General features: G+C 63.1%; 107 protein-coding genes and 2 tRNA genes (1 of these 109 cut by a window edge). 61 read left to right on the forward strand and 48 right to left on the reverse strand.

Annotation, left to right across the window (positions count from 1 at the left end; all coding sequences use genetic code 11):
* Positions 1–134 precede the first annotated feature (134 nt).
* Together MRY75_RS20275 and MRY75_RS20280 are read right to left on the reverse strand one after the other, a co-directional pair.
* A complete protein-coding gene (locus MRY75_RS20275; protein WP_292309794.1) occupies positions 135–1,310 on the reverse strand; it encodes an ammonium transporter in 1,176 nt (391 codons plus the stop codon).
* Positions 1,311–1,486: 176 nt separating this feature from the next.
* Positions 1,487–2,257, reverse strand: coding sequence for a hypothetical protein (locus MRY75_RS20280; protein WP_292309795.1), 771 nt, complete (start codon positions 2,255–2,257; stop codon positions 1,487–1,489).
* A gap of 331 nt (positions 2,258–2,588) precedes the next feature.
* Here MRY75_RS20280 and MRY75_RS20285 point away from each other — a divergent pair, with 331 nt between their 5' ends.
* Positions 2,589–3,602 (forward strand): peptidoglycan-binding domain-containing protein, encoded by a 1,014-nt coding sequence (locus MRY75_RS20285; protein ID WP_292309796.1) that lies wholly within the window; start codon positions 2,589–2,591, stop codon positions 3,600–3,602.
* Between the two features lie 28 nt (positions 3,603–3,630).
* Here the strand turns inward: MRY75_RS20285 and MRY75_RS20290 are convergent, their stop codons facing one another.
* Positions 3,631–4,635 carry a GlxA family transcriptional regulator gene (locus MRY75_RS20290; protein ID WP_292309797.1) on the reverse strand — a complete coding sequence of 335 codons (1,005 nt, stop codon included), beginning with the start codon at positions 4,633–4,635 and terminating at the stop codon, positions 3,631–3,633.
* 173 nt (positions 4,636–4,808) lie between these two features.
* Between MRY75_RS20290 and MRY75_RS20295 the strand changes: the two genes are divergently transcribed.
* Entirely contained in the window at positions 4,809–6,179 is a 1,371-nt protein-coding gene (locus MRY75_RS20295; RefSeq protein ID WP_292309798.1) for a class II 3-deoxy-7-phosphoheptulonate synthase, read from the forward strand.
* Between the two features lie 51 nt (positions 6,180–6,230).
* Here MRY75_RS20295 and MRY75_RS20300 read toward each other — a convergent pair whose 3' ends face one another.
* Positions 6,231–6,794, reverse strand: coding sequence for a PAS domain-containing protein (locus MRY75_RS20300; protein WP_292309799.1), 564 nt, complete (start codon positions 6,792–6,794; stop codon positions 6,231–6,233).
* Between the two features lie 167 nt (positions 6,795–6,961).
* Between MRY75_RS20300 and MRY75_RS20305 the strand changes: the two genes are divergently transcribed.
* The 6 genes from MRY75_RS20305 to tsf all read left to right on the forward strand — a co-directional run bounded on the left by MRY75_RS20305 (position 6,962) and on the right by tsf (position 12,329).
* Positions 6,962–7,852, forward strand: coding sequence for a YicC/YloC family endoribonuclease (locus MRY75_RS20305; protein WP_292309800.1), 891 nt, complete (start codon positions 6,962–6,964; stop codon positions 7,850–7,852).
* Positions 7,853–7,855: 3 nt separating this feature from the next.
* Positions 7,856–8,497, forward strand: a complete 642-nt coding sequence (gene gmk, locus MRY75_RS20310) for a guanylate kinase (RefSeq protein WP_292309801.1) — start codon at positions 7,856–7,858, stop codon at positions 8,495–8,497.
* On the forward strand, positions 8,494–9,015 hold the full coding sequence (locus tag MRY75_RS20315) for a gamma carbonic anhydrase family protein (protein WP_292309802.1): 522 nt from the start codon (positions 8,494–8,496) through the stop codon (positions 9,013–9,015). Before gmk ends, MRY75_RS20315 begins: the two co-directional genes overlap by 4 nt.
* Before the next feature lie 91 nt (positions 9,016–9,106).
* On the forward strand, positions 9,107–10,408 hold the full coding sequence (locus MRY75_RS20320; RefSeq protein ID WP_292309803.1) for a HupE/UreJ family protein: 1,302 nt from the start codon (positions 9,107–9,109) through the stop codon (positions 10,406–10,408).
* A gap of 175 nt (positions 10,409–10,583) precedes the next feature.
* A complete protein-coding gene (gene rpsB, locus MRY75_RS20325; RefSeq protein WP_292309804.1) occupies positions 10,584–11,363 on the forward strand; it encodes a 30S ribosomal protein S2 in 780 nt (259 codons plus the stop codon).
* 90 nt (positions 11,364–11,453) lie between these two features.
* The gene (tsf, locus tag MRY75_RS20330; RefSeq protein WP_292309805.1) at positions 11,454–12,329 is read left to right on the forward strand and encodes a translation elongation factor Ts; all 876 of its coding nucleotides are present in this window, start codon (positions 11,454–11,456) and stop codon (positions 12,327–12,329) included.
* Positions 12,330–12,655: 326 nt separating this feature from the next.
* Here tsf and MRY75_RS20335 read toward each other — a convergent pair whose 3' ends face one another.
* On the reverse strand, positions 12,656–13,417 hold the full coding sequence (locus MRY75_RS20335; RefSeq protein ID WP_292309806.1) for a LuxR family transcriptional regulator: 762 nt from the start codon (positions 13,415–13,417) through the stop codon (positions 12,656–12,658).
* 532 nt (positions 13,418–13,949) lie between these two features.
* On the opposite strand from MRY75_RS20335, the gene MRY75_RS20340 reads away from it, so the two are divergent.
* The 6 genes from MRY75_RS20340 to phoB all read left to right on the forward strand — a co-directional run bounded on the left by MRY75_RS20340 (position 13,950) and on the right by phoB (position 20,113).
* Positions 13,950–14,990 (forward strand): substrate-binding domain-containing protein, encoded by a 1,041-nt coding sequence (locus MRY75_RS20340; protein ID WP_292309939.1) that lies wholly within the window; start codon positions 13,950–13,952, stop codon positions 14,988–14,990.
* A gap of 89 nt (positions 14,991–15,079) precedes the next feature.
* Positions 15,080–16,552, forward strand: coding sequence for a phosphate ABC transporter permease subunit PstC (gene pstC, locus MRY75_RS20345; protein ID WP_292309807.1), 1,473 nt, complete (start codon positions 15,080–15,082; stop codon positions 16,550–16,552).
* Positions 16,549–17,871, forward strand: coding sequence for a phosphate ABC transporter permease PstA (pstA, locus tag MRY75_RS20350; RefSeq protein WP_292309808.1), 1,323 nt, complete (start codon positions 16,549–16,551; stop codon positions 17,869–17,871). Before pstC ends, pstA begins: the two co-directional genes overlap by 4 nt.
* Before the next feature lie 51 nt (positions 17,872–17,922).
* On the forward strand, positions 17,923–18,684 hold the full coding sequence (gene pstB / locus MRY75_RS20355; protein ID WP_292309809.1) for a phosphate ABC transporter ATP-binding protein PstB: 762 nt from the start codon (positions 17,923–17,925) through the stop codon (positions 18,682–18,684).
* A gap of 4 nt (positions 18,685–18,688) precedes the next feature.
* Positions 18,689–19,420 (forward strand): phosphate signaling complex protein PhoU, encoded by a 732-nt coding sequence (phoU, locus tag MRY75_RS20360; RefSeq protein WP_292309810.1) that lies wholly within the window; start codon positions 18,689–18,691, stop codon positions 19,418–19,420.
* 3 nt (positions 19,421–19,423) lie between these two features.
* Positions 19,424–20,113 carry a phosphate regulon transcriptional regulator PhoB gene (gene phoB, locus MRY75_RS20365; RefSeq protein ID WP_292309811.1) on the forward strand — a complete coding sequence of 230 codons (690 nt, stop codon included), beginning with the start codon at positions 19,424–19,426 and terminating at the stop codon, positions 20,111–20,113.
* 144 nt (positions 20,114–20,257) lie between these two features.
* On the opposite strand, the gene MRY75_RS20370 is transcribed toward phoB, so the two are convergent.
* Both MRY75_RS20370 and MRY75_RS20375 read right to left on the reverse strand, forming a co-directional pair.
* Positions 20,258–21,307, reverse strand: a complete 1,050-nt coding sequence (locus MRY75_RS20370; protein ID WP_292309812.1) for an ATP-binding protein — start codon at positions 21,305–21,307, stop codon at positions 20,258–20,260.
* Positions 21,304–22,485, reverse strand: coding sequence for an aminotransferase class I/II-fold pyridoxal phosphate-dependent enzyme (locus MRY75_RS20375; RefSeq protein ID WP_292309940.1), 1,182 nt, complete (start codon positions 22,483–22,485; stop codon positions 21,304–21,306). Before MRY75_RS20375 ends, MRY75_RS20370 begins: the two co-directional genes overlap by 4 nt.
* 133 nt (positions 22,486–22,618) lie before the next feature.
* Between MRY75_RS20375 and MRY75_RS20380 the strand changes: the two genes are divergently transcribed.
* From MRY75_RS20380 to MRY75_RS20395, 4 genes are all read left to right on the forward strand, one after another.
* Positions 22,619–23,506, forward strand: coding sequence for a PfkB family carbohydrate kinase (locus tag MRY75_RS20380; protein ID WP_292309813.1), 888 nt, complete (start codon positions 22,619–22,621; stop codon positions 23,504–23,506).
* 1 nt (position 23,507) lies between these two features.
* The gene (locus MRY75_RS20385; protein WP_292309814.1) at positions 23,508–24,425 is read left to right on the forward strand and encodes a pseudouridine-5'-phosphate glycosidase; all 918 of its coding nucleotides are present in this window, start codon (positions 23,508–23,510) and stop codon (positions 24,423–24,425) included.
* Positions 24,426–24,507: 82 nt separating this feature from the next.
* Entirely contained in the window at positions 24,508–25,188 is a 681-nt protein-coding gene (locus tag MRY75_RS20390; protein ID WP_292309815.1) for a DUF502 domain-containing protein, read from the forward strand.
* Positions 25,189–25,286: 98 nt separating this feature from the next.
* Entirely contained in the window at positions 25,287–26,048 is a 762-nt protein-coding gene (locus MRY75_RS20395; RefSeq protein WP_292309816.1) for a sodium:calcium antiporter, read from the forward strand.
* Here the strand turns inward: MRY75_RS20395 and MRY75_RS20400 are convergent.
* Together MRY75_RS20400 and MRY75_RS20405 are read right to left on the reverse strand one after the other, a co-directional pair.
* Complete coding sequence (locus MRY75_RS20400) at positions 26,032–27,063, reverse strand: patatin-like phospholipase family protein (RefSeq protein WP_292309817.1); 1,032 nt, start codon at positions 27,061–27,063, stop codon at positions 26,032–26,034. The two genes, MRY75_RS20395 and MRY75_RS20400, sit on opposite strands and share 17 nt — an antisense overlap.
* Before the next feature lie 73 nt (positions 27,064–27,136).
* Complete coding sequence (locus MRY75_RS20405) at positions 27,137–27,910, reverse strand: 3-hydroxybutyrate dehydrogenase (protein WP_292309818.1); 774 nt, start codon at positions 27,908–27,910, stop codon at positions 27,137–27,139.
* Positions 27,911–28,345: 435 nt separating this feature from the next.
* On the opposite strand from MRY75_RS20405, the gene MRY75_RS20410 reads away from it, so the two are divergent.
* The 3 genes from MRY75_RS20410 (at position 28,346) to MRY75_RS20420 (ending at position 30,629) form a co-directional block, all read left to right on the forward strand.
* Positions 28,346–30,163: an extracellular solute-binding protein gene (locus tag MRY75_RS20410; protein ID WP_292309819.1), complete on the forward strand. Its 1,818-nt coding sequence runs from the start codon at positions 28,346–28,348 to the stop codon at positions 30,161–30,163.
* Between the two features lie 3 nt (positions 30,164–30,166).
* The gene (locus MRY75_RS20415) at positions 30,167–30,283 is read left to right on the forward strand and encodes an entericidin EcnA/B family protein (protein ID WP_292309820.1); all 117 of its coding nucleotides are present in this window, start codon (positions 30,167–30,169) and stop codon (positions 30,281–30,283) included.
* Positions 30,284–30,395: 112 nt separating this feature from the next.
* Complete coding sequence (locus tag MRY75_RS20420) at positions 30,396–30,629, forward strand: hypothetical protein (RefSeq protein ID WP_292309821.1); 234 nt, start codon at positions 30,396–30,398, stop codon at positions 30,627–30,629.
* A 3-nt stretch (positions 30,630–30,632) separates the two neighbouring features.
* On the opposite strand, the gene MRY75_RS20425 is transcribed toward MRY75_RS20420, so the two are convergent.
* Entirely contained in the window at positions 30,633–31,259 is a 627-nt protein-coding gene (locus MRY75_RS20425; RefSeq protein WP_292309822.1) for an XRE family transcriptional regulator, read from the reverse strand.
* Between the two features lie 78 nt (positions 31,260–31,337).
* Between MRY75_RS20425 and MRY75_RS20430 the strand changes: the two genes are divergently transcribed.
* The 9 genes from MRY75_RS20430 (at position 31,338) to MRY75_RS20470 (ending at position 40,136) form a co-directional block, all read left to right on the forward strand.
* Entirely contained in the window at positions 31,338–32,846 is a 1,509-nt protein-coding gene (locus tag MRY75_RS20430; protein ID WP_292309823.1) for a class I adenylate-forming enzyme family protein, read from the forward strand.
* Between the two features lie 64 nt (positions 32,847–32,910).
* Positions 32,911–33,555, forward strand: a complete 645-nt coding sequence (locus MRY75_RS20435; protein WP_292309824.1) for a DsbA family oxidoreductase — start codon at positions 32,911–32,913, stop codon at positions 33,553–33,555.
* Positions 33,552–33,929, forward strand: a complete 378-nt coding sequence (locus tag MRY75_RS20440) for a potassium channel family protein (RefSeq protein WP_292309825.1) — start codon at positions 33,552–33,554, stop codon at positions 33,927–33,929. Before MRY75_RS20435 ends, MRY75_RS20440 begins: the two co-directional genes overlap by 4 nt.
* Before the next feature lie 80 nt (positions 33,930–34,009).
* Positions 34,010–35,224, forward strand: a complete 1,215-nt coding sequence (locus MRY75_RS20445) for a multidrug effflux MFS transporter (RefSeq protein ID WP_292309826.1) — start codon at positions 34,010–34,012, stop codon at positions 35,222–35,224.
* Between the two features lie 31 nt (positions 35,225–35,255).
* A complete protein-coding gene (locus MRY75_RS20450) occupies positions 35,256–36,470 on the forward strand; it encodes an NADP-dependent isocitrate dehydrogenase (RefSeq protein ID WP_292309827.1) in 1,215 nt (404 codons plus the stop codon).
* 5 nt (positions 36,471–36,475) lie between these two features.
* Entirely contained in the window at positions 36,476–37,300 is an 825-nt protein-coding gene (locus MRY75_RS20455) for a YgcG family protein (RefSeq protein WP_292309828.1), read from the forward strand.
* A 38-nt stretch (positions 37,301–37,338) separates the two neighbouring features.
* The gene (locus tag MRY75_RS20460; RefSeq protein ID WP_292309829.1) at positions 37,339–37,959 is read left to right on the forward strand and encodes a YitT family protein; all 621 of its coding nucleotides are present in this window, start codon (positions 37,339–37,341) and stop codon (positions 37,957–37,959) included.
* Between the two features lie 236 nt (positions 37,960–38,195).
* Positions 38,196–39,731 (forward strand): trimethylamine methyltransferase family protein, encoded by a 1,536-nt coding sequence (locus MRY75_RS20465; protein WP_292309830.1) that lies wholly within the window; start codon positions 38,196–38,198, stop codon positions 39,729–39,731.
* A gap of 75 nt (positions 39,732–39,806) precedes the next feature.
* Positions 39,807–40,136, forward strand: a complete 330-nt coding sequence (locus tag MRY75_RS20470; RefSeq protein ID WP_292309831.1) for an SMR family transporter — start codon at positions 39,807–39,809, stop codon at positions 40,134–40,136.
* Between the two features lie 56 nt (positions 40,137–40,192).
* Here MRY75_RS20470 and MRY75_RS20475 read toward each other — a convergent pair whose 3' ends face one another.
* Positions 40,193–40,768: a porin family protein gene (locus MRY75_RS20475; protein ID WP_292309832.1), complete on the reverse strand. Its 576-nt coding sequence runs from the start codon at positions 40,766–40,768 to the stop codon at positions 40,193–40,195.
* A 320-nt stretch (positions 40,769–41,088) separates the two neighbouring features.
* On the opposite strand from MRY75_RS20475, the gene typA reads away from it, so the two are divergent.
* Positions 41,089–42,909: a translational GTPase TypA gene (typA, locus tag MRY75_RS20480; protein ID WP_292309833.1), complete on the forward strand. Its 1,821-nt coding sequence runs from the start codon at positions 41,089–41,091 to the stop codon at positions 42,907–42,909.
* A gap of 90 nt (positions 42,910–42,999) precedes the next feature.
* On the opposite strand, the gene MRY75_RS20485 is transcribed toward typA, so the two are convergent.
* From MRY75_RS20485 to recA, 3 genes are all read right to left on the reverse strand, one after another.
* Positions 43,000–43,287 (reverse strand): DUF1330 domain-containing protein, encoded by a 288-nt coding sequence (locus tag MRY75_RS20485; RefSeq protein WP_292309834.1) that lies wholly within the window; start codon positions 43,285–43,287, stop codon positions 43,000–43,002.
* 3 nt (positions 43,288–43,290) lie between these two features.
* A complete protein-coding gene (gene alaS / locus MRY75_RS20490; protein ID WP_292309835.1) occupies positions 43,291–45,966 on the reverse strand; it encodes an alanine--tRNA ligase in 2,676 nt (891 codons plus the stop codon).
* A 195-nt stretch (positions 45,967–46,161) separates the two neighbouring features.
* The gene (gene recA / locus MRY75_RS20495) at positions 46,162–47,244 is read right to left on the reverse strand and encodes a recombinase RecA (RefSeq protein ID WP_292309836.1); all 1,083 of its coding nucleotides are present in this window, start codon (positions 47,242–47,244) and stop codon (positions 46,162–46,164) included.
* 180 nt (positions 47,245–47,424) lie between these two features.
* Here recA and MRY75_RS20500 point away from each other — a divergent pair, with 180 nt between their 5' ends.
* On the forward strand, positions 47,425–48,030 hold the full coding sequence (locus MRY75_RS20500) for a gamma-glutamyl kinase (protein WP_292309837.1): 606 nt from the start codon (positions 47,425–47,427) through the stop codon (positions 48,028–48,030).
* 11 nt (positions 48,031–48,041) lie between these two features.
* Here MRY75_RS20500 and MRY75_RS20505 read toward each other — a convergent pair whose 3' ends face one another.
* From MRY75_RS20505 to guaB, 3 genes are all read right to left on the reverse strand, one after another.
* Complete coding sequence (locus tag MRY75_RS20505) at positions 48,042–50,369, reverse strand: PAS domain-containing hybrid sensor histidine kinase/response regulator (RefSeq protein ID WP_292309838.1); 2,328 nt, start codon at positions 50,367–50,369, stop codon at positions 48,042–48,044.
* Positions 50,370–50,464: 95 nt separating this feature from the next.
* On the reverse strand, positions 50,465–51,616 hold the full coding sequence (locus tag MRY75_RS20510; protein ID WP_292309839.1) for an RsmB/NOP family class I SAM-dependent RNA methyltransferase: 1,152 nt from the start codon (positions 51,614–51,616) through the stop codon (positions 50,465–50,467).
* Positions 51,617–51,625: 9 nt separating this feature from the next.
* Positions 51,626–53,074 carry an IMP dehydrogenase gene (gene guaB / locus MRY75_RS20515; RefSeq protein ID WP_292309840.1) on the reverse strand — a complete coding sequence of 483 codons (1,449 nt, stop codon included), beginning with the start codon at positions 53,072–53,074 and terminating at the stop codon, positions 51,626–51,628.
* A 137-nt stretch (positions 53,075–53,211) separates the two neighbouring features.
* Between guaB and MRY75_RS20520 the strand changes: the two genes are divergently transcribed.
* Both MRY75_RS20520 and MRY75_RS20525 read left to right on the forward strand, forming a co-directional pair.
* On the forward strand, positions 53,212–54,171 hold the full coding sequence (locus MRY75_RS20520; protein WP_292309841.1) for an agmatinase: 960 nt from the start codon (positions 53,212–53,214) through the stop codon (positions 54,169–54,171).
* 95 nt (positions 54,172–54,266) lie between these two features.
* Positions 54,267–55,418: a CoA transferase gene (locus MRY75_RS20525; RefSeq protein ID WP_292309842.1), complete on the forward strand. Its 1,152-nt coding sequence runs from the start codon at positions 54,267–54,269 to the stop codon at positions 55,416–55,418.
* A gap of 340 nt (positions 55,419–55,758) precedes the next feature.
* On the opposite strand, the gene MRY75_RS20530 is transcribed toward MRY75_RS20525, so the two are convergent.
* Complete coding sequence (locus MRY75_RS20530) at positions 55,759–56,226, reverse strand: DM13 domain-containing protein (protein ID WP_292309843.1); 468 nt, start codon at positions 56,224–56,226, stop codon at positions 55,759–55,761.
* Between the two features lie 159 nt (positions 56,227–56,385).
* Here MRY75_RS20530 and MRY75_RS20535 point away from each other — a divergent pair, with 159 nt between their 5' ends.
* Positions 56,386–58,434, forward strand: coding sequence for an ASKHA domain-containing protein (locus MRY75_RS20535; protein ID WP_292309844.1), 2,049 nt, complete (start codon positions 56,386–56,388; stop codon positions 58,432–58,434).
* Positions 58,435–58,682: 248 nt separating this feature from the next.
* Here the strand turns inward: MRY75_RS20535 and MRY75_RS20540 are convergent, their stop codons facing one another.
* The 3 genes from MRY75_RS20540 to MRY75_RS20550 form a co-directional block, all read right to left on the reverse strand.
* Positions 58,683–59,105: a hypothetical protein gene (locus MRY75_RS20540; protein WP_292309845.1), complete on the reverse strand. Its 423-nt coding sequence runs from the start codon at positions 59,103–59,105 to the stop codon at positions 58,683–58,685.
* 172 nt (positions 59,106–59,277) lie between these two features.
* Positions 59,278–59,874 (reverse strand): SDR family oxidoreductase, encoded by a 597-nt coding sequence (locus MRY75_RS20545; RefSeq protein WP_292309846.1) that lies wholly within the window; start codon positions 59,872–59,874, stop codon positions 59,278–59,280.
* A 30-nt stretch (positions 59,875–59,904) separates the two neighbouring features.
* The gene (locus MRY75_RS20550) at positions 59,905–61,281 is read right to left on the reverse strand and encodes an NAD-dependent succinate-semialdehyde dehydrogenase (protein WP_292309847.1); all 1,377 of its coding nucleotides are present in this window, start codon (positions 61,279–61,281) and stop codon (positions 59,905–59,907) included.
* 132 nt (positions 61,282–61,413) lie between these two features.
* Between MRY75_RS20550 and MRY75_RS20555 the strand changes: the two genes are divergently transcribed.
* A tRNA-Gly gene (locus MRY75_RS20555) sits at positions 61,414–61,487 on the forward strand.
* Positions 61,488–61,611: 124 nt separating this feature from the next.
* Complete coding sequence (locus MRY75_RS20560) at positions 61,612–62,541, forward strand: hypothetical protein (protein WP_292309848.1); 930 nt, start codon at positions 61,612–61,614, stop codon at positions 62,539–62,541.
* 12 nt (positions 62,542–62,553) lie between these two features.
* On the opposite strand, the gene MRY75_RS20565 is transcribed toward MRY75_RS20560, so the two are convergent.
* Positions 62,554–64,350 carry an SGNH/GDSL hydrolase family protein gene (locus MRY75_RS20565; protein ID WP_292309849.1) on the reverse strand — a complete coding sequence of 599 codons (1,797 nt, stop codon included), beginning with the start codon at positions 64,348–64,350 and terminating at the stop codon, positions 62,554–62,556.
* Positions 64,351–64,564: 214 nt separating this feature from the next.
* On the opposite strand from MRY75_RS20565, the gene MRY75_RS20570 reads away from it, so the two are divergent.
* A complete protein-coding gene (locus MRY75_RS20570) occupies positions 64,565–65,176 on the forward strand; it encodes a hypothetical protein (RefSeq protein ID WP_292309850.1) in 612 nt (203 codons plus the stop codon).
* Positions 65,177–65,201: 25 nt separating this feature from the next.
* Here MRY75_RS20570 and mfd read toward each other — a convergent pair whose 3' ends face one another.
* On the reverse strand, positions 65,202–68,687 hold the full coding sequence (gene mfd, locus MRY75_RS20575; RefSeq protein WP_292309851.1) for a transcription-repair coupling factor: 3,486 nt from the start codon (positions 68,685–68,687) through the stop codon (positions 65,202–65,204).
* A gap of 33 nt (positions 68,688–68,720) precedes the next feature.
* The gene (locus tag MRY75_RS20580) at positions 68,721–69,248 is read right to left on the reverse strand and encodes a component of SufBCD complex (protein WP_292309852.1); all 528 of its coding nucleotides are present in this window, start codon (positions 69,246–69,248) and stop codon (positions 68,721–68,723) included.
* Positions 69,249–69,350: 102 nt separating this feature from the next.
* Between MRY75_RS20580 and hemB the strand changes: the two genes are divergently transcribed.
* Positions 69,351–70,352, forward strand: coding sequence for a porphobilinogen synthase (gene hemB / locus MRY75_RS20585; protein ID WP_292309853.1), 1,002 nt, complete (start codon positions 69,351–69,353; stop codon positions 70,350–70,352).
* A 179-nt stretch (positions 70,353–70,531) separates the two neighbouring features.
* Entirely contained in the window at positions 70,532–71,089 is a 558-nt protein-coding gene (locus tag MRY75_RS20590) for a YSC84-related protein (protein ID WP_292309854.1), read from the forward strand.
* Between the two features lie 282 nt (positions 71,090–71,371).
* Here the strand turns inward: MRY75_RS20590 and MRY75_RS20595 are convergent, their stop codons facing one another.
* Positions 71,372–71,995, reverse strand: a complete 624-nt coding sequence (locus MRY75_RS20595) for a thiamine phosphate synthase (protein ID WP_292309855.1) — start codon at positions 71,993–71,995, stop codon at positions 71,372–71,374.
* A 131-nt stretch (positions 71,996–72,126) separates the two neighbouring features.
* Between MRY75_RS20595 and MRY75_RS20600 the strand changes: the two genes are divergently transcribed.
* The 3 genes from MRY75_RS20600 to MRY75_RS20610 all read left to right on the forward strand — a co-directional run bounded on the left by MRY75_RS20600 (position 72,127) and on the right by MRY75_RS20610 (position 75,551).
* A complete protein-coding gene (locus MRY75_RS20600; RefSeq protein ID WP_292309856.1) occupies positions 72,127–72,870 on the forward strand; it encodes an RNA methyltransferase in 744 nt (247 codons plus the stop codon).
* Between the two features lie 63 nt (positions 72,871–72,933).
* Positions 72,934–74,082: a heme A synthase gene (gene ctaA / locus MRY75_RS20605; RefSeq protein ID WP_292309857.1), complete on the forward strand. Its 1,149-nt coding sequence runs from the start codon at positions 72,934–72,936 to the stop codon at positions 74,080–74,082.
* Positions 74,079–75,551, forward strand: coding sequence for a carboxypeptidase M32 (locus MRY75_RS20610; protein ID WP_292309858.1), 1,473 nt, complete (start codon positions 74,079–74,081; stop codon positions 75,549–75,551). Before ctaA ends, MRY75_RS20610 begins: the two co-directional genes overlap by 4 nt.
* Positions 75,552–75,629: 78 nt before the next feature.
* On the opposite strand, the gene MRY75_RS20615 is transcribed toward MRY75_RS20610, so the two are convergent.
* Positions 75,630–75,902 (reverse strand): usg protein, encoded by a 273-nt coding sequence (locus MRY75_RS20615; RefSeq protein ID WP_292309859.1) that lies wholly within the window; start codon positions 75,900–75,902, stop codon positions 75,630–75,632.
* A gap of 244 nt (positions 75,903–76,146) precedes the next feature.
* On the opposite strand from MRY75_RS20615, the gene gyrA reads away from it, so the two are divergent.
* Positions 76,147–78,849 carry a DNA gyrase subunit A gene (gyrA, locus tag MRY75_RS20620; protein WP_292309860.1) on the forward strand — a complete coding sequence of 901 codons (2,703 nt, stop codon included), beginning with the start codon at positions 76,147–76,149 and terminating at the stop codon, positions 78,847–78,849.
* A 763-nt stretch (positions 78,850–79,612) separates the two neighbouring features.
* Here the strand turns inward: gyrA and MRY75_RS20625 are convergent.
* The 3 genes from MRY75_RS20625 to MRY75_RS20635 form a co-directional block, all read right to left on the reverse strand.
* Entirely contained in the window at positions 79,613–80,437 is an 825-nt protein-coding gene (locus tag MRY75_RS20625) for a 1-acyl-sn-glycerol-3-phosphate acyltransferase (protein WP_292309861.1), read from the reverse strand.
* Positions 80,434–81,204, reverse strand: a complete 771-nt coding sequence (locus tag MRY75_RS20630; RefSeq protein WP_292309862.1) for a GNAT family N-acyltransferase — start codon at positions 81,202–81,204, stop codon at positions 80,434–80,436. Before MRY75_RS20630 ends, MRY75_RS20625 begins: the two co-directional genes overlap by 4 nt.
* A 127-nt stretch (positions 81,205–81,331) precedes the next feature.
* Positions 81,332–81,514: a DUF3553 domain-containing protein gene (locus MRY75_RS20635; protein WP_292309863.1), complete on the reverse strand. Its 183-nt coding sequence runs from the start codon at positions 81,512–81,514 to the stop codon at positions 81,332–81,334.
* A gap of 33 nt (positions 81,515–81,547) precedes the next feature.
* On the opposite strand from MRY75_RS20635, the gene MRY75_RS20640 reads away from it, so the two are divergent.
* Positions 81,548–82,177, forward strand: coding sequence for a histidine phosphotransferase family protein (locus tag MRY75_RS20640; protein WP_292309864.1), 630 nt, complete (start codon positions 81,548–81,550; stop codon positions 82,175–82,177).
* On the opposite strand, the gene MRY75_RS20645 is transcribed toward MRY75_RS20640, so the two are convergent.
* The 4 genes from MRY75_RS20645 to bamE all read right to left on the reverse strand — a co-directional run bounded on the left by MRY75_RS20645 (position 82,157) and on the right by bamE (position 86,419).
* On the reverse strand, positions 82,157–83,260 hold the full coding sequence (locus tag MRY75_RS20645; protein ID WP_292309865.1) for an acetoin utilization protein AcuC: 1,104 nt from the start codon (positions 83,258–83,260) through the stop codon (positions 82,157–82,159). The genes MRY75_RS20640 and MRY75_RS20645 overlap by 21 nt on opposite strands.
* Before the next feature lie 87 nt (positions 83,261–83,347).
* On the reverse strand, positions 83,348–85,162 hold the full coding sequence (locus MRY75_RS20650; RefSeq protein ID WP_292309866.1) for an ABC-F family ATP-binding cassette domain-containing protein: 1,815 nt from the start codon (positions 85,160–85,162) through the stop codon (positions 83,348–83,350).
* A 31-nt stretch (positions 85,163–85,193) separates the two neighbouring features.
* A complete protein-coding gene (locus MRY75_RS20655; RefSeq protein WP_292309867.1) occupies positions 85,194–85,964 on the reverse strand; it encodes an ornithine-acyl-ACP acyltransferase in 771 nt (256 codons plus the stop codon).
* The gene (gene bamE / locus MRY75_RS20660) at positions 85,964–86,419 is read right to left on the reverse strand and encodes an outer membrane protein assembly factor BamE (protein WP_292309868.1); all 456 of its coding nucleotides are present in this window, start codon (positions 86,417–86,419) and stop codon (positions 85,964–85,966) included. Before bamE ends, MRY75_RS20655 begins: the two co-directional genes overlap by 1 nt.
* 123 nt (positions 86,420–86,542) lie before the next feature.
* Here bamE and MRY75_RS20665 point away from each other — a divergent pair, with 123 nt between their 5' ends.
* The 8 genes from MRY75_RS20665 to MRY75_RS20700 all read left to right on the forward strand — a co-directional run bounded on the left by MRY75_RS20665 (position 86,543) and on the right by MRY75_RS20700 (position 92,173).
* Complete coding sequence (locus tag MRY75_RS20665) at positions 86,543–87,064, forward strand: DUF177 domain-containing protein (protein ID WP_366934964.1); 522 nt, start codon at positions 86,543–86,545, stop codon at positions 87,062–87,064.
* A gap of 165 nt (positions 87,065–87,229) precedes the next feature.
* Complete coding sequence (gene rpmF / locus MRY75_RS20670) at positions 87,230–87,436, forward strand: 50S ribosomal protein L32 (protein WP_085630687.1); 207 nt, start codon at positions 87,230–87,232, stop codon at positions 87,434–87,436.
* 25 nt (positions 87,437–87,461) lie between these two features.
* Positions 87,462–88,571 (forward strand): phosphate acyltransferase PlsX, encoded by a 1,110-nt coding sequence (gene plsX, locus MRY75_RS20675; protein WP_292309870.1) that lies wholly within the window; start codon positions 87,462–87,464, stop codon positions 88,569–88,571.
* The gene (locus tag MRY75_RS20680) at positions 88,568–89,539 is read left to right on the forward strand and encodes a beta-ketoacyl-ACP synthase III (protein ID WP_292309871.1); all 972 of its coding nucleotides are present in this window, start codon (positions 88,568–88,570) and stop codon (positions 89,537–89,539) included. Before plsX ends, MRY75_RS20680 begins: the two co-directional genes overlap by 4 nt.
* Before the next feature lie 93 nt (positions 89,540–89,632).
* Complete coding sequence (gene ihfA, locus MRY75_RS20685) at positions 89,633–89,935, forward strand: integration host factor subunit alpha (protein WP_292066769.1); 303 nt, start codon at positions 89,633–89,635, stop codon at positions 89,933–89,935.
* 4 nt (positions 89,936–89,939) lie between these two features.
* Complete coding sequence (locus MRY75_RS20690; protein ID WP_292309872.1) at positions 89,940–90,839, forward strand: MerR family transcriptional regulator; 900 nt, start codon at positions 89,940–89,942, stop codon at positions 90,837–90,839.
* 71 nt (positions 90,840–90,910) lie between these two features.
* Positions 90,911–90,987 (forward strand) — tRNA-Pro (locus tag MRY75_RS20695).
* Between the two features lie 106 nt (positions 90,988–91,093).
* On the forward strand, positions 91,094–92,173 hold the full coding sequence (locus MRY75_RS20700) for a 2'-deoxycytidine 5'-triphosphate deaminase (RefSeq protein ID WP_292309873.1): 1,080 nt from the start codon (positions 91,094–91,096) through the stop codon (positions 92,171–92,173).
* Here MRY75_RS20700 and MRY75_RS20705 read toward each other — a convergent pair.
* From MRY75_RS20705 to MRY75_RS20740, 8 genes are all read right to left on the reverse strand, one after another.
* Positions 92,170–92,322 (reverse strand): hypothetical protein, encoded by a 153-nt coding sequence (locus MRY75_RS20705; protein ID WP_292309874.1) that lies wholly within the window; start codon positions 92,320–92,322, stop codon positions 92,170–92,172. The genes MRY75_RS20700 and MRY75_RS20705 overlap by 4 nt on opposite strands.
* Positions 92,323–92,450: 128 nt before the next feature.
* Entirely contained in the window at positions 92,451–93,122 is a 672-nt protein-coding gene (scpB, locus tag MRY75_RS20710; protein WP_292309875.1) for an SMC-Scp complex subunit ScpB, read from the reverse strand.
* Positions 93,119–93,907 (reverse strand): ScpA family protein, encoded by a 789-nt coding sequence (locus MRY75_RS20715; RefSeq protein ID WP_292309876.1) that lies wholly within the window; start codon positions 93,905–93,907, stop codon positions 93,119–93,121. The genes scpB and MRY75_RS20715 overlap by 4 nt, the downstream gene beginning before the upstream one ends.
* Positions 93,904–94,917 (reverse strand): glycoside hydrolase family 3 N-terminal domain-containing protein, encoded by a 1,014-nt coding sequence (locus MRY75_RS20720; protein WP_292309877.1) that lies wholly within the window; start codon positions 94,915–94,917, stop codon positions 93,904–93,906. The genes MRY75_RS20715 and MRY75_RS20720 overlap by 4 nt, the downstream gene beginning before the upstream one ends.
* Entirely contained in the window at positions 94,914–95,894 is a 981-nt protein-coding gene (locus MRY75_RS20725; RefSeq protein ID WP_292309878.1) for an SPOR domain-containing protein, read from the reverse strand. The genes MRY75_RS20720 and MRY75_RS20725 overlap by 4 nt, the downstream gene beginning before the upstream one ends.
* 73 nt (positions 95,895–95,967) lie before the next feature.
* Positions 95,968–97,713 (reverse strand): arginine--tRNA ligase, encoded by a 1,746-nt coding sequence (gene argS / locus MRY75_RS20730; protein ID WP_292309879.1) that lies wholly within the window; start codon positions 97,711–97,713, stop codon positions 95,968–95,970.
* A gap of 56 nt (positions 97,714–97,769) precedes the next feature.
* Positions 97,770–99,575, reverse strand: coding sequence for a sodium:proton antiporter (locus tag MRY75_RS20735; protein ID WP_292309941.1), 1,806 nt, complete (start codon positions 99,573–99,575; stop codon positions 97,770–97,772).
* A 36-nt stretch (positions 99,576–99,611) separates the two neighbouring features.
* A complete protein-coding gene (locus MRY75_RS20740) occupies positions 99,612–100,772 on the reverse strand; it encodes a deoxyguanosinetriphosphate triphosphohydrolase (RefSeq protein ID WP_292309880.1) in 1,161 nt (386 codons plus the stop codon).
* An 83-nt stretch (positions 100,773–100,855) separates the two neighbouring features.
* Here MRY75_RS20740 and MRY75_RS20745 point away from each other — a divergent pair, with 83 nt between their 5' ends.
* Positions 100,856–101,179: an iron-sulfur cluster assembly accessory protein gene (locus MRY75_RS20745; protein ID WP_292309881.1), complete on the forward strand. Its 324-nt coding sequence runs from the start codon at positions 100,856–100,858 to the stop codon at positions 101,177–101,179.
* A gap of 29 nt (positions 101,180–101,208) precedes the next feature.
* Here the strand turns inward: MRY75_RS20745 and MRY75_RS20750 are convergent, their stop codons facing one another.
* Together MRY75_RS20750 and MRY75_RS20755 are read right to left on the reverse strand one after the other, a co-directional pair.
* Positions 101,209–102,282: a hypothetical protein gene (locus MRY75_RS20750; protein ID WP_292309882.1), complete on the reverse strand. Its 1,074-nt coding sequence runs from the start codon at positions 102,280–102,282 to the stop codon at positions 101,209–101,211.
* A gap of 62 nt (positions 102,283–102,344) precedes the next feature.
* Positions 102,345–102,890, reverse strand: a complete 546-nt coding sequence (locus MRY75_RS20755) for a DUF6749 domain-containing protein (protein ID WP_292309883.1) — start codon at positions 102,888–102,890, stop codon at positions 102,345–102,347.
* A gap of 333 nt (positions 102,891–103,223) precedes the next feature.
* Here MRY75_RS20755 and xth point away from each other — a divergent pair, with 333 nt between their 5' ends.
* From xth to grxD, 4 genes are all read left to right on the forward strand, one after another.
* Positions 103,224–104,006: an exodeoxyribonuclease III gene (xth, locus tag MRY75_RS20760; protein ID WP_292309884.1), complete on the forward strand. Its 783-nt coding sequence runs from the start codon at positions 103,224–103,226 to the stop codon at positions 104,004–104,006.
* A 75-nt stretch (positions 104,007–104,081) separates the two neighbouring features.
* Entirely contained in the window at positions 104,082–104,324 is a 243-nt protein-coding gene (locus MRY75_RS20765) for a BolA family transcriptional regulator (RefSeq protein ID WP_292309885.1), read from the forward strand.
* A gap of 100 nt (positions 104,325–104,424) precedes the next feature.
* Positions 104,425–104,562: a hypothetical protein gene (locus MRY75_RS20770; RefSeq protein WP_292309886.1), complete on the forward strand. Its 138-nt coding sequence runs from the start codon at positions 104,425–104,427 to the stop codon at positions 104,560–104,562.
* Entirely contained in the window at positions 104,555–104,917 is a 363-nt protein-coding gene (grxD, locus tag MRY75_RS20775) for a Grx4 family monothiol glutaredoxin (RefSeq protein ID WP_292309887.1), read from the forward strand. The genes MRY75_RS20770 and grxD overlap by 8 nt, the downstream gene beginning before the upstream one ends.
* Positions 104,918–104,991: 74 nt before the next feature.
* On the opposite strand, the gene MRY75_RS20780 is transcribed toward grxD, so the two are convergent.
* Complete coding sequence (locus MRY75_RS20780) at positions 104,992–105,384, reverse strand: cell division protein ZapA (protein WP_292309888.1); 393 nt, start codon at positions 105,382–105,384, stop codon at positions 104,992–104,994.
* Positions 105,384–105,920 (reverse strand): hypothetical protein, encoded by a 537-nt coding sequence (locus MRY75_RS20785; protein ID WP_292309889.1) that lies wholly within the window; start codon positions 105,918–105,920, stop codon positions 105,384–105,386. The genes MRY75_RS20780 and MRY75_RS20785 overlap by 1 nt, the downstream gene beginning before the upstream one ends.
* 239 nt (positions 105,921–106,159) lie before the next feature.
* Between MRY75_RS20785 and tkt the strand changes: the two genes are divergently transcribed.
* Entirely contained in the window at positions 106,160–108,205 is a 2,046-nt protein-coding gene (gene tkt, locus MRY75_RS20790) for a transketolase (protein WP_292309890.1), read from the forward strand.
* Between the two features lie 497 nt (positions 108,206–108,702).
* On the opposite strand, the gene MRY75_RS20795 is transcribed toward tkt, so the two are convergent.
* Genes MRY75_RS20795 through MRY75_RS20805 form a run of 3 tightly spaced genes read right to left on the reverse strand, consistent with a single transcriptional unit; the run spans position 108,703 to position 110,384 of the window.
* Positions 108,703–108,993 carry a hypothetical protein gene (locus tag MRY75_RS20795; protein WP_292309891.1) on the reverse strand — a complete coding sequence of 97 codons (291 nt, stop codon included), beginning with the start codon at positions 108,991–108,993 and terminating at the stop codon, positions 108,703–108,705.
* 45 nt (positions 108,994–109,038) lie between these two features.
* A complete protein-coding gene (locus MRY75_RS20800; protein WP_292309892.1) occupies positions 109,039–109,995 on the reverse strand; it encodes a DUF808 domain-containing protein in 957 nt (318 codons plus the stop codon).
* Positions 109,992–110,384 (reverse strand): DoxX family protein, encoded by a 393-nt coding sequence (locus MRY75_RS20805; RefSeq protein ID WP_292309893.1) that lies wholly within the window; start codon positions 110,382–110,384, stop codon positions 109,992–109,994. The genes MRY75_RS20800 and MRY75_RS20805 overlap by 4 nt, the downstream gene beginning before the upstream one ends.
* Positions 110,385–110,564: 180 nt before the next feature.
* Between MRY75_RS20805 and gap the strand changes: the two genes are divergently transcribed.
* The gene (gap, locus tag MRY75_RS20810) at positions 110,565–111,569 is read left to right on the forward strand and encodes a type I glyceraldehyde-3-phosphate dehydrogenase (RefSeq protein ID WP_292309894.1); all 1,005 of its coding nucleotides are present in this window, start codon (positions 110,565–110,567) and stop codon (positions 111,567–111,569) included.
* A gap of 222 nt (positions 111,570–111,791) precedes the next feature.
* On the forward strand, positions 111,792–112,840 hold the 5' portion of the coding sequence (locus MRY75_RS20815) for an MFS transporter (RefSeq protein ID WP_292309895.1). It continues 211 nt past the right edge of the window; only the first 1,049 of its 1,260 coding nucleotides appear in the window; it begins with the start codon at positions 111,792–111,794; its stop codon lies off the right edge, out of view.

Genomic DNA, 112,840 nt, shown 5'->3' on the forward strand with positions numbered 1-112,840 from the left:
CGAACATTTGCGGGTCCTCTCGCCTGGACCATCGAGCCTAAACCACCGTTTGGTGCTGAACGGCCGAGGGGCGCGGGCCCGTTCCGGGCCCGCGCCAATTGTGTGCATTGGACAATCAGGACGGCGTCGTGCGGTCAGGTCAGCAATTCATAGCCGCGTTGACCGTGCAGCACCTTGTCCAGCCCTGAATTCTCGTGGTCTTCGGATACCCGGATGCCGACAACGCCCTTGCAGAAGAAGATCAGAACCAGCGTGACGCCAATGGTATACGCGCCGATGATCGCGATGCCGCCAAGTTGTGCAGTCCAGTTGGCGATGCCCAGAGGGGCCACCATCATCGAGCCGTAGATGCCGCCCACGCCGTGTACGGCGAACACGTCCAGCGTGTCGTCCACACCCAGCTTGCGCAGCAGATACACCGCTTCCTGACACATCATCCCGGCAATCGCACCGATCAGCAGCGCATAGCTCGGATCGACAAACCCCGCCGCCGGCGTGATCGACGCCAATCCGGACAGCGTGCCGGTGACCATGCCCACAAGGGTGAACTTGCCGAACTTCACATATTCCCAGGCCAGCCATGACAACGACGACGACGCACCCGCGATCAGGGTCACGGTCATCGCCATCGCAGCGGTCGAGTCCGCAGCAAGGCTTGAGCCTCCGTTGAAGCCAAGCCAGCCCACCCAGAGCATCGCCGCACCCAACATCACCAGACCGGGGCTGTGCGGATTGGTGTTGGTGTTGAGCCGCGGGCCGATGACGATGGCCAGCACGAGCGCCGCGAGCCCCGCCGTCTGGTGAACCACCAATCCGCCCGCATAGTCGCGGACACCAAGCTCGCCGAAGATGCCGCCATCGGACAGAAACCCGCCGCCCCAGACCCAATGCGCGACCGGTGCATAGACCAGCAGCATCCACAGCCCCGAGAACAGCAGCACAAAGGCGAATTTCACCCGTTCGGCGCAGGCGCCGAGAATGATCACCGGCGTGATGATCGCAAAACTCATCTGGAACGCGAAGAACAGGATCTCGGGCAGGGTGCCCACCGTTGTCTCCAATGTGACGCCGTTCAGGAACAGCTTGTCGACCCCACCCCAATACCCGGCGCCGTCGCCATAGGCGATGGAATAGCCGGCAACATACCACAGAACCACCATCAGGCAGGCCGTGGCAAAGCACTGCATGAACATGTTGACGACGTTCCGCGCACGCACCATCCCACCGTAGAACAGCGTCAGTCCCGGAATGGTCATGAAGAAAACAAGTGTCGTCGCGATCAGAATCCAAACCGTATCAGCCGAATTCATGTTACTCCTCCCAAATCATTAACGGACTACTATATGTTGGAGATTAAATCGGCTTTGACGCTATGAGTAGCAAAAACTTACCCTAGGTAAGCTTTATCCACAGGTTTTCGAGATGACCCCAAGGTGCGCGGACGCGCCTTGGGGCACCCAGTCATCCGATCCGGTATCAAACGGCCTCAAACCTTGCGGTTCTCCAGCGCCATACCGATCCCGGCCTCCTTGAGAACGGCGTTCACCGCTTTGAAATCGACGCCCGAGGCGGGCAAGGCGGCCAGCATCATGGCAAGGTCGCGTTCGTCGAAATCCGGGCGGTCGATCTCGCCGATCTCCTGCATCCGTGTGGCGATCACCGCCGGATTGAGAATGAACCCGGTCTCAGGCTCGACTTCGGCAAGCGCAGCTCCCGAGGCCGTGGGCAGGCTGGATTGGGTCTGGTCGTTGATCACGCCGCTCGCATCCAGATAGGTCGCCCGGTTCTGCGGCGTGAGGAGCACCCGCGCCGGACGGTCGAGCTGTGGCTCGATGGTCAGCCCGCCGGGGAACGAGAACCGGAAATTCGGCGGCAGGCGAAGCCGCACATAGCCGCGCGCCTCGAAATTGGCGGGTGTCACCGGCGTCGGGAAGGGATCGCTGGGCAGCACTGCCACCTTTGCCGTCTCGTTCGGTTCTATGACGATGGACGGGCTCAGCGTGAAGGTCGACGAGGTCAGCCCGCCCAGCAGCGAGGCGGGCGTGTTGTTCGAATTCGCCGTGTCGATAAAGGCGGCGGTGTTGTTGAAGAGGCTCCGGTCCGGGTCGCTGACCGAGGACGTGACGAAGTTCAGCGTGAACCGCAACGGGACGTTTTCGAGATTGGTGATGTTGAGAAAATAGCCCTGCAACACCGTATCCGCAGCCCCGACGGGCGATTGCGGTTTGTAGATCAGCTCAAAGGATGAGACTTCCATGGTAATTTCTCCGAAAAATGCAAAATCAAAACACGCGCCGATGAAATGGACGGCGCCCGTAAAACGTATCACAGAAGACCGGCCGACGCTGGCGCTATCGCCGACTCCCGCGGTCAAGCGGCGAAGAACTGCTGGAGTGAAAACGGTGTGAATTCATCACCATACTGGATGGCGCGTTCGAGATTGCCCGGTAAACACGTGCGGGCGGGTCCTCGCACGCGCCTGTGAAAAAAGGGTTTGTCAGGCAGGCAGTTTTGGGCAAACTCCCGCATAAGGATAAGTAACTACAGACGTTTACACTCAATGGAAATTTACAGACGAGGATTACCGTATGCTCAGACGTGGCAGCCGTGGCGATGATGTGGTGTGGCTTCAGGGCCTTTTGAACGTTCTGCGTCGTGGCGGCGACATGAAGCTCAAGGTTGATGGCATATTCGGTGGAAACTCAGACGCCAGGGTACGCCAGTTCCAAGGGCGACATGGCCTTGCCGTCGATGGGATCGTCGGGCCCAACACCTTCAACATGCTGTTGATCCTCGAGGATCCCTATGGTTACGGCGTCGATGTAGGTGTTTATGAAGGCCCCGCGCTGCCTCCCGGAGGTGCAACTCCGGCCAATGCGCCCAATCCGCCGCTGGCTGCTCCGGCAAAACCCAAGGCTGCCCCCAAGACCAAGCCGAGCCCGACCAGCCTTGATCAATCCAAGGTCCGCGAGATGTTGAAGAGCAATCTCAGCCCGTCGGGCTGGAACTGGCTGTGCAATCAGGATCGCTTTGGCGATCTCGTGTTCGTCCTCAGCCGGATTGCGGATGTCGGCAAGATCGCCAATGCCTGCGGGATCATCGACGGCGTCTTGATCGGAGCCAGGGGCGTGGCACTTGGCCCCCTGTCCGCCATGATCGGCGGTTTTCTGTTCCCGATCGGTGCGACGATGTCCTGGAAGAAAGCCGTCACCACGAACGAACGGCACTATGGATGGCTTGCCGTGTCCTATGCTGCAACGCATTGGGTGTTCTCGCCGACTCCCGGACAGCGGATGACGCGGTCGAAAGAGGCGCGCGAGCGGCATGAATGGTTGCGGGATGATCGTGACATGGCGCTGCTCGACACCGCATGGCGCACAGCGTGGGATGAACAGACGGCCCGGATGAACGCGCTCGATCTGAAAGGGCACAGCAAGGCCGCCTATCGCGAGACGGTCCGCATGTTCTACAACAACTCCGCGCAGGAGTTCTGCCGGGACATGAAGAAGAACATCTTCGACGAGCATCTAGACTCGTGGAAGGTCTCGGAAACCGCGCGGGACAACTGGAAAAGCTTCGACAAGGTTCTTTACCCGAAGTGACCCTCAGGCTGCGGCCCTCGGAACAGGATCAGACCGACAGGCGCGACGCATGCGCCCCGCGTTCGCGGTAAGGCGTGGTTTCGTAATGCGCCCGGTAGCATTTCGAGAAATGCGACGGCGACGCAAACCCGCAGGCCAGTGCCACGTTGATCACGCTCATGTCGGTCTGCATCAGCAGGTTGCGCGCCTTCTGCAAGCGCAGTTCCATGTAGTAGCGCTTGGGGCTGCGGCTCAGGTAGCGGCGGAACAGGCGTTCGAGCTGCCGTGTGGACATGCCCACCTGCTGCGCCAGCAAGGACGGGCTGATCGGCTCCTCGATGTTCTGCTCCATCATCTGGATGACCTTGGACAGCTTCGGATGCCGCACGCCGATGCGGGTCGGCACGGACAGCCGCTGGGTGTCCTGATCGGTGCGGATCGAGTTGTAGATGAGCTGATCGGCAACCGCTCCGGCCAGTTCCTCGCCGTGATCGTCCGCGACGATCTTGAGCATCAGGTCAACCGATGCGGTCCCCCCGGCCGTGGTGATCCGGCTGCCATCGACAACGAAGATCGACTTGGTCAGTGTGACCTCGGGAAATTCCTCGGCAAAGCTGTCCTGGTTTTCCCAGTGGATCGTCGCGCGCTTGCCATCCAGCAACCCGGCCGAGGCGAGGGTATGGGCCGCCGTGCACAGCCCGCCGATGGCAAGGCCACGCCGGGCTTCGCGGCGCAGCCAGTTGATGACGCGCTTGGTTGTGGCCTTCTGCACATCGATGCCGCCACAGACGATCACGACGTCATCGCGGTTCATCTCGACAAGGTCCGAATCCAGCCGGAACGACACACCGGCCGAACAGGTGATCTCGACGCCGCCTTCGCCGACGATGGTCCAGTCATAAAGCTTGCGATTGGCCATCCGGTTCGCGATCCGCAAGGATTCCACCGCCGCGGCAAAGCACAGCATAGTGAATTCCGGCAGCAGTACAAACACAAACCGGCGCGGCTTGCTGGGAACGCGATCAAGTTCAACGGTCTGGCGTGTCGGTAGCATTCTATTCTCGTGGCCTACGTCCGTGCTCTGCGGCACCTTGCAAGCCAGAAGGTCAGAAGTGACGACCGGGGTCAAGGCATGGAGGGGCGATTCCTGACTGGTCAGACCGGGGTGGTTTCTGTATAGCGACCCCGCTAACGCTAACTTACTTGGACCATACCGGAGTAGAGACAATGACCGAGTGGCAAAAATCAGGCTGGCGCACGAAACCGCGGGTGCAGATGCCTGACTATACGGATCAGGAAAAGCTGGAGGCAGTCGAGGCCCAGCTTTCGAAGTATCCGCCGCTGGTTTTTGCAGGCGAGGCCCGCAAGCTGAAGAAGGCTCTGGGCGCGGCATCGCGCGGCGAGGCGTTCCTGTTGCAGGGCGGCGATTGCGCCGAGGCGTTCGACCAGTTCAGTGCAAACGCGATCCGCGACACGTTCAAGGTGATGCTGCAGATGGCCATGGTCCTGACCTTTGGCGCAAAGGTGCCTGTGGTCAAGGTGGGTCGCATGGCCGGCCAGTTCGCCAAGCCGCGCTCTGCCCCGACCGAAGTGGTGGATGGCGTGGAGCTGCCCAGCTACCGGGGTGACATCATCAACGAGTTGGCCTTCACGCCGGAGGCCCGGATTCCCGATCCGGCCAAGATGCTGCAGGCCTACACGCAGGCGGCGGCGACACTGAACCTGCTGCGTGCGTTCTCGACCGGTGGCTACGCGGATGTGCACCAGGTGCACCAGTGGACGCTGGGTTTCACCGAAGGCGAAAAGGCCGCCAAGTATCGCGACATGGCGAACCGCATCAGCGACACGCTGGACTTCATGAAGGCCGCCGGGGTCGACAGCGACCGGGCGCACACGCTGCAGACGGTGGATTTCTACACCAGCCATGAGTCCCTGCTGCTCGAATATGAAGAGGCGCTGACCCGTCAGGACAGCACCTCGGGCAAGTGGCTCGCAGGTTCTGGGCACATGATCTGGATCGGCGACCGCACCCGTCAGCCGGACGGCGCGCATGTGGAATTCGCACGCGGCGTGCTGAACCCGGTGGGGCTCAAATGCGGCCCGACGACCACCGCCGAAGACCTCAAGGTGCTGATGGCCAAGCTGAACCCCGAGAACGAAGCGGGCAAGCTGACGCTCATCGCGCGGTTCGGCGCGGGCAAGGTAGGCGAACACCTGCCGCGCCTGATCAAGACCGTGGCCGAAGAGGGGGCCAACGTGACTTGGGTCTGCGATCCGATGCACGGCAACACGATCAAGTCGTCCACCGGCTACAAGACCCGTCCGTTCGAATCCGTTCTGCGCGAGGTGCGGGACTTCTTCGCCGTGCACAATGCCGAAGGCACCGTTCCGGGTGGCGTGCATTTCGAGATGACCGGTCAAGATGTGACCGAATGCACCGGAGGTGTCCGGGCGGTGAGCGAGGAAAACCTGAGCGACCGCTACCACACAGCCTGCGATCCGCGTCTCAATGCCTCCCAGTCGCTGGAACTTGCGTTCCTTGTGGCGGAAGAGCTGACCGCGCGCCGCGAGGCACAGCTGGCAACCAAGGCCGGTTGATCAACCCAATTTGCAAGATGGAAAGGGCGGCTCTGCGGGGCCGCCCTTTTTTCATGGATTGTTGACAACCAGCGTCAGGCGCGCGCGCGGGATCGGGGCAGAGTGGGTCGGGACCTCCGAAATGCGGTAAGGACCGGCACCTGACCTTTCAGCCATCACTGGCGCAACCGCACCAAGAAGTTGCGTGACACGTCCCGCCGTGTCCCGCAGCGGATAGAGCACCAGCCGGGCCTCCGCCCGACCGAGGTGATCGCAAGGCTCAGCGCCAAGTCGGACCTCCACGGGACGACGTGTCCGCACCAAGAGCAGCAGCGCCTCCTGCAACCGAAGCTGGTCATCCCTGTCGACCAAACAGCCAAGCGGCAGACCGGCACAGGGACGGCCGGCCATCTCGTTCACGGCGGTTCCCGCAACGCGCAGGCGCGCATGGCTCCGGCCATGCATCTCGGCCAGAAAGGCTTGGTCCAACGCATCCTGGATCCGGCCGGGGTCAATCGAAGACCAGAGCGGCAGATCACCCTGCGCCGCCAATCCGGCCCAATAGCCATCAAGAATGTCCAGAGCCCGCATCGCATGGCGCTGCAGCACATGGCGCGTGATCGACGTGATGATCATCGTCTGCTGTCCCAACCCGTTACGCAAAGCCGGCCGTACCACAATTCTGCCGCAATTCCGTCGCGGATCTTAACAAATGGTTAATGCATGCGCGGCCGCCAGCGGCTTGCATCGGACCGGCGCACAGCGTAACCCACCTCCTGACACGGGGGAGCGAGGACGACATCATGCGTCAATCCATGACGGGCTTTGCCTCGGGGCAGGGGGACGCGCTGGGTCTGTCCTGGTCCTGGGATCTGCGCAGCGTGAATGCACGCGGGCTCGACATCCGGGTGCGGGTGCCCGACTGGGTGGATGGCCTGGAACAGGCGCTGCGCACCCAGATCACCAAACGGATCGCACGGGGCAGCGTGACCGTGTCGCTGCGGCTGCATTCGAACGGCACCGACGCCGTTCAGGAATTGAACGAAGCCCAACTGGACCGCGTGCTGACCTCGATGCTGCGCATCGAGGCTGAAGCCATGGCGCGCGGCCTGTCACTCACCGCCTCGTCTGCGGCGGATCTGATTACCGTTCGGGGAGTGATGGACACGGCACACCAGCAGACCGATCCGGCAGAGATCCGTGCAGCGCTTGTCGCGGATTTCGATCCGCTTCTCGACAGCTTCATCGCCTCGCGCGAAGCCGAAGGCGCGGCGCTGGTCGACGTCCTCGGCGGACAACTGGACCGGATCAGCGCCCTGGTGGCCGACGCCGACACCGTGGCAGACGCGCGAAAGGACGAACAGGCCGAGCGCATGCGCGCTGCCATGGCGCGGGTCATGGACAACCAGGACAGCGTCGACGAACAGCGCGTCGCGCAGGAACTGGCGCTGATCGCGGTCAAGGCCGATGTCACCGAAGAGATCGACCGTCTGCGCACCCATGTCGAGGCGGCGCGCGCGCTGCTGCGCGAAAAAGGCGCGGTCGGGCGCAAGCTCGACTTCCTGATGCAGGAATTCAACCGCGAGGCCAATACTCTCTGCTCCAAGGCGCAATCGGCGCCGCTGACCGCGGTCGGGCTGGAACTCAAGACCGTGATCGAACAGATGCGCGAGCAGGTTCAGAATGTGGAGTGAGACATGAGCACCCGGCGCGGATTGCTGATCATCCTGTCCTCGCCCTCGGGAGCGGGCAAATCGACGCTGTCGCGGCGGCTTCTGGAATGGGACCGGAGCCTGAGCTTTTCGGTCTCGGCCACCACCCGCGCGCCGCGCCCCGGCGAGGTCGATGGCGAGCATTACCACTTCCTGTCGGAGGACGCGTTCAAGCGCGATGTCAGCGCGGGAGAGATGCTCGAACACGCGCACGTCTTTGGCAATTTCTACGGCAGCCCGCGCCAGCCGGTGCAAACCGCCATCGACGCGGGCAATGACGTGCTCTTCGACATCGACTGGCAGGGCGCGCAGCAGATCGTCAATTCGGCGCTGGGTCCACACACGCTGTCGATCTTCATTCTGCCGCCGTCTATTGCCGAATTGCGGCGCCGCTTGGAAAGCCGGGGGCAGGACAGTGCCGAGACCATCGGCAAGCGGATGCTCAAGAGCTGGGACGAGATCAGCCACTGGGGCAGCTATGATTACGTGCTGGTCAACGACGATCTCGACGCCACCTTCGACAAGCTCAAGACCATCGTCGACGCCACGCGCCTGCGCCGCCTTCAGCAGCCGGGACTCGTGGATCATGTTCGCAAATTGCAGCAGGAATTCGAGGATTTGACATGACGCTTTACGCCCTTGACGGCATCGCACCCGAGATTGCCGAGGACACGTGGATTGCTTCCGACGCCAACCTGATCGGGAGGATCGTGGTGGAAGAGGCGGCCAGCATCTGGTTCTGTTCGACCCTGCGCGGAGACAATGAACAGATCACCGTGGGCACAGGCTCCAACATTCAGGAAAACTGCGTGCTGCACACCGATATGGGCTATCCGCTGACCATCGGGCAGGGCTGCACCATCGGGCACAAGGTCATGCTGCACGGCTGCACCATCGGCGACAACTCCCTGATCGGCATGGGGGCCACGGTGCTGAACGGCGCGAAGATCGGCAACAACTGCCTGATCGGGGCAGGGGCGTTGATCACCGAAGGCAAGGAGATCCCCGACGGCTCTCTGGTGATGGGCGTGCCGGGCAAGGTCGTGCGCGCACTGGACGAGACGGCCATCGACGGGTTGCGCAAGAGCGCTCTGGCCTACCAGGCCAACATGCGCCGGTTCCGCAGCGGACTCACTGCGCTCTAGGCGCATAAATATCTCGGAAATCTGAAACTTTGCCTTGAAGCGGCGCGTAGCTGCAACAGACTTCTGCACGGTGAGATAAGGAATGCGCGCGATGAAAGCACTTTGGGTCAGTCTGTGTCTGGTGGTGGCGGCGGCCATGGCGTCGGCCCATGAAGTGCGACCGGCGATCGGCGACCTCGAGGTGGTCGAGGGGCAGGTCGAGATCACTCTGACCCTCAATGGTGAAGCTTTGGTTGCTGGTGTCAGCCTCGAAGGGATCGAGAACACCGATGCCCTCGACGCGTCCGAAGACGTGGACCGCCTGCGCGCGCTGGAGCCGGATGCTCTGAGAGCCGAGCTCGAGCCGCGGATGCCCGAGTTCATCCGCAGTCTCGACCTGACGGCGGGCGATACGCCTGTCGCGCTTGAAGCTGTCCAGATCGACGTGGCCGAGGTGGGCAATACCGACCTTCCGCGTGACACGGTCCTGATCCTGAGCGGTCCGGTTCCAGACGGTGCGCGCACGTTGAACCTTGATTGGCCCGCAGCCTATGGTGCGCTTGTACTGCGCCAGCAAGGCGTAGACGAGCCTTACACCGGGTATCTCGAAGGTGGGCAAAGCAGCGGACCGATCGCCATTGGCGGCGGGGATGAAGCCAGCGGCTGGATGACCTTCGCAACCTATATCCCGGTCGGCTTCGATCACATCCTTCCCAAGGGGCTGGACCATATCCTCTTCGTGCTTGGCCTGTTCTTCCTGTCGACGCGAATGACACCGCTGCTGTGGCAGGTCTCGGCCTTCACGCTGGCGCATACCGTGACGCTCGCCATGGCGGTGCTGGGCATCGTGTCCGTGCCGGGCAGCATCGTGGAGCCCCTGATCGCGGCCTCGATCGTCTACGTGGCGGTGGAGAACATCGTCTCGGACAAGCTGCACCGCTGGCGTCCCTTCGTGATCTTCGGGTTCGGGCTTCTGCATGGCCTTGGATTTGCCAGCGTTCTGGGTGAGTTCGGCCTTCCGGACGGGCAGGTGGTGCCGGCGCTGATCGGCTTCAACGTCGGCGTGGAACTGGGCCAGCTGACCGTGATCGCCATTGCCTTCATCCTCGTCTGGTATGCCATCTGCGTCGATCGCGGCGAGGCGGATGTTGCCCCCGCACAGGGGCTCTACGCCGTACTGGCGGTGATCTTCGTCGGCCTTGGTCTTGCGCTGAACACACCCGGGTTTGCCGAGGTCATGGGCGCATCCGCGATGGTGTTCTTCTGGCCGCTCGCCGCGCTGTCATTGCTCTGCATCCTGTCGGCGACTTTGGTTGACCGACTCGACGCGTACCGCCGCTACGTCGCCGTCCCGGCATCGGCCGCGATTGCGCTGGTCGGGGCGTATTGGTTCGTGGAGCGGGTGTTCCTGTAACCCCGCCGCGTCGCGTCGAACCCGGGGGTTGCGCATGGTGCGAACCCCCGCTATACGCGCGCCACTGACACCACAGGCGGGGTCGGGCCTTTGGGGGAGACATCCCCAAGCGTCCACCGGTTGGCCATCTGGCTGATACCCCCGCTGAGGATTGAAACCGGAAAGGAAAACGACAATGGCTCTTCCAGAGTTCACATTGCGCCAGCTGCTTGAAGCAGGCGTGCACTTCGGCCACCAGACGCAGCGTTGGAACCCCCGCATGGGCGAGTTCATCTACGGCGCGCGCAACGGCATCCACATCATGGACCTCACGCAGACCGTTCCGATGCTCGACGCAGCGCTGAACGTGATCCGCGAAACCGTGGCAAAGAACGGCCGCATCCTGTTCGTCGGCACCAAGCGTCAGGCGCAGCAGCCGATCGCAGAAGCCGCTGAAAAATGCGCACAGTACTACATGAACCACCGCTGGCTGGGCGGCACGCTCACCAACTGGCAGACCGTGTCCAAGTCGATCCAGCGTCTCAAGCAGATCGACGAGCAGATGGCATCCGGCGCCGAAGGCCTGACCAAGAAAGAGCGTCTGGGCATGGAGCGTGAGCAGGGCAAACTGCAAGCGTCGCTGGGTGGTATCCGCGAAATGGGCGGCGTGCCGGACCTGCTGTTCGTCATCGACGTCAAGAAAGAAGCGCTGGCCGTGGCCGAAGCCAACAAGCTGGGTATCCCGGTTGTGGCGGTGGTCGACACCAACTGCTCGCCCGAAGGTGTGGATTACATCATTCCGGGCAACGATGACGCCGCCCGCGCCATCAGCCTCTACTGTGATCTCGTGTCCCGCGCAGCGCTGGATGGCATGACCGCCCAGATGGGTGCGGCCGGTGTCGATCTCGGTGCGCTCGAAGACACGCCGGTCGAGGAAGTTCTGGCAGAAGTCGCCGCCGAAGACGCCGCAAGCTGAGCGTTACCGCGTCGTTACATCGATATGACAGGGCAGGGCCGTCGAACATGACGGCCCACACCGCCCGAATTTGAAATGAGGAGAGCCAAGATGGCGATCACAGCAGCACTCGTTAAGGAACTGCGCGAACTGACTGGCGCAGGGATGATGGATGCCAAGAAAGCCCTGGTCGAAAGCGACGGCAACATGGATGCCGCCGTTGACTGGCTGCGCACCAAAGGCCTCGCCAAGGCCGCCAAGAAATCCGACCGCACCGCGGCCGAAGGTCTTGTCGCGGTCAAGGTGGATGGCGGCAAGGGCGTGGCTGTCGAAGTGAACTCGGAAACCGATTTCGTCGGCAAGAACGCTGAATTCCAGGCGATGGTCGATGCCATTTCCGGTGCCGCGCTGACTGCAAGCGATGTCGAGGACCTCAAGACCAAGGAAATCGGCGGCAAGACCGTTCAGGACATGATCACCGACAAGATCGCCACCATCGGCGAAAACATGTCGCTGCGCCGCATGTCCACCCTCGAAGGGGGTCAGGTCGTGTCCTACGTGCACAACGCGGCAGCCGACGGCATGGGCAAGATCGGCGTTCTGGTTGCGCTGTCCGGCGACAACGAAGCCTTCGGCAAGCAGGTCGCGATGCACATCGCCGCCGTGAACCCGGCGTCGCTGTCCGCAGCCGATCTCGACCCGGCGGTCGTCGAAAAGGAACGTCAGATCCAGATCGACATCGCGCGCGAATCCGGCAAGCCCGAGCAGGTCATCGAAAAGATGATCGAAGGCCGCATGAAGAAGTTCCTCAGCGAAGTCACGCTGCTGGGTCAGGCCTTTGTCGTCAACCCGGACCTGACCGTCGAAGACGCGGCCAAGGAAGCTGGTGTCGAGATCACCGGTTTCATCCGCCTCGAAGTCGGCGAAGGCATCGAGAAGAAGGTCGAGGATTTCGCGGCCGAAGTGGCGAAGGCCGCTCAGGGCTGAGCCCGGCAGTCAGCCACATTTGATCGAAAAAGGAAGCGGCGCTGACATAATGGACAGCGCCGCTTTTTTGGGAGCAATGGACCGACGCCATTTTGGGGATGACGCGGCCCCTTGACTGGGTCTGACACGCTGCCCGGGACAGGCCCGTGCCATGGCGCCAGCCAAGCGACTTACGAATGAGACCCGCAGAGCCAAGGTAATATCATGGGTGCGGGTCCCGCGTTCCTTGGCTGAAATTGCCACCACTCACGGAACATCACCACTTTGCCAATTTACCTTGGGTCAAGGAAGTCCGGATTTCCTGACCTCACGGTTTTTTCACGCGCCTAGCGATCGCTGATGAACATCTGGTTCTGCAACGCGGCCTTCAGCACGGCTTGCGCCGTTGTATCGACATTGAGCGCCTCGCGCGCGAGCCTGAGGTGCTTTTCCACCGTGGCCGGTGTAAACCCAATGATCGTCGCGATATCCTGCATGGTCTTGCCGCCGCCGACCCATTCCAGCGCCTCGCGCTGGCGTCGCGTCAACGTCTGGTGCGGCGGCGTATAGGGCAGGGTCAGGATCTTGAGATGCACGATGTTGTTCATCAACTGGATCAATTCGCCCGAGCGCGCCCAGAGTGCATCCACATCATCCTGCGTCAGATCATCCCGCGCAACCAGTGCGATGGCGCCCTTGGCGCGATCCGACAGACTGCGGAAGCTGATCGAGTATCCCGCGGTCAAACCATGCTGTGCATTGAAATCGAGGATGCGACGCTCGGCTTCGGTTACGGCGCCGCTGTCCATCATCATCCGCAGAACCGTCCAGCTTGCCGCGCCGTCGTTCTCGAGCGCCCAACGCACCATGGGCGCAGACCGGTAGAGCCCGTCATGGACAAACGCGTTCACATAGCCCGAGTCGATGTTCGACAGGATGATGAAATCATCCGGATCACCCAGAGAGGTCGCGGTGCGGAATCGCGTGAAGCCATAAAGCAGCCGGTCGAACCCGAACTCCGCCATCCGACGGCAATGCAGGTCCCACAGCTCTTCGATGCTGTTGGAATGGGTCAGGTCAAGAAGAGCAGCGCTTTGTTCGGGCGTCATTGCAAGCCACGGCGTTAAGGAACATCCGTGTTTAGGGCGGCTTTGCGCGATTTGTCTATACTTGCGGACATCTTTATATTACATAATACTGATTATACGAATTATAGATGACCTGAAATCCACACATCTCAAAATGTTTTCAAAGTGTTGCCGGCAGATATTAATGCAGCCGACAGCGTGCACTTCCCCTTTTTCAACTCTGCGCCCGTTCGAGGAACACTCCACGCAGATCGGAATCGCTCCGATGTCCGAGTCACCTGTTGATGTTACACAGAGCGGCTGATCGAGGCACTGACTCGCGCCAAAAGACGGTTTCACACTGTTCCGATGTACTTTCCGCCACGTCAGGGCAAAAATTAAAAACCATTCAAAAACAGCGTCTTGATGCGCATTCCGCAGAATTTTCGGACGTTATCCTCATGTGTCATAAAACCGTTACGCAACTGTCACAAAAGCATGGCCAAAGCGCTCTAGACCCGGCGCCAACGGTCATCAGGGGGATGGCCGAGAGATATCCAACCAAGGAGCTGACATAATGTCCGTTAAACTCTCCGTATCTGCACTGGCCATCGCAGCCGTGTCCGCAACCGCTGCCGCAGCCCGCGACAACGTTCAGGTTGCCGGGTCGTCCACCGTCCTGCCCTATGCCTCGATCGTGGCCGAAGCGTTCGGCGACAACACCGACTTTCCGACACCGGTCGTCGAATCCGGCGGTTCGTCCTCGGGCCTCAAGCGCTTCTGCGAAGGCGTTGGCGAAAACACCATCGACATCGCAAACGCATCGCGCGCCATCCGTGAAAGCGAAATCGCGGCCTGTGCCGAAAACGGCGTGACCGACATCATTGAAGTGCGCATCGGCTATGACGGCATCGTGTTCGCATCGCAGCAGTCCGGCCCGGCCTTCACAGCCTTCACACCGACCGACATCTTCAACGCCATCGGCGCGAAGGTTCTCAAGGACGGTCAGATCGTCGACAACCCCCACACCAGCTGGTCCGAGTTCAACGCAGACCTGCCGGATGCCGAAATCGCGATGTTCATCCCCGGCACCAAGCACGGCACCCGCGAAGTGTTCGAGGAAAAAGTCCTGCTGATCGGTTGTGAAGAAACTGGCGCGATGAAAGCGATGATCGACGGCGGCATGTCCGAAGATGACGCGGAAGACGCCTGCCTCGACGTCCGTCAGGACGGCAAGTCGGTCGACATCGACGGCGACTACACCGAAACCCTCGCCCGCATCGACGCCAACACCAACGGCATCGGCGTGTTCGGCCTCGCGTTCTACGAGAACAACACCGACAAGCTGAAAGTGGCCACCATGTCCGGCGTCGAGCCGACAACCGCCACCATCGCATCCGGCGAGTACCCGGTCTCCCGCCCGCTGTTCTTCTACGTGAAGAAAGCACATATCGGCGTGATCCCCGGCCTGAAGGAATACGCGGAATTCTTCATCTCCGACGATCTGGCAGGCCCGAACGGCCCGCTCGCCCAGTACGGCCTCGTGTCCGACCCCGAGCTGGCAAAGACCCAGCAGATGGTCGCCGACGAGAAGGTCATGGGCGCAGACATGTAATCGCACCCGCGATGCAATCCTTGCGGAGGCGGCTGCAAACGCCGCCTCCTTTTTCTTGAGACATCCTCGCTGAACACCTTGGGGGCACCATGCCGCTGCTTTGGCTTTTCCTGCTCATTCTCGCAATCGCTGCCGGTGCCTTTGTCATCGCGCGCATGCGGGTCATGGCCATGTCCGGTCAGGACCGGCGCTCCCTGCATTCTCTTCCGAATTACTACGGCAGCAATGCCGCGATGAAATCCGCGATCCCTGCCCTGCTCGTGCTGGTGGTCTGGTTGATCGCGCAACCGTTCTACGTGAACACTGTGGTCTCCGGGATGATCCCCGACGACGCCATCGCCCAAAGCTCGTCGCGCGGGCTCGTTCTGGCTGAGGTGCGCCGCGCCGCCGACGGGATGGACCTGGCGATCGCCACCGGCAACATGACCGAAGACGAGGCGCGCAACACAGACGCCGACGTCGCGGATGTCACCGAGCGTCTGTCCACTGCCGGGGCCATCATCACGTCTGAGCTTACCCAGCCGATCCTGCGCGCCGCGCAGCAGTTCCGCGTGCTCAACAGCACCGGCTATCAGATCATGACGATTGTCGTTCTGCTGATCGCCATCGCGGGCGGCGCATGGGCCGTTCGCGAGACCCAGCCGAAGTTCCGCGCCCGCAATGTTGTCGAACAAGGCGTGCGCGTCCTGCTGATCGCGGCCGCGTCCATCGCCATCCTGACGACCCTCGGCATCGTCCTGTCGCTGGTCTTCAACACCATCGAATTCTTCCGCCTGTATCCGGCTGCCGACTTCTTCTTCGGCACAAGCTGGGCGCCCAGCTTCTCGGGCCGTGGTGGTGCGTCGGATCTTGGCATCCTACCGCTGCTCTGGGGCACGTTCTACATCTCGATCGTGGCGCTGATCGTGGCGGTGCCGGTCGGCCTCTTCTCTGCGATTTACCTCTCCGAATACGCCAGCCCCAAGGTGCGTGCCTTCGCCAAGCCGATGCTCGAGGTTCTGGCCGGTATCCCGACCATCGTCTACGGTCTCTTCGCCCTGCTCACCGTCGGCCCGCTTCTGGTCAGCGTCTTTGGCGATGACGGCCTCGGCTGGATGCAGGCGGGCACCGCCGTCATGACCGCGGGTCTGGTGATGGGCATCATGCTGATCCCCTTCGTGTCCTCGCTGTCGGATGACATCATCAACGCCGTGCCGCAGGCGATGCGCGACGGGTCCTACGGGCTTGGGGCCACGCAGTCCGAAACGATCCGTCAGGTCGTGCTGCCGGCCGCCCTGCCCGGCATCGTCGGCGCGATCCTTCTGGCGGCAAGCCGTGCCATTGGCGAGACCATGATCGTCGTTCTGGGCGCCGGGGCAGCCGCGCGCCTGTCGCTCAACCCGTTCGACGCGATGACGACCGTCACCGCAAAGATCGTGTCGCAGCTGACGGGCGACTCGGATTTCGCATCGCCCGAAGCCCTTGTTGCCTTTGCACTTGGCATGACACTCTTCGTCATCACGCTCGGGCTCAACATCTTCGCCCTCTACATCGTGCGCAAATACCGGGAGCAGTACGAATGACCGACGCCAGCATGGACAGCGCCCCGATCAAGGGCAGCCTGATTCAGGTCGACGCCCGCACCAAAAAGCGGAACGCCGCGGAAAAGCGCTTCAAGGCCTATGGTCTTGTGGCGATCCTCATCGGTCTTTTCTTTCTCGTCGTGCTGGCAGTCTCGATCCTGCGCTCGGGCATCCCCGCGTTTACCCAGGCCGAAATGACGCTCGAATTCACCCTGACACAGGAGGAGTTCGATGCCGCAGAAAGCCAGGTCCTCAAGACCAAGGCCTATGAGGGGATCTTTATCGCCAAGCTTCAGGACGCGCTGACCGAAAAAGGTCTGACCGTTGCCTTCGACGCCGCCGCCATCGAACGCCTTCTGGGCAAGCCCGGCAGCACGATCCGCGAATTCTACCGGGCAAACCCCGATCAGATCGGCACGCCGGTGACCTTCAGCCTGCCCGCCTCGTCCCGCGTGGACGGTTATTTCAAAGGCCGGGTCAGCCGCGACACCGTTGTCGACAGCCGCTTCTTCGAAGCCAGCGACCTTGATCTGGTGGATGCGCTGGCTGATGCAGGCATCATCGTGCGCAACTTCAATTGGAACTTCATCACCGGGTCGGATTCCGGAGTGGACAACCCCGGCGGTGCAGGCATCGGCGTTTCGGTGATCGGATCGTTCTTCATGATGCTGGTGGTGCTGGCCCTGTCCCTGCCCATCGGCGTGGCAGCGTCGATCTATCTCGAAGAATTCGCGCCGCAGAACTGGTTCACCGACCTGATCGAGGTGAACATCTCGAACCTCGCCGCCGTGCCCTCCATCGTGTTCGGCATCCTTGGCCTTGCCGTGTTCATCCAGTTCATGCACCTGCCCCAGTCGGCCCCGCTGGTCGGCGGTCTGGTGCTGACGCTCATGACGCTGCCCACGATCATCATCTCGACCCGCGCCTCGCTCAAGGCGGTGCCGCCGTCGATCCGCGAAGCGGCGCTGGGTGTGGGCGCGTCCAAGATGCAGACCGTGTTCCACCACGTCCTGCCACTGGCCGCCCCCGGCATCCTGACCGGCACCATCATCGGTCTGGCGCAGGCGCTTGGCGAAACCGCGCCGCTTCTGCTGATCGGCATGGTGGGTTTCATCGCCCGCGCCTATCCCGAAGGCGTCGTGTCCGGCTTCATCGATCCCAACTCGGCCATGCCCGCGCAGATCTACACATGGGCCGCCCGCGCCGATGCCGGGTTCTATGAAAAAGCCTGGGGTGGAATCATCATCCTGCTCATCTTCCTCCTGACGATGAACATCATCGCGATCATTCTGCGCCGCCGTTTCGAGCGCCGCTGGTAAATTGGATCCCGTCCCATGTACGATATACCACACCACACACAGGAGACTGCCGTGACGGACGTCAAGATTAAAGCCAAGGACGTACAGGTCTATTACGGTGACACTCACGCCATCAAGGACGTGTCGGTCGAGATCGAAAACAACACCGTCACCGCCTTCATCGGCCCGTCGGGCTGCGGCAAGTCCACCTTCCTGCGCTGCCTGAACCGGATGAATGACACGATCGACATCTGCCGCGTTCAGGGCGACATCCGCATTGATGGCGAAGACATCTACGACAAGCGCGTCGATCCGGTGCAGCTTCGGGCCAAGGTGGGCATGGTGTTCCAGAAACCGAACCCGTTTCCGAAGTCGATCTACGACAACATCGCCTATGGCCCGCGCATCCACGGCATGGCCCGCAACAAGGCCGAACTCGACGATATCGTCGAACGCGCCCTGCGCCGCGGCGCCATCTGGGACGAGGTGAAGGACCGCCTTCAGGCTCCCGGCACCGGCCTGTCGGGCGGCCAGCAGCAGCGCCTCTGCATTGCGCGCGCCGTGGCGACCGAACCCGAGGTCCTGCTGATGGACGAGCCCTGCTCGGCGCTCGACCCCATCGCAACCGCCCAGGTCGAGGAACTGATCGACGAATTGCGCCAGAACTACGCCGTGGTGATCGTGACCCACTCCATGCAGCAGGCCGCGCGCGTCAGCCAGAAGACCGCCTTCTTCCACCTCGGCAATCTCGTGGAATACGACGACACTTCCAAGATTTTCACAAACCCCGAAGACAGCCGCACCGAAAGCTACATCACCGGACGGATTGGATAAGACCGTGACACAGCAGCATATCTCAAGCGCCTTCGACCGCGATCTGGAAGGCATCCAGGCCCGGATCATGAAGATGGGCGGGCTGGTGGAACAGGCCATCCTCGACGCCGCCCAGGCCCTCGAAACCCGCGACCAGGAACTGGCCGAACAGGTGCGCGCCAATGACAAGGTGATCGATCAGCTCGAAGAACTGCTGAACGAGGAAGCCGCCCGCGTCATCGCCCTGCGCGCCCCCACCGCCATCGACCTGCGGGTGATCCTGTCGGTGATGCGCATGAGCGCCAACCTTGAACGCATCGGCGATCTGGCCAAGAACCTGGCCAAGCGCAATGCCGTGCTGATGAGCATGCCGGCGATCAACGGCTCGGCCGCCCAGTTGCGCCGCATGTCGCGCGATGTGCAGATCATGCTCAAGGACGCGCTCGATGCCTATATCCAGCGCGACGAGGTGCTGGCCCGCGACGTGATCGAACGCGACGTGGACATCGACCAGATGTACAACACGCTCTTCCGCGAATTCCTGACCTTCATGCTGGAAGACCCGCGCAATATCACGCCCTGCATGCACCTGCATTTCATCGCCAAGAACGTCGAACGCATGGGCGACCATGTGACCTCGATCGCCGAGCAGGTGGTGTTCCTCGTCACCGGTGAAAAGCCGGAAGAGCCGCGCCAGAAAGAGGATCTGACCTCCACCGATGTCGATCTCTCTCCGGCACCGAACCGAGGGGCCTAAGCCATGACCAGCGTCCAGCCAACCGTTCTGGTCGTCGAAGACGAACCCGCCCAGCGCGAGGTTCTGGGTTACAACCTCGAAGCCGAAGGCTTCCGCGTCGCCAAGGCCGAAAACGGCGAAGAGGCGCTGATCCTCGTCGACGAGGAACAGCCCGACATCATCGTTCTGGACTGGATGCTGCCCAATGTCTCGGGCATTGAGGTCTGCCGCCAGCTCAAGACCCGCGCCGACACGCGCAACGTGCCGATCATCATGCTCTCGGCGCGGTCAGAAGAGGTGGATCGCGTGCGCGGGCTCGAAACCGGGGCGGATGACTATGTGATCAAGCCCTATTCGGTGGTCGAGCTGATGGCCCGCGTCCGCGCACAATTGCGCCGCACCCGCCCGGCGGCGGCGGGCCTGCGGCTCGAATTCGAGGACATCGTGCTCGACGCCGAAACCCACCGCGTCACCCGCGACGGGTCCGAGGTCAAGCTGGGCCCGACCGAGTTCCGGCTTCTGTCGACGCTGATGGAAAAACCGGGCCGCGTCTGGTCGCGCGAGCAATTGCTCGACCGGGTCTGGGGCCGCGACATCTATGTCGACACGCGCACCGTGGACGTGCATATCGGTCGCCTGCGCAAATCGCTTACCCATGGCGGCGGCGCCGATCCGCTGCGCACCGTGCGCGGCGCCGGGTATTCGCTGGGCTAACGTCACAAGCGCCGGATGATGCGTCGACGCATCATCCCGTGTCCGTCAACGGACACGCCGCCCCGCGCAAATCGGTCTTGTCCCCAATTGCCCACCCGCGCCGTGACGCGTCGACGCATCACCCGGTTCCGTTGACGGAACCGCTCACTCCTGACGCGCATCCATCGGCAGAATGACGGTAAATGTCGTCCCCTTGCCCAATTGGCTGTCCACCTGCAACCTCCCGCGGTGGCGGTTGACGATGTGTTTGACGATGGCCAGCCCAAGGCCCGTGCCCCCCAATTCGCGCGAGCGGTGGCTGTCCACCCGGTAAAATCGCTCGGTCAGACGGGGCAAATGCACCGGGTCGATGCCGGGGCCCGTATCGCTGACGGCGATCCGAACCCCCTGCCCGCGCAACCGGTTCTCGTAGTCCGGCGTGCCCAAACCGATCCGCACCGAGGTTCCGCGCCCGGAATACTTGATCGCGTTTTCCACGAGATTGGTCAGCACCTGCCGCAACTGGTCCGCGTCGCCGGGCACGGTCACGGGCGTTTCGGGCAGGCTCAGCGACATCTCGATCCCCGCCTCCTCGGCCAGTTGTGCAAGGCTGTGGCGGGTCTGTTGCAGCACGGCTGACAGGTCCACCGGATCAACCGGGCGCACGCGCTCATCCGCCTCAACCCGGCTAAGGGACAAGAGATCGGACACCAGCCGGTTCATCCGCTCCGCCTCGGACCCCATGATGCCCAGAAACCGCTCCTGCGCCCGCGCATCGTTGCGCGCCGGGCCCTGCAGCGTTTCGATGAACCCCAGCAGCGCCGTCAGTGGCGTGCGCAGCTCGTGGCTGACATTGGCGACGAAATCGCGGCGCATCTGGCCCGCCTGTTCCATCGGCGTGATGTCCTCGAACGACACAAGGATGCCGGTGCGGCCCTGCATCGGCACGCCGCCACAGGTCACGCGATAGGTGATGTCATGCTGCCCGTCATTGGTCAGGTAGCGGGTTTCGCGTTTGGTCCCGTCGCGCTGCACCTGCTCGATCGTGTCAAGCAGGCTTGGCTGGCGCAGCGCGGTGATGAAATGCCGCCCTTCGATATTCTTGCCCAGCAGCTTTTCCGCTGCGGCGTTGACGGCAAAAATCCGGTCGTCCGGCGCGATCAGCACCGCCGGGATGCCCAGCACCATCAGAATATCGCGGGGGGCCGCGGTCATTTGGCCGCTGCCACGGCAGCAAGCCCCGCATCAAACGCCGCGATCAGCGCGTCCGGGTCTTCCAAACCAACGGACACCCGGAAGAACCCTTCCGTCATCCCCTGTGCGGCCCGCGCCTCGGGCGTCAGTCCCCGGTGCGAGGAACTGGCTGGGTGCGACAGCGTCGTGCCCACATCACCCAGCGTCGGCGCAAAGGCGATCTGGTGCGCGCCTTGGGTAAAGGCATTGGCCTCCGCGCGTCCTCCGTCGAGCTCGAAACTCACCATGTTGCACCCACGTCCCTGCAGCAGCCCTTGCGCGCGGGCGCGGTCGGGGTGGTCGGGGCGCGTCGGATAGAGCACACGCTTGACGCCCGGTTGCGCGGCAAGATGGTCCGCAAGGCGCGCCGCATTTGACTCTGCCCGGTCAAAGCGCAGATCGAAGGACATCAGCCCCCGCTCGGCCAGCCAGCAATCGAACGGGCTGGGTGTCATGCCGGTGGTCACCGCGAAATCGTAGATCGCCTTGCTCAGGGCGGCATCCCGTGTGGCCACCCAACCCAGCGTCACGTCCGAATGCCCCGCCAGCAGCTTGGTCACCGAATGCAGCACCACATCCGCCCCCAACTCGAAGGGCTTGACCGCGCGCGGCGTGGTGAAGGTGTTGTCCACCACCAAAAGCACGCCCTTCTCCCGGCAGAGATCGGCGATCCCCTGCACATCCGCAATCCGCAGCGTCGGGTTCGACACCACCTCGATCAGCACCAGACGCGTGTTCGGCCGCAGCGCCGCCGCCATGGCCGCCGCATCCGTCGGATCGGCGAGCGACGTCTCGATCCCGAGGCGCGGCAGGTCATCCCGCATCATCCGCAAGGACCGCCCATACAACTGGTCACCGCCGACAACGTGGTCGCCCGCCTTGCACAGCCCCAAAAGCACAGCAGTCACAGCCGCCATGCCTGACCCCAGAACGATCCCCGGCACCGGCGCGCTTTCCATCGCGTCGATCCGGCGTGCCAGCACATCGGCATTGGGATGGCCTTCACGCGCATAGGTGTAGCCCTGCATCCGTCCCTCGTACTGCGCATCCAACTGGTCCGGCGTGTCGCTGGCATAGACCACCGAAGGCATCAGCGGCGTCACCACCGGTGTGGAGGCTGTCGCAGGAAGCCCGCCGGGGCGCATCAGGGTCGGTTTCATCATTGTCGCAGATCTCCGTTCAATTCTGCCCGCAGGCCTGCCACAAAGCGCAGGCGGCAACAATGGGCGGCGCGACGGCACGTTCTGCACTCCGGCCCTTGCGCCGATCTTGCAGTCGGGCGATGACGGGCGCATGACACAGCGCCCCGACATTCTCTGCATCGGCTCCGTCCTCTGGGACGTGATCGGCCGCTCCGACCGGCACATGAAACAGGGCGCCGATGTGCCCGGCCACATCACCCGCCTGCCCGGCGGTGTGGCGCTGAACATCGCCATGACGCTGGCGCGGTTCGATCTGCGGCCCGCCCTGCTGAGCGTCGTGGGCCGCGATCCCGAAGGCAATGAACTGGTCGCCGCCTGTGACCGTCTGGGCCTGATCACCGACCACCTCTACCGCTCGGACGATCTGCCCACCGATCAATACATGGCGGTCGAAGGCGCAAACGGCCTGATCGCCGCCATCGCTGACGCCCATTCCCTCGAACAGGCAGGTGACAAGATCCTGCGCCCGCTGATCACCGGGCCTGTGGGATTTGTAGAAGCCCCCTTTGCCGGGCCGATCGCGCTCGATGGCAACCTGACCGAGTCGCTGCTCGACCAGATCGTGCATCACCCGGCGTTTGCGCAGGCGGACCTGCGCATCGCCCCGGCGTCCCCCGGCAAGGCGGAACGGCTGCAGCCCTTCATCCGCGCGGGCAAGGGCGTGCTCTATGTCAATCTCGAAGAGGCCGGGCTGCTCTGCCAGACCGAATTCGCCAGCGCACCACAGGCCGGGGCCGCGCTGATCGAACGGGGTGCCGCGCGTGCGCTGGTCACCGATGGCGGCAATGTCACCTGCGATGCCACCCGCGACGGCATCCTTGCCGAACGCCCGCCCGAGGTGATGGTCACTCGCGTCACCGGCGCAGGCGACACCTTCATGGCCGCGCATATTGCATCCGAGTTGCGCGGCGCAGACCGCCCCACAGCCCTGCATCGCGCCCTTGCCACTGCCGCAGCCTATGTCGCCGGAGGAAACTGACATGACCACCCTGCCCCTAGAGATTTCCCCCGCCGTCAAAGCCGCGCTGGACGCAGGCAAACCCGTCGTCGCGCTGGAATCGACGATCATCACCCACGGCATGCCCTGGCCGCAGAACCTCGAGACCGCCCGCGCCATCGAAGCCACCGTGCGCGACGCCGGGGCCGAGTCTGCCACCATCGCGGTGATTGAGGGACAGCTGTGCATCGGGCTCGACGCCGGACAATTGGAAGCGCTTGCGCAGGCGCGTCAGGTCGCCAAACTCAGCCGCGCGGACATGGCCGTCTGCATCGCCAAAGGCGGCACCGGCGCAACGACTGTGGCCGCCACCATGATCGCCGCCCATATCGCCGGGATCGAGGTCTTTGCCACCGGCGGCATCGGCGGCGTACACCGCGGCGCGGACCAGAGCTTCGACATCTCGGCCGACCTTCAGGAACTGTCGCAAACCCCTGTCACCGTTGTGGCCGCCGGGGCAAAGGCCATCCTCGACCTGCCCAAGACGCTTGAAGTGCTCGAAACCCTTGGCGTGCCGGTCATGGCCTATGGTCAGGACGCCCTGCCTGCCTTCTGGTCGCGCGGCTCAAGCCTCAAGGCGCCGCTCCGCGCCGACACCCCTGCCGAGATCGCCAAGGCCCATCGCATGCGCGCCGCTCTCAAGCTTCCGGGCGGTCAATTGATCGCCAACCCGATCCCGCCCGAGGCCGAAATCCCCCATGCCGAGATCCACCCCATCATCACCCGCGCCACGCAGGATGCCGAAGCGCATGGCATCGCGGGCAAGGCGCTGACACCCTATCTGCTACAACGCATCTTCGAACTGACCGAAGGAAGGTCGCTCGACGCCAATATCGCGCTTGTGCTGAACAATGCCCGCCTTGGGGCGCAAATTGCACAGGAATTGACGTCTCTGCGTTGAAAAACAGGATCTTGCCCCGCCCACCCATTGTAGACGGCAATCCGACCGCCTAGGTTCACCCGGAACCAGTGACGGACCCGACATGACCACCCCATTCGACCCTGACAGACGCAGACCCGGTCTCTTGTCACGGCTTCGGGCCAGCTTTCTGACGGGCATCGTCGTAATCGCCCCCGTGGCTCTCACGATCTGGTTGATCTGGACGATCATGGGCTGGATCGACGGGGTCGTGTTGCCTCTCGTGCCGACCCGGTTCAATCCGGAACAGTATATCGGGATCAACCTGCGCGGCGTGGGGGTGATCTTCTTTCTGGTGTTCACGGTCGTGGTGGGCTGGATCGCCAAGGGCCTGATCGGTCGGTCGCTGATCCGCTTTGCCGAAAGTCTTGTGGAACGGATGCCGGTCGTCCGCTCGATCTACAGCGGCGTGAAACAGATCGCCGAAACGATCTTTGCCCAGTCCGAACGGAATTTCGAAAAAGCCTGCCTCATCCAGTATCCGCGCAAAGGCATCTGGGCCATCGGGTTCATCTCGACCGAAGCCAAGGGCGAAATCTCGGACCGTGCCGAAACCATGGGCAAACTCATTTCGGTCTTTGTGCCCACGACGCCGAACCCGACATCGGGTTTCCTGCTGTTCTTCCCGAAGGAAGATGTGATCGAGCTTGACATGTCGATCGAAGACGCGGCCAAGCTGGTGATCTCGGCGGGCCTCGTCTACCCCAACGCGAAAGACCCGACCCAGCCCGCCAAGGCGGCGTAAATCTTTCTGCGTCCTGCTTGACGCAGCCCGCACCGCTCCACACCTACGCGACACGGTCCCGCGCAGTTTCGCGCCCGACACGCTGAGGTCTTTCCCCCGTGAACCTGATCCTTGTGGCCTTCGGGCTTGTCGCGCTGCTGGCAGGCGGCGATCTTCTGGTGCGCGGAGCCGTCGGCGTGGCCCGCCGTCTGGGCGTGTCGCCGCTGGTCATCGGACTGACACTGGTGGGATTCGGCACCTCCGCCCCGGAACTCGTGACATCGGTCAGCGCCGTTGGCCTTGCCGTCCTTGCAATGCTGGGTCAGATCTCGGTACTGGCCGGGATCACCTTGCTTGCACTGCTCGGCACCTACCTCTGGGGTGCATTCCGCAGTGCCGCCGCACCGGACCACGAGCCAGGCCTCCCCACCGACCCGCTGCCGAAAGCCGCCACCTTTTTGATGATCGGGCTGGCGCTGACCCTTGGCGGGGCCATCGCGCTGGTCGATGGTGCCACTGGGATTGCCCGCGCCTATGGTGTGCCGGAAACCGTGATCGGCCTGACACTGGTCGCCGTCGGCACATCTCTGCCAGAGCTTGCAACCACCGTGATGGCCGCACGGCGCGGTCAGTCGGATGTGGCGCTCGGCAACATCCTCGGCTCTGGCATTTTCAACATCCTTGGCATTCTCGGCGTGACGGCCCTTGTAACGCCTCTGCCCGTCGACGCAGCACTTCTGCCGGACATCGCGGTAATGCTGGCCACAACCGCGCTCCTGCTGGGGCTGCTCTTCTGGCGGCGCGGTCTCGGGCGCATTTCGGGACTGGTGTTCCTGCTGACCTACGCCGCCTACATGGCGTGGCTCAGCCAAACATTCTGACCAGATCCGCCGTCTGCCGCTGCCCCAGATCGTCCTTGTGATGCGCTAGGAACGTTCCCGCCGCCCGGCGGCCCGCCTCCTTCAACTCGGCAATGACCGACGGCACGGGGACCAGCTTGGTCGCCACCGACAGATCATTCATGAGCGCATCGTCGGCGATCATGTGGACGCGGACATTCTTCATCGCACCCTCCTGCACCTTGCCCTCGGCAATCAGGCGCTGCACGAACTCGATGGCGCGCAATTCGCGCAGCAGGGACGAGTTGAAGCTGATCTCGTTGATCCGGTTCTGGATCTCGTTCGGCATCACCGGCTTCGTGTCGCGCACCAGTGGATTGATGTTCACGATAACCACGTCATCCGGCAGGTCCGCATCGAAGAGCGGAAACAGCGCGGGGTTGCCCGTATAGCCGCCATCCCAGAACGGCTCCACGATGCCGGTCTGCGGATCTTCCACCTCGACCGCCTGGAACAGCGTCGGCAAACAGGCCGAGGCCAGAATGCTCTTGGTGCTGATCGCATCGCCCTCGAAGATCCGCACCTTGCCGTCGCGCACCTGCGTGGCGCAGATGAAAAGCTTTGGCCCCTCCTTCGCGCAAACCTGCCCGAAATCGAACTGTGCCACGACCTTTTCCAGAGGGTTTTCGTAAAGCGGCCCCCAGGCATAGGGCGACATCATCCGCCCCAGCATGTCACCCAGCAGATAGGCCGGTGAGAACTCGAGTCCCTTGCTCACCGCCGCCGGTGTGGGCAGCCATGCCTGCATCCAGTGCGGCACCGCCAGATCGTCAAGCCGCGCCACCTGCGCCCAGAGCCAATCCAGATTGTCCCGCGCGCCCTGACGCCCATCCCTGAGCCACCCGGATTTCAGCGCCGCACCATTGAGCGCCCCCGCCGACGTGCCGGTGATCGCCGCGATCTCCAGATCGTCCTCTTCCAGAAGCCGGTCCAGCACACCCCATGTAAACGCGCCATGGGCCCCACCGCCCTGAAGCGCCAGATTGATCGTTACCATACCGTCCCCTGCACCTTCATCTTGCCAAATAAACTTCGGGGAGCACGAGGGGCTGGCCCCTCGTTCCAGGCTCTCAAAGCGCCGTCCAGCCGCCATCTACCGAGATCGTCGTCCCGGTGATCTGCGCCGCCGCATCCGAGCAAAGGAACACCGCCGTGCCGCCGATCTGTTCGACCGTGGCGAATTCCTTGGATGGCTGGCGCTCCAGAATGACCTTCTGGGTCACCTCTTCCTCGCTCATGTCGTATTTCTTCGCGGTGTCGGGGATCTGCGCCTCGACCAGCGGCGTCAGCACATATCCGGGGCAGATCGCGTTGCAGGTGATCGGCTCCCGGGCGGTCTCAAGTGCCGTCGTTTTGGACAGGCCCACCACCCCATGCTTGGCCGCGATATAGGCCGATTTGAATGGCGAAGCCGTCAACCCGTGGGCGCTGGCGATGTTGATCACCCGGCCCCAGCCTGCCTTGCGCATCATCGGCAGCGCAACAGCCGTGGTGTGAAAAGCCGAGCTTAGGTTGATCGCGATGATCGCGTCCCATTTCTCGAGCGGGAATTCGTCGATCGGGGCCACATGCTGGATGCCCGCATTGTTAACAAGGATGTCGCAGGCCCCGGCCTGTTCGATCAGCGCCCGACACTGGTCGGGCTTGGACATATCCGCCTGAATATAGCGCACCGTCACACCATGCTCCTTGGCGATGGAGGCGGCCAGCGCATGATCTTCCTCACGGTCGGTGAACGAATTGATCACCACATCCGCCCCGGCCCGCGCCAGTTCATGCGCCACACCCAACCCGATTCCGGAATTCGATCCGGTGATGACGGCAGTTTTCCCTTTCAGCGACATGATCGCTCCTTCCTTGGTCTTTTGCTTGTGCAGAACGCTACATGCTGCGCCTGCATAATACAAAGAAGAAGCGGTCACGGTTCCAAAAGTCCCAACGACAGCCCGAATCGGCCAGACACCCGACCCACCCCTGCTCCGGTGCAGCCCCGGCAGGATGGCTGACGCGCCGCCCACAAATGCAAGGCCACATACGCAAACCCCTGTTTCATAGGTGTCCAACAAGCAGGTCGCGCAAGGATCGGGCAGAAAAAAACCCCGGCGCGAAGCCGGGGTTAAGTTATTGAGGCAGGTTTCATACAGGCAAGAAACCTATCGAGCAGTAACCCCGGTATAGGCAATCTTTCACCGCAATCCAAGCTAAAAGTTTGAAAAGCCACGAAAGCCCCGTTACCGTCACACGCAACAAAACAAGGGCAGACAGGGATTGTTGCGAAAATGAGATCGGTTTTTTTCCTCAAGCGGCGGATGGGCATCGCCGCCGTGGCACTCGCGCTGTGCGGGCAATCCGTCACGGCAGACCCGCAACACGGCATAGCTATGTATGGCGCGCCCGCACTTCCACCGGATTTTGTGTCGCTGCCCTATGCCAATCCCGACGCGCCCAAGGGCGGACGGATCGTCACCGGCGAGGTCGGCAGCTTCGACAGCCTCAACCCGCACATCTCCAAAGGCTCGACGCCGTGGCAGCTGCGCTTCCTCGCTTACGAAAGCCTGATGGGCCGGAACTGGGACGAACCCTTCACGCTCTACGGCCTTCTCGCCGAATCGATTGAGGTCGGAGAGAACCGCGATTGGGTGGAATTCGTCCTGCGAGAGGAAGCCGCGTTTTCGGATGGCACCCCGCTCACCGTCGAAGACGTGATGTGGTCCTATGAAACCCTCGGCACGATCGGCCACCCCCGCTATCACGGCGCGTGGAAGAAAGTGGCGTCGATGGAACAGACCGGCCCGCGCAGCATCCGCTTCACCTTCAACGAAGACGACCCCGAGATGGCGCTGCTGATCGGCATGCGCCCGATCCTGAAAAAGGCGCAATGGGAGGGCAAGGATTTCACCGAGTCGGGTCTGGACGAGATCCCCATCAGCACCGCGCCCTATGTGATCGACGATTTCGAGGCGGGCCGCTTTGTCAGCCTCAAACGCAATCCCGAGTATTGGGGCACAGACGTCAACTTCATGCGAGGTCAGGCCAACCTCGATGAGATCCGCATGGAATTCTACGGCGACGGCACCGCCATGTTCGAGGCGTTCAAGGCGGGTGCGCTGAACTCCAGCCGCGAATTCAACGTCGAGAAATGGGACACCCAATATGATTTCCCGGCCATCGACCGGGGCGACGTGGTCAAATCGGTGATCCCGCATGAACGCCCCTCGGGCATGACCGGCTTCGTGATGAACACTCGCCGCGACGCGTTCAAGGATTGGCGCGTGCGCGATGCGATGCTGCACGCCTTCAACTTCGAATTCATCAACGAAACCATGACCGGCTCCAAACAGCCGCGCATCACGTCCTATTTCTCGAACTCGGTGCTCGGGATGCAGGACGGCCCCGCTGAAGGCCGCGTGCGCGCGCTGCTGGAGCCCTTCGCCGCCGATCTTCTGCCCGGCGCGCTTGACGGCTATGCCCTGCCCGTCAGCGATGGCAGCGAACGCAACCGCGGCAACATCCGCGCCGCCATCGACCTGATGGAGGACGCAGGCTACACCATCACCGACGGCCAGATGGTCGGCCCCGATGGTGCGCCCTTCACCTTTGAAATCCTGCTCCAGCAAGGCAGCACCGAGGAACAGTCGATCATCGACCTCTTTGTCCAGTCGCTGGAACGGGTCGGCATCACACCCACGATCACCACAATCGACAGCGCCCAGTTCAAGGAACGCACCACCAATTACGACTTCGACATGAGCTTCAACCGCTGGGGCATGTCGCTCAGCCCCGGAAATGAACAACGGCTCTACTGGGGCTGTGACGGAGTCGAAAACCCGGGCACGCGCAACTGGATGGGCATGTGTTCACCCGCCGCCGACGCGATGATCGACGCGATCCTGCAATCGGACTCGCGCGACGATTTCGTCGCCGCCACCCGTGCGCTGGACCGCGTGCTGACCACCGGGCGCTATGTGATCCCGATCTACCAGTGGAACATCAGCCGTATCGCCCATGTCAAAGAGTTGAAATACCCCACCGAGATCCCGATCTATGGCGACTGGATCGGCTGGCAGCCCGATGTCTGGTGGTGGGAAGAGGAGTGATCCATGCGCGCATGGACTCTGATGATACTGGTTGCAGGCGCACTCAGCGCCTGCGCCACGGTTGACGGGATCGGTCAGGACATCTCCGCGACCTCAAGAACCGTGCAAAGCTGGTTCTGACGCTCCGACCAGGGTCTGCGGCGGGCTGTCCCATGCGACGGCGCGCCGCTTTTGAACGACTCACTCTGCATGCCATCGTCTACCGTGCGAGGGACGTTTGGAGGAGCGTCTGATGACCTGGACTGACATCACCGAAAACTGGACGACGGCGCTTGACCGTCTCGAAGCCAGATTTCCATTGTTGAACCGCGATGCGCTGAACCAGCCGCCCGAGCATCTGCACGGCCTGTCGCAGCATCTTGCGGCCACCCATGATCTGACCCCGCTCGAAGCGACCGAGGAACTGGCCGACTGGCTGTTTGTCGAGACGCTGGCGCGGCAGGTCAGCGAGATGCGCCTGCACTGAACATCAGGCCGACGAGAGCGACGTCACCCACAGGATGCTGGCGTCGTCATCCGACACTGAAATCACGTTATGCCCCATCGTGGCATCGTAATAGGCACTGTCGCCTCGGCGCATCTCGACCGGTTCGTAGAACTCGGTGTAGAGCCGGATCACACCGGTGAGGACGTAGAGAAACTCCTCACCGTCATGCCGCACCCAGCCGTCGAACTCTTCGACCGACCGGGCCCGCACCCGCGCACGGTAGGGCAGCATCTGTTTCTTTGTCAGCGTTTCCGCCAGCAGTTCGTGCTCATAGGTTGCAGTCGCGTGCTGTTGTCCCTGCCCGTTCGGCGTGACCACCATACGCCCGTTCACCTTCTCCCGCTGCGGCGGGGTGAACAGTTGCGGCACGCTGATCTGCAACCCTGTCGCCAGCTTCTTGAGCGCGTCATAGGTCGGCGACATCTGCCCGTTCTCGATCTTCGACAGGGTCGACCGGGCCAGCCCCGCCTGCTGCGCCGCTTGCTCCAGCGTCCAGTTCCGCGCCTTGCGCAGGTCGCGCACGCGCTCGCCCAGATTCAGCGGTTCGGGCTGGTCATCGGCGCCGCCATCGCGCGCAATGCGGATCAGATTTCGGGGATCATGAGTCATGCGTGCATCTATACTGTCCGCCCAAGGCTCCGGCAACCGGTGCTTGCAGCGCATTGGATTGCGGCCTAGGGCTGTGCCATGAGCTCCAGTTTCGACCAAGGCCCCTGGCCGCCCTGCCCGCAGGACTTCAACCTGACCGCCCATGTTCTGGCCGCCGCCGACAGCGTGCCTGACAAGATCGCGCTGGCCGTGGTCAAGCCGACAGGCGCGCAGCGCTGGAGCTACGACCGTCTGCGCAGCGCCATTCTGGGCACCGCCTCCGGGCTGTTGGAGAGCGGCCTTCGTCCGGGCGACAGGCTGTTGATGCGGGTGGGCAACTCGGTAGAATTCCCGGTCGCCTATCTTGCCGCCATCGCCGTCGGCATCGTCCCGATCCCAACCTCGTCACAACTGACCGAACCCGAGGTGCAGGTCCTGATCGACATGACCGACCCGGCGGCTGTTCTGCATGACGGAAAAACCGCCTGTCCGGCAACCGTACGGGTGATCCGTACGGATCAGATGGCCCAATGGTACGGATTGCCGCCCGCCGACTATGCGCTCGGTGACCCGGATCGGCTCGCCTATATCATCTTCACCTCCGGTACCTCCGGCAAACCCCGCGCCGTCTGCCACGCCCACCGCGCCATCTGGGCGCGCGGCATGATGATGGAGGGCTGGTACGGGCTGACCGGATCCGACCGCCTGATGCATGCCGGTGCGTTCAACTGGACCTACACCCTGGGCACAGGCCTTCTGGACCCGTGGACCATGGGGGCCACCGCCCTGATCCCGGCACAAGGTGTCGAACACGCGCAGATCCCGCTCCTTCTCAAACGGCATGAGGCAACGATTTTTGCTGCAGCGCCGGGGGTTTACCGCAATGTGTTGAAGTCAGGCCCGCTTGATCTGCCCAAACTGCACCACGGCCTGTCCGCCGGGGAAAAGCTGCCTGCCTCCATCCGCGACGCGTGGCAGGCGGCCACGGGCACCCGCGTTTACGAAGCCTTCGGCATGTCCGAATGCTCGACATTCATCTCGGCTCCGCCGGGATCGCCCGATAGGCTGGCCGAAAGTCTGGGCTGGCCACAACAGGGCCGCCGCATCGCGATCCTGAACGAAGACGGCCCCGTCCCCCTCAACACGCCCGGCATCATTGCAGTACACCGCACCGATCCCGGTCTCATGCTTGGCTATCTGAACCAGCCCGAAGACACCGCATCCCGCTATCAGGGCGACTGGTTTCTGACCGGGGACATGGGTGAAATGACTGAAAACAAAGACATTTTATACCACGGGCGGGCCGACGACATGATGAATGCAGGCGGCTTCCGCGTCAGCCCGCTCGAAGTCGAGGCGGCGCTGCTGAGCCATCCCGACATTCACGAGGTCGGCGTGACCGATATCGAGATCAAGGCCGACACCCGCGTCATCGCCGCCTATTACGTGGCCGATCACACCCTCGAGACCGATGCGCTCTCGGCCTTTGCCGCCGAACGTCTGGCGCGGTACAAGCAGCCGCGCCTCTATGCCCGCGTGGCCAGCCTTCCGCGCAACGCCAACAACAAATTGCTGCGACGCGCGCTGCCGGGACAAACCGTCCTCTGAGCCCCGCTTACCAATCGGCGCAACCTCTGATACACCGTCCCCGACGACAGGAAAGGACCACCCCATGGTCAAGCTCGATATCATGTCCGACCCGATCTGCCCCTGGTGCTATATCGGCAAGACCTATCTCGACCGCGCGCTGGCGCAGCGCCCGGACCACCCGTTCCTGATCACGTGGCACCCGTTCCAGCTCAACCCGGACATGCCGAAAGATGGTATGGACCGGCGCGCCTATCTCGAGACGAAGTTCGGCGGCAAGGAGGGCGCGGTGCGCGCCTATGCGCCCGTGGTCGAGAATGCCGAGAAGGCCGGACTGACGATCAATTTCGAAGGCATCCAGAAGACACCCAACACGCTCGACGCGCACCGCCTCATCCATTGGGCCGGGATCGAAGGGCTGCAGACCCCGGTGGTGGACGCGCTGTTCAGCGCCTATTTCGTCGAAGGCCGCGACATCGGGGCCAGCGACGTTCTGGCCGATATCGCGGACAGCTGCGGCATGGATGCCAGCGTGGTGCTGCGCCTTCTGGCAAGCGATGCGGATCAGCGTGAAATCGTCGAACGCGACGCCGCCGCCCGGGGCATGGGCGTGACCTCGGTGCCCACCTTCATCGTCGCCAGCCAACATGCCGTACCGGGCGCGCAGCCCACCGAGCTGTGGCTGCAGGTGCTGGACGATCTGGCACAGGGGGCCACGCAAGGCGCATGAGCGGGTCCTTCCGCATCGCCACCCTGCTGTTGACGCTGGTGCTGATCATCATTGCCGGCACCGTCTTCTTTCGCTGGGCCGAAGGCTGGAGCTGGCTCGACTCGTATTTCTTCACGGTCGTGACCCTGTCGACCGTAGGCTATGGCAACCTTGTTCCCGCAACAGCCATCGGCAAGATCGGCACCACGGTGTTCATCCTTCTGGGGCTGGGCATCTTCGCGGTGGCGATCCAGCAATTCGGCAAGTTCGCGATGCGCAAACGCGAAGAGCATGTGGAGTGGATCGTCGGCCGTCTGGGCACCCAGGATGAGGCCGCAAACAGCGACACCGATCCGACCCGCGATGCCATGCCACCCCGACGTCACGACAGTTAACGCCGCACCGCCCTGTTCCCTGACGACGGTTGGTGCTAAGGGCTGGGTCAAAACGTCAGGACCGACCGATGCCCCAAGCCATGCCGCGCACAGAATTCATTGCCCTGATGGCGATGCTGTCGGCAACGGTGGCGGTCTCGATCGACGCGATGCTACCCGCGCTGCCCGAAATCGCGCAGGCTCTGTCCCCCGACAATCTCAATCAGGCGCAACTGATCCTGACCTTCTTCATCTTGGGGATGGGATTGGGCACCTTGTTCGCCGGACCGCTGTCCGACACCTTCGGGCGCAAACCGGTCATGATCGTCGGTTCGGTGATCTACACCGTCAGCGCCTATGTCGCGGCCCATGCGGACAGTCTGGAACTGATGCTGGCCGCTCGGCTGCTGCAGGGGCTTGGCGCTGCAGGTCCGCGGGTTGTGGCGATGGCGGTTGTGCGCGACCTCTACAAGGGACGCGGCATGGCGCAGATCGTGTCCTTCATCATGATCGTGTTCACCATCATGCCGGCAGTGGCCCCCTTGCTGGGATCGGTGGTGATCGACCTCTTCAGCTGGCGCGCGGTGTTCTACGGCTTCATGGTGTTTTCGGTGATATCGGCCATTTGGCTGACGCTGCGCCTGCCGGAAACCCTTGACCCTCTGAACCGCCGCCCCTTTCGTCCGGCGGCGCTGAAATCCGCAGTGGCCGAGATGTTTGCCCATCCCGTTGTTCGCCTGTCCATTGTGGTCCAGAGCCTTGTCTTTGCGACGCTGTTCTCGATGCTGTCGAGCGTGCAGCAGATCTACGACATCACCTTCGGTCGGGCAGAAAGCTTCCCGCTCTGGTTCGCGGGTGTGGCCATCGTGGCCGGCAGTTCCGGCTTTCTGAATGCCAGCCTTGTTCTGCGGCTTGGCATGATGGCCATGGTACGTGGCATGCTGATGGCTCAGGTCGGCTTGTCCGCCGCAATGGTTGCCTTGGGGCTTGCCGCCGCACAGGGATATATTTCGACCGATATCTTCTTCGGCTGCTTCGTCGTCTGGCAGATCTCGGTGTTCTTCCAGGCGGGCATGACCATCGGCAATCTTGCTGCCATCGCGCAGGAACCGATGGGCCATATCGCAGGCATGGCCGCCAGCGTGATCGGATCGGTGGCCACCGTGATCGGCGTACTGCTGGCGATCCCGGCAGGTCTGTTGTTCGACGGCACCCCGACACCTCTGGCCGTGTTCGTCTTTCTCGAATCGGCCGCCGGGCTGATGCTGATGCGGCTGATGATGGAGGCCGACGCGCGTCTGACCCCGGCGCCCTGACACCCACGCGACACAGGAAAGGGAACCTCCGATGTCGAAGATCAAAGTCGATAACCCGATCGTCGAAATGGATGGCGATGAGATGACCCGGATCATCTGGGACTTCATCAAGAAGAAACTGATCCTGCCCTATCTCGACGTCGACCTGTTGTATTACGATCTGGGGATCGAGGAACGCGACCGCACCGAGGACCAGATCACCATCGACGCCGCCGAAAAGACCAAAGAGGTCGGCGTCGCCGTCAAATGCGCCACCATCACCCCCGATGAGGCCCGGGTCGAGGAATTCGGCCTCAAGAAGATGTGGCGCAGCCCGAACGGCACGATCCGCAACATCCTGGGGGGCGTGATCTTCCGCCAGCCGATCATCTGCCGCAACGTGCCGCGCCTTGTTCCGGGCTGGACCAAGCCCATTGTCGTGGGCCGTCATGCTTTTGGCGATCAATACAAAGCCACCGATTTCAAATTCCCCGGCGCGGGCAAGCTGACGATGAAATTCGTGGGCGAAGACGGCACCGTGATCGAACGCGATGTCTATGACGCGCCGTCCGCTGGCGTGTTCATGGGGATGTATAACCTCGACGACTCGATCACCGATTTCGCGCGCGCATCGTTCAATTACGGGCTCAACATCGGCTGGCCGGTCTACCTGTCCACCAAGAACACCATTCTGAAACAATATGATGGCCGGTTCCTCGAAATCTTCCAGCACATCTACGACACCGAGTTCCGCGACGCCTTCGAGGCCAAGGGCATCGAATACCAGCACCGCCTGATCGACGACATGGTGGCGTCCGCTCTGAAATGGTCAGGCGGCTTTGTCTGGGCGTGCAAGAACTACGATGGCGACGTGCAGTCCGACACCGTGGCGCAGGGCTTTGGATCGCTGGGCATGATGTCCTCGGTGCTGATGACCCCCGATGGCAAGATCGTCGAGGCCGAGGCCGCCCATGGCACCGTCACCCGCCACTACCGCCAGCATCAGGCCGGCGAGCAGACCTCGACCAACTCCATCGCGTCCATCTACGCTTGGACCGGCGCGCTCAAGCACCGGGCCAAGCTGGACGAGAATATCAGCCTGCGCGCCTTTGCCGAAACGCTCGAACGGGTGGTCGTGGAAACGGTCGAGGCCGGGTACATGACCAAGGATCTCGCCCTTCTGGTCGGGCCCGAGCAAAGCTGGTTGACCACGATGGGTTTCCTCGAAAAGCTGGATGAACGGTTGAACGCAGCTTTGACAGGGTAAGAACGATGCGGTGGTTGGCGGTCCTTTTCTTTCTGGCAACCCCGCTCTGGGCACAGACCTATCCGGACTACGACCGCACGACGATCACCGATCGCGCAGACCTTCTGACCGATGCGCAGGAGGTCGCGTTGGATGCCCGGTTGGAGGGGTTGCGGCGCGACACCGGGATCGAATTCGCGGTTCTGACCCTGCGCTCGCAAGCGCCCTACGCGCCCGCGCAATCGCTCGAGGTTTTTGCAACGGGCCTTTTCAACCACTGGGGCATCGGCAACGCCACCCGAAATGACGGCATCCTTGTGCTGGTCCTGTCCGAGGATCGCGCCATGCGGATCGAACTCGGCGCAGGCTATGCCCGCGACTGGGACCGGGTGTCGCGCAACGTGATCAACCGCTCCTTCCTGCCGGCGTTCGAACAGGGGGACTACGCCAAAGGGATCATCGACGGGGTCGAAGACGTGATCGCCTCCATCGCTCTGCCGTTCTCGGAAGGCTCTGATGCACCCGCGTCCGACGGGGAATTCACGCCGTGGATGGTCTTCGTTGCGGTCATGGGGGCGCTGCTGATCTCGGGACGCCGGTTTTTCGGCGATCTTCTGACCCGGTTTCAGAGCTGCCCCAATTGCGGCTACCGCGCGCTGAGCCGAACCCGGAAAACGCTGCGCCGCGCGACACGGTCGAGCGAGGGCAGCGGCGAGGTCATCACCCGCTGCAGCCAATGCAGCTATCGCGACGTGCAGACCTTCACAGTGCCTCGGATTTCATCATCCTCGTCGCGCGGCAGCTTTGGCGGTGGGCGATCCGGCGGCGGAGGCGCATCGGGACGCTGGTAAGGCTTGACTTGCTCAGGATATGTCATAATTGCTGACCTATGTTTCTGCTCAGCAAACCACCCGCCGACCGGCACACGCCGCTAGAGGACATTCAGGGCATCCTGATCGGGGCCACCCTTGTGGCGCTGGCCATCCAGTTCCTGTCGCAAGCCAATCTGCTGACCGGCCAGATCGCGGGGCTTGCGCTTGTGACCAGCTACGCAACCGATTGGCCCTTCGGCGCGATCTTCTTCGTGCTGAACCTGCCCTTTTACATCCTTGCGGTGCACCAGCTTGGCTGGGCCTTCACGCTCAAGACCTTTGCTGCCGTGGCACTGATGTCCACGATCTCCGAACTCTTCCCCTATGTGCTCACGCTCGACATGGTGCACCCTGCGCTGGGCGCGGTGCTGGGCGGTGTCCTGGCGGGGATCGGTCTCTTGTCGCTGTTCCGGCACGGAGCCACGCTGGGCGGGGTCGGCGTTGTGGCGCTGTGGCTGCAGGACACACGGGGCATTCAGGCGGGCAACACGCAGCTTCTGTTCGACGTCGTCGTCTTCGGCCTCGCCTTCTGGATCCTGCCGACGCATGTGGTTCTCTGGTCGCTTCTGGGGGCGGTCATTCTCAACATGATCGTCACCGTGAACCACCGCCGGGATCGCTACGTGGCCCGGTCCTGAGCACTTCTGCCCAGAAAACAGTCAAAAACGACACTCTGTCGCAATCAGCGCAGATTGCACGCCCGGCTGAAGGCAGCGTCTCCCTAGCAACATGGAGATGCGGATGCGCGGCGATCGCCCTGCCCTGACACTGGTTCTGCGCACGATCGGCGCACGTCGGGGGCGCGCGGCGCGCGGTCGCCCCTGATCGGATTGTCCGATCCAGCCCCAGCATCCCCTTATCCAAGAGACATCCCATGACCGATCTGTCCCCCCGTCGCGCCGGCGGCCGTGCTGCCCGCCGTGAGGCCCGTTCCAACCCGCTTGCAGACAACCTCCGCCCGATCCGCGCCGGCATGTCCGGCGGACGCTACGAACCGCTCACCCCGTCGGATATGGAGCGCATCCACAACGCGGCCCTGACCGCGCTGGAAGAGATCGGTCTGTCCGAAGCCCCCGCTTCGGGCATCAAGATCATGACCAAGGCCGGTGCTGTTCTGGGTGACGATGGCCGCATCCGGTTCCCCCGCGCGCTGGTCGAGGACATGCTGGCCCTGACCAACCGTCAGGTCACGCTCTGCGGGCGCGATCCGCTCTACGATCTGGACCTCTCGGGCACCCGCGTGCACTACGGCACCGCCGGGGCTGCGGTGCATATGGTGGATGTGGACACCGGCAACTACCGCGAAAGCACGGTGCAGGATCTGCACGACGCCGCCCGCATCGCCGACCAGCTGGACAACATCCACTTCCTGCAGCGCCCCATGGTGGCGCGGGATATTCCCGACAACAAGGAGATGGACCTCAACACCATCTATGCCTGCTGTTCCGGCACCTACAAACACGTGGGCGTGTCCTTTACCGAACCGTCCTTCGTGCCCGATGCGTTCGAACTGCTGCACCTGATCGCAGGCGGCGAAGACGCATGGCGCGCGCGGCCCTTCGTGTCGAACTCGAACTGCTTTGTCGTCCCGCCGATGAAATTCGCGACCGAAGCCTGTCAGGTCATGGAGGCCTGTATCCGTGGCGGCATGCCCGTTCTGCTGCTGAGCGCCGGTCAGGCCGGGGCCACCGCCCCCGCCTCCATCGCCGGGGCCATCGTGCAGGCGGTTGCGGAATGTCTGGCGGGCGTCGTCTATGTGAACGCCATGGCGCCGGGGCATCCGGTGATCTTTGGCACATGGCCCTTCGTGTCGGACCTGCGCACCGGCGCGATGTCCGGCGGATCGGGCGAACAGGCGCTGTTGACCGCAGGCTGCGCGCAGATGCACCGCTACTACGGCGTCTGCGGCGGCGCGGCAGCGGGCATTGCCGATGCCAAACTGCCTGACATGCAGGCCGGTTGGGAGCAAATGTGCTCCAACGTGATGGCGGGTCTCTCGGGCCTCAACATGGTCTACGAGGCGGCAGGCATGCATGCCTCGCTTCTCGGCTTCTGTCACGAAAGCCTGATCCTTGGCGATGACCTTATCGGTCAGGCGCTGCGCTGCGTGCGCGGGATTGAAGTGACCGAGGACGACCTCAGCCTCGAGGTCATGCGCGCCACCTGCCTCGGCGGGCCGGGCCACTATCTGGGAAGCGACGACACGCTGAACAGGATGCAGCGCGATTACGTCTACCCGGTGCTGGGCAACCGCGCGTCGCCCAAGGAATGGGTCGAACAGGGCCAGCCGATCCTCGTGGAAAAGGCGACCGAGCGGAAGGAGATGATCCTGTCGAAACCCGCGCGTGCGCGTTTTGATCCGGCCACCGATGCGGCCATCCGCGCGCGGTTCCGAATCCACCTCGCCTGATCTCTTGCGACGGCGTGGGGGCTGGTCCCCCCGCGCCGCTTGGGTCATGAAGACAGGGTCGTTCCGGAGTCGTCCATGCCCTATCTCATTCTCATGTTGGCCGTTCTGGCCGAAACCATCGGCACCACCGCCCTGCAGGCCAGCCAGCAATTCAGCCGCCCCCTGCCCTCGGCTATCGTGGTTGTGGCCTATGGCGCGGCGTTCTACCTTCTGGCCATCGCGCTCAAGACCTTTCCCGTGGGCATCGCCTACGCCATGTGGTCCGGGATGGGGATCGTCTTCATCGCGATCATCGGCTTTGCCGTCTTCGGCCAGCGCCTTGACTGGCCTGCGATCCTCGGCATTGCGCTGATCATGGCGGGGATCATCGTGATCAATCTGTTCTCGAACACCGCCACCCATTGAAAAACGCGCACCGGGGGTCCGATGCGCGTCTGAGTGCCTGACAATGAGGGATCGTCTTAGAAGCGGAAGCTGCCGCGCAGCGACACGGTGTCCGCATCCACATCGACGCCGGTGTCGTCGAAATCGTCAAAGCGATGGGCCAGATATTCGCCACCAACGGTGAACTGTTCGGTCACCTTGTATTCCACGCCCAAGCCACCGACGAACCCGGTGTCGTCTCCGATATTGGTGTTCAGTTGCGCTGCACCAACGGTGGCATAGACAAGTGTCTGGCCAAGGTCGTAGCCGCCACGGACCTTGGCCCGGAGCACGTCGTCGACCTCGATACCACCCAGTTCGATGTCCTCGCCGGTCTGGTAGTCAAGTTCGCCGCCGACCACGAACTGGCCGAAATCGTAGTCATAACCACCATAGACGCCTTCGCTGTCGTCCAGACCGCCGTCCGCATCAGCCGACAGGTTGCCCAGGCTCAGACCGCCATAGGCACCGGTCCAGTCGCCGCCCATCTGAACCGGGGCAACTGCCACCGGCTCAACGATCATGGGTTCGGCCGGAGCCGGATCAGCGCTGCCCGCATAGGTCGAGGTTGCTGCGGTGGCCACAAGGGCCGTTCCAAGCAGAATGCGTTTCATGAGGAGAATTCCTTTCTCGTTTGCCTCAGTCGTCACGACGGGCACAGGTCATGCCCGCCGCGCTGTTGTCTCAACGTTGGCAGCCTTGATCCCGTTGCAACGCGAAGGGCAGCGGTTTCTTCAAACCCGGCACTTTCCGGCCAAACCCCGCCAAAAACTCTCGGTCCGTCAGTGCTTTGTTGCCGGTTCCCTGTCACGCTGTCGTGAGGGGGCTGTGGTGCCGGAACGGCAACACCCATATCGACGGCCTTTTTTGCTGGCCTTCTCTGACGGTCCCTTGTAACCCCCGGCCAACTCTTCCCTGTACGAGACAAAGATTCATGGACCTTCGCAACATTGCGATCATCGCCCACGTTGACCACGGCAAGACGACGCTGGTGGACGAACTGCTGAAACAATCCGGCGCCTTCCGCGCGAACCAGGCCGTCGCCGAACGCGCGATGGACAGCAACGACCTCGAACGCGAACGCGGCATCACCATTCTGGCCAAGGCCACGTCGGTCGAATGGAAAGGCACACGCATCAACATCGTCGACACCCCCGGCCACGCCGATTTCGGCGGCGAGGTGGAGCGCATCCTGTCCATGGTCGACGGGGTGGTGCTGCTGGTCGACGCCGCCGAAGGCCCGATGCCGCAGACGAAATTCGTGACCTCCAAGGCGCTGGCTCTGGGTCTGCGCCCCATCGTGGTGCTGAACAAGGTCGACAAACCCGACGCCGAACCCGACCGCGCGCTGGACGAGTGCTTTGACCTTTTCGCCAACCTCGATGCGAACGAAGACCAGCTCGACTTCCCGCACATGTACGCCTCGGGCCGGTCCGGCTGGGCGGACACCACGCTGGATGGTCCGCGCAAGAACCTTGACGCGCTCTTCAAGCTGATCGTCGATCACGTCCCCGCCCCCAAGCAGATCAAGCATCAGGACGAAGACTTCCGCATGCTGGCCACCACGCTGGGCTCTGACCCGTTTGTGGGCCGCATCCTGACCGGCCGCGTCGAAACCGGCCGTCTCAAGGTGGGTGCCACCGTGCAGGCGCTCAGCCGTGTGGGCCAGAAGATCGAGCAGTTCCGCGTCACCAAGATCCAGGCCTTCCGGGGTCTGGGCATGCAGGACATCGAAGAGGCTCTGGCGGGCGACATCGTCAGCATCGCTGGCATGTCCAAGGCGACCGTGGCCGACACGATCTGCGCGCTGGCCGTGGACGAGCCGCTCGAGGCACAGCCCATCGACCCGCCCACCATCACCGTCACCTTCGGCATCAATGACAGCCCGCTTGCTGGCCGTGACGGCAAGAAGGTGCAATCGCGTGTGATCCGCGAACGCCTGATGAAAGAGGCGGAATCCAACGTCGCCATCAAGGTAAAGGACACCCCCGGCGGCGAAGCCTTCGAGGTGTCGGGCCGGGGCGAACTCCAGATGGGTGTTCTCATCGAAAACATGCGCCGCGAAGGGTTTGAGCTCTCGATCTCGCGCCCGCAGGTGATCATGAAGGAAGACGAGAACGGCAAGCTGCTCGAACCGATTGAGGAAGCCACCATCGACGTTGACGATGATTACTCGGGTGCGGTGATCGAAAAGCTGACCGGCGCTCGCAAGGGCGAACTGGTCGAAATGCGCCCCGCCGGTGCGGGCAAGACCCGCATCATCGCCCATGTGCCGTCACGCGGCCTGATCGGCTATCACGGCGAATTCCTGACCGACACGCGCGGAACGGGCGTTCTGAACCGCGTCTTCCACGGTTGGGCCCCGCACAAAGGCCCGATCCCGGGCCGTCGCGCAGGGGTTCTGATCTCGATGGAAAACGGTGTGTCGGTCGCTTACGCGCTGTGGAACCTCGAAGACCGGGGCCGCATGATGATCGGCGCGCAGGAAGCCGTCTACACCGGCATGATCATCGGCGAACACAGCCGCGACAACGATCTGGAAGTGAACCCGCTCAAGGGCAAGAAGCTCACCAACGTGCGGGCCTCCGGCACCGACGAAGCGGTGCGCCTGACCACGCCGATCACGCTCTCGCTGGAAGAAGCCATCGCCTACATCAACGATGACGAACTGGTCGAGGTTACGCCGAACTCGATACGTCTGCGCAAGCGCTACCTTGATCCGCATGAACGCAAGCGGATGTCGAAGAGCATGTAACGCTCTTCAGCCCTGTCGGGCTTTATCGCGAGCATTGCCCACACGGGCCTGACGAGCGGCGCGGACCATGATGGTCGCGCCGCTTTTTCGTCACTCCGTCGTTTCGACGATCAGCAACTCGCGCTCGGACGCGTCGCGCGCGTGATCCAGAGCTTTCTGGTAGTCCGGGCTGTTGTAGCAGGCCTCGGCCGCTTCCACCGACGGGAACTTGGCCACCACGTTGCGCGGCCGTTCCTGCCCCTCAAGCTGCACATAGCGACCACCGCGGGCAATGAAATGCCCGCCATGTTTCGCAATCGCCGGGCCCGCCAGTTCGGCATATTTTGCGTAAGACTCGGGGTCCGTCACCGTGACATGGGCAATCCAGAGTGCAGGCATGGTTCAACCTCCCAAAACGGCTTCGGCGGCCTTGATCGCGGCGTCGGCATTGTCGACCGACGCGCCACCGCCCTGCGCCATGTCCGGACGGCCACCGCCGCCCTTGCCGCCCAACTCTGTCACAGCCGCCTTGACCAGATCAACCGCGGAAACCGTGCCGATCAGGTCCGACGTGACACCCGCAGCCACGGCCGCCTTGCCGCCCGTATCCGCGATCAGCAGCACCGCACCTGATCCGATGCGCGACTTGTGTTCGTCAATCAGCGGCGGCAGGTCCTTGCCTGACACACCCGACAGCACCTGAGCGAGGAATTTCACGCCGTTCACCTCGCGTGCCTCGGCACCACCGCCCTGACCGGACCCTCCGGCCATCGCCAGCTCCCGCCGCAGTTGCGCGACCTCGTTCGACAGCGCCTTGCGCTCATCGAGCAGCGCGCGCACCCGTGCGGGCACATCCGTGGCCTGCGCCTTCAACTCCAGCGCCACTTCCGCCAGACGGTGATCCTGCTCGGACAGGTAACGGAACGCATCCGCCCCGGTCAGCGCCTCGATCCGGCGCACACCCGCACTGGACGCGGAATCACCGAGCGTGACGAAGACACCGATGTCGCCCGTGCGCCGCACATGGGTGCCGCCGCACAGCTCGAGCGAATAGGTGTTGCCATCCGTGCCCTTGCCCGAACCGGTCTGCGTGCCCATCGAAACCACGCGCACCTCGTCGCCGTATTTCTCACCGAACAGCGCTTGCGCCCCGATGGCGCGGGCATCATCCGGCGTCATGATCCGCGTGTCGACAGGCGCGTTCTGGCGGATATAGGCATTCACCTCGGCCTCGACCTGCCGCAATTCCTCAAGCGTCAGCGCCTTGCCATGGCTGAAATCGAACCGGAGCCGGTCCGGCGCGTTGAGCGAGCCGCGCTGTGCGACGTGATCGCCAAGCGCCCGGCGCAGCGCCTCGTGCAGAAGGTGCGTGGCCGAATGGTTCGCCCGGATCGCGGTGCGGCGGCTGTGATCCACCTCAAGCTGCACCGCCTCGCCTTTCTTGAACATCCCGCTCTTGATGGTGACATGATGCGCGAACACCTTGCCGCCGCCCATGCGCTGGGTGTCGGTCACTTCGGCCTGATCGTCTTCGTCTTCCAGACGGCGCAGCCAGCCCGTGTCGCCCACCTGACCCCCGGATTCGCCATAAAAAGGCGTCTGGTTCAGCACGATCCAACCGGTGTCACCCTCGGCCAGCGCGTCCACCACAGCGCCATCCTTGATCAGCGCCAGCATCTGCCCTTCGGCGCTTTCGGTGTCATAGCCCAGGAAATCGGTCGCCCCGTGGGTTTCGGCCAGATCGAACCAGATCGCGAGGTCTGCGGATTCACCCGTCCCCGCCCACGCGGCACGGGCCTTGGCCTTCTGTTCCGCCATCGCCGCATCGAACCCGTCGGTGTCCACCGTCCGGCCCTTTTCGCGCAGCGCATCCTGCGTCAGGTCAAGCGGGAAGCCATAGGTGTCGTAAAGCTTGAACGCCGCAGCCCCGGGCAGCGGGGCATCCTCGGCCAGACCGCTCAACTCGTCATCCAGCAGCTTGAGGCCGCGATCCAGCGTCTGCTTGAACCGCGTTTCTTCCAACCGCAGCGTCTCTTCGATCAGCGCCTGTGCCCGTGGCAGTTCCGGATAGGCCGCCCCCATCTGGCGCACCAGCGCCGGGACCAGCTTGTGCATGACCGGGTCCTGCGAGCCCAGCAAATGCGCGTGGCGCATCGCACGGCGCATGATCCGGCGCAGTACGTAGCCGCGCCCGTCATTGCTGGGCATCACCCCATCCGCGATCAGGAACGAGGTCGAGCGCAGATGATCCGCGATCACCCGGTGATGCGTCTTGCCCGGACCATCGGGATCGGACGAGGTCACGTTCGCCGACGCCTCGATCAGCGCGCGCATCGTGTCGGTGTCGTAATTGTCGTGGCTGCCCTGCAAGAGCGCGCCGATCCGTTCCAGCCCCATGCCCGTGTCGATCGACTGCATGTCGAGCGCCCGCATCGAGCCGTCCTCGAACTGTTCGTTCTGCATGAAAACGATGTTCCAGATCTCGATGAACCGGTCGCCATCTTCCTCGGGGCTTCCCGGAGGGCCACCCCAGATATGGTCGCCATGGTCGTAGAAAATCTCGGTGCAGGGCCCGCAGGGGCCGGTCGGGCCCATCTGCCAGAAATTGTCGGATGTGGCGATCCTGATGATCCGGCTTTCCGGCACGCCGACCTTTTTCCAGATCTCGAACGCCTCGTCATCGGTGTGATAGATGGTGACGTACAAACGCTCGGCCGGGATGCCGAAATGCTTGGTGATCAGCTCCCACGCGAAGGGGATCGCCTCTTCCTTGAAATAGTCGCCAAAGCTGAAATTCCCCAGCATTTCAAAGAAGGTATGGTGCCGCGCGGTGTAACCCACGTTGTCGAGGTCGTTGTGCTTGCCGCCCGCGCGCACGCATTTCTGCGCCGTGGTCGCGCGCTTGTAATCGCGGTGTTCGACCCCTGTGAACAGGTTCTTGAATTGCACCATGCCCGAGTTGGCGAACATCAGCGTCGGGTCGTTGCGCGGGACAAGCGGGCTCGAGGCCACCACCTCGTGACCCTGTTTTTCAAAATAGTTCAGAAAGGTAGAGCGGATATCGTTCAGCGTGGGCATGTGTGACCTGACCTGCATGGTATTCGGGGTCCGGGCGATCCGGGTTCGACGTGAAATAGCCCTTGGCACGGGGGCTGTCCACAGCAGAGGTCACGCCGAAATCGAAACGGGGTGGCGCATCCGCCACCCCGTTCCGAGTATTCTCGGTCTCATGTCTGACACCGGGGCGTTTCTGCAGTCGCCATCTGCGTGTCGTCAGGAGTCGATGATGTCGTCCGGCATGTCATCGTCATCGGATGCGGACATATCGAAATCCAGACCATGCGCCGCGCGAATCTTGTCTTCGATCTCGAGCGCCATGGCGGTGTTTTCCTTGAGAAACGTCTTCACGTTCTCCCGTCCCTGCCCGATGCGTTCGTCGCCATAGGAATACCACGCACCCGATTTTTCGACCACACCAGCCTTCACGCCAAGGTCGATCAGTTCGCCGGTCTTGGAAATCCCTTCGCCATACATGATGTCGAATTCCACCTGCTTGAAGGGCGGCGCCACCTTGTTCTTGACCACCTTCACGCGGGTGGCGTTGCCCACCACCTCGTCCCGGTCCTTGATCGAACCGATGCGGCGGATATCCAGACGGACCGAGCTGTAGAACTTGAGCGCGTTGCCGCCAGTCGTGGTTTCCGGGCTGCCGAACATCACGCCGATCTTCATGCGGATCTGGTTGATGAAGATCACCATGCAGTTCGACCGGGAAATCGAGCTGGTCAGCTTGCGCATCGCCTGGCTCATCAGGCGGGCATGAACGCCGACGCTGCTGTCCCCCATGTCGCCTTCAAGTTCCGATTTCGGCGTCAGGGCCGCAACCGAGTCGACCACCACAAGGCTCACCGCGCCGGAACGTACCAGAGTGTCGACGATTTCCAGCGCCTGTTCGCCGGTGTCGGGCTGCGAAATCAGCAGCTCGTCCAGATCGACACCCAGCTTTTTCGCATATTGCGGATCAAGCGCGTGTTCGGCGTCAACAAAGGCGCAGACACCGCCTTTTTTCTGTTCCTCGGCCACGACATGCAGTGTCAGCGTCGTCTTGCCCGAGCTTTCGGGGCCATAAATCTCGACGATGCGGCCTTTCGGCAGGCCGCCGATGCCAAGCGCGATGTCCAGCCCCAGCGATCCGGTCGATGTCGCCTCGATGTCGCGCATGGCGTTGTCGCCACCCAGCTTCATGATCGAGCCTTTGCCGAACTGGCGTTCGATCTGGGCCAGCGCCGAATCGAGCGCCTTCTGTTTGTTCGCGTCCCGCTTGCTGTCCATGGTAAGAAGATCTGCCGTTGCCATTGCTTTCGATCCTTATTCCACACCCCGTCCGGGGCGGCAATTGCTGCTTTTGTTCGCCTCTTGTTCTTTTCGGTTATGAGATCAAAACGCGAACATTTCAATGATTATTTTCAAACCCACTGTTGCGCCTTCTGGTTAAGGAGTGGTTTATGAACCCGAAGAAAACGGGATTGGGCAGCGATGCTGGTTTTTTGGAACGAACGGCTGGTGCTTTTGTCGGTCCCGAAGACCGGCACCCACGCCTTTGCCGAGGCCCTTGGTCCCCGGGCTTCCATGGTGGTGAGCGATCCACCCGAGCTGAAACACGCGCCCGTCTATCGCTACAACCGGTTCTTCCGGCCAATGTTCGAAAAGATGGGGGCCGAAAGTATGGAGCTTGTCGCGGTGATCCGCGAACCACTGAGCTGGCTTGGCAGCTGGTATCGCTATCGTCAGCGTCCTGCTCTGGACGGACGGCCTGCGTCGACCAAGGGGCAGAGTTTCGACAGTTTCGTGACCGCGTGTTGCGCGCCTAACCCTCCGGCCTTTGCCAATGTGGGCAGCCAGGCGAAATTCGTGGAGGCACGGCCCAACGGAACCGCCGTGTCGCATTTCTTCCGCTACGAGGATCAGGCCGGATTGCGCGCCTTCCTGGCCGAACGGCTTGGCAAGCTGCCCGAAATTCCGAGCGCCAATGTTTCTCCATCCCTGCCGCTCGATCTTTCGGCGGATGTCGAGGCGCTGGTGCGCCGGGAACGGGCAGACGAGTTCGCGCTCTGGTCGGCGATTCCGGTGCGCGGCGGCTGACACGTCTTTTGTCACTGCACCGTGGCAGGCGTTGCGACAGGTGCGCTGATGCTGAGCTGCTGATTGACGATCGAGGTGAGTTCGACGAGCGAAAAGGGCTTGGCCAGAAAAGCCGAGGCTTCGATCTGGGCGCCCTGTGACTTGAACACATCCTCGGCATAGCCGGACATGAACACCACGGGCACATCGGGGCGCATCTGACGCGCCTTGCGCACCCAGCTGGGCCCGTCCAGCCCCGGCATCACCACGTCTGTGACAAAGACATCCACCTTGAGATCGGCATCGCGCAGCAGTTCCAGAGCGTCCTCGGCCGTCCCTGCCTCAATCACGTGAAACCCGCGATGCGCCAGCGCGCGCGACGCGAAGGCCCGGACAGGCGCCTCGTCCTCGACGAGGAGGACGACACCATCGCCGTTGCGGATCGGGGTTGTGCGGGGCGGGTCTGGCAGGACCTGTGGGTCGGCGACCGGGTCATCGCAGACGGGGAACATCAGAGTGAACACGCTGCCTTTGCCGGGTGTGCTGTCCACGAAGATGAAACCACCGGTCTGTTTGACGATCCCGTAGACTGTGGAGAGGCCAAGCCCCGTCCCTTCGCCCGTGCGTTTGGTGGTGTAGAACGGCTCGAACACCTTTTCGAGCTTGTCGGGCGCGATGCCGATCCCTTCGTCCTGAACGCGGACGACGACATAGGATCCAGAAGGCACGCGGGCTCGGCCCTGCTTCAAGGGGCGTTCGACGATCCTCTGGTCGGTTTCGATCAGGATCGTCCCGCCCTGTGACATCGCATCGCGTGCATTGACCACAAGGTTCATGATCACCTGTTCTAATTGCCGCTTGTCGGCCCGTATGGGCGGCAGGGTCGGAGATTGGCGCAATTCAAGCTCGACCTTTTCCCCGACAAGCCTGTTGAGCAGATAGGTCAGGTCCGACAGGATATCCCGCAATTCAAGCCGTTCGGACCGCAGCGTCTGCTTGCGCGAGAAGGCGAGCAATTGCCCGACCAGGGCTGCGGCGCGGTTGGCGTTCTGATGGATCTGAACCAGATCGCCATATTCAGGATCTCCGGCATCGTGGCGCAGCAACAAGAGGTCGCAATGACCTGAAATCGCTGTCAGAAGATTGTTGAAGTCATGCGCAACACCGCCCGCGAGCTGTCCGATCGCCTGCATCTTCTGGCTTTGCACGAATTGTGCCTCAAGGCTCTTGAGCTCGGTGGCATCGTTCAGCACGGCCACCAGCAGGACCTTGCCCTGTTCGACGATACGCGTGAGCGTGACCTGAACGAACACCTCCTGTTGTGGGCGGGTCAGACGCAGGAATTCGGATCTGCCAAGACCTTTTCCCGCGGCCGCATCCGCCAGCCAGTCGGGGATCGAACGCCCCAACCCTTCCATCAGGTCGGCCAGTGACCGGTCTGTATCGGCATCGGCGTGCAGGAGGTCCCGTGCGCTGCGGTTGGCTGTTGCGATCTCCCCGTTCGGGCTGACCTTAAGCAATGGCACGGGCAGCGTTTCAAACCCCATGTCCACAGGGATGTCGGAGTCGCTGTCGGGCTTCGGTACGAACACGACCTCTTCCCGTCCGAGACCCGCAGGGTGGATGTTGACGGTGAATTCGCGTGCGTCGCCCGTGGTGCGCACCTGATGCACATGGCCCGCCCGCAACGGAGGATCCGTGATCAGATCTTCGACCGCGCGCACGCGGCCGCCAGCAAGATCGCGCGCGGCGGCATTCATCCAGAGCACGGTGCCCCCGCGACCGATGGTATGCGTGGGATAGCTGACCTGCGCCTGCACAGCGGGATCGTCCCGAAGAACGGAGAGGTCGCAGCGCCACAGGATGGCCGAGGGTCCCACCTGATGCGCCGTCACGCCAAGATGGCGATCCGGCAGAATCACCTTCTCGGACGCAATCCCGTCTTTGTGCGTGGCCGTCTGCAGCCGGTGGATCAGGCCCGAGGCATCCGCCACCTGTGTGCCGAGGATGTCACGCAGGGTGCGCCCGTCGCCTGCCCGGTAGGTCTTGATCGCCGCCTTGTTGGCGCGGATCACCTGCCCCTGCAGGTCAGTCAACAGGCATGGCGACACATCATGTTCGACCATCAACGCCATGTGATGCATATATTTTTTCTGCTGATGGCTGCGCAGCGCCTGCCAGAGCAGCCGGAGCACGAACGCCACGCCCAAAGCGCCTGCCATGGTCCAGAGAATGGATCGGACCATCGCCTCGGGCGCGACGACGGCCAGCCCGGCAGCAAGGCAGGCGCAGACAAGCAACCACGCCGAAGGCAGGGCAGCACGTCGTGAGGCAGGCAAAGCGTAATCGGAAACGGTCATCAAACGGGCCTCGGGAACACTGGTTCCCTGCCATTAGACCGCATGACACTTAAGCGACGCTTAACAAGGACGCAATCTTGGATTGTATTTGCAAGTCAGATTCGCGTCAAGATCGCCACGAAGAAGCCGTCGCCCCCGGCCTCAAGACCAAATCTTGTCTGCGTGGTGCAGGTCCACTCCTCATGCCGCGCCAGAAAACGGGTGATCTGGTCTTCGTTTTCGCGGCGCAGCATCGAACAGGTCGCGTAGGCAAGCGTGCCGTCAGGCGCGACCAGTCCCGCGACATGGTCAAGGATGTCCGCCTGTACCTGTGTTACCGCCTGCAGACGGTCCGGCGTCAGGCGCCACTTGCCCTCCGGGGCACGCCGCCACGAGCCACTGCCTGAACAGGGCACATCGCACAGGACGAGATCATAAAGACCCTTGGGTCGGGCCACTGTCGTCACCTGCGCACCCGCGCGTTCGGCGCGGTTGGGAAGATCCGACATGCGGCGCGGGTCGGCGTCATGGGCGTGGACAGGTCCTTTCAGCCGCGCCGCCAAAGCCAGCGTCTTGCCGCCGCCCCCGGCGCAATAGTCGAGGCACCGCTGCCCAGGCCGAACCGGCAGCGCATCGACCACGGCCTGGCTGGCCACATCCTGCAACTCGACAAGACCGGTCTGGAACGCCCTGCTCTGCGCCACCTTCCGCGCGCCTTCGGTCACTTCCAGCGCCGCGTCCGAAAGCGGATGTGGCTGGGTGATGATGCCCTCGGCGGCAAGCGCCGATTGCGCGCTGTCGCGGTCGGCCTTGAGGAGATTGACCCTCAGGAAGACCGCAGCGCGATGGCGCAACGCTTCGGCCGTTGCGTGAACATCCTCGCCCAGGTCATTGGCACATATGTCATAAATCCAATCGGGAAGGTCACAGGCCGCAGCACCGACAGGCTGTTCACCGGCACTGCGTTCCGCATCGGTCAGCGGGGCGAGCGCATACCCATCGCCTGTGAACACCATATCCGGGTCTTCGCCGATCTGCCGCACCCGCCCCAGCACCCGGGCACGCCCTGTGGTTCCACCGCCCAAGGCCGCAGTACTGCGCCAGCAGCGCAGGATGTCGAAGACGTGATCGCGGATCGCAGCGCGGTCACGCGATCCGGCAAACCGTGACTTGCGCGCCCAGGTCGTCAACGCCTTTTCCGCAGGTTCCCCGGCCTCGATCTGGTCGAGCACGGTGGCAGCGGCGGCCCATCGCGCGGCAGGTGTCATCGGACCGGATCAGGCCAGCCGGTAATTCGGCGACTCGCGCGTGATCTGAACGTCATGCACATGGCTTTCCTTGAGCCCGGCACCCGTGATCTTGACGAATTTGCACTTGGTCCGCATGTCGTCGATCGTGGCGCAGCCGGTATAGCCCATGGCGGCGCGCAGACCGCCCACCAACTGGTGAAGCACCGCGCTGGCAGAGCCCTTGTAGGGCACCTGCCCTTCGATTCCCTCGGGTACCAGCTTGTCGTTGGCGGCGTCCTTCTGGAAATAACGATCCGCCGATCCCCGCGCCATCGCCCCGATGGAGCCCATGCCCCGATAGGCCTTGAAGCTGCGGCCCTGATAGAGGATCACCTCGCCCGGGCTTTCATCCGTCCCGGCGATCATGCTGCCCACCATGGCGCAAGACGCCCCCGCGGCGATGGCCTTGGCGAAATCGCCCGAGAACTTGATCCCGCCATCCGCGATGACCGGAATGTCGCCGGCCGCCTGCGCGCAATCCATGATCGCGGTCAGCTGCGGCACGCCGACACCCGCCACCATGCGCGTCGTGCAGATCGACCCCGGACCGATGCCCACCTTGATCGCGTCGGCGCCTGCATCAATCAGAGCGCGCGTGGCCTCGGCTGTGGCGACGTTGCCCGCGATGACCTGCACCTCGTTCGACAGGGTCTTGGCGCGGGTCACGGCCTCGATCACGCCACGGCTGTGACCATGCGCGGTGTCGATCACCACGATGTCCACACCCGCCGCGACCAACTCTTGCGTGCGTTCGAAACCCGCATCACCCACGGAGGTGGCGGCGGCAACGCGCAACCGGCCCAGATCGTCCTTGCATGCGGTCGGATTGAGCACAGCCTGTTGCGTGTCCTTGAGCGTCAGCAACCCGGTCAGCTTGTCATCCTTGTCGACGACCAGCAGCTTTTCGATCCGCCGTGATTTCATCAGGCTGATCGCCTCGTCCCGGTCGGCGGGTTCGCGCAGGATCGCCAAGTCCTTGGAGGTCATCATCACGCTGACCGGCGTGTCATCGGACGTGGCAAAACGCATGTCGCGGTTGGTCACGATGCCCACCACGCGGCCCTGCTCGTCCACCACCGGGAATCCGGTGAAATTGTATCGTTCGATCAACGCTTTGGCATCCGCCAGCGTCTGATTGGCGCGCAGCGTGACCGGGCTGTAGACGATGCCCGATTCAAAGCGTTTGACGCGCCGCACTTCGCGCGCCTGCTGTTCGACGCTCAGGTTCTTGTGGATCACCCCGATGCCTCCGGCCTGCGCCATGGTGATCGCCATGCGCCCTTCGGTGACCGTGTCCATCGCGGAACTGAGCAGCGGAATGTTCAGTGCGATGCTCTTCGTCACGCGGGTCCGCGTGTCGGCGGTGGCGGGCAGGACTTCGGACGCGCCCGGCACCAGAAGTACGTCATCAAAGGTGAGAGCCTCGCGAATCTCCATCGGAATTCCTTTCCACGGACAGCATCGTTAGGCACGTCCCTATTGCATGGCTTGCCCTTGGGGGAAAGCCCCAATCCGCTCTTTACGCCTGCGCGTCGCTGCCGCAGTCTGACCCCGGATCAACAGGAGCATCCCCCATGGCACATGGATATGAGGCAGGACGTCTGAACCTGCCCTTCACAGGCATCTGCACCTTCGGCCGCAATCCCTATGTGGCAGATTGGAGCACCATCGACGCCGATGTGGCGATCCTTGGTGCGCCCTTCGATGCTGGAACACAGTGGCGCGCCGGTGCCCGGTTCGGCCCGCGCGGCGTGCGCGAGGCCTCGACGCTCTTCAGCTTCGGTCATGCCGGGGCCTATGACCACGAAGACGACGTGACCTATCTTGCTGACGCCCGGATCGTCGATCTGGGCGATGCCGACATCGTGCACACTGACACGGTCCAGAGCCACGCCAATATTCGCAAAGGGGTCGAAGCGATCCGCGCGGCGGGCGCTTTGCCGGTGGTGATCGGTGGCGATCATTCGATCAACATTCCGTGCATTGATGCGTTTGAGGGCGCGGAGCCGTTCCACATCCTGCAGATCGACGCCCATCTCGATTTCGTCGACGAACGCCACGGCGTGCGCAATGGCCACGGCAACCCGATGCGACGCGCGTCCGAAAAGGCCTGGGTCAGCGGCCTGACACAGGTCGGCATCCGCAATGTCAGTTCCACCGCACGTGAAGGCTATGAGGACGCGCGCGCCCGCGGATCGGACATCCTGTCAGTCCGGCAGGCCCGCGCCCTTGGCCCCGAAGGTGTGGCCAGCCGCCTGCCCCACGGCGCGCCCGTCTACATCACCATCGACATCGACGCCTTCTGCCCCTCCATCGCACCGGGCACCGGCACGCCCAGCCATGGCGGCTTTCTCTATTACGATGTGCTTGAACTTCTGCAGCAGGTGGCCAACCGGCACGAGATCGTCGGCGTCGACCTTGTCGAAGTCGCCCCGGATTACGACCCCACGGGATCGACCTCGATCCTTGCGGCGCAAGTTCTGATGAACCTTTTGGGCTTTGTCTTTCATGCGCGGGCACAGCGCGGCACATGAGCGCCACCCACAGGTTTTCGCCGATCTGACACAGCGCTGTTGCAAGCCGCTGTCTGCCTGCGTTCACTTGGGAAAAACGACTCGGCAGGCAAGACATGACAAAACCGCTCTCAGGCATCACGGTCCTCGATCTCACTCATGTGCTGGCAGGACCTTTCTGTTCGATGACACTCGCCGATCTGGGCGCGCATGTGATAAAGGTGGAACGCCCCGGCACGGGCGACGACACCCGCGCCTTTCCGCCCTTCACCAAGGGCAAATCGGCCTATTTTGCCGCGATCAATCACGGCAAGAAATCCATCGCGCTTGACCTCAAGAAAGAGGAAGACCGCGCGATTTTCGAACGTCTGCTGGCCCGCGCCGATGTGATCCTCGAGAACTACCGCCCCGGCGTGATGGAACGGCTGGGCTACGGCTGGGACGATCTGCACGCCCGGTACCCGCGCCTGATCTACGGGGCCGTGTCAGGCTTTGGCCATACCGGCCCCGAGGCCAAGCGCCCCGCCTATGACATGGTCGTGCAGGCGCGCGGCGGGGTGATGTCGATCACCGGTGAGAAAGGCCGCGAACCCGTGCGCGTGGGGGCCTCTATCGGCGATATCGTGGCAGGTATGTATCTGTGCCAGGGCGTGCTGGCAGCGCTGATGGACCGCGAACGCAGCGGGCAAGGCCGCAAGGTGGACGTGGCGATGCTGGACGCGCAACTGGCGATCCTGGAGCACGCCATCGCGATCACCACCGTGACCGGCACGCCGCCCGCGCCAACGGGCGCGCGGCACCCGTCGATTGCACCGTTCGAGACCTTCCACGCGTCGGACGGGCTCTTCGTGATCGCCGCCGGAAACGACGTGCTCTTCGAAAAGCTCTGCGTCGCACTGAACCTGCCGCTGGCCGATGATGACCGTTTCGCCACCAATCCCGCCCGGGTCGAGAATGCCCGCCTGCTCAAGCGGCTGATCGAGGCTGTGACCATCGACAAGACCCGCGCGTACTGGATCGCCAAGCTGGGCGCGGCGGGCATCCCCAGTGGTCCCATTCAGGACGTCGCGCAGGTGATGCGGGATCCGCAGATCCTCGCGCGGAACATGGTGGTGGATGTGCTTGACCGCAACGGCCGTCCGGCCTTCAAGGCGGCGGGAAATCCGATCAAGATGTCCGGTCTCGGCGATCCCACCGTCCGTCCCGCCGCCCCCGATCTGGACGGCGACCGGGGCGAGATCCTGCGCTGGCTGGAAGGCAAGGGCTGAGCCCGATCGGGCGGGCTTGGCACAAAAGATCATTCATCCAGCGTTCGCTGGTTTTTCCAATCCTTAACAGTTGAACGGCACCTTCCTGCGCACAAAAGCTTTTGAGCGGGAAGGGTCACTCCCATGCCGCGACACCAGAACTGACATCGCTCTCATATGCCCCAAGCCGGGGACGACCATGAGAGACCGGTCCAGAAGACCCCTTTTCGGGGGTACAGGTCCCGAAACGCAGGTTTCGGCAGAACGAGAGAACGGTCAGGCCTACGGGGCGGCGCCGCTTCCATCATAAATCCGGTTTCGACATCCTGCCCGGCCTGCCGCGGCGGGGTCGTCGTGCGCGCTACTTGTATTGCCCGGCGGTGATGAATTCGCCAAATGCCTCACACCAGACCACGACCGTGGTGTACGCGCCCACGTCCACACCCTCGGGCACGGCAAGCAGGAAACCCGAAAAGGATTTGACGTCCCCGATCAACACCGCCTCGGACTTGATCGGTTCGAACGCGTCCTCGTGATCGACGAATTCCTTGGTCAGATAGAGCTTGTAATCCGGCCCCGGAGCCAGCTTGCCCTCATGCACGATCTCTTCAGGCGTGACGCTGATCATGCCCTCGCCCCAATGCAGGAAATCGCTGCCCCGCAGGTCGCGCGTCAGCTCAACCGAATAGAGCGCGCGGGACGCCTTTTCCTCGAGCATACCCGCATCGGGCGCAGGGGCGGCTGTCAGGATGGGCAGGATGTAGATCCCCAAAGCAAGCCCTGCGAGAAAGGCCGCGCCATGGGTGATAAGACGGAACAGGTTACGCATGACACACTCCTTTGACGCGTGTCGCAGTGTGACACCCCGGGCGCGCAGCGGTCAACGCTGCACGCCATGCCGCTCTGCATAAAGATTATGACGCAAATCACCTTTTTCCCGACGCGCGGAACGCTATGGTCCGCCTCAACCAAGACCAGAGAGAATCCCATGGCAAATCAAGACCCGCTCGTCGTCTTCACCCCCTCCGGCAAACGCGGCCGGTTTCCGGTCGGCACGCCGGTCCTGACCGCCGCACGGCAATTGGGTGTCGATCTCGACAGCGTCTGCGGCGGGCGTGGCATCTGTTCGAAATGCCAGATCACGCCGGGCTATGGCGAGTTCTCAAAGCATGGCGTCACCGCCAAGGACGGCGCGCTCTCCGACTGGAACGCGGTCGAGGCGCGGTATGACGAAAAGCGCGGGCTGAAGCCGGGGCGTCGTCTGGGCTGTCAGGCCAAGGTGCAGGGCGACATCGTGATCGACGTGCCGCCGGAATCCCAGGTGCACCGTCAGGTTGTCCGCAAGGCGGCCAGCGCGCGGGTGATCGAGATGGACCCGGCCACCCGGCTTTACTACATCGAAGTCGACGAGCCCGACATGCACACCCCCACCGGCGATCTGGAGCGTGTGGCCCGCGCGCTCAAAGACCAGTGGGAGATCGACGACGTCACCTGCGCCTTCCCGGTGCTGACCCGCCTGCAACCTATCCTGCGCAAGGGCCATTGGGCGATCACCGTCGCCCTGCACAAGACCACCGCCACCGCCACGCCGCAGATCATCGCCGCGTGGCCCGGCCTGCACGAAAAGGGCCTCTACGGCCTCGCCATCGACCTTGGCTCCACCACCGTTGCCGCACACCTGACCAATCTCGACACGGGCGAAGTGGTGGCCAGCTCGGGCATCATGAACCCGCAGATCCGCTTTGGCGAAGACCTGATGAGCCGCGTCTCCTACGCCATGATGAACCCCGGCGGCGACATGGAAATGACCCGCGCCGTGCGCGAGGCGATCAACACGCTGGCCGAGGAGATTGCCAAAGAGGCACAGATCGACCCGTCCCTGATCCTTGAGACGGTGTTCGTCTGCAACCCGGTGATGCACCACCTGCTCCTCGGGATCGACCCCGTCGAACTGGGACAGGCCCCCTTTGCGCTGGCCACGTCGAACCACCTCAACCTGACCGCCCGCGATCTGGACCTGACCGCCCTGCCCGCCAGCGCCCAGATCTACCTGCTGCCCTGCATCGCGGGCCATGTGGGGGCTGATGCCGCCGCCGTCGCCCTGTCCGAGGAGCCGGGCAAATCCGATGACCTCGTGCTGATCGTCGATGTGGGCACCAATGCGGAGATCCTGCTGGGCAACACCAGCCGCGTGCTGGCCTGTTCCTCACCCACCGGCCCCGCCTTCGAGGGCGCGCAGATCTCCTCCGGCCAGCGCGCTGCTCCGGGTGCCATCGAGGCGATCCGCATCGACCCCGTCACCAAGGAACCGCGCTTCCGGGTGATCGGCTGTGACAAGTGGTCGGACGAGGACGGCTTCTGGGACGAGACCGCCGCCACCGGCATCACCGGCATCTGCGGCTCGGGCATCATCGAGGCCGTGGCCGAGCTGCGCATCGCAGGGCTGCTCGACCCCTCGGGCCTGATCGGATCGGCGGCGCAGACCGGGACCGACCGCTGCTTTGCCGAAGGCCGTACCAACGCCTACCTGATCCACGACGCCACCGCCGAGGGTGGCCCGCGCATCACGGTCACCCAGGGCGACATCCGCGCGATCCAGTTGGCGAAATCCGCGCTCTACGCGGGCGCGCGGCTGCTCATGGACGAGATGGGTGTGGACGTGGTGGACCGCGTGGTGCTGGCAGGCGCGTTCGGCGCGCATATCAGCGCCAAACACGCGATGGTGCTGGGGATGATCCCGGACGTGCCGCTCGACAAGGTCTCAAGCGCGGGCAATGCCGCAGGAACCGGCGCGCGCATCGCGCTCTGCAATCTGGCCGCCCGGGCCGAGATCGAACGCACCGTGCGCGAGATCACCAAGGTCGAAACCGCCATCGAGCCGCGCTTTCAGGAACATTTCGTCGCCGCCAACGCCATCCCCCACGCCACCGACCCGTTCCCGGAACTGGGAAAGGTGGTGGAGTTGCCCGCCGTCGGCTTCAACACGCAGGGGGACGGGAGTGACGGCGGTCGGGTGCGGCGTCGGAAGCGGGGGTGATTGGGGACCACGCCGTAGGGTGCGTGATTTCACGCACCTTTGTGGGACTTTGAGTTATGGTGCGTGCGAGCACGCACCCTACCAGATCTCTACGCCAGATATTCTGAAACCCGCCGTCGCGCAGCGGCGGCGACGCGTCCGCCCGCCCCATGGCGGGCGCGTTCCGCGCCCACCCGGTCGGACGCTTGCTGTGTGATCGGACGTGGTGACATGGCGTAGGGTGCGTGATGTCACGCACCCTGGATCTGCTAAAATACTTGCGCTCCGGCAGACAGCAGGCGCTGTTGAGGAAAGCCAGCGCGTGCCGCCCCTATGAGACCGGGGCGCTCAAACGTCGCTGACACGTGGGCCAACCGACGTCCACCTTCCAGAAAGAGGCAGGTGATCGCACCGTTTGCAGTCCCATGGTCGCTCTCGAATGTGACGCCAGCGAAGGTGACAAGTGCATAAGTCCCGTCAATGTCGCTGAAGAATGACGGGTTATCCAATGAGATAGAGGTCAGTTTATCAAATCGGCTCACAAGTGCCGTCTCGAATTGGTCAAGACAGGCTTGGCGCTGTGACTTAAATGGTTCGTTGAAAACTGCATCGGGCTGTTTGATCTCGAATGCGCTGACCGAAACCGGCGACGATGACCAAAGTAAACTTGCAATGAGTATGCGTTTCAACATGAGTTTTCCTTTTTACCAGACAAACGTTACGACGCGCAACTCACGCGCGATGCATTCCTTATCGTATCGCTCTGGGTTGATTGAGGCGAGAATGCGAAATTTCAGAGCTTCGCTATGATTTCACGCACCACCCCAACAAAAAAGGTGCGCACAGAAGCACGCACCCCCAATCTCACGCCGACGCCATCAACAGCGTCCTGCCGCGCCACTCCGGGTCATCCACCGCCTGCGCCAGCACATAGGCAACGTCGCCCCGGGCGGCTTCGCCCTGCAAGTCCACGGCATCGCCAAAGACGATGTCGCGCGACCCGTCCTCGTCCGTCAGCGCCACGGGCCGCAGGATGGCGAAGTCCAGCCCTGACGCTTTGAGGTGTTCGTCCGCCTCGTGCTTGGCCATCAGGTAATGCCCCAGCTTGCTGTCGGGGTCCGGGTCGCCCGCCCCCACGGTGCTGAGCATTACAAAGCGCGACACGCCCGAATCCTTGGCCAGATCGATCAGCCGCTTGGCGCCGTCGCGGTCCACCTTGTCGGTCATCTCCGGCCCGGTGCTGCTGCCCGATCCGGCGGCAAAGACCACCACGTCGCAGCCTTCGCAGACGCCCGGTTGCAGGTCGGTCAGATCGCCGAGGCGCGTCTCGGTGCCATTGGGTAGGTCCGAGGTGTCCGAACTGTCGCGCACGAGCGCAATCGGGTGGTGGCCATTGGCCAAGAGGGTTTGGGTCAGGCGCAGGCCTGTTTTGCCGGTGGCCCCGGCGACGAGAATATTCATGGACTTTCCTTTCAGATGGGAGCGGTCGGTTCAGGGACGGAAGATCGCCTTGATGTTCACGAACTCCTTCATCCCGAACCCGCCATGTTCGCGGCCGTAGCCTGAGTCCTTGACGCCACCGAACGGCATGTTCGGGTCCGCCGCGCCAAAGCTGTTGATCCGCACCATACCGGTGTCGAAATGATCACGGGCGAGTTTCACCGCGTGCTCTTCGTCCTGACAGAAGATGCCACCGCCCAAGCCATAACGGCTGTCATTGGCAATGCGCATCGCGTCCTCGTCATCCTCGGCGCGGATCACGGCGGCCACGGGGCCGAAGATTTCGTCGTCATAGGCGGGCATGCCGGGTGTGACATCCGCCAGCACGGTGGCCGGGTAATAATGCCCGGTGTCGTCGCTCGGCGTGCCACCGCAGAGCAGCTTTGCGCCCTTGGTGACACTCTTGGTCACCTGCTCTTTCACCGTATCGAACTGATCCTTGCTCGAAAGCGGCCCAAGCTGGGTGTCTTCGTCCATCGGATCACCCATCCGGATCGCCTTCATCTGCTCGACAAAGGCGTCGACGAAAGCGTCATAGACCGCGTTGGTCACGACAAAGCGCTTGGCCGAAACACAGGTCTCGCCGTTGTTGAAGAGCCGCCCCATGACGCTGGTCTTCACCGCCAGTTCCACATCGGCCTTTTCGAGCACGAGGTAGGCGTCGTTCGACCCCAACTCCAGCACGGTCTTCTTGAGGTGCTTGCTGGCCAGCGCGCCGATATGACGACCTGCGCCGTCGCTGCCGGTCATGGTCACACCGCGCACCAGCCTGTGCGCGATCAGATCGTCCGAGGTGTCGTGGTCGATGACCACCACCTGAAACAGATCCTCGGGCAGACCCGCCTCGATGCACAGCTCGCGCAGGCGCAGCCCGCTGCCCGTGCAGATCGACGCGTGTTTCAGCACGACGCCATTGCCCGCCATCAGGTTGGCGGCCAGCACCCGCACCGGCTGGTAGAGCGGGAAGTTCCAGGGCTGGATCGAGTAGATCACGCCAATCGGGCTGTAGGTCACAAGCCCGTCCTTCTTGCCCCCCGCATGGGAGCGCGGCTCATCGGCGAGTTCGGTCGGGCCGTGTTCTGCGGTGTATTCGAAAATCTGCGCACACAACTCCACCTCGGTCTTGCCATCGCGGTAGAGCTTGCCCACCTCGCGGGTCATCAGCTCTGCCAGTTCATCTGCGTGGTTGCGCAGCGCCTCTGCGATCCTCGTCAGGTGCGGCGCGCGCTCCTGATGGGTCTTGGTGCGCCAGTCGAGGAACGCCGCGTGACACGCCTCGACCTTGGCCAGCGCAGTTTCACGGTCCATCACCTCGTAGCTGGCGATCGGCGTTTCGGTAGCGGGATTGAAGGTTTCCATCTTCGACATGCTGACCTCGATTCTGATTATCGGTTTCGTTGGTCAGGCAACGCGTGGTGGAATGGATCGTTCCCCGGCCTCCCGAAGGCGCGGACCGATCTTGACGCCGCTCGGGACGCGGCGTATCTGGTCTGCCAGAGCGCGGGTATGGTGAAAAGGTATCACGCGAGCTTCCCAAGCTTACGTTGCGGGTTCGATTCCCGCTACCCGCTCCAACCTCTCCGACACATCAACGTTTTGAGCATTTGGCCCAAGGCTGGATTTCTGGCATGATCACGCCATTCTTCGCTGTCCTGCCCCGCAGGCCCCATTGTCAGACCTGATTTCCGGAGACCCGTCATGGTTGCTCCTCCCCGGCCCGTATTTCCAAAGCCCCACAGCCCCGGATGCTGTCGCCATTGCGCCCAGCCGCTTGCGCCCGAGGATGATCCCGCCAAGGCGGAATGCGCCCGTCCGACCTGCGTCACGCGCCGCCAGATCGTGGCCTCGGCCGAGTTGGCACGCCGGGCATTGGCGCGCGACGCCGCCTATCTCGAGGTCAGCAGGCGGCGGGCGCGGCCTGTGCTCAGGGCAGCTGCCAAGGCGGTGGGGCAACCACATCTGGGCAAGATCGCCTATGGCATCGCACCGCATATCAATCGCCCGATCGTGCCCCTGCCCGAGGACCGTCGGGCGGCCTTTGTCGCCCATCTCGACCACGTGATCGAGGAAAGCTATGCCCGGGCCGACGGGATCACCCACACTCCGGCCCGCCCTCAGGAAGACCCCGACTACGTCACGCGGCGCAAGGAAGAACAGCCCGAATCCGGTGTCATCGATGCCAGTTGCATCGCCTGTCAGGGGGAATGTTGCCTCAACGGTGCCGGGAGAATGGCGTTCATCGAGGCGGACACAATCGACTATGTGCGCTGGTCACGTCCCGAGATGAGCCGATCCGCGATCCGCGAGATGTACCTGTCGCAGATCCCCAAGACCTCGACAGAGCAGAGCTGTGTCTATCACGGTGCATATGGCTGTACGCTCGACCGCACGGTCCGGGCCGATATCTGCAACAGCTTCCAGTGCCGCTATCGCCGCGCGCTGATGGAGGCCTATGCAAAGAAGCCGGGCCATGGCGCGGTGGTGGCCGGGCTCTCTGCCGACCATGTCGACAAGCCCTCGGCGGGGGCGGCCGGCCTGCGGGTCGTCACGGTGTCCGAGGACCTCGACGTGCGGGTGCATGACGATCTGCGCCTGCCCGCCCTGCGCAAGGGGATGCCCAAATTCTGATGCCTGTGACCGTCAGACGATGAACGGGTCGTCCACCACGCCCAACAGTTCGATCAGAAACTGACCGCTCCCGTCCGTGGCGGAGGCCAGAGAAAAGGCCTCATCGGCCGCACTCACCGCTGCGGTCAGGCTGTCTGCCGTACCGTCATAAAGCGCCATCACCTCGGTCGCGGCGGTCACGTCGCTCAGCCCGTGGATGGCTGCGAACCGCACACCAAGATCGACCTTGCCGTCCAGAAAGGCGCGGTCCGTCGCTTGCTGATCAAGGAAGGCCTGCGTCGCTCCGTCCGCCGGTTCGGCGCGTGCGCCCTGCAACACGGCCAGCACGAACTTCCCGCGGCTGACCGCGCCGGAGGCGAGCGCCTCGGACCAGAATGCGAACCCGTCATCATCGGGGGCGCGGCCCAGCGTGTTCTCGTAGACGGTCGTGACGAACGCCGCTTCCGGCGCCGTTTCAGGAAATGCCGCCCGCGCCTCGTCCGACTGCGCAAAGGCCTCGGCGATCTCGGTCATCGGCACGCCATTGGCCAGGGCATCCGCCCAGAAAAGCAGGCCAAGGGCATCGGGCGCGCGGTTGAAATAGCTGGCATAGACCTCGGTCAGATCCCGAAACGCCGCACTGCTGAGCGTTGTGCCATCATCGAAACGCGTCAGATCGAACACCGCGCCATCAAAGTCGAGGGTTTCGATCCCCGTCAGAACGTCCGTCCCTTCGGCCCCGCTTCGGTCGGTGATGCGGATGTCCGAGCCCAGCGTCAGCGTGAACTGGTTCTGCGCGCTGTCGAACACCGCGATGTCGTGACCGCCCTCGCCATCCAGTGTGTCGTCCCCCGCCTGTCCGGTGAGCGTATCCGGTCCACCGGTGCCGGTCAGAGTGTCGTTTCGCGCCGACCCCGGCAGGACGTTGCCCGCAAGCGCCGTCAGGTCGAAATTCGCAGCGCGGGCGACCTCTTCGACATAGGTGGCAATGGCGGCGTGACCGGCACCTGTCGGGTGGATGCCGTCCACGCTGAAATAGCTTTGGTCGTCCAGCGGGGCATTGTCGCTGAAAACGTCGCTGGTCACGTTCGAAAAACCAAAGGCGGCGGGATCGTCTTCGAGGTCTTCGACGAAGGCGGCAATGTCGACATAAAGCGCCGACACACCCTCAGCCGAGTCCAGATCCGCCACGTAGGACGAGAGCGTGTCGTTGAATTCGTTCGTCAGGCTGTTCCAGAGCGTCGCCACCAGCGAGCCGGACGGCGCGCGATCGCCGAGGAAGGCACCACCGATTGTCGGCTGTCCCAGAATGAGAAAATTCTGCGCGCCGGTTGCGGTCAGCGTGTGGACCGTCTGCCCGATATTGTCGACAATCGTGGTGTCGAGATTGAGGATGTCGAAAAAATCCGAAATCGTGGCATCCGCAAGGTCGAGAAAATCATTGCCGCCGATCCAGATCACGAAGACGTCCTGATCATCGGGGGCCGGAATGTCACCCGACGCGACAAGGTCTGCAAAGCCCTCGGCCTGCTGAACCGCACCTGGCAGATGGGGCTTGCTGTCGGAATCCGACACTGCGCCGGAATGGGCGAAATTGATCCCGTTCAGGGGCGATCCGCTGAGATAGCCGTCGAAATTCGGGGCCTGACTGATCGACGTCGCACCGGGCGCGATGGCAAGGTCGTTGCGGATATATTCGTGCCAGACCGGCCCGTTCGACGCCCGCCCGGCAAAGTAGATGTCGATGGGCTCCGGTTCGGATTGCACGGCCAGCGCACCGTCATCCGACAGGCTGTCGCCAAAGATGTAGAGTTGACCGGTGCGGGGCATGACTGAAGTTCTCTCCATTGGCGTTGCGATGTCGTTTTGACATGGTAAGTCACACTGGCGCAGGCACAAGGTTCTTTACTGCAGATCCGCCCGGTCACCGCCTGTCACGCCCTATTGCCGAGCCGCAGACTTAAAGAACGGGCCAAAATCTGTTAGCCTTACGATAATTATTTCAAGACTAGCTTTTTGGGAGGAGAACTTGGGACATACATCCGTGAGATCAGACAACTGGGAAGTCGCCGCCTGTGGCAGCGTTGGAGGTGGTCCGGCTCTTACCGGAGGCATTTGGGTTTTTCAGTTTCGCAATCGAAGTTTGAACCAGCGCGCAACCGTAGGCTTTGCTGGTCCGGGCGTGGGCGTTGGTCTCCGTGCTGGAGCCAGTGGTGACAATAATCTGGCGATAGAAGATGACGATTTCATGCCGCTCGACACTGTTGGCCCGATGAGCCTTGACGACCTAAACGGCGCAACAGGCTGGATAAATTCTTTCGATTTTGCTGCCGGTCCGCTTGGGTATGGCGGAATGTTGATCACTGCGAATAATATGCGTGGATCATTGTTCGGATTTCAGCCCGTCCATAGTCCCGCAATTGGGTTGGCCGGAAGCGTGAACTTCTGGACAGTCGGTGTCTGGGGAATATCCCTGAATTCGGGAATTAGGCCGTATCTGATTAAGCGCGAACCGATGGGACAGAATCTGCCCCCTTGGACACGGATCAAATGCCGGGTCGCTCAGCAAAGCATCTCTGTCGGGCTCGGAGCTAGGGTCCATTACCACTACGATGCACCGGTCCCGATGCCGGGGGAAAGCGTGATGACACCTTGATGCCCGCCGTTCGCGGATAACTATGCTAACTCTTTCGAGCGTTGTCCGTGGTAGCCTCTTTGACCTTTTTCGCCAGATCCTGTGCAATGGCGAAGGCACCCTTGATCTTGTCGCTGTCCTTGGCCCAGTCGCGGCGGACGATGATCTTGTTGTCCTTGACCTTGGCCAGACCTTTCTGGTCCTGGATGAACTCCACCAGCCCCTGAGGCGACGCGAACTTGTCCTTGTGGAACTGGATCGTCGCTCCCTTCGGCCCACCGTCGAGTTTCGCAATCCCTGCACGTTTGCACATGGCCTTGATGCGCACCACGAGCAGCAGCGTGTTCACCTCGCGCGGGAGCTTGCCGAACCGGTCGATCAGTTCTGCGGCAAAGCCTTCAAGCTCCACTTTCGAGTGCAGCGATGACAGGCGACGGTACAGCCCCAGACGCACGTCGAGATCCGGCACATAGTCTTCGGGGATCAGCACTGGCACGCCAAGATTGATCTGCGGCGCCCATTGGTCGTCTGCCTCGGACAGGCCTTCCATCTCGCCGGATTTGATCTTGGCAATCGCCTCTTCCAGCATCTGCTGGTAAAGTTCATATCCCACATCGCGCATCTGGCCCGACTGCTCTTCACCCAGCAGGTTGCCTGCACCGCGAATGTCGAGGTCTTGCGACGCCAGCGTGAAACCGGCACCAAGCGTATCGAGCGACCCCAGCACGCGCAGGCGCTTTTCGGCGGCGGGTGTGAGTTTCGCGCGCGGTTTCGTTGTCAGGTAGGCATAGGCGCGGGTCTTGGACCGCCCCACCCGGCCCCGGATCTGGTAGAGTTGGCTGAGCCCGAACATGTCAGCGCGGTGCACCACCATCGTGTTGGCGGTCGGAATGTCGAGACCGGATTCGACAATCGTCGTCGCCAGCAGAACGTCATATTTGCCGTCGTAGAACGCGTTCATGCGGGTGTCCAATTCGCCCGCCGCCATCTGACCGTGCGCCACCACATAGGTCACTTCGGGGACCTGATCGCGAAGGAATTCCTCGATCTCGGCCAGATCGCTGATGCGCGGCACCACGAAAAAGCTTTGCCCACCGCGATAATGCTCGCGGAGCAGCGCTTCGCGGATCGTGACGGCGTCGAATTCGCTGACATAGGTGCGGATTGCCAGACGGTCGACAGGCGGCGTGCCGATGATGCTCAGATCGCGCACACCCGACAGCGACAGTTGCAGCGTGCGCGGGATCGGCGTGGCAGTCAGCGTCAGCACGTGGATGTCCGAGCGCAGCTGCTTGAGCCGCTCCTTGTGCGCCACGCCAAAATGCTGTTCCTCGTCGATGATCAGCAGACCGAGGTTCTGGAACCGGATGCCCTTGGCCAAAAGCGCATGGGTGCCGACCACGATGTCGACCGTGCCGCGCGCCAGACCGTCGCGTGTGGCCTGCGCATCCTTTGCCGAAACAAAGCGCGACAAGGGTCTGACTTCCAAAGGAAATCCCCGGAAGCGTTCGGCAAAGCTCTTGTAATGCTGGCGGGCCAGCAGCGTGGTCGGCGCAATTACGGCCACCTGAACGCCCGACATGGCGGCGACGAAAGCCGCGCGCATGGCGACCTCGGTCTTGCCGAAGCCCACATCGCCACAGATCAGCCGGTCCATCGGCTGGCCTGAATGCATGTCGGCCATCACGTCTTCGATGGCGCGCAGCTGGTCGTCGGTTTCCTGGTAGGGGAACCGCGCCGCGAAGGCATCCCACGCGCCCGGTGGCGGGTCCATTACGGGGGCCTTGCGCAACGCACGCTCTGCCGCAACGCGGATCAGCTTGTCCGCCATCTCGCGGATGCGCTCTTTCAGGCGGGCTTTCTTCGCCTGCCATGCGCCGCCGCCCAGCTTGTCCAGCAAGCCTTCCTCGTGCCCGTATTTGGACAGGAGTTCGATATTCTCGACCGGCAGGTAGAGCTTCGCGCTTTCGGCATATTCCAGCAGCAGGCATTCATGCGCGGCACCCGCAGCGGTGATGACCTCCATCCCCAGATAGCGCCCGATGCCGTGATCCACGTGCACCACGAGATCGCCCGGAGACAGCGACTGCGTTTCGGTCAGGAAGTTCTCGGCCTTGCGGCGTTTCTTCGGCGCGCGGATGAGGCGGTCGCCGAGAACGTCCTGTTCGGACACAACCGTGATCCGCGCGTCTTTGCCCGCATCGGCCCAAGGCGCCTCGAACCCCTGCTCCAGCGGCCAGACGACCTGATACAGCCCGCGCTTGCCCACCCGCGTCAGATCGGTGATCGCGATGGTCTCGGCCAGCCCCTCATCCTCGATCAGCCCCGACAGCCGCTCGCGCGCCCCTTCGGAATACGACGCGATGACGACCGGGCCACCTTCCATCTTCTTGCGCACATGGTCTGCCAAGGCGCTGAACAGGCTGATGCTTTCCTGCTGGCGCTCGGGCGAAAAGTTCCGCCCGATGCGTCCACCCGCATCCACGACGCCCGGACCGGAGGCCTGAGGCAGCGGATGGAACTGTACCACACGGCGGTCGCCCAAAGCGGCCTCCCACGCGGCATCGTCAAGGTAGAGCTGCCCCGGAGGCACCGGCTTGTAAACCGTATCCATCCGCGATTTCTGCGCCAGCGCGGCCTTGCGGGTCTCGTGCTGGTCGACGATCCCGTCCCAGCGCGACAGACGTGCCGGGGTGATCTGGTCGTCCTGCGTGACGGGCACGCCGGGCAGGTAATCGAACAGCGTTTCCAGCGTTTCATGGAAGAACGGCAGCCAGTGCTCCATTCCCGCCTGCTTGCGGCCCGCGCTGACCGCTTCGTAGAGCGGATCATCGCTGCCGGCCGCGCCGAACTCGATACGGTAATTCTGACGGAAACGCGTGATCGCGGCCTCGTCCAGAATGACCTCGGACACCGGGGCCAGTTCCACAAGGTCCAGCTTTTCCGTCGTGCGCTGGGTCGCCGGATCGAACCGCCGCGCGCCGTCCAGAACGTCGCCGAAGAAGTCGAGCCGCACCGGACCGCCTTCTCCGGGCGGGAAGATGTCGATGATACCCCCGCGGATAGCGTAATCCCCCGGCTCCATCACCGTCGGGGATTGGCTGAATCCCATGCGGACCAAGAAGCTTCGCAGCGCCTCTTCGTTGACGCGCTGTCCCACACGGGCCGTGAATGCCGCCTCGCGCAGCACCTCGCGTGCCGGCAGCCGCTGGGTCGCAGCGCTCATCGTGGTGAGCAGGACGTAACGCTGCGGCATCGCATGGGTCAGGGCCGCCAGCGTCGCCATGCGCGCGGCAGAAATGTCGGGGTTGGGCGACACCCGGTCATAGGGCAGACAATCCCATCCGGGAAAGACGAAGACCGGCATGTCCGGTGCATGGATGTGCAGCGCGTCGCGCATCTGCGCCAGACGGCGGTCATCGCGGGCGATGTGGCAGACGGCACCGCCGTGTTTCTCGGCCTCAGCGAGGACAAGGCGGGCATCGAAGCCTTCGGGCGCGCCGCCCATGGTGATGTGCTGGGATGTCTTCATAGCGCGCTCATGTGGCGCGCGGGCCGCCCGGCGTCAACCGCCAAGAACACCAATGCTGAGGTTCATGTACATGCCCCACATCGCAGTGATGAAAATCGACACCATGCCGATGCCCTGCACGATCAACCGATGCCGTCCCAGCCGCTTGTAGACTGCTTCGAGATCGTGGTCTTTCTCATGCAGCGCGCGCGCAGTGTAGACGCTCAGAAGGCTGACCAGTGACATGGGAAAGCCAAGCAGAAACAAAGCCTGGGCGATCTCGACCCAGTAGACCCAGCCGAGAACGGCAAAGCCGGTCAGAAAGAACGTGCCGCCCGCGATCACCCACAGACCGGCCTCTTCCGCGATATAGAGCAGCCGCGCGGTGTTGATGCGCAGAAGGTCGGTGAGATCCTCGGCCGCCTGCCCGCCACGTCGGCGCGCGCGCCCCACCATGTCGAAGGGTACGCCCAGAATCCAATGGCTGGCCGAAGACCAGACCACGGCAAGCGCGATCCAGAACCACAGATTGGAAAAGGACCGCATATCGATCAGTTCAAAAACGGAAGAGTACCAATCCAAGGCGCGCGCAATCCCTTGTTCGGATGGCCTAATTGCGAGGCAGGCCTTGTTCCAGCGGTCATTCCATGCCACCCAATCACGGCAAAGACAAGGACCGCCCCCATGAAACCCATCACCCCCGCCTTTCCCGCCACTCGACTGCGCCGTTTGCGCCGCACTGAAGGGTTGCGCGCCATGGTGCGGGAAAACACGCTGACCCCGGACGATTTCATCTGGCCGGTCTTCGTGCGCGATGGCGAGGGGGTGGAGGAACCCGTGGCCTCCATGCCCGGCGTGGTGCGCCGGTCGGTCGACAAGGTGGTCGACGCCGCGCGCGAGGCGCATGCCCTGGGCATCCCGGCGATCTGCCTCTTTCCCTATACCGATCCCGCGCTCAAGACCGAGGACTGCGCCGAGGCGTGGAACCCCGAAAACCTGTCCAACCGCGCCACCCGCGCGATCAAGGATGCGGTGCCCGATCTCATGGTGATGACCGACGTGGCGCTCGATCCTTACAACATCACCGGCCATGACGGCTACATGGACGAGACCGGCTATATCGAGAACGACCGCACGGTCGAGGCGCTGGTCAAACAGACGCTGAGCCAGGCCCGGGCGGGCTCGGACATCATTGGCCCCTCGGACATGATGGACAGCCGCATCTCCGCGATGCGCACGGCGCTTGAGGGCGAAGGCTTTTCGAATGTCGCGATCCTCAGCTATGCCGCAAAATATGCCAGCGCCTTTTACGGTCCCTTCCGGGATGCGGTGGGGGCCTCGGGGGCCTTCAAGGGCGACAAGAAGGGCTACCAGATGGACCCCGGCAATTCGGACGAGGCAATGCGCCTTGTCGCGCGGGATCTCTCCGAAGGCGCCGACATGGTGATGATCAAGCCCGGCATGCCCTATCTCGACATCTGCCGACGCACCAAGGACATGTTCGGCGTGCCGACCTTCGCCTACCAGGTGTCCGGCGAATACGCGATGCTGGCCGGCGCGGCCGAGCGCGGTTGGCTCGACCATGACCGGGTGATGCTGGAAAGCCTGATGGCCTTCAAGCGCGCAGGCTGTGACGGGGTGCTGACCTATTTCGCACCTGCCGCCGCGCGGTTGCTGAACGGCTGAGAGCGGATGCCGGGCTGACATCCGACCTGCGCGGTGCGTCGGGGGACGCAACGGATAGCGGTGCGCCGCTTATCGTGATCCATCCATAGTGACAGGACGCGCCGCTGCGGCTATACTTCGCACCAACCGGCGGAACAGCCGGAGATCCCAGAGGCATCGGCAAAGAAAGAGCAGCAACCATGACACTCCTGACACGACGCGAACTGGCCCTCGGCCTTGGCGGCACTTTCCTTCTGGCGGGCTGCGCCAATGGCGTGGGCGGCAACGGTGCTGCGCGGATCGACGCGCGGGTCGATGCGACGCTGGCCGAAATGTACCGCCGCTTTCCCGGCACCCAGAACCTTGCCGCCAATGCCAACGGCATTCTCGTCATGCCGCTGGTGACAGAGGCGGGCCTTGGACTGGGCGGCGCTTTCGGACGCGGTGCGCTTCGTGTCGGCGGGATCACGGTGGATTACTACTCGACCACCAAGGCCAGCGCCGGCCTGCAGATCGGGGCCCAGCAATACGCGCATGTGCTGTTCTTCATGACCGAGGACGCGCTGATGAATTTCCGCCGCTCGCCCGGTTGGGCCGCAGGGGCCAATATCGAATACGCGATCCCCGAAGGTGGCGAGACCATTGCCGCCGAGACCACCACATCGCTGGCGCCGGTCATTGCGGTGATCTTCGGTCAGGCCGGTCTGCGGTTGGGCGCGACACTGGAAGGTGTGAAATACACGCGGATCATTCCCTGATCCAACGCTTGGGGGCTCTGCCCGCCGTCCATTGGGCTTGAACCAATGGCGCCAAATGAACGGCCCCCCGAAGTATTTTTGAACCAGAGAAGATATGGGCCGGGTCCACCCCCTGCATGTGTCGCAGGGGGCTTCTCCGGTTACGGTCATCGGCGCTTCCGCCTGTACCGCCCATGCAGGATGCCGCCTTAAGGTTAACGCTTCGTTACTTCTCTGGTTGAGAAATTCTTTCGGGGGTGAGGCGCGGCACGCGCCGAGGGGGCAGACAGCCCCCTGACCCGGTCAGACAGCCATCGCAGTCGTCAGGGTTTTCAGAGCGGCCACCGGATCGTCCGTCCGCCAGATCTCTTCCCCGATGCCGAAGAAATCGGTGATCGGCGCAAGGCTGCGCACGATCCCGGCATCCAGACCACCTTCCGCAACGACCGGAATCTCGATCATCTCGGACCACCACTGGAAGAGATCCGCCTCGGCCCGCGATCCATCGCCAAGGGTCGTCTCGCCCACCGGGCCGAAGCTGACGTAATCCGCCCCCGCCTCGCCCGCGCCCATGCCGTCATGGCGGGACTGGCCGCAGAACGCGCCGACAATCGCGTCGGCCCCCAGTTCCTTGCGCGCCATCCGAACCGAGCGCGCGCCATCGGTCAGATGCACGCCGTCCAGACCGAGGCGCTGGGCCAGAACCACATGGGTGTCGATGACCAGCGCCACGTCGAACCGGTGCGCCACCTCGCGCACGGCATCGGCGGCGCGCAGGATCAGGTCTTCGTCGCGGGTGGCCAGCGACAGGCGGATGCAGGCGATGTCCTCGGCGTCGAGCACGCGGGCCAGATCACTCGGGAAATGGCTCAGTTCGATCTCGGGAGGTGTGATCAGGTAGATCTGCGGCTGCTCGGCATCGGACATCTTCGGCCCCTTTCTTGGTCATCGCCATCCTATACAGCGATTTCACGTCCAGCGCCAAGGGCTTGCACCGCTTGCCCTTTGAGGGCGCGCGCAATAGTCAGGCGCGACCCCTTGGATTTCGGAGAGTCCCTATGCCAAGAGACACGCCGCAGCCCGCCTTTGTCCTCGTGCGCCCGCAGATGGGCGAGAATATCGGGGCCGCCGCACGGGCGATGTTGAATTTCGGGCTGGACCGGATGCGTATCGTTGATCCGCGTGACGGCTGGCCGAACCAGAGCGCCGTTGCCATGGCCTCGGGGGCCGGGCGCGTGCTGGATGATGCGGTGCTGGTGGAGCGCACGGTCGATGCGGTGGCCGATTGCACCTATGTGTTCGCCACGACCGCGCGACAGCGCGACCTCACGAAGCCCGTTCTGACACCGGAACGGGCGATGGAGGTTGCGTGCGAGAAGATCGCGGCCGGCGAAAAGGTGGCGGTGCTCTTTGGCCCGGAACGTGCGGGGTTGGAGAATGACGACATCGCGCTGGCCAATGCCATCATCTCGGTGCCGGTGAACCCGGAGTTTCCATCGCTGAACCTCGCGCAATGCGTGTTGCTCACCGGGTATGAGTGGCGGCGGCAGACGGTCGAGGTGGCTGCCGAAGTGACCGAGATGGCGGGCAGCGACTGGGCACGGGCCATCGAGGTCGACAAGCTGGCCGAGCATTACGAGGACACGCTGGACCAGGCCGGCTTCTTTTTCCCCGAGACCAAGGCCGACAGCATGCGGCTCAACCTGCGCAATCTCTGGAGCCGGATGCCGCTGACCCAGGCCGATGTGCGCATGCTGCATGGCATCCTGCGGCAAATGGTGCGCTGGAAGGACAAGGGGTAGGCCTGCGCCTTGAAGGCCCCCCACCCTGCACCTAGTCTTTCGCGCAAGAAGGAGACCCCCTGAATGAGCAGCAAACGCAGCATCTTTGAAGAGGTTGGTGCAGAGACACCGCGCAAGGAGGCCCCCAAGGGGGGCATGATCGACGCGGGCAAACGCGGTGCGCGCGGCGCGATCCGGGTCTGGCTGATGATCCTGTTCGCGCTGGTCATGGTGATGATCGCCGTGGGCGGGCTGACCCGGTTGACCGACAGCGGGTTGTCGATCACCGAATGGCGTCCCCTGAGTGGTGCACTGCCTCCGATGAATGCCGAGGACTGGCAGCGCGAATTCGACCTCTATCGCCAGATCCCCGAATACCAGTTGCAGAACAAGGGTATGAGCCTTGCCGAGTTCCAGTTCATCTACTGGTGGGAATGGGGCCACCGGCAATTGGGCCGGGTTATCGGCCTTGTCTGGGCGCTGGGCTTTTTCGGCTTCCTGCTGGCGCGGAAGATCCCGACGGGCTGGACCGGGCGGTTGTTTTTTCTGGGTGTGCTGGGCGGTCTTCAGGGCGCAATCGGCTGGTGGATGGTGTCGTCCGGTCTTACAGGCACGATGCTCGACGTGGCGTCCTATCGTTTGGCGACCCATCTGGGCCTCGCCTTTGTCATTCTGGGTTTCATTGCCTGGTACACGTTCGAGCTGGGACGCGAAGAGCGCGATCTGATGCAGGCGCGGCGGTCGCGCGAGGGCAAGCTGTATGGGCTGGGCACGGGGCTGTTGCATTTCAGCTTTCTGCAGATCCTGCTGGGCGCCTTGGTGGCGGGCATTGATGCCGGGCGCACTTACAACGACTGGCCGCTGATGGCCGGGGCGTTTCTGCCGCCCTTCCCCTTCGACATCGAGCCGATCTGGCGCAACTTCTTCGAGAACGCGGGCCTTGTGCAATTCATGCACCGGATGGCGGGCTATCTGCTGCTGGCCTTCGGTATCGTGGTCTGGCTCAAGGCGCGCAAGTCGCCCAATGCGGACACGCGCTATCGGTTCAACGCGGTCTTTGCGATGCTCTGGGTGCAGATGGCGCTGGGCATCGTGACGGTGCTCTATATGGCACCCTGGCAGATCGCGATTGCGCATCAGGTGGGGGCGGTGATCCTTTGGGTGCTGATCCTGCGGGCGCGGTTCGGCGCGCAGTATCCGGTGCAACAATCCATTCGAGGAGCGACGGCATGACCACCGCCTATGACGAGTTGATGGCGTTCACGCGCGAGACCGAGGCGCTGGGCCAGGTTGCGGGGCGTCTTGGCTGGGATCAGGAAACCACCATGCCACGCGGGGCTGCGGCACAGCGGGCCGAAGAGATGGGTGCGCTGGAATCAGTTCTGCATGCCCGGCGGATGGACCCGCGTGTCGGCGACTGGCTGGCCAAGGCCGAGGGCAGCGATGACGAGGCCAAGGCGCATCTGCGGCACATCCGCCGCGATTTCGACCGGGCCTCAAAGGTTCCTGCCGATCTGGCGGCGGAACTGGCGCGGACCACGTCGATGGCGCAGGGCATCTGGGCCGAGGCGCGCGCGAATGACGATTTCGCGGCCTTTGCCCCGACGCTGGAGCGCGTGCTCGATCTGCGGCGGCAGGAAGGCGCTGCGCTGGCCAATGGGGGCGATCCCTATGACGCGCTGTTGCAGGACTACGAGCCGGGGGCGACGGCGGCGGAACTCGACGCGATGTTCGGCGCGTTGCGGCCGCGTCTGGTGGAGCTGCGCGACAAGGTGCTGGGCGCCCCTGCCCCGGCGGCGCTGAGCGGCACATTTGACGAGAGCGCGCAGATGAGGCTGTCGCGGCAGATCGCCAAGACATTCGGTTATGACATGAGCCGGGGGCGTGTGGACAAGGCGGTGCATCCATTCAGTTCGGGGTCCGGCAATGACGTGCGGATCACCACGCGGACCAACCCGGAAGACCCGTTCAACTGCATCTATTCGACGATCCACGAGGTCGGTCACGCGGCCTATGAGCAGAATATCGACCAAGCCTATCTGCTGACGCCCTTGGGGCGCGGTGTGTCGATGGGTGTGCATGAAAGCCAGTCGCGCATCTACGAGAACCAGTTGGGCCGGTCGCGCGCCTTCACCGGCTGGTTGCACGGGCAGATGGTCGAGGCCTTTGGCGATTTCGGGATCAGCGATCCGGATGCCTTCTATGCGACCGTGAACCGGGTGCATAACGGCTATATCCGGACCGAGGCGGATGAGGTGCAGTACAACCTGCATGTCCTGCTGCGGTTCGATCTGGAGCGGCGGTTGATTGCCGGAACGCTGGATGTTTCCGATCTGGAAGAAGCGTGGAACACACGGTTCGAGGCCGATTTCGGCTACGCGGTGGACAAGCCATCGAATGGCGTCTTGCAGGATGTGCATTGGTCGGTGGGGCTATTCGGCTATTTCGCCACGTATTCCCTGGGCAATGTCTACGCGGGCTGCCTGCACGAGGCGCTGCGCAAGGCGGTGCCGGATCTGGATGCGCAATTGGCGGCGGGAGATACCTCTGCCGCAACAGGCTGGCTGCGGGACAATCTGCAACTGCATGGCGGGCTGTACGAGCCGCGCGAGGTGATCGAGCGGGCTTGCGGCTTTGCGCCGGACGAGGGTCCGTTGCTGGCCTATCTCGAGGCCAAGTTCGCAGGGATCTACGGGCTGTGACGGAGAAGCCCGTTCAAACGGGATTCGGCGCATTTTCGAAAATGCGCCAACGCCCTTTGCAGGGCGTTGGACCCGACGTCAGTGGAGCGTGAACTCGCCCACGATCTGCCGCCACTCGCCGGACGACAGCAGCTTGCGGTGCGTGTACTGCACCGAATGCAGCGGGCCTTCGATCGTGTCCTGCCAGAACTCGATGAATTCGAACAGCTTGGGATGGTCCGGAGCCAGATCGTATTCCTGCCAGACAAACGTGTTCAGCACGTTCCGGTAGTCGGGCATCCTGTAGAACAACTGCGCCGTGGTCAGCCCATAGCCACGCAGCATCAATTCGGTTTCACTCATTTCGGTCATGCAAACCTCATCGTTTTTTCTTCTTGTGCATGAACTGTGCCACGGATTCGCAGGTTTTCAACAAAAACAGTATGTTAGCCACCCGCAAGGCTGAGTGCCAAAGCCCGAATGCCACTAAATTGGCCAAGTGCATTGCAGCCTACATCCTGTCTCTGATATAGTCTGGCTCAACAAGATATAGAGCGACAGACAGCAGGCCATCCACGTGAGCGACACGCCAGAAACACCTGAAAACAAAGAAGATATGCCGCCGGAGCGCCCCAAGTACACGGGGCCCCAGGTGTCGATCGCGGAAGAGATGAAGACCTCCTATCTCGATTACGCGATGAGCGTGATCGTGAGCCGGGCGATCCCGGACCTCCGGGACGGGCTGAAACCGGTGCATCGGCGCATCCTCTACGCGATGCATGAATCCAACAACAGCCACGACAAGCCCTACCGCAAATCGGCGCGTCCGGTGGGGGACGTGATGGGGAAATACCACCCCCATGGCGACAGCGCGATCTATGACGCGCTGGTGCGGATGGCGCAGGATTTCTCGATGTCGCTGCCGCTTCTGGACGGTCAGGGCAATTTCGGGTCGATGGATGGCGATAACCCGGCGGCCATGCGCTATACCGAGGTGCGGATGGACAAGCCCGCGGCCTACCTGCTGGCGGATATCGACAAGGAAACGGTCGACTTTCAGGACAATTACGACGGCAAGGACCGCGAGCCGACGGTGCTTCCGGCGCGGTTCCCGAACATGCTGGTCAATGGCGCGGGCGGCATTGCCGTCGGCATGGCGACCAACATCCCGCCGCACAATCTCGGCGAGGTGGTGGATGCCACGCTGGCCTTGATCGAGCAGCCCGACCTGAGTTCGGAGCAGCTGATCGAATTCGTGCCCGGCCCCGATTTCCCGACCGGCGGCATCATGCTGGGCCGCTCGGGCGCGCGGAAAGCCTATCTCGAAGGACGTGGGTCGGTGATCATCCGGTCCAAGACGCGGGTCGAGGAAATCCGCAAGGACCGCTGGGCCATCGTCATCGACGAAATCCCGTACCAGGTGAACAAGGCCACGATGATCGAGCGCATCGCCGAAGCTGCGCGCGAAAAGCGGATCGAGGGCATCGCCCATGTGCAGGACGAATCCGACCGCAACGGTGTGCGCGTCGTGGTCGAGCTCAAGCGTGACGCGACGCCGGATGTGGTGCTGAACCAACTGTTCCGCTTTACCCCGATGCAAACCTCGTTCGGGTGCAACATGCTGGCGCTCAATGGCGGTCGGCCGGAACAGCTCACTCTGCGCAAGTTCCTCACATCCTTCATCGACTTCCGCGAAGACGTGGTGGCGCGGCGCACCGCGTATCTGCTGCGCAAGGCGCGCGAGCGCAGCCACATCCTCTGTGGTCTTGCGGTGGCGGTCACCAATATCGACGAGGTGGTTCAGACCATCCGCTCCTCTGCTGACGCGGCCGAGGCGCGGGACCGGCTGATGACGCGCCGTTGGCCGGCGCAGGACATCCTGCCCTACATCAAGCTGATCGACGATCCGACCCACACCGCCAACGAGGACGGAACCTACAACCTGTCCGAGGCGCAGGCGCGCGCCATCCTCGAATTGCGGCTGCAGCGCCTGACCCAGATTGGTGTGAAGGAAGTCACGGACGAGTTGGAAGAACTGGCCGGCAAGATCCGCGAATATCTTGAAATCCTTGGCTCGCGTGACCGGATCATGGGGATCATCGCGGACGAGCTGCGCGAGGTGAAAGACCTGTTCGCGGTGCCACGCCGGACCGAGATCGTCGACTGGTCGGGCGACATGGAAGACGAAGACCTCATCGAGCGCGAGGACATGGTCGTCACCGTAACCCAGTCCGGCTACATCAAACGCACCCCGCTGACCGAGTTCCGCGCCCAGAAGCGCGGCGGCAAGGGTCTTTCGGGGATGGCGACCAAGGATGACGATGTCGTCACCACGCTGTTCGTTGCCAACACCCACACGCAGCTTCTGTTCTTCACGACCGACGGCATGGTCTACAAGCTCAAGACCTGGCGTCTGCCGCAGGGCGGCCGGACCTCCAAGGGCAAGGCCATCGTCAACATCCTGCCGATCCCGTCGGGTGTGTCGATTGCGGCGATCATGCCGGTCGATCGCGACGAAAGCCATTGGGACGACCTCCAGATCGTGTTTGCCACCAGCGCAGGCGACGTGCGCCGCAACGCGCTGTCGGATTTCACCAATGTGAAATCGAACGGCAAGATCGCGATGAAACTGCCCGACGACGTGGAACTGGTGAATGCGCGCATCGCGTCTGAGGATGATGACGTGATGCTTGTCACCGATTCCGGTCGGGCAATCCGCTTCCCGACCACGGCGGTGCGGGTCTTCAAAGGGCGCGATTCGACCGGTGTCCGGGGCATTCGCCTCAACAATGGCGACCGCGTGGTGAGCATGGCCGTGATCCGGCATTTCGAAGCCGATCCTGCCGAACGGGCCGCCTACCTCAAGATGCGGCGCGCGGTGGCTGGTCTGGCGGATGACGCCGAGATCGAGGATGACGAGGACGCCGCCGCACCGGGCTCGATCACACAGGAACGCTATGCCGAGATGTCGGCGGCCGAGAACCTGATCCTGACCATCACGGCCAAGGGTGCCGGCAAGCTGTCATCGTCGCACGATTACCCCGTGCGCGGACGCGGCGGCCAGGGGGTTCAGGCCATCGACAAGGCGATGCGCGGCGGTGCCGTGGTCGCCTGTTTCCCGGTCGAGATGGACGATCAGATCATGCTGGCCACCTCGCGCGGGCAGTCGATCCGCGTGCCAGTCGACGGAATCTCGTTCCGATCGCGGAGTGCGGGCGGGGTTCGGGTGTTCAACACCGGGGCCGATGAAGAGGTCGTGTCAGTGGCATGGATTGCCGATCAAGGCGATGAGGACGAGGCTGCGGGCGGCGAAAGCTGATTGCGTTTCACCTGAGGATCGGGCCGCAAGGCCCTGATCTTGCATAAGTCTAGCGGCGCGGGTCTGTCCTGCGCCGTTTTGCTTTTGTGTTACGCGACTCGGATATCTCTTGGGCAAGACGTGCGAGTCGTTCTGCGGGGTTCACACTCAATTCACGGGTAAACTCCGGTCAGGTCGGGTATTCCTGACCTGCGCTGACTTAGCGTCACCTGTATAAGACTGGGTATAAGGAGAGTTCTTCGCAGACCCTCGAAGCCGTCAGATCATTTCAGGCTGGCGGCGGTATCGATCCCGGATCGGACGGGGACTGCGATGGGTAACGAGTTTCATTTTCGGTTTCAGGGAGCCCTTTTTCAATATTGCGCCGGTGGCAGCCCTCATCTGTCGCAGGCATTTTTCAAAATTCGGCCCGACTGTCTGCGCTGTGCGGCGGTCGGGCCTATTTCCCGGAGTTCTTGTATGGCGGCTTTCCTTGAATGGATGCGCACCTATCCGGACCTGTTGCAAGCGAGCGGTGTTTTGGGGTCCATGCTTTATATCGGTGGATTTGCTCTTGTTCAGACCGGGCGGATCTGCGGCAACGGTCCCTATTATTCCTGCAACCAGTTGACGGCGGCGAGTCTTGTGCTGATCAGCCTCGTGGGCGCCTTCAACCTTGGAGCGTTCCTGATCCAGATCGGGTTCCTGATTTTCGGATCCATCGGGTTGGTCAGGCGGATTCGCCTGCGCCAGACGGGACGCTACCCTGCCGGTACAGGAGTCGTCAGACGGATGTCCGATGTGACGAGCGCACCACCCCCTCGAGATGACGAGCGAGAGACTTGCGGTTGGGAAAGGCATCCACCCGCACCGGCGAATGATAGACCAGCTCGACCTTGCCGTGCCGCCGCTGCGCCAGCACCTTGAGCAGGTGCGGGGCAAATCCCATGTCGCCCCACCACCCGTAAAAGCGCGCATCCGCCCCGTCCGGCGCATGATAGAGCACGGTCACGGGCTGGATATGCATGTCATGTATGATCCGGTCGGAAAAGAATGGTGCAAACAGGGTCGGCTTGAACGGCAGCACCCTCAGCGTGTCGGTCGAGGTGCCTTCGGGAAAGAACAGCAGACGGTGCCCATGCTCCAGACGCTCTTCGAAAAGGGCGATCTGGGTTTTCACGTCTCGCGGATCGCGTTGGATGAAGACGGTGCCTGTGGCGCGCGCAAGCCAGCCGATGCCGGGCCATGAGGCGACCTCGGATTTGGAGACGAAATAGACGTTCTTGCGCGCATTGAGCGCAAAGATGTCGAGCCATGAGCCGTGATTGGCCACCACCGCGCCGGGCACTTTCATGCGCGGCCCCCGCACAAGCAAGGGCAGTCCCATGATGACAAAGGCCGATCGGCAGACGCCTTGGGTGATATAGGGCGTGATGGGCCGATCGACGCCGAAAAGCGGCCGTTCCAGCAGCCGCACCAGCAAGAGCAGCCCAAGCCCGCCGAAGACCACGATCCCGAGCACGGTGCCCCGCGCCAGGACGCGCAACCAGCCTGCGGCAGAGATCCGTGTCTCGGCGATGGGATCGTCGCTGTCCCAGGTGGGACTCATGTTCCCGCCCGGAGCGCGGATTTCGGCGCGGCAGAGCTCATGCGGGCGGTGTCGAGGATCAGGCACACATCCGTCGTGTTGAAGGCATGGTCGACGAACACCCCCTGCCCGATCGTGCCGCCCAGCTTGAGATAGGACTTGATCAGCGCCGGTGTGTCGCGCATCGCCGCCTTGCGGTCGATCCGGTCGGGGGGCAGCAGCGCCATGTCCGCGCCCATCCGCGAGGTGACGCGCAGATGCTCGGGGGCCAGATAGGCCGCGTGCAGATGCGAGATCGGGTTCAGCAACGCGGTGAGATCGGTGCCGTGAAAGCTGGCGGTCCCGAAAAGGATGTCGATGTTCTGCCGGGCCACATACTCCGCGAGCCCCTGCCACAGAGCCATCAGCGCAGGACCGCCGCGATGGTCGGGATGCAGACAGGAGCGCCCGAGCTCGAGCAGCGACAGACCGCTGTCGAGAAGCGGACCCAGATCGAATTCCGAGGCGGAGTAGAACCGGCCCGCCGCTGCGGCATGGCGCGCCGTCATGAGGCGGTACACGCCCGCGACCGGCGCGTCGCCGCCCTCGCCGTAGCGCAGATCGCGAAGCAGCAGGTGATCGGCATGGGCATCGAAATCATCGCATTCCAGTCGTGCCGCGTGATCGACCCCGTCCCCGTCGCCGCCCAATTCGGCCACGAAGACCTCGTATCTCAGCCGTTGGGCCGCGCGAAGATCGTCGTCCGTGCGCGCAAGTGACACCTGCAGCTGGGGGGCGTTCTGGAGCATTTCTGACTGCCGGTCCTGTTCGCCGTCACCATAGGGCGGCGGCCTCGGACGCGCAACGGCGTCGGATTGGGCAAGACGTCAGCCTTCGGCTCAGAAATTAACGTTTTGTCAACTCTTGGTTGTGATGCTACTCATCGAACACAGGAACCAGTCCGATGCGTGATCCGTCAATCACAACCTTGCCCACTTCGCGGAAATTGACCGTGATCCGGTCTCCGATATTCGATTGCACCTGTCCGACCCCCCAATCCGGCTGGTCGGGGTGGCGGACCAGCGATCCGGGTTCCAGCAATCCGTTCAGATCAGACATGTTCGGGCTCCTTGCCATATGGGGGATGATATAGTGCAACGGGACGGCGCTTCACTGGCGGCCCTGATCGGCTCGCGCATCTGCCATGACCTCATCAGCCCAATTGGCGCAATTTCCAACGGATTGGAACTGGTTGGCATGACGTCGGGCATGGCAAATGGGCCGGAAATGTCCCTGATCCAGCAAAGCTGCGACCATGCCACCGCGCGAATCCGGTTTTTCCGGATCGCCTTTGGCACGGCGGCGGATGCCCGCGTCATTCCGGTGGCCGAGGCGCGCAGAACTCTGGCGGATCATTATTCCGGCACGCGGATCGCCGCTGAATGGCATGTCGACACCGATCTGGGGCGCGACCTGACGCAACTGGCCTATCTCGGGGCGCTGTGCCTTGAAACCGCGCTGCCGCAGGGGGGCGCTCTGACCATCTCCCGGCAGGACCAAACGCTTGTCGCAACGGCACGGGCAGACGTGTTGCGCAGGGGACAACCTGTCTGGTCGATTCTCACGGCGGACATTTGCACGGACCTGTCAGAACTGCGTCCGTCCGAGGTCCAGTTTGCCCTGCTGGCGCGCCTGTGCAGCGACCGCGCCGTGACGCCGACGCTGACCGAAACAGCCGACAGGACAGAACTGCAGCTCGACCTACCGCGGCTGCGTGCCTGACCGCGCCGTCAGCACCGACACCGCATGGCGCACCATGTCCGAGATCGGGCCGGGGCGCGGCGGATCAAGCAGCGTGGTCAGCATGGCTTCGGTTGGTTGCGCCTTGCGGGACCATGTCAGCCCCCGCAGGATCCCGGACGCGTCTGATGGCAGAAGGTCGGGAATCTCCGCCCCGCTCAACGCAGCCCAGACGCAGGTCCAGGCGCGGCCGACGCTCCAGGGGTTGTAGCCGCCGCCACCCGACACGATCAGACGGGGCGACAACGGGCGCAGAGCGCGGACCGCCTGCACATGGCAGCGGTTCGACAGGGTCAGACGCGACAGCGGATCTTCGGTCACGGCATCTGCGCCGCATTGCAGGTAGATCGCATCGGGGGACTGCGCCGCGACGGCGGGCAGGATGACCTCGGACAGAATCAGGTCGAACTCCGTATCGTTGAAGCCACGCGGCACGGGAATGTTGATGGCAGCCCCACCCGCGTCATCCTCCAGCGCGCCGGTAAAGGGCCAGCGCCTGTTCTCATGAACCGAGATCATCCGCACGCGGTCCGAGCCGTGAAACGCCACGGCCACCCCATCGCAATGATGCGCGTCGATGTCGACATAGGCGATGCGATCCAACCCCATGCCCAAGAGGTGCCGGATCGTGAGAACAGGCTCGTTGATGTAGCAAAAGCCGTTGGCGCGGTCGGGCAGCCCGTGATGGGTGCCGCCGCCCGGATTGTAGGCGACACCTCCGCCGCGCACATGTTCGGCGGCGAGCAATCCACCCCCCGCCGCCGTGGCCGGGCGGCGGTAGACCTCGGGAAAGACCGGATTCGACAGCGTGCCAAGGTCGAAGGCGGGATCTGGCGTCAGCGTGGCTTCGGCCCGCTGCAGCGCGTCGATATAGGCCGGCGTGTGAAAGCGCGTCAGTGCCGACGGCTTGGCGCAGGGGCTGGTGCGGTAGCGCGTGTCCGGCAGCCAGCCCAGGGCGCGGCAGAGATCGGTCACGGTGGGCACGCGCGGGATCGACAGCGGATGGCGCGGGCCATAGCTCGATCCGCGATAGATGCGCGCGCCGATGAAAATGGGGTCGGTCATGCGTGGCGATCTAGGTCAGAGGCACTGGCCCGCAACGCAGAGCCGCAAAACGCATCGGCGCGTTTTGCGTTTCCGTGAACGGAAACGTCACCCGGCCTCGGCCTTTTCCGACAATTCCAGCCACAGGTCCTCGGCTTCGGCCAGCGCGGTCTGACGCGCAACCAACGCCTCGGAGGCCTTCTTGAACTTCACCGGCTCGCGGGTGAAGAGATCGGGATCGGCCATCAGCTCTTCGAGCTTGGCGATCTCTGCGGTCAAACGGTCGATCTCGGCGGGCAATTCGTCGAGCCGGTGCTTTTCGGTGAAACTCAGCCCAGTTTTCTGTTTCGGCGCGGCCGCAGCCTTCGGGGCCGCTTTCGGCGCGGATTTCGCGGCGGTGGCCTCGGGGGCATCTTCACCCCGCTGGGCACGATAATCGCTCCATCCACCCGCATAGACGGTGGCGCGTCCGCGCCCTTCCATCGCCACGGTGGTCGAGGCGACGCGGTCGAGAAAATCACGGTCGTGGCTGATCAGCAGAACGGTGCCGTCATACTCGCCCAGGAGATCCTGCAAAAGGTCGAGCGTTTCGACATCCAGATCGTTGGTCGGCTCGTCGAGCACCAGGAGGTTCGATTCCCGCGCCATGATCCGCGCCAGCAGCAGCCGCGCCTTTTCGCCCCCCGAAAGCGAGCGCACGGGCGCGCGGGCCTGGCGTTCGTCGAAGAGGAATTCCTTGAGATAGCCCACCACGTGTTTCGGCGCGCCACGCACCATGATCTGGTCGGCCTTGCCCGACACGCGCATCTCGGGATCGCCGGTCAGGTTTTCCCAAAGGGTCAGATCGTCGTTCAACTGCGCGCGGGTCTGGTCGAAGACGGCGGGCACAAGGTTCGTGCCCAGCTTGACCGTCCCCGCATCCGGTTCGATCTCGCCCATGAGCATGCGGATCAGGGTTGTCTTGCCCACACCGTTCGGGCCGACAAAGGCCACACGGTCGCCGCGCTGCACGGTCAGGGAAAAATTGCGGACGATGGTCGTGTCGCCGAAGGTTTTGGTCAGGCCCGTGGCCTCGATCACCTTGCGGCCGGATTTCGGCCCCGACGCCAGTTCCATGGCGGCGGTGTCCTGCCGCCGGATCATCGCGGCGCGTTCGCTGCGCAGATCCTGCAGGGCGCGCACCCGGCCCATATTGCGCTTGCGGCGCGCGCTGATGCCTTCGACGGCCCACCGCGCCTCGGACTTGATCTTGCGGTCCATCTTGTGGCGCTGCAGGTCCTCGTCTTCCCAGGTCTTGTCGCGCCAGGCCTCGAAGGCGTCGAACCCCTTTTCCTGACGGCGCACCTGCCCCCGGTCGATCCAGAGTGTCGCGCGGGTCAGTTCGGACAGAAACCGGCGGTCGTGGCTGATCAGGACAAAGCCCTTGCGGGTTCGTTTCAACTCGTCTTCGAGCCAGCCGATGGCTTCGATGTCGAGGTGGTTGGTCGGTTCGTCGAGCAGCATCAGGTCCGGGTCCTGCGCCATCAGACGGGCCAGTGCCGCGCGGCGGCGTTCCCCACCCGAGGCGGTACCGACCGGGCGATCGGGGTCGAACTTGAGCCCCTCGCCCGCGCGTTCGACCTTGTAAAGCTCGGATGGATCGAGACCGTGCATCGCATATTCGCCCAGCGTGGCGAATCCCGTCAGATCGGGGTCTTGCTCCATATAGCCGGTGCTGATCCCCGGCGGCACGATGCGGTCCCCGTGGTCGGGTTCGACCAGCCCGGCCATGACCTTCATCAGCGTGGATTTTCCCGATCCGTTGCGCCCCACAAGGGCGACGCGATCGCCCGGCTGCACGACAAGGCTGAGTTCATGAAACACCGGTTCGCCCCCGAAGGTGAGCGAGATGTCGTTGATCTGAAGAAGCGGTACAAGGGCCATGACCCCGCGCTACGGCGCGGCGCGCGCAAGGTCAAGGGGGGCCCGTTTGTGCCGACTGCGCCAGCGCTCTGAGCCGCGCCTTGCGGGCCTCGGGGATCGAGTCGATGGCAAGCCCGGTGAAGACGTGCAGCCGGTCCAGATCGGGGTCGCAGACCGCATGATCGCTGACCCATCCGCCCATGCCGAGATAGCTGCGCAGAAGGGTGGGAAGCTGCGTGGCATCCGCCGCACCGTCGGGAAGGTCGATGGCCCGCGGCGATGTCCGTGTCGGACGCAGCGCCTCTGGCCCAAGGTGGCGCGCGCGCAGAAGCGCCAGGGCGGCCCGGTGACGGTCAGGGTCCGCGCCGGGAAAGGAACTGCAGCCGATCATCAGCGTAACTGCGTGACGATCCACCAGCACGCCAAGCGCCGCCCAGGCGAGTTGCAGGGCCATGAAATCGGGCATGCCCTCGGCCTGGCAGAACCGCCCAAGCTCAAGATAGGGGCCGGGATGGCTCCCCAGAGGGCCCATGCCGTAGAACTGCCCCGTATAGCACTGGTCGAGACTGTCCGGCCGGGTGATCAGGCGTGCTCGGAACGCGACACTGGTCTGACCGGGACCCGTTTCGACGATGCCATGCAGGCTGTCGATGTCGAAGGGGTCTGTATCATCGCAACCGCCTCGAAAGGCCGTGCGTCGCACAGCAAGCGCCGCATCCCGCAGGTCGGCGCCCTGCCCGATCCGCGCGCTGTATCGGCCCAGCCGCAGCGACACCAGCGAACCATCGGCAGCGACAAGTCCGGCCGCTGCCGAAAGACCCATCAGTTGAAGAAGTCGGCGGCATTCAGCCCGCCGATATTGCCAAAGAGCTTGCGGATGAAGCTGATATCGCCATCGCCCGAGCGTGTGATCCGGCGCGTCAGCGGCACGACCTGCCCGTCTTCAAGACCGTAGCGTTCGATGTTCTCGACCACTCCGTCGGAATCGAAGGTGATGGCCAGAACCTCTCGGTCCACGACCTCGGGCTGCTTCCACGCGAAATGGCGCACATCGCTCTCGATGTAATAGAAGCCCGACTCGTTCAGCGTCCCCGACGTGGAGGGCACACCGATCAGGTCTTCGACCGTGGCTCGAGTGTCGACGCCCGGGACGATCTGTTGCAATTCGTCTTCTGACGGCACATATCCATGGGATCGATAGCGCGCGGTACACGCCGCAAGTGATACACATAGAAGCGTCACAAGCCCGATCCTGACTGTCGATCTGATGCCCTGCATGGCGCCTCTCTTGCGTTGGCGTTCTCTGCCTTCTATCCCGATTACACGGCCTTTGGCCTGTGTTCAAGCAAAGGGTGCACACAAGATATGCCACAACAGGTTCTGAAACCCGGAGAATTTCGTGTGAGCGACCTGTCGAGCCGTCGCGAGACCGCGTTCGACCTGCAGCCCGATGCCGACGCGCGCGCCGCGCTGGCCGCACAGTTGGGGCTGGACGGCCTGCGCAAGCTGCGGTTCGTCGGGAAGATTGCGCCCTCCGGTGCGCGCGGCTGGACCCTGACGGCCGAGCTTGGCGCCACCGTGGTCCAGCCCTGCGTCGTCACGCTCGACCCGGTCACCACGCGGATCGACGAACCGGTGGAGCGGCGATACCTGCCTGCCGATCTGCTTGATCAGGCGGATCCCGGTTCCGAGACCGAAATGCCCGAAGACACAAGCACCGACGCGCTGGGTTCGGTGATCTCGGCACATGATGTGATGGTCGAATCGCTCATGCTGGCGCTGCCGCAATATCCGCGGGCGAATGACGCCGAACTGGGCGAAGCGGTCTTTGCCGAAGACGGTGTCGCACCTCTGAAGGACGAAGACACCAAACCCTTTGCCGGGCTTGCCGCGCTGCGCAACCGGCTCGACGACACGTCCTGAAAACTCCCACCAGAAAACGCTTGCGGATTCCGCGATTGCCCCTATGTTCGCGCCTTCATCCGAGGTGGGGTTGTCACCCGGCCCGGTTTCCCCGTATGAGGCCGGACACACCCGAAACGCGGCATGGCGAGCATGCCACAGATTATTGCTAATTGAGGTTGAGACATGGCCGTCCAACAGAACAAAGTATCCAAGTCGCGTCGCAACAATCGTCGCGCGCATGACGCCCTGGTTGCTGCGAATCCGAACGAATGCTCCAACTGCGGCGAACTCAAGCGTCCGCACCACGTGTGCCCGTCCTGTGGCCACTATGCAGATCGTGAAGTGATCGCGCAGGCCGACGAAATCGACCTGGACGAAGACGCGGCATAAGCAACGACAAGGCGAACCCCTCCGAATGACCTCTTCGCAGGATCATAAGACGGTGGGACAAACGCCAATCGTGCTATCTATCGACGCCATGGGCGGCGATCTGGGGCCGGAGGCAGTTGTCTCCGGCATGTCTCGTTCTGCCAAGGACCATCCCGGCATCCGGTTTCTCGTTCACGGTCCCGAGGCCCGTCTGGCCCGGCTGATCGAGCGCAAGAAGGCACTTGCCGGACGGTGTGAGATTCGGGACGCCTCGGGCGTCGTGTCGATGCAGGACAAGCCAAGCCAGATCGTGCGCCACGGACAGGACACGTCCATGTGGGCGGCGATCGAGGCTGTGCGCGCCAAGGAGGCGGCGGTGGCCGTGTCCTGCGGCAACACGGGCGCGTTGATGGCGCTGTCGATGATCCGCCTGAAGAAACTGCCGGGTGTGAACCGCCCGGCCATCGCGATTCTGTGGCCCTCGCGCAACCCGCAGGGCTTCAACGTCATGCTGGACGTCGGCGCAGATGTGCGGGCCGATGCGCAGGACCTGCTTCAATACGCACTGATGGGCGTGTCCTATGCCCGCAACGGGCTCAACCTCGAGCGTCCGCGCGTTGGCCTGCTGAATGTCGGCACCGAAGAGCACAAGGGCAAGGCGGAACTCAAAGAGGCGCACGAACTGATAGGCCAGATGGCCGACCGTGCGCAGTTCGACTTCGTAGGGTTCGTCGAAGGTGGCGATATTCCGGGCGCGTCCTGCGATGTCATCGTCACGGACGGCTTTACCGGCAATGTTGCGCTCAAGACCGGCGAAGGCACCGCGTCGCTGATCGGAGACCGGCTCAAGGAGGCCTTTGCCTTTTCGCCCCTGTCGCGTCTGGCCTCGCTGTTGGCTCTGACCTCGCTGCGTCGTCTGAAACGCAAGATCGACCCGCGTCGCGTCAATGGCGGTGTCTTTCTGGGCCTGAACGGCACCGTCGTGAAATCGCATGGTGCGGCGGATGCCACGGGTGTCTCGGCCGCGATCACGCTGGCGGTTCAGCTGTCGCAATCGGGATTTGCCGAACGGCTGGCCGCGCGTCTGGCCTCGATCACCGAAACAGTGCCCGACGCGGAAGACCTGACCAAAACGGACGAGGAGCACCCGAAATGACCACACGTTCGGTTGTCGTAGGGCTGGGCCACTATCTGCCTGCACGCGTTGTGCCCAATTCCGAATTCGAGACATCGCTGGACACCTCGGACGAATGGATTCGCGCGCGCTCGGGCATTGAGCGTCGGCATTTCGCGGCTGACGGCGAAACCACATCGGACCTCGCCACGCAGGCGGCCAAAAAGGCGCTGGCCCATGCAGGTCTGTCGCCGAATGATCTCGATGCCATCGTGCTCGCCACCTCGACCGCTGACCTGACTTTCCCGTCCGCAGCAACCATGGTTCAGGCCGCGCTTGGCATGACGCGCGGCTTTGCCTTTGATGTGCAGGCCGTCTGCGCCGGGTTCATTTATGCGCTAGCCAACGCCAATGCGCTGATCGTGTCGGGTCAGGCCAAGCGCATCATGGTGATCGGTGCCGAGACCTTCAGCCGGATCATGGACTGGTCGGACCGTTCGACCTGCGTTCTTTTCGGAGACGGCGCCGGGGCGGTCATTCTCGAAGCGCAGGACGGTGCGGGTGACAAGAGCGATCGCGGGATCCTGTCGGTCGATCTCAACTCGGACGGTCAGCATCGCGACATTCTCTATGTCGATGGCGGGGTCAGCACCCAGACCACCGGCTTCCTGCGCATGCAGGGAAAAGAGGTTTTCCGTCACGCGGTCGAAAAGCTCGCCAGCACTGCAACACATGCCATGGACAAGGCGGGCATTGCGGGCGACGAGGTCGACTGGATCGTTCCCCATCAGGCCAACATCCGCATCATTCAGGGCACCGCCAAGAAACTCGGGCTGAGCATGGATCATGTCGTGGTCACGGTTCAGGACCATGGCAATACGTCGGCGGCCTCGATTCCCCTCGCTTTGTCGGTCGGCACAGAGCGCGGTCAGATCAAGCAAGGCGACGTGATCGTCACCGAAGCGATCGGCGGCGGGCTGGCCTGGGGCGCGGTCGTGCTCCGCTGGTAAGCAAAAAACTATCCAAACACCCTCGGCCAAGCCGTTGATATTGACTCGGAAAATCGCAGGGCGCATGCTGCCGCCAACCGGGGAGGTTGTGTAATGGGACAAAAGACACTCACACGTATGGATCTGAGCGAAGCGGTATTTCGCGAAGTGGGTCTGTCACGGAACGAAAGCGCGGACCTGGTCGAAACCGTTCTGAACCACATGTCCGACGCGCTCGTCGCGGGGGAACAGGTCAAGATCTCGTCTTTCGGCACGTTTTCCATTCGTGACAAGGCGGCCCGCGTCGGGCGCAACCCGAAAACCGGTGAAGAGGTTCCGATCAATCCGCGCCGCGTGCTGACGTTCCGCCCCTCCCATCTGATGAAAGACCGCGTGGCCGCCGGCAACAAGGGCTGACCGCATGAGCAAATCCGCAGACGCGTTCCGGACGATCAGCGAAGTCGCCGAATGGCTGGACACCCCGGCCCATGTTCTGCGGTTCTGGGAAAGCAAGTTCACCCAGGTCAAACCGGTCAAGCGCGCAGGCGGACGACGGTACTATCGCCCCGCAGATATGCGTCTGTTGGGGGGCATCAAGAAGCTGCTGCACGATGATGGCATGACCATCAAAGGTGTGCAGAAAATCCTGCGCGAACAGGGCATTAAACACGTTTCTTCACTTTGCGAGCTAAGCCTTGGCGACGACGACGAGGCGGATCTCGACGTGATGGACGCTGTGGAAGCCGAAGAGCCGGCCGACACCGTGGTGCCATTCGCGAAACCGGCGCAAGCGGATGAGGCCGAGGCAGACCCTGTCGAGCAGGACGAGCAGCCAGAGACCGCCATTGCGGAGGACACGCCCTCTGCCGTCGAGGATGAGCCAGAGGTTGCGGCTGTTGAGGCTGAAGTGGCTCCCGATCCCGAGGATGGCGCCATCGACGCGCCCGAGACGACCGTTGCGGACACCGGCGCAGCGTCCGACGATGCTCCCGCGCTCGAAGAGCTTTCGGCGGAGATGGCAGAGCCCGAAATTGCAGCGTCACCTGCCGAGACCAGCGAGTCTGCCACTGAGGCGGAGGCTGAGGCGACGCCGCCCCCGGAGCCTGCCTTGCCGAGTTTTCTGCAACGTTCCATGGCGGATCGCGTGGCTGCGGAAGATGAAACCGTCGAAGCCCCGGCACCAGAGCCCGCCTCACCCCCGGCGCAGATCGAGCCGGTTCCCAGCGCCCTCACCTACCTTTCACGCATTCATCAGCTGTCGCCAGAGCAGGCGCAGCAGATCGCTCCGATTCTGGAGAAGCTGAAAGCGGTGGGACGTTAAGGCGTTTCGCGGGCAAAGACCTGAAATTCGCTCTTGCGGCCCAGTCCAAAACCGTTATGACAGGCCGCAGTCGGGCTATAGCGCAGCCTGGTAGCGCGTCCGTCTGGGGGACGGAAGGTCGCAGGTTCAAGTCCTGCTAGCCCGACCAATCACACAACAGCTATCACACGTCTTCCTGCTCGCCAGCGTGGGAAAAGCCCTTACACGGGCCGCATCCTCTTGCTATGCAAGGCAGAACTTGAAGGGGTGTTGCGATGACCGGCGTGTTGGCGAACCAGCAGATCACGGAGCTGATGGCGCAGAGCGTCATCGCGGCTGACCGTCCCTTTGTCGATGGACAGGTGCAACCGGCCAGTCTTGACCTTCGTCTGGGCCATGTCGCGTATCGCGTTCGGGCGTCATTCCTTGCCGGGACACGACGCCGTGTCGAAGACCGGCTCGCGGATTTCGAGATGCACCGCATTTCGCTCGACGGGGGTGCGGTACTGGAAAAGGGCTGCGTGTATCTTGTGCCGCTGATGGAGCGCCTCGCCCTGCCCCATGACATCAGCGCTGTCGCCAATGCCAAAAGCTCGACCGGGCGGCTGGACCTGCTGACGCGCACAATCACCGATGAGGGCACGGAATTCGACCGGATCGCAGCCGGGTATACCGGGCCGCTCTATGCCGAGATTTGTCCGCGCTCGTTTTCGGTGCTGGTGCGTCCGGGCATGCGTCTGAACCAGATCCGGTTCCGCAACGGGCAGTCCGTGCTGTCGGATGACACGCTGCGCACCCTGCATGCCGAACAGACGCTGGTGACGGGCGGACCCGCTGTGATCAGCGACGGGCTGGGGTTTTCGGTCGATCTGAAACCCGAGAGCGGCGATCTGGTCGGCTATCGCGCCAAGCCGCACACCGGGGTGATCGACCTCGACAAGCTGGGGCATTACGCGCCCTCCGAGTTCTGGGAAGAATTGCGGACAACCAACGGTCAGATCATCCTTGATCCGGACGCGTTCTATATCCTTGTCAGCCGCGAGGCCGTGCACATCCCACCCGATTACGCGGCTGAAATGGCGCCTTTTCTGGCGATGGTTGGGGAATTCCGGGTGCATTATGCCGGGTTCTTCGATCCCGGTTTCGGCCATGATGCGGCGGGAGGCACCGGGTCACGCGGCGTGCTCGAAGTGCGCTGCCACGAAGCGCCCTTCGTTCTGGAACATGGGCAGATCGTGGGGCGGCTGGTCTACGAGAAAATGGACCAATCCCCGAGCCAGCTCTATGGCGCGGGGATCGCGTCGAATTATCAGGGACAGGGTCTGAAACTGTCCAAACACTTCGCGGCAGATTAGCGGCGCGGATCGCTCTCTTGCGGCGCAGTCGGTTTCTTGCGCTTGGCCAGAGCGGCCTGACCCGCATTCATGCCGGCATTGATCCCGGAATTGATCACGCGGCGCATCACGGTGCGCATGACCATGTTGATGATCTGATTGAGGTTCATGACGTCCTCCTGTCTGGCTGCTTCGGACGATGAGATAGGGAACAATTGCGTCGATTTTCAGGCATTGTCCCGAAAATTTCGCACCTTTTCGTGAACCGGCGGGCCCGGAGCGCGATGCGTCGACGCGCTCAATCCTCGAACAATTCGGACTGACCCTCTTCGGTTTCTTCCTCCGCGTCCACATCCCCCTCGCCCATTTGCGGCATCGTTCCGGGGGGCGGACGGTTTTCCAGCAGGCCAGCCGCGCGCAGTTCCTTGAGCCCGGGCAGATCGCGCGCGGATTCGAGGCCGAAATGGTCAAGGAAGTCCTGCGTCACCACAAATGTCACCGGACGGCCCGGTGTCATCCGTCGGCGGCCAAAACGGATCCACTCCATTTCCAGAAGCTGATCCACCGTGCCCCGGCTGACCGACACGCCCCGGATCTCTTCGATCTCGGCGCGTGTGACGGGCTGGTGATACGCGATGATCGCCAGCGTTTCGATCGCGGCGCGGCTGAGCTTGCGGGTCTCGACCGTTTCCTTCTGCATCAGAAAGCCTAGGTCCGGCGCGGTGCGCATGGCCCAGGCATCGCCCACCTTGACCACGTTCACGCCCCTGCCCTCGTAGCGTTTGCGCAGGTAGACCAGCGCCTCGGCCGCGTCCGACCCGTGCGGCATCCGGTCGTTCAATTCCTTGACCGTAACAGGCTCGGACGTGGCGAAAAGGATCGCTTCGACCATGCGCTCCTGTTCGCCCATGGGCGGCGCCTCGAAGAGGCTTTTTTCCACTTCGATGTCTGTATCGGTCTCGTCACTCATCGCCCGTCTCTCCGGCGCAGTTCTATGGGCGCAAAGGTGTCGGACTGGCGCAGTTCGACCTTGCCTTCCTTGGCCAGTTCAAGCGAGGCGGCAAAGGTCGCCGCCGTGGCCGACCGCCAGCGCACGGGGTCAGCATCCCAGCCATCGGGCATGTAGCATGAAATGTCGGTCCATGACCCGGCAAAGCCGATCAAGCCACGCATCCGTTCCAGCGCCTGTTCCATCGTGAAGACCGCGTCGCGGTCCATCACGAAGGGGCGGAATTCGTCCTTGGTGCGGATGCGCGCATAGCCCTGCATCAGGTCGAGCAGCGTGGCGGTATATTCGACCTTGCGCACCCGTTCGACCTCTTGCGTAAGACCACGGGCAAAGAAATCCCGGCCCAACTGGTCGCGCGCCATCAGCTTCGCGGCCACATCGCGCATTGCTTGCAGGCGTTCCAACTGGAACGCCAGATGCGCGGCAAGGTCTTCGCCGGACGGTCCGTCTTCGGTCGGATCGGGCGGCAGCAGCAGACGGGATTTGAGAAAGGCGAGCCAGGCCGCCATCACGAGGTAATCGGCGGCAAGTTCGATCCGCAGCGCCTTGGCCTTTTCGACGAAGGCCAGATACTGGCGGGCCAGCTGCAACACCGAGATCTTGCGCAGGTCCACCTTCTGCGTACGGCTGAGCGTGAGAAGCAGATCAAGCGGGCCCTCGAACCCGTCCACATCGACGATCAGCGCTTCCGCCGCCAGCCGATCCGCGACCGAGCCGTCAAACCTGTCCGATGTCGCCTCGTTCATGCACCGCGCCCTTGCTCCAGTTCCGCAAGCTTGGCGGTGAGGGCGGCAATGTCAACATCCTGAGGCATGGTTCGCCGGGCCAGTGCGGCCTCGGCACGGCGCTGGCTGGGCTCGGACATGGTCCCGATCCGGTCCATCAGGGCGATGCGTTCGGCCAGATCGCCGTTGCAGTGCAGGATCACGTCGCACCCCGCAGCGAGGGAGGCGGCACCACGTTCGGGCACGGTCCCGGAAAGCGCCTGCATGCCGATGTCGTCGGTCATCAGAAGGCCGGTAAAGCCAAGGTCGTCGCGGATGCGGCGGATCATGCTGGCCGAGGTGGTGGCGGGGCCGGTTTCGCCAAAGGCGCTGTAGACCAGATGCGCGGTCATCCCCATCGCCACATTGGCAAAGGGGCGGAAGGCGGCGAAGTCGATGCTGTCGAGTGTGTCCGTGGGCGCGTCAATGCGCGGCAGGTCAAGATGGCTGTCCATCTGGGCCAGCCCATGCCCGGGGATGTGCTTGATCACCGGAAACACGCCGCCCCGTTCATGACCTTCGACCACGGCGCGGCCAATTTTTACCACCTGGTCAAGATTTGATCCGTAACACCGGTTGCGCAGGAACGGGTGGGTCTCGGGGCGCGCAACATCCAGCATCGGGGCGCAATTGGCGTCGATGCCAAGTGCCAACAGCTCGTGCGCAATGATGCGGTAGCGCAGGCGCATGCCCACTTCGGTATGGGGGCCCAGCAGATCCACATGATCGAGTGGCGGCAGCCAGTCGGTCGCCGATGGCGCGCGCAGGCGCTGCACGCGGCCGCCTTCCTGGTCGATGAAGATGGGGGCATTCCAGCCGACCGTATCGCGCAGGTCAGATGTCAAAGCACGGATCTGGTCCGCGCTGTCGAGATTGCGGTCGAAAAGGATGAAGCCGAACGGGTTGGCGTCGGCAAAAAACGCGCGCTCGTCCGGGGACAGGCGCGCGCCGTCGCAACCAAAGATGGCGGCTCCGAACGGTCTGGATGTCACCGGCTGACCACCGGGATGCAGTCCGCGCCTTCAGCGACCAGCGCCGCGCAGAAACGGCGCGACTCGCTCAGGTCTTCGAACCCGTGCGCGCGGAGGCGGTAGAAGACACGGCCACCCGAGGTGGCCTCTTCGATCACGCGCTCCTTGCCGCCGAGGAATTCGCCGAACCGCGTGGACAGCTTGGTCCATTGCTCGCGGGCGATGTCCGGGCTGTCGAAGGCGCCGAACTGAACAAGGCGTGTGCCTGCGGGAATGGCGCTGGGGTCGATTTCGGCCACTCCTGACGCGGGACGCGGGGCCGGCGCGGACAGCGAGGCGAGCTGCAGGCCGGACGGACGTGGGGCCGGACGCAACGACCGGGCCACACCGGGAACAGACGCGGGAATGATGTCTGCCGAGGCTGTGAGATCCGCCTCTTCCTCGGTGTCGAACACGCCTGTGTCGGGGGCCGGGTCGATTTCGGTGAACGGGGTCGCATTGGCGGCGATCTGGTCGGCCAGTGCCTTGATCGGATCATCGGCATTTGCGATGTCGGTCAGTGCCAGAGCCGGCGCTTCGGTCCGGGCATCGTCGCGAAGCGCGGCCAGAGCCACCTCCTCGCGCGGGCTGAGCGCGCGGGTGTCGGTGATCTCGGTCACGACCATGTCGTCTTCGGTGACATCCAGAGGGCGCGGGGCCAGAACGATCTGCTCGGGCGGCGGGGCCGAGGTGCCGGTGCCGGCGATGTTGTTGACCGCCAGTCCTTCGTGTCGTGCGATCTGGCCTCCGGGATCGTCGGGGGCGACGCGCATCGGGCCTTCGATGGCCTGCACCACCGGCACACCCGAGACATCGCGCATGATCAGCCGATATCCCCAAATCGCTACACCAATCACCAATGCCAGCGACATGGCCGCGCCCAGCCAATTGGCTGCCGTGGCCAGGTTGCCAGACGTTCCGTCCCCGCGTGCGGGGGCCGTGAAATCCGAATCTGCCATGTCCGCCTCATCTCCCGGCGGTCGTTGCCGCCGGTGTTTCTTGCCGTTGCCTCAGCCGGTCATGGCGCTTTTGTCAGCGCATTTCCTCAACCGGCGTGACACCCAAGATACCAAGGCCTGCGGAAATAACAACAGAGACGGACCGCGCGAGGGCGATTTTCGCCTGTGTCACCTCGGTGTTGCCCTCCTGCAAGAACCGCAGCTCGGGCACGTCGTTGCCCTTGTTGTAGAGCGCGTGCAGATCGGACGCGAGTTCGTAGAGATAGAACGCCACCCGGTGCGGTTCGTTGGTGCGCGCGGCGATCTCGACCAGACGCGGCCATTCCGCCAGTTTGCGCGCCACGGCCAGTTCGCTGTCATGGGTCATGCCCGACAGATCGACAGCCGCCAGCGTGGCGTCATCCACCGCGATCCCGGCCTCGGTCGCCTTGCGCAGCACCGAATGCACCCGCGCATTGGCGTATTGCACGTAGAAAACCGGATTGTCCTTGGACTGCTCCAGCACCTTGTCGAAATCGAAATCGAGCGGCGCGTCGTTCTTGCGGGTCAGCATGTGGAACCGCGTGACATCGGGGCCGACCTGATCGACCACGTCGCGCAGCATGACAAAGGTCCCTGCCCGCTTGGACATCTTGAACGGCTCACCGTTCTTGAAGAGCTTTACGAGCTGCGTCAGCTTGATGTCGAGCGGCGTCTTGCCGTCCGACAATGCGCTGACCGCCGCCTTCATCCGTTTGACATAGCCGCCGTGATCCGCGCCGAAGACGTCGATCAGAAGGTCATAGCCGCGCTGCACCTTGTCATAGTGATAGGCGATGTCGGGCGCGAAATAGGTCCACGATCCGTCCGACTTCATGATCGGACGATCCACGTCATCGCCATGGGCGGTGGATTTGAACAGCGTCTGTTCCCGCGGCTCCCAATCCTCGGGTGTCTTGCCCTTGGGCGGCTCGAGGGTGCCGCGATAGATCAGGCCCTTGTCCCGAAGACTGTCGATGGCCGCTTCGATCCGACCCGTGCCGTAGAGCGACTTCTCGCTGAAGAACTTGTCCATCTCGACGCCAAGAAGACCCAGATCGGCGCGGATCAGCATCATCATGGCGTCGGTGGCGAACTCGCGCACCTCGTCCAGCCACACGTCTTCGGGCGCATCAAGGTACTTGTCACCCACTTTGGACTTCAGCGCCTCGCCCACTTCGATGAGGTAGTCGCCGGGATAGGTGCCATCGGGCCAATCGACGCTCAGGTCATGGGCCTCCTGGTAGCGCAGGTAGACCGACCGCGCGAGCACATCGACCTGCGCGCCGCCATCGTTGATGTAGTATTCCCGCGTGACGTCGTAGCCTGCGTAATCCAGCAGCGAGGCCAGCGCGTCACCAAACACCGCACCCCGCGTGTGGCCGACATGCAGAGGACCTGTCGGGTTCGCGGACACGTATTCCACATTCACGCGCTTGCCCTGTCCCATGTCGGATTTGCCGTAGGCGGTGCCAGAGGACAGGATCGTCTTCGGCAGGCCCTGCCACACGGCATCCCCCAGCCGCAGGTTGAGGAAGCCCGGTCCCGCCACCTCGGCCGAAGACACACGCGGATCAGCGGACAGCTTGGCGGCCAGAGCCTCGGCGATGTCGCGCGGCTTGGCCCCGGCGGGTTTCGCCAGCACCATCGCGGCATTGGTCGCCATATCGCCATGCAGCGGGTCACGCGGAGGTTCGACCGTCACATTGGCAAAGTCGAGACCGTCCGGCAGCACGCCTTCGGCCACCATCGCGTTCAGGCTGTCGATCACAAGCACCCGGATATCGGAGAAAAGGTTCATGTCATACGTCCTTTGTTCGGGACGTCCTCTACCACCTTCAACCGCCGCGTCAAATATCAGGCTTGGCCTTCCGCCTTGGCGCGGTGTTCTTTCATCGGCAGCATGGCAATCAGCCGGGTGCCACGGGTTTCCTTGGGCGCGTCCTTCGGCCCCAGAATGCGCAGCGTGCCGCGCGGGCCGATATCGGCAATCGGGATGCCTTCGGGATGGGTGTCGTACCAATCCTGCAGGGTGAACTCTTCGGACAGGGTGGTGGCGCGGAATTCCCATCCGTCCCACATGCGGCGCTGCACCTGCCAATAGGTCTCGCCCGCGCCGATATAGCGCCCGCCCAGTTTCGGCGGCAGAGCATAGCGCGCGGAATCGGATGTTTCGCGGGTCAGCTGATAGACGTTCTCGCGCCCGAATTCGGGGGCAAGGTCGGTCGCCACCAGCGTGTTGTAGGCGTCGTTGTCCGTCGCCGCAATCACGGTTTCATAGGCCATCAGGTCCAGCCGGTGTTCGGCCCCCTCGGACAGGATGTCGCCAGTATAGATGTCCAGTCCCGCGTCGCGTGCCTCGCGCAGATGGCTGCGGTTGGGGTCCGAGATCATCACCGGAAGGTCCAGCTTTTTCAAAAGCTTGCCGAACTCGACCGTCCAACGGTTGCCGCCCACCAGCAGCACACCGGGCGTGGTGGAAGCGTTGAGCCGCAGAAGCCTTGCAATGGGCTTCAACGTGAAGCCGTGCAGCACAACGGTGCCTGCCACCAGCGCAAAGGCGAGTGACGAGATCTGCGCCGCGTCCTCGATCCCGGCCTGAACAAGGCGATCCCCAAAGAGGCCCGCGACGGCGACCAGAACTACGCCGCGCGGGCCGGTGAAGGCCACAAGCAGGCGTTCGGCCCATGGCACGTTGGAAAAGGCCAGCGAGATCAGCACGGTCAGAGGGCGCGCGATCAGGATCACGGCCACCACCGTCGCCAACGTCTGCCAGTTCATCGCCAGAAGCGTCTCGCGTGTCATGTTGGCGGCGAGCAGGATGAACACGCCGGACACCAGCAGGATCGTCGCGTGTTCCTTGAAGCGGTGCATCTCGGCATGGCTGGGCAGATGCGCGTTGGCGATCCAGACACCCATGATGGTCACGGCAAGAAGCCCGCTTTCATGCAGCAGCGAATCCGAGGCGGCAAAAGCCACCAGCACGCTGACGAAGAGCACGGGCACCTTCATGTATTCCGGCACCCAGCCACTCGAGAAGGATCTCGCGATGCCCCAACCGGCCGCAATACCGACTACGGTCGCAACCGAAATCCCGATGGCCAGTTCGGTCACCGCCTGTTCCACGGTCGTCGCGGTCTGCCAGACAAGCACCACTTCGAAGGCCAGAACAGCGGCCAAAGCGCCTGCCGGATCGTTGACGATGGCTTCCCATTGCAAAAGCGCCGCCGGGCGGCGTTTCAACCGCGCCTGACGCAAAAGCGGTGCGATCACGGTTGGGCCTGTCACGATCATGATGCCCCCAAAGACCGCCGACGTGGCCCAACTCAGCCCGCCGACATAGTGCAGAACGGATGCCGACAGCAGCCAGCCGACCGGACCACCGATGATCACCAGCCGTTTCACCCCAACGGCGGCATCGGTCAGGGACTTGAAATTGAGCGTCAGGCCCCCTTCGAACAGGATGATCGCCACAGCCACCGCCACGATCGGTTGCAGCAGGTCCCCCATCGCCACGGAAGGATCAAGGATGCCGAAGACCGGACCCACCATAAGCCCCGCCAGCAACATCAACACGATCGCCGGAAGATTGAGCCGCCACGCGAGCCATTGCGCTCCGACGCCCAAAGCGCCGACCAAAGCAAAGGCGGTGACCGGATTCATGCCGGCGTCTGCAGGTGTTGCCACGATGTATTCCTCTTATGACCTCGCGGAAATCACGTCCGAACCTGTCAGGCGCGCATGCTCCTGCAGGGCAAACCGGTCGGTCATCCCGGCTATGTAATCCCCGACAAGCCGTGCGAGTTCCGTCTCGGTCTCGATTTCCGCAACGTCCTTGCGCCATTGCTTGGGCAAAAGAGACGGGTCGGACATGAACAGAGGGAAGAGTTCGTTGATGACTTTCGTCACCTGTGCGCGCATCTCGACCACGCCGGGCGCGCGGTACATGCGGTGGAACAGAAACTCGCGGATCACCTTGAGATCCGACCAGAGGGCCGGGGTGAACTGCACCATCATTCGCCCTGCGGCGCGGATGTCTTCGGGGCTTTGTGGATCGAGGTCTGTGAGATTGGCGCGGGTGACATTGATCACATCGCTGACCAGCACGCCGAAAAAGCGGCGCAACGCCTCATGGCGGCGGCGGTAATAGTTCAGTCCGGGGTAAATCCGATCCACCTCGGCAAAACAATCGCTTACAATGGGAAGCTTAGCCAGTTCATCGGTCGAGAACAGCTCAGCTCGAAGACCATCGTGCAGGTCGTGGTGGTTGTAGGCGATGTCGTCGGACAGGGCCGCGACCTGCGCTTCGGCGCTTGCGTGGGTGTGCAATTCCAGATCGTGCCGGGCGTTGTAGGCGGCCAGCGCATGTGGGATCGGCTGCTTCACCGGGCCGTTGTGTTTTGCAATGCCTTCAAGGGTTTCCCAAGTGAGGTTCAACCCGTCGAAATCGGCATAGTGCCGCTCCAGCGATGTCACGATGCGGATCGCCTGCGCGTTGTGATCGAACCCGCCATAGGGCTGCATGAGCGCATCCAGCGCGTCCTCGCCCGTGTGCCCGAACGGCGTGTGGCCCAGATCATGTGCCAGCGCCACCGCCTCGGTCAGTTCCAGATCGAGGCCCAGTGTTTTGGAAATGGTCCGCGCGACCTGCCCGACTTCGATGGAGTGCGTCAGACGCGTGCGGAAATAATCGCCCTCGTGTTCGATGAAGACCTGCGTCTTGTGCTTGAGCCGCCGAAAGGCGGACGCGTGGATGATCCGGTCGCGATCCCGTTGAAAACACGACCGGAACGCGCTTTCCTCTTCGGGGTATAGCCTGCCTCGCGACCTGCCCGGATCGCATGCATAGAGCGCCGTCATGATCGACCGCCTGTTCTTGTTCCCTGTCCCGGCTGCCCTTATATTCACAACAGTCCACAATTCAAAGCCAACCCGAGGGTGACATGCAGCTTCCACCGAAAGTCACGGATCGCGCGTTCGAACGTTTGTCGGAAATCGGCGCCGGCGCCGAGGGCAAGGCCCTGCGCGTGGCGGTCGAAGGCGGCGGGTGTTCGGGCTTCCAGTACGAGATCAAACTGGATGATCCGGCCGAGGATGATCTGGTGCTCGAAGGGCACGGAGAACGGGTCGTGGTGGATTCGGTCTCGCTGCCGTTCCTGTCGAACGCGGTGATCGACTTTTCCGAGGAACTGATCGGCGCGCGGTTCGTGATCGACAATCCGAATGCCACCTCCTCGTGCGGCTGCGGCACCAGCTTTTCCATGTAACGCATCGGGGGCACGGGCCCCCACCCGGTTCAGTGCAGCGCCGTTCTTTCGGCGCGGGCGAAGCCGTTGAAGAATGCGGCAAAGTGCTGTGACGAGGTTTCCGCCTGTTCCAGCACACGCATCGCTTCGGGCGATAGCCGGTCTTCCATGTAGAGACGCATGCTCAGCCAGTCACCGCTGCGCGCGTCATCAAGGCTGAACATCGCTTCGGACATTTCGCGCATCGGAGTGGCGCGGACGACATTCCGGTCGAACCGCATCCGGTCGTCTGCAAATCCCTTGGCAAAGGCCGCGTCGCCCACAAGGGCCTGATGCCAGTTGCAAACCAGAAATTCATGGTAATCGTCCTGAACGCTGACCGCAGCACCATCCGACACGCTGAAAAGCGCCGTTTCGCGCCGCAGCCAGTCTGTCCAGAGCGGAGGCGGCAATTCGCCGGCATAGCTCAGGGCGATGCAGATTTCCGACAGCAGATCGGCATTCTGTTCGATGAAGGCAAGAAGTCCGGCGAAGTGAAGACTGCGCTTTGCATCGGGGTCGAGCATTGGGTCGCGGCGGCCATATTCGCTGAGATAGAACACAAGATGGGTCAGTTCATAGGCGGCCTTCTTGTTCGGCAGGGCGAATGTCTCCGAGCGGGCCATGAAGTACCGCGCGCGGTCTTCCAGCATCGGGTCGTGCCCCTTCGGCGCGAAGCCCCGGCGGGCCATCAGGCGCATCGCTTCCATGCGCTGCAGGTCGGACAGTTCGGCGCGCGGCAGGTCCTGGTCCTGCGCCCAGGCAACAAGGCGCTCTCCGTGATCGCCGGGCATCCCGAGGTCTTCGAGATCGAGCGTGATGGACAGGAAAAAGCGGTAGTATTGCGGAAAGAAGCGCAGGCGTTTTTCGACCGATTGGTAAAATTCGGCATAAGCGTCGAGCGCGGCCGCACCCGGATGGGTGCCTGTGCATTCGAGGATGTTCAGGATCTCGGCGTTTTCCTTGAGCCAGAACACATCATCGCCATGGCGGCGGTGCTGGGCAAAGCAGCGCAGAAGCGCGCCAAGGCGCGCTTCCTGCGGGATGATCCGGGACGGGGGAGCAAGGTGAATGACGTTCGACATGATGCAATCCTCCTTGGGGTCGTTGGGGACGGGCCTGCCCCGCCCCGGGTCATGGGCTGAGCTTACGAACCGGATGTGAAGAGCGCGCAGCCTTCGCCATCCGCTGTGCGGTCTGCCGCCACCGGGCTGGACCCCGAGGTGAAGGCCTCGACGGCATCACCGGTTGCCGCGTCGCTGTGGAGCGGGCTCGATCCCGACGTGAACGCTTCGACCGCATCACCGATGCGGGCATCCGAGGTGGTCGGCGCAGACCCCGAGGTGAAGGCTTCAACGGCGTCGCCGGTACGGGCGTCCGATGTCATGGGTGCCGATCCGGAGGTGAAGGCTTCTACTGCGTCAACCGTGCGGGCATCGGACGTGGTGGGTGCGGAGCCGGAGGTAAACAGGCCTGTCGCGTCGCCAAGTGCGGCGGCGTTGGTGGCCGGAGCAGAGCCGGAGGTGAACATGTCGACCGCGTCGCCCAAGAGCGCACTGGCCGCTGTCATCGGTGCGGAGCCCGACGTGAACAACGCCGTGGCGTCACCGCCGTGAATGTCATCACGCACGTCGGTATTGTACTGATTTTCTTGCAGGAACTCGGTAATCTGGGTGGAGCGAAGTGCGGTCATGTGAGCCTCCTCTGGCTGGGTTGATGCTCTCAACGTGACACGCATTGCGGGAACTTTAGAAGTGCATTTATCGTTAGACGAGTATCCGTGCGAGTTATCCACATGAAGACTCGCCCATAGGTTGTTACGGTCGCAAAGCTCCTGAACTTATCAACAGACCCAAGAAATCTGGGGATAACTTTTTGCGACCCTGACCTTGCGTCATCTTCGACCCTCCAACGCCATATCACGGCTGGCGAATCCCGGCCTCCTGACGCGTCTTCGATTCGTCGAGATCCCGGCTTGTGCGCCTCCGAGCTTCTTGGGATAGAGGGGCAACCGGAGGGACGTTCCATGAAAATCGCCACGTTCAACATCAATGGCATCAAGGCCCGCCTGCCCGCCCTGACCGACTGGCTGCGCGACAGCGCCCCGGATGTGGCTTTGCTGCAGGAGATCAAGTCGGTCGATGAGGCCTTCCCGCGTCAGGAGCTCGAGGATCTTGGATACACGGTCGAAACCCACGGCCAGAAAGGGTTCAACGGTGTAGCGATCCTGTCGAAGCTGCCGCTCGAGGACGTGACGCGTGGCCTGCCCGGCGATGACACTGACGAACAGGCGCGCTGGATCGAGGCGACGGTGATCGGTGACACGGAAGCGGTGCGGGTCTGCGGCCTCTACCTGCCGAATGGTAATCCGGCGCCGGGGCCGAAATACGACTACAAGCTCGACTGGATGAAACGGCTCGAAGCACGCGCGCGGGACTTGCTGGCAGACGAGATGCCAGCGTTGATGGCAGGCGACTACAACATCATCCCGCAGGCCGAGGACGCGGCAAAACCCGAGCAATGGACCGATGACGCGCTGTTCCGGCCCGAGTCTCGTGCCGCGTTTCGACGGATCGTGAACCTTGGATTTACCGAGGCATTCCGGGCCTGCACACAGGGCGGCGGGCACTATTCCTTCTGGGATTATCAGGCCGGTGCCTGGGAACGGAACAACGGCATCCGAATCGATCATTTCCTTCTGTCACCGGCCTGCGCCGACCTCATGACCGATTGCTGGATCGAAAGCGCGGTGCGCGGGCGCGACAAGCCGTCCGATCACGTGCCGGTCTGGGTGTCGCTCTCGGCCTAAGCCCCGGCACCCGCTTGCGGAACGCCCACACCCGGCATACATCTTTTGCAAAGTCCACAACCGGAGAGCAGCCCCATGGCCATGCAAGCGCAGGAAATCGAAGACCTGATCCGCGCGGAATTCCCAAATGCCAAGATCACGATCACCGATCTCGCTGGCGACGGAAACCACTACGCGGCCGAGGTGATCGACGAGAGCTTCAAGGGCAAGAACCGGGTGCAACAACAGCGCGCCGTCTACGCGGCCCTCAAGGGCAAGATGGACGGCTCGCATGGCGAATTGCATGCGCTGGCCCTGACCACCAAGGCCCCGGATTGATGCACGCACGGACCTGGAACATCCTGATGATCCTGTTGATCGGCCTCTTCGTCTGGCTCCCCGAACCGAGCCAGACGGCCGATGCCCGCAGGAGCGCAGCATGATCGGGTTCCTGTCCAACACCTGGCCGATGTTCGCCGCCATCGGCCTTGTCACACTGATCACTGTCGGTGCAACACTTCCGTATATCCGAAAGGACCGGAAACGCCGCGAAGAGATGGAGCAAAGGAATGACTGACGCGAAAGACATCATCAAGGACACCGTGACCTCGAACGATGTGGTGCTGTACATGAAAGGCACCAAGTCGATGCCGCAATGCGGGTTTTCGAGCAAGGTTGCGGGTGTTCTGAACTACATGGGCGTCGAATACGCCGATGTGAACGTGTTGGCCGATGAAGGCATCCGCCAAGGCATCAAGGAATATTCCGACTGGCCGACGATCCCGCAGCTCTACGTGAAGGGTGAATTCATCGGCGGATGCGACATCATTACTGAAATGACGCTCTCGGGCGAGCTTGATCAGCTGTTCGACGAGCATGGCGTGTCCTACGACAAGGATGCCGCAGAGAAGATCCGCGAAGCCAACGCCTGAGGCCGGGTCAGTCCTCCAGACATGAAAACGGCGCCTCAGCGGGCGCCGTTTTTTCGTTGGGTGCGGCATTCGCCCTATCCCGCCTTTTCCTCGACATCGCGGGCCAGTGCTTCTGCGCGGGCGGCAATCTCCTGCAGGGTCTCGGTCACATCGGTGGGCACCACAGGCACCTCGATCCGTTCCGGTTCCGGTGGCGGCGCGTCCTTGAGGGCACGCAGTTCCGACAGGTAGGCCGCCGCGCGATCCTCGGTTTCGCGCAGCTTGTCCTCCAGACCGGCCGTCTTGTCCGCGAGCATCAGCCCCGCCATCAGCAGCATACGGGCTTCGGGGATGCGCCCGACCTGCTGGGCCAGCACCTGCGCCTCGGTGTCGAGCATGCGGGCTGCAGAATGCAGGTATTGCTCTTCGCCTTCCTGGCAGGCCACGTCAAAGGTGCGACCGCCGATGGTGATTTCGACTTCGGGCATCAGTTGGCCTCCTCGGGTGCGGCCGCTGCCTCGAGCAGCGGCGTCAGCGATGCGATGATCGCGCGGGTTTCCGCCGCCTCGACCGAGCGCGCGGCGCGCAGACCTTCCAGCTCGGCCAGCATCGCCTTGTTGATCAGATGCGGCTCACCGACATTCTCGGCCAGTGCGCGGCGCAGTTCCTCATTGGTGGCGCGCAACATCTCGTTGGACTGGCGCAACCGCTGCAGATCAAGATCGAGCGCCGCCACATCGACCGTCGGTGCTGCCGGTGCCGGTTGGGCCGCCGCCTTGAGCGCCTCGATCTCCTGGCGGTGGGTTTCGTGCAGCTTGCGCACCCGCTCTTCCAGCTGAGCGTTGGCCAGCTTCTCTTCGTCCAGCGCATCCTGCAGGCGCGCCACGTCCTCCGGATCGATCCCGGGCTGGGCTGGCGCTTCGGGAACCGCTGCCGCGGCACGCTCCTCAAGCCGGGCCACACCCTGTGCCACCCGGTCCAGCGCCGCCGTGATCCGGTGCTGCAACTCGTCAATTTGGGTCATTTGCCTGATCCCCGTTTGTTGTTGGTCCTGCAATGCCGAGACATCGCCAAAACGCATTTTTCCTTGCTCACGAAACGAATCGCTCCGTCCTCTTAATGTGAAAGTTTAACAATCTGCGTTTCAAAATGCGCCCCCTTATGCACAGACGGCGGGGGCACGGCGCTTGAACTCTGCGTTGACACTGGTATGAGCGCCGTCAAAGACCCCTGTTGCCCCCATCATGAAGGACACGACGGCCCGTGGATATCGAGACCCTCAAAGCCCAGAACCCCGATCATTGGAGCAAGGCGGCAGCGATCCGAGCGCTGACGCTGGATGCGGTGGCTGCCGCCAATTCCGGTCACTCGGGCATGCCCATCGGCATGGCTGACGTGGCCACCGTGCTGTTCGAAAAGCACCTCAAGTTCGACGCCGCCCATCCCGCATGGCATGACCGGGACCGCTTCATCCTGTCCGCAGGCCACGGGTCCATGCTGCTCTACGCGCTGCTCTATCTTGTCGGCGATGCCGAGATCACGCTGGACGAGGTCAAGAACTTCCGCCAGTGGGGCGCGAAAACGGCGGGCCATCCCGAGAACTTCCTCGCGCAGGGGATCGAGACCACAACCGGCCCGCTGGGTCAGGGCATCGCCAACTCGGTCGGCTTCGCGATGGCCGAGGAAGCACTGCGCGCGCGCTTCGGCAAGAAGCTGGTCGATCACCACACCTATGTCATTGCAGGCGACGGCTGCCTCATGGAAGGTGTCAGCCACGAAGCGATCGGCATTGCCGGGCGTCAGCAGCTGTCGCGGCTCATTGTCTTCTGGGACAACAACAACATCACCATCGACGGCACTGTCGAGCTGTCCGACCGCACCGATCAGGTTGCGCGCTTTACCGCCGCAGGCTGGCATGTGCAGGAGATCGACGGCCACAACCCCGCCGAGATCGATGCCGCCATCGCCGCGGCCAAGGCTGATCCGCGCCCGTCGATGATCGCCTGCAAGACGCATATCGCCCTAGGCCACGCCGCGCAGGACACCTCGAAGGGTCACGGCGCGCTGACCAATGCGGAGCAGAACGCCGAAGCCAAAGCGATCTGGGGATGGACCACCGGCCCGTTCGAAGTGCCCGCCGACATCAAGTCGGGCTGGGAAGAAATCGGCCGCCGCGGCGCCGAAGAGCGCGCCGCATGGGAGGCGCGTCTGGCCGAGCAATCCGCAGCCCGTCAGGCCGAGTTCGCCCGCACCATGGCGGGGGAGGCTCCGAAGAAGCTCTCCTCGACCATCAAGGCGCTGAAAAAGCAGATCAGCGAGACCGCCCCCAGCGTGGCGACCCGCAAGAGCTCGGAAATGGTGCTCGAGGTGGTCAACCCGATCCTGCCGGAAACCTTTGGCGGCTCGGCCGACCTGACCGGCTCGAACAACACCAAGACCGGCGATCTGGGTGTGTTCGACGTGGACAACCGCAAGGGCCGCTACATGTACTGGGGCATCCGCGAGCATGGCATGGCCGCCGCGATGAACGGTATGGCCCTGCATGGCGGCATCCGTCCCTATGGCGGCACGTTCATGTGCTTCACCGATTACGCCCGCCCGTCGATGCGTCTGTCCGCACTCATGCAGGTGCCGACGGTGTACGTGATGACCCATGACAGCATCGGTCTTGGCGAAGACGGCCCGACCCACCAGCCGGTCGAACATCTGGCGATCAGCCGCGCGACACCGAACACGCTGGTGTTCCGCCCCGCCGATACGGTCGAGACCGCCGAGGCCTGGGAAATCGCGCTGACCCAGACCAAGACGCCGTCGGTCCTGTCGCTGACCCGTCAGAACCTCAAGACCGTGCGGACCGAGCACAAGACCAAGAACCTTGTGGCGCAGGGGGCCTATGTGCTGGCCGATGCCGAAGGCAAGCGTCAGGCGATCCTTATGGCCACAGGCTCGGAGGTCGAGATCGCCATGGCGGCGCGCTACATCCTGCAGGCTGAAGGGATCGGCACGCGTGTGGTGTCGATGCCCTGCTGGGAGCTCTTCGAGGAGCAGGACGAAGCCTACCGCAAGCGCGTCTTGCCGGGTGGCCCGGTGCGCGTCGCGGTCGAAGCTGGCATCCGCTTTGGCTGGGACCGCTGGCTCTATGGAGAGCGCGGCAAGCGCGAGAAGTCGGGCTTTGTCGGCATGCACGGGTTCGGGGCGTCGGCCCCTGCGGACACGCTCTACGAGAAGTTCGGCATCACCGCCGAGGTCGTGGCGCAGAAGGCACGCGATCTGGTCGAGGGCCGCTGGCAGCCCGACCCGCGCGCGTGATCTGGTTTTGGGCGGCCTCGCATGTCGGGGCCGCCCGTCCGCGATGCATCGATGCATCGCCCGAACGCGTTGACGCGTTCGCAGCCCTCAGAGACCCGCTGTACTCCAGACCACCTTGCGTCGACGTAAGGTGGAAACGCGTTGACGCGTTTCAGGTGCCAAGACCAGAAGGGTGACTATCCTGCTGCATCGACGCAGCAGGGAAACGGCTCGAGCCGTTTTGGTCAAGATCACTTTGCGGGTGGCACGCGATGCATCGCCCGAATGAGTTGATACGTTTGCGGCGCTACTGACCCGCTGTTGCCCGCCCCCCTTGCGTCGACGCAAGGCGGAAACGCGTTGACGCGTTTCAGGCGCTTAAACCCGAAGCATGCCGATCCTGCCGCGTCGACGCCGCAGGAAAACGGCTTGAGCCGTTTTCGCAACATACGGTTACGTGGTCGCGCGCGCTGCCTCGACGCAGTGATACAACGCGTTGACGCGTTGTGCGCAACGACTCACCGGAAATGCGAGTCCCGACCTGACGGCCAGGCGCGCTGCGACAGGCTCGGCGGATCGCGCTGCACGATGAGGCGCACGGGATCGCGGTTGCAGAAGACCACAAGCTGATCCCCATTCTCGACCAGCGTAAACCCGCGCCGCTGCACCTCGCGCAGGAAGGCATCGCGTCCGACAACCCGTTCCACATCGCGGGCCGCGCGGTGGATCACACCGCCCCGACCCACTGCCTTGGCAGAGAAGACGTTGCGCAACCAGGTGTCGGGATCGAGATAAGAAGGTATCGTCATCCCGTCTGCATACCCCCAACAGGGTTAAGACAGGATTAACGCGGCTCAGACCCCTTTGGGCATCACGGCGGTCCAGACCGGGCCGATGATCTTGACCCCGACCGGGATCAGGATCACGCCCCAGATCAGACCCAGCACGAAATCGATCCCCGCCGTGACCGCCCATTCGACAAAGCCCTGCCCCGCCCCGACGGCCACCGCGATGCCGTGGATCGTGTCTTCGGGCAGGTGCCAGCCCATCTGGGCCACCGAATGCACGATGATCGACCCACCGACCCACAGCATTGCGGCGGTGCCCACGATCGTCAGCCCCTTCAGGAGCCACGGCATGAACTTGACGATCCCGCGTCCCAATGCCCGGGTCACGCCCAGTCGCCCCACCTGGCTGAGCCAGAGGCCGACATCGTCCATCTTCACGATGACCGCCACCGCGCCATAGACCGCGAGCGTCACCATGATCCCCACCAGCGCCAGCGTGGCGCCCTGCATCCAGATATTGCCCTCTTCGATCACCGAGAGCGCGATGGTCATGATCTCGGCCGACAGGATGAAATCCGTCTTGATCGCCCCCTTGACCTTCTCTTCCTCGAGATGGGTCGGATCCGCGATGCTGTGGCTGCCATCGGGTCCACCCGAGTGATCGTCATGCGGCATGAGCACATGCACGATCTTCTCGGCCCCTTCGAAGCACAGGTAGCTTCCGCCCAGGATCAGCAAGGGCGGGATCAACCATGGTGCAAAGCTCGACATCAACAACGCGGCCGGAAGCAAAAACACCAGCTTGTTGATGAGCGACCCGCGCGCAATGCGCCAGATGATCGGCAATTCGCGGGCGGGTTCGAACCCGTGCAGGTATTTCGGCGTCACCGCCGCATCGTCGATCAGCACACCCGCCGTCTTGGACCCGGCCTTGGCTGCGGCCGCCCCAATGTCATCGACCGAGGCCGCAGCCACCTTTGCGATGCCCGCCACATCGTCGAGAAGCGCCAACAATCCACTCATACCTGCTGTACCCCATTCTTCTGGCCCAACACATAGCGCCCGGGGCCATGCGCCGCCAGCACAAGGCAGCCCCCGGCAATGGCCCAGTTCTTGACGAAGATGCTCATTTGCCACGGATCGTTCGGGATCAGGTGAAACACGCTTGTGACCGCACAATAGGCCGCCAGCATCACTGCAAGGGGGCGTACCGCCCAGCCTGCGAGAAGCATCAGACCCGCCACCGCGTTGAACCCGAGCGCCGGCCAGACCAGCGCAGTGGGCAGGCCGAACCCCGCCAGCAAGGACATCGCAGGCTCAGGATCAACCGCTTTCTGTACCGCCCCTGCCAGGAACAGCGCCGCGATCAGCGCCCGTCCAACCAGAACCGCCAGATCCGCGAGTCCCACCATTATTTCCGATTCCGCAACATCGGTCCCGTGTTACCGCAAACCGTCGCGACACGTTAGCGCCATCATGCATTCCGCCCACAGGTTTTGCGCTAACATATTGTGAAACCGTGCCTTTTTTACTTTGCGGCTGCAGCATACCTGCGTATACGACCCCTAACGCACAGCGCAGGAGACATGCCCATGACCGTCACTCTTGGAATCAACGGTTTCGGTCGGATCGGCCGCTGCACCCTCGCCCATATCGCCGAAAGCTCGCGCAACGATGTGCAGGTGGTCAAGATCAACGCCACCGGCCCGATCGAGACCAACGCGCACCTGCTGCGCTATGACAGCGTGCATGGCCGCTTCGGGGGCGAGGTCAAGGTCAAGGGCAACACGATGGATCTGGGCCGTGGCCCGATGGAGGTCTTCTCGACCTACAATCCCGAAGAGCTCGACTGGTCGGGCTGCGACGTGGTTCTCGAATGCACCGGCAACTTCAACGATGGCGCCAAGGCGGGCATCCACATGGAGCGCGGTGCGAAGTCGGTGCTGATCTCGGCCCCGGCCAAGAACGTGCAGAAGACCATCGTCTACGGCGTCAACCATCGCTCGCTGGTCGAAGGCGACACGATGATCTCGAACGGGTCCTGCACCACCAACTGCCTGGCACCGCTGGCCAAGGTGCTCGACGAAGCCATCGGCATCGAGTCGGGCATCATGACCACGATCCACTCCTACACCGGCGACCAGCCGACGCTGGACCGCCGCCATGCGGACCTTTACCGCGCGCGTGCGGCGGCCATGGCGATGATCCCGACCTCGACCGGGGCCGCCAAGGCGCTGGGGGAAGTGCTGCCGAACCTCAAGGGCAAGCTTGACGGCTCTGCCGTGCGTGTGCCGACACCGAACGTCTCGGCTGTGGACCTCACCTTCTACGCTGGCAAGGACGTCACCGTTGCGGATGTGAACGAAGTGGTGCGCGAAGCCGCCGCGACCCATATGGGCACGGTTCTGGCCTATGATCCGGAACCCAAGGTCTCGATCGACTTCAACCATACAACGCAATCGTCGATCTTTGCGCCCGACCAGACCAAGGTTGTGGGCAAGCGTATGGTGCGCGTGCTCGCGTGGTATGACAACGAATGGGGCTTCTCGGCGCGCATGGCCGATGTGGCCGGTGCAATGGGCCGCCTGCTGCACTAAGCTTTTGACAGCGGCCCCTTCGAAGAGCCGCGAACATAGACCAAGAACGACCAAAATTTCATCCGCCCCTGCGTACTCTGCTGCGTCAGGGGCGGTTTTCTTGATTTGGCCGGCTCACGGCGTCACCGGACATGCGCGCCGGGGGGACACGTTTTCCTCTTTTTCCTTGGCCTGTTAGGGTCCCCACAAGCCGCAACGGGACTGTCTACGGGAGGCAGCACGATGACGCAGATTTTCACGGGCATCTGGGCGCTCCTGATTGGCATCGTGTTCATCATGCTGGGCAATGGCATGCATTTCACGCTGATCGGGCTGCGCGGCGCCATCGAAGGGTTCTCGGCCAGCGAACTGGCCATTGTCGCATCGGGCTATTTCCTGGGATTCCTGTCCGGGGCCCGACTGACACCGGGGATGATCAAACGGGTGGGTCATGTGCGCGTGTTCGCAGCACTTGGCAGTTTCATGTCGGCGGGGCTGATCGCCTTTCCGCTGCTGACCGACCCGATCCTCTGGACGGTCCTGCGGGTTCTGGTCGGGTTCTGCATGTCCGGCATCTATGTCACCGCCGAAAGCTGGCTGAACGCATCGGCCACCAACGAAACCCGAGGCAAGGTGCTGTCGGCCTACATGATCGCGCAGACGCTGGGCATCATCGGCGCGCAGGGGCTTCTCACCTTCGGTGAAGCGGCGACGGCGGGGCTTTTCATCGGGGCCTCCATCCTTGTGTCGATCTCGTTCGGTCCGATTCTGCTGTCCGTGACGCCGACACCGGCCGCCGATGTCACGCGACCGATGCCGTTGCGCGAACTGTTCCGGGGATCACCGCTCGGGACGGTGGGGATATTCCTGCTCGGCACGATCTATGCCACGCAATCCGGGATGGGCGCGGTCTACGGCACGCAGGTCGGGATGAGCGCCAACGAGATCTCGCTCTTCATCGCGATGCTGTTCGGCGGAGCGCTGCTCTTGCAGTTCCCCATCGGCTGGCTTTCGGACCGGATGGACCGGCGGAAGGTCATCCTGGGCTGTTCGGTGCTCGGCGCGGCCTTCTGCCTGCTGGGCTGGATTAACGGGGCCAGCGTCATCCTGCTGATGGGCGCGGCCTTCCTGACCGGAGGCGTCACCACGCCGCTTTACGCCCTGATCCTTGCCTACACGAACGATGCGCTGGCGACCGAGGACATGCCGGCCGCATCCGGCGGGCTTGTCCTGACATTCGGCATCGGCGCGATCCTCGGCCCGCTGGCCGCCGGGGCCGCGATGGAGCGGTT

It is taken from the genome of Marivita sp., from assembly GCF_022763305.1.
Lineage (GTDB): Bacteria > Pseudomonadota > Alphaproteobacteria > Rhodobacterales > Rhodobacteraceae > Marivita.

Excerpts from the sequence above, each read along its gene's own strand:
- MRY75_RS20275 (WP_292309794.1), bottom strand. The coding sequence starts at position 1,310 with ATGAATTCGGCTGATACGGTTTGGATTCTGATCGCGACGACACTTGTT.
- MRY75_RS20280 (WP_292309795.1), bottom strand. The coding sequence starts at position 2,257 with ATGGAAGTCTCATCCTTTGAGCTGATCTACAAACCGCAATCGCCCGTC.
- MRY75_RS20285 (WP_292309796.1), top strand. The coding sequence starts at position 2,589 with ATGCTCAGACGTGGCAGCCGTGGCGATGATGTGGTGTGGCTTCAGGGC.
- MRY75_RS20290 (WP_292309797.1), bottom strand. The coding sequence starts at position 4,635 with ATGCTACCGACACGCCAGACCGTTGAACTTGATCGCGTTCCCAGCAAG.
- MRY75_RS20295 (WP_292309798.1), top strand. The coding sequence starts at position 4,809 with ATGACCGAGTGGCAAAAATCAGGCTGGCGCACGAAACCGCGGGTGCAG.
- MRY75_RS20300 (WP_292309799.1), bottom strand. The coding sequence starts at position 6,794 with ATGATCATCACGTCGATCACGCGCCATGTGCTGCAGCGCCATGCGATG.
- MRY75_RS20305 (WP_292309800.1), top strand. The coding sequence starts at position 6,962 with ATGCGTCAATCCATGACGGGCTTTGCCTCGGGGCAGGGGGACGCGCTG.
- gmk (WP_292309801.1), top strand. The coding sequence starts at position 7,856 with ATGAGCACCCGGCGCGGATTGCTGATCATCCTGTCCTCGCCCTCGGGA.
- MRY75_RS20315 (WP_292309802.1), top strand. The coding sequence starts at position 8,494 with ATGACGCTTTACGCCCTTGACGGCATCGCACCCGAGATTGCCGAGGAC.
- MRY75_RS20320 (WP_292309803.1), top strand. The coding sequence starts at position 9,107 with ATGAAAGCACTTTGGGTCAGTCTGTGTCTGGTGGTGGCGGCGGCCATG.
- rpsB (WP_292309804.1), top strand. The coding sequence starts at position 10,584 with ATGGCTCTTCCAGAGTTCACATTGCGCCAGCTGCTTGAAGCAGGCGTG.
- tsf (WP_292309805.1), top strand. The coding sequence starts at position 11,454 with ATGGCGATCACAGCAGCACTCGTTAAGGAACTGCGCGAACTGACTGGC.
- MRY75_RS20335 (WP_292309806.1), bottom strand. The coding sequence starts at position 13,417 with ATGACGCCCGAACAAAGCGCTGCTCTTCTTGACCTGACCCATTCCAAC.
- pstC (WP_292309807.1), top strand. The coding sequence starts at position 15,080 with ATGCCGCTGCTTTGGCTTTTCCTGCTCATTCTCGCAATCGCTGCCGGT.
- pstA (WP_292309808.1), top strand. The coding sequence starts at position 16,549 with ATGACCGACGCCAGCATGGACAGCGCCCCGATCAAGGGCAGCCTGATT.
- phoB (WP_292309811.1), top strand. The coding sequence starts at position 19,424 with ATGACCAGCGTCCAGCCAACCGTTCTGGTCGTCGAAGACGAACCCGCC.
- MRY75_RS20370 (WP_292309812.1), bottom strand. The coding sequence starts at position 21,307 with ATGACCGCGGCCCCCCGCGATATTCTGATGGTGCTGGGCATCCCGGCG.
- MRY75_RS20375 (WP_292309940.1), bottom strand. The coding sequence starts at position 22,485 with ATGAAACCGACCCTGATGCGCCCCGGCGGGCTTCCTGCGACAGCCTCC.
- MRY75_RS20380 (WP_292309813.1), top strand. The coding sequence starts at position 22,619 with ATGACACAGCGCCCCGACATTCTCTGCATCGGCTCCGTCCTCTGGGAC.
- MRY75_RS20385 (WP_292309814.1), top strand. The coding sequence starts at position 23,508 with ATGACCACCCTGCCCCTAGAGATTTCCCCCGCCGTCAAAGCCGCGCTG.
- MRY75_RS20390 (WP_292309815.1), top strand. The coding sequence starts at position 24,508 with ATGACCACCCCATTCGACCCTGACAGACGCAGACCCGGTCTCTTGTCA.
- MRY75_RS20400 (WP_292309817.1), bottom strand. The coding sequence starts at position 27,063 with ATGGTAACGATCAATCTGGCGCTTCAGGGCGGTGGGGCCCATGGCGCG.
- MRY75_RS20405 (WP_292309818.1), bottom strand. The coding sequence starts at position 27,910 with ATGTCGCTGAAAGGGAAAACTGCCGTCATCACCGGATCGAATTCCGGA.
- MRY75_RS20410 (WP_292309819.1), top strand. The coding sequence starts at position 28,346 with ATGAGATCGGTTTTTTTCCTCAAGCGGCGGATGGGCATCGCCGCCGTG.
- MRY75_RS20415 (WP_292309820.1), top strand. The coding sequence starts at position 30,167 with ATGCGCGCATGGACTCTGATGATACTGGTTGCAGGCGCACTCAGCGCC.
- MRY75_RS20420 (WP_292309821.1), top strand. The coding sequence starts at position 30,396 with ATGACCTGGACTGACATCACCGAAAACTGGACGACGGCGCTTGACCGT.
- MRY75_RS20425 (WP_292309822.1), bottom strand. The coding sequence starts at position 31,259 with ATGACTCATGATCCCCGAAATCTGATCCGCATTGCGCGCGATGGCGGC.
- MRY75_RS20430 (WP_292309823.1), top strand. The coding sequence starts at position 31,338 with ATGAGCTCCAGTTTCGACCAAGGCCCCTGGCCGCCCTGCCCGCAGGAC.
- MRY75_RS20435 (WP_292309824.1), top strand. The coding sequence starts at position 32,911 with ATGGTCAAGCTCGATATCATGTCCGACCCGATCTGCCCCTGGTGCTAT.
- MRY75_RS20440 (WP_292309825.1), top strand. The coding sequence starts at position 33,552 with ATGAGCGGGTCCTTCCGCATCGCCACCCTGCTGTTGACGCTGGTGCTG.
- MRY75_RS20445 (WP_292309826.1), top strand. The coding sequence starts at position 34,010 with ATGCCGCGCACAGAATTCATTGCCCTGATGGCGATGCTGTCGGCAACG.
- MRY75_RS20450 (WP_292309827.1), top strand. The coding sequence starts at position 35,256 with ATGTCGAAGATCAAAGTCGATAACCCGATCGTCGAAATGGATGGCGAT.
- MRY75_RS20455 (WP_292309828.1), top strand. The coding sequence starts at position 36,476 with ATGCGGTGGTTGGCGGTCCTTTTCTTTCTGGCAACCCCGCTCTGGGCA.
- MRY75_RS20460 (WP_292309829.1), top strand. The coding sequence starts at position 37,339 with ATGTTTCTGCTCAGCAAACCACCCGCCGACCGGCACACGCCGCTAGAG.
- MRY75_RS20465 (WP_292309830.1), top strand. The coding sequence starts at position 38,196 with ATGACCGATCTGTCCCCCCGTCGCGCCGGCGGCCGTGCTGCCCGCCGT.
- MRY75_RS20470 (WP_292309831.1), top strand. The coding sequence starts at position 39,807 with ATGCCCTATCTCATTCTCATGTTGGCCGTTCTGGCCGAAACCATCGGC.
- MRY75_RS20475 (WP_292309832.1), bottom strand. The coding sequence starts at position 40,768 with ATGAAACGCATTCTGCTTGGAACGGCCCTTGTGGCCACCGCAGCAACC.
- typA (WP_292309833.1), top strand. The coding sequence starts at position 41,089 with ATGGACCTTCGCAACATTGCGATCATCGCCCACGTTGACCACGGCAAG.
- MRY75_RS20485 (WP_292309834.1), bottom strand. The coding sequence starts at position 43,287 with ATGCCTGCACTCTGGATTGCCCATGTCACGGTGACGGACCCCGAGTCT.
- alaS (WP_292309835.1), bottom strand. The coding sequence starts at position 45,966 with ATGCCCACGCTGAACGATATCCGCTCTACCTTTCTGAACTATTTTGAA.
- recA (WP_292309836.1), bottom strand. The coding sequence starts at position 47,244 with ATGGCAACGGCAGATCTTCTTACCATGGACAGCAAGCGGGACGCGAAC.
- MRY75_RS20500 (WP_292309837.1), top strand. The coding sequence starts at position 47,425 with ATGCTGGTTTTTTGGAACGAACGGCTGGTGCTTTTGTCGGTCCCGAAG.
- MRY75_RS20505 (WP_292309838.1), bottom strand. The coding sequence starts at position 50,369 with ATGACCGTTTCCGATTACGCTTTGCCTGCCTCACGACGTGCTGCCCTG.
- MRY75_RS20510 (WP_292309839.1), bottom strand. The coding sequence starts at position 51,616 with ATGACACCTGCCGCGCGATGGGCCGCCGCTGCCACCGTGCTCGACCAG.
- guaB (WP_292309840.1), bottom strand. The coding sequence starts at position 53,074 with ATGGAGATTCGCGAGGCTCTCACCTTTGATGACGTACTTCTGGTGCCG.
- MRY75_RS20520 (WP_292309841.1), top strand. The coding sequence starts at position 53,212 with ATGGCACATGGATATGAGGCAGGACGTCTGAACCTGCCCTTCACAGGC.
- MRY75_RS20525 (WP_292309842.1), top strand. The coding sequence starts at position 54,267 with ATGACAAAACCGCTCTCAGGCATCACGGTCCTCGATCTCACTCATGTG.
- MRY75_RS20530 (WP_292309843.1), bottom strand. The coding sequence starts at position 56,226 with ATGCGTAACCTGTTCCGTCTTATCACCCATGGCGCGGCCTTTCTCGCA.
- MRY75_RS20535 (WP_292309844.1), top strand. The coding sequence starts at position 56,386 with ATGGCAAATCAAGACCCGCTCGTCGTCTTCACCCCCTCCGGCAAACGC.
- MRY75_RS20540 (WP_292309845.1), bottom strand. The coding sequence starts at position 59,105 with ATGTTGAAACGCATACTCATTGCAAGTTTACTTTGGTCATCGTCGCCG.
- MRY75_RS20545 (WP_292309846.1), bottom strand. The coding sequence starts at position 59,874 with ATGAATATTCTCGTCGCCGGGGCCACCGGCAAAACAGGCCTGCGCCTG.
- MRY75_RS20550 (WP_292309847.1), bottom strand. The coding sequence starts at position 61,281 with ATGTCGAAGATGGAAACCTTCAATCCCGCTACCGAAACGCCGATCGCC.
- MRY75_RS20560 (WP_292309848.1), top strand. The coding sequence starts at position 61,612 with ATGGTTGCTCCTCCCCGGCCCGTATTTCCAAAGCCCCACAGCCCCGGA.
- MRY75_RS20565 (WP_292309849.1), bottom strand. The coding sequence starts at position 64,350 with ATGCCCCGCACCGGTCAACTCTACATCTTTGGCGACAGCCTGTCGGAT.
- mfd (WP_292309851.1), bottom strand. The coding sequence starts at position 68,687 with ATGAAGACATCCCAGCACATCACCATGGGCGGCGCGCCCGAAGGCTTC.
- hemB (WP_292309853.1), top strand. The coding sequence starts at position 69,351 with ATGAAACCCATCACCCCCGCCTTTCCCGCCACTCGACTGCGCCGTTTG.
- MRY75_RS20590 (WP_292309854.1), top strand. The coding sequence starts at position 70,532 with ATGACACTCCTGACACGACGCGAACTGGCCCTCGGCCTTGGCGGCACT.
- MRY75_RS20595 (WP_292309855.1), bottom strand. The coding sequence starts at position 71,995 with ATGTCCGATGCCGAGCAGCCGCAGATCTACCTGATCACACCTCCCGAG.
- MRY75_RS20600 (WP_292309856.1), top strand. The coding sequence starts at position 72,127 with ATGCCAAGAGACACGCCGCAGCCCGCCTTTGTCCTCGTGCGCCCGCAG.
- ctaA (WP_292309857.1), top strand. The coding sequence starts at position 72,934 with ATGAGCAGCAAACGCAGCATCTTTGAAGAGGTTGGTGCAGAGACACCG.
- MRY75_RS20610 (WP_292309858.1), top strand. The coding sequence starts at position 74,079 with ATGACCACCGCCTATGACGAGTTGATGGCGTTCACGCGCGAGACCGAG.
- MRY75_RS20615 (WP_292309859.1), bottom strand. The coding sequence starts at position 75,902 with ATGACCGAAATGAGTGAAACCGAATTGATGCTGCGTGGCTATGGGCTG.
- gyrA (WP_292309860.1), top strand. The coding sequence starts at position 76,147 with ATGCCGCCGGAGCGCCCCAAGTACACGGGGCCCCAGGTGTCGATCGCG.
- MRY75_RS20625 (WP_292309861.1), bottom strand. The coding sequence starts at position 80,437 with ATGAGTCCCACCTGGGACAGCGACGATCCCATCGCCGAGACACGGATC.
- MRY75_RS20630 (WP_292309862.1), bottom strand. The coding sequence starts at position 81,204 with ATGCTCCAGAACGCCCCCCAGCTGCAGGTGTCACTTGCGCGCACGGAC.
- MRY75_RS20635 (WP_292309863.1), bottom strand. The coding sequence starts at position 81,514 with ATGTCTGATCTGAACGGATTGCTGGAACCCGGATCGCTGGTCCGCCAC.
- MRY75_RS20645 (WP_292309865.1), bottom strand. The coding sequence starts at position 83,260 with ATGACCGACCCCATTTTCATCGGCGCGCGCATCTATCGCGGATCGAGC.
- MRY75_RS20650 (WP_292309866.1), bottom strand. The coding sequence starts at position 85,162 with ATGGCCCTTGTACCGCTTCTTCAGATCAACGACATCTCGCTCACCTTC.
- MRY75_RS20655 (WP_292309867.1), bottom strand. The coding sequence starts at position 85,964 with ATGGGTCTTTCGGCAGCGGCCGGACTTGTCGCTGCCGATGGTTCGCTG.
- bamE (WP_292309868.1), bottom strand. The coding sequence starts at position 86,419 with ATGCAGGGCATCAGATCGACAGTCAGGATCGGGCTTGTGACGCTTCTA.
- rpmF (WP_085630687.1), top strand. The coding sequence starts at position 87,230 with ATGGCCGTCCAACAGAACAAAGTATCCAAGTCGCGTCGCAACAATCGT.
- plsX (WP_292309870.1), top strand. The coding sequence starts at position 87,462 with ATGACCTCTTCGCAGGATCATAAGACGGTGGGACAAACGCCAATCGTG.
- MRY75_RS20680 (WP_292309871.1), top strand. The coding sequence starts at position 88,568 with ATGACCACACGTTCGGTTGTCGTAGGGCTGGGCCACTATCTGCCTGCA.
- ihfA (WP_292066769.1), top strand. The coding sequence starts at position 89,633 with ATGGGACAAAAGACACTCACACGTATGGATCTGAGCGAAGCGGTATTT.
- MRY75_RS20690 (WP_292309872.1), top strand. The coding sequence starts at position 89,940 with ATGAGCAAATCCGCAGACGCGTTCCGGACGATCAGCGAAGTCGCCGAA.
- MRY75_RS20700 (WP_292309873.1), top strand. The coding sequence starts at position 91,094 with ATGACCGGCGTGTTGGCGAACCAGCAGATCACGGAGCTGATGGCGCAG.
- MRY75_RS20705 (WP_292309874.1), bottom strand. The coding sequence starts at position 92,322 with ATGAACCTCAATCAGATCATCAACATGGTCATGCGCACCGTGATGCGC.
- scpB (WP_292309875.1), bottom strand. The coding sequence starts at position 93,122 with ATGAGTGACGAGACCGATACAGACATCGAAGTGGAAAAAAGCCTCTTC.
- MRY75_RS20715 (WP_292309876.1), bottom strand. The coding sequence starts at position 93,907 with ATGAACGAGGCGACATCGGACAGGTTTGACGGCTCGGTCGCGGATCGG.
- MRY75_RS20725 (WP_292309878.1), bottom strand. The coding sequence starts at position 95,894 with ATGGCAGATTCGGATTTCACGGCCCCCGCACGCGGGGACGGAACGTCT.
- argS (WP_292309879.1), bottom strand. The coding sequence starts at position 97,713 with ATGAACCTTTTCTCCGATATCCGGGTGCTTGTGATCGACAGCCTGAAC.
- MRY75_RS20735 (WP_292309941.1), bottom strand. The coding sequence starts at position 99,575 with ATGAATCCGGTCACCGCCTTTGCTTTGGTCGGCGCTTTGGGCGTCGGA.
- MRY75_RS20740 (WP_292309880.1), bottom strand. The coding sequence starts at position 100,772 with ATGACGGCGCTCTATGCATGCGATCCGGGCAGGTCGCGAGGCAGGCTA.
- MRY75_RS20745 (WP_292309881.1), top strand. The coding sequence starts at position 100,856 with ATGCAGCTTCCACCGAAAGTCACGGATCGCGCGTTCGAACGTTTGTCG.
- MRY75_RS20750 (WP_292309882.1), bottom strand. The coding sequence starts at position 102,282 with ATGTCGAACGTCATTCACCTTGCTCCCCCGTCCCGGATCATCCCGCAG.
- MRY75_RS20755 (WP_292309883.1), bottom strand. The coding sequence starts at position 102,890 with ATGACCGCACTTCGCTCCACCCAGATTACCGAGTTCCTGCAAGAAAAT.
- xth (WP_292309884.1), top strand. The coding sequence starts at position 103,224 with ATGAAAATCGCCACGTTCAACATCAATGGCATCAAGGCCCGCCTGCCC.
- MRY75_RS20765 (WP_292309885.1), top strand. The coding sequence starts at position 104,082 with ATGGCCATGCAAGCGCAGGAAATCGAAGACCTGATCCGCGCGGAATTC.
- MRY75_RS20770 (WP_292309886.1), top strand. The coding sequence starts at position 104,425 with ATGATCGGGTTCCTGTCCAACACCTGGCCGATGTTCGCCGCCATCGGC.
- grxD (WP_292309887.1), top strand. The coding sequence starts at position 104,555 with ATGACTGACGCGAAAGACATCATCAAGGACACCGTGACCTCGAACGAT.
- MRY75_RS20780 (WP_292309888.1), bottom strand. The coding sequence starts at position 105,384 with ATGCCCGAAGTCGAAATCACCATCGGCGGTCGCACCTTTGACGTGGCC.
- MRY75_RS20785 (WP_292309889.1), bottom strand. The coding sequence starts at position 105,920 with ATGACCCAAATTGACGAGTTGCAGCACCGGATCACGGCGGCGCTGGAC.
- MRY75_RS20795 (WP_292309891.1), bottom strand. The coding sequence starts at position 108,993 with ATGACGATACCTTCTTATCTCGATCCCGACACCTGGTTGCGCAACGTC.
- MRY75_RS20800 (WP_292309892.1), bottom strand. The coding sequence starts at position 109,995 with ATGAGTGGATTGTTGGCGCTTCTCGACGATGTGGCGGGCATCGCAAAG.
- MRY75_RS20805 (WP_292309893.1), bottom strand. The coding sequence starts at position 110,384 with ATGGTGGGACTCGCGGATCTGGCGGTTCTGGTTGGACGGGCGCTGATC.
- gap (WP_292309894.1), top strand. The coding sequence starts at position 110,565 with ATGACCGTCACTCTTGGAATCAACGGTTTCGGTCGGATCGGCCGCTGC.